The organism is Legionella brunensis, assembly GCF_001467025.1.
Classification (GTDB): domain Bacteria; phylum Pseudomonadota; class Gammaproteobacteria; order Legionellales; family Legionellaceae; genus Tatlockia; species Tatlockia brunensis.
Map to the genome: position 1 here is coordinate 160,973 of NZ_LNXV01000033.1, position 115,343 is coordinate 276,315.

Genomic DNA, 115,343 nt, shown 5'->3' on the forward strand with positions numbered 1-115,343 from the left:
GGCCTTTGTTTTTGGTGTACTTGCGAATTTGGCGATGGAACCCCTCTACGATGTTCGTGGTGTAAATGATACGTCTTAGCTCTTCGGGGTATTTGAAGTATTGAGACAAAGCCTCCCAGTTATTATTCCATGACTTCATAACTGCTGGGTATTTCTTGCCCCATTTCTCCTCTAGTTCAAGCAAATGATGCTCAGCTAAATCTTTGCTAGAGGCCTTATACACAAGCTTTAAATCAGCCATGAATGCCTTTTGGTCTTTACTAACAACATACTTCAGGGAGTTCCGTATTTGGTGAACTACACATAGTTGGATTTCTGTTTTAGGAAAGACTTCAGCAATAGCTTCGGGAAAACCCTTAAGTCCATCGATACTCGCAATAAGAATATCTTCTACCCCTCGTGCTTTAAGGTCATTTAAGACACCAAGCCAAAACCGCGCGCCTTCAGTTTCTGACAAATAAAGCCCTAAAATATCTTTCTTGCCCTCAGGAGTAACGGCAAGGACCGTGTAAAATGCCTTACTTGTGACTTTGCCCTCAACACGTACTTTAAAATGCATCGCGTCTAAAAAGGCAATAGGATATATAGACTCTAAAGACCTATTGCGCCATTCGGTAATCATAGGCAACAATTTATCCGTGATGAGGCTTATTTTAGCTGAGGATACGTCTAGACCATACATTTCAGCCAGGTGCTCACTAATGGCTTCATAGCTCATACCTAGGGCATATAAGGCCAGCACTTTATTATCTAATGACTCATTCAATACTGTTTGGCGCTTCTTAACAATTTCAGGCTCAAAAAGTCCTTCTCTGTCCCGTGGAGTGTCTAATTCAAAAATACCAGTTGTAGATTTCATTAGCTTCGATGTTTTGCCATTGCGACGATTGGTTAGTCCTGAATCATGACAATCAGAAATGTGAGCCTCCATTTCACCTTCCAAGGCTGCTTCAAGAAGCTCTTTGATCAGAGGAGTTAAGATACCGTCTTTACCAGTAAGCAACTGGCCAGACTTTAATTGCGTTAAGGCTTCAGCCTTAAAATCATTGAAATCAAAATTCGATAAATCTATCTTTTTATTCTTACTCATGGGCACCTCTTTTAAGTGTTGAAATTATAACAAGTTAAAAGAGATGACACAGTTATTTAAACACTACCTTTGCCGGACACCCTCTTATGGTTTTCATGATGGTTTGGAGCCGTCCGAAAGACCATATTTTTCTCTTTCTTTTTGCCTGGATGATTTTGTTGAGCTCATAGATTCAGCTAATGTTCTTCTCTCAATCACCTAAGAATGTCTTTACATTGCGATTAAGATTTTAGTTTTTGAAATTTGTCGTTAACTTTAGCTTCTTTTGAAGTACTCATCTCTTGTTTCATCTCAACCATTGCTTCCATAACCGCTGCTAACTTGAGTTTTACATCATCAAAACGTTTAGAGATAAATTCATCTTCATGACCATCAATCACTTCTCCAGTCCCAAGACCTCTTTCAAGAGCGCTGGTAACCTCACCAAACTCTGACTCAAACGCTGATAATAATTCATTATTCCCCCTTGTAGATTGCAAGACTCCATGCAATTTTTCCACTACATCTTCAGGAATATAAAGAGTACCTTCACTACATTTGCTATATTCACGTTTCGCAAGAGGTAATGAAAGTAGTTCATCAGCTTTGTGTTGACTCATCTGAAATATTTGTCTAACAGATTGCTTTAGTTCTAATGGAGTTAGTGACAAATTGCCATGTTTCAAAGATGCTAGAAGTTTATCACTAGCAGTCACCCTTCCATCTTTACTATGTTCTTGCGCTGTCTCGATAGGAGTCTGTCCTTTCTCATTTTGCACTTCAAGACTAGCACCACACTCTAATAACTTTTTAATGAGATGTAGTGGCTCTTTTCTATAATTATAAAAATTCTGTACCGCATAGTGTAAGGCCGTCATGCCTTTTTTATCAGCACTATTAATATCAGCACCATGTTTTAATAATAAATCAATGACACTATCATTACTTGGGCCACCAACGAGGACTTTTCCACAGCTTACCATTATTAGCTGTAACAAGGCTTTATTAGCTAGAATTGACTCTAGCAAGTCTTCATGGCTTTTAAATACGGACGGTTCTTTTAAACCTAAGAGAAGTTCTAATACGTCTCTATCTGTCAGTTGTTCTATAGGGTCTGCTCGATTTAAGATACCACGGACACGTGTTAAGTAATTTTCTTGCTCTTTGCCTAAAATTCGACTTTCCTGTTCAACAAACCTTGCAACATTCTCTTCTTCAAGTGGCAGTTCTGGAAAGTTATCAATTTTTTTTAAATCTTTAATAGTTAGAATATCTCGACTTAAAGCTATTTTCACTATCAGTTCATCGCTGCCATCTTTATCTAGCATTGCACGTGCATATTCTATGGTATTAACTTTTAATTCTTTAGCCGTTTTTGTTGAGGCAAATAAAGATTTTCGAACAGCAACTTGATATTGACCATGATAAAAAATAACACTGTTTCCAGCCTTCCAAATATTTCCTGCCATTGATGTAATTGGGGATTCCGGCGCAAGTGATCGGGAGCCGGTCTGTGCATCTCGAGCATCCCATGGTCCAGTCCCACCAAACGTGATTTCCGGATGTTTCACTGATACTCTTTCTAGAAATGTTTTTTCCTGTTGGTTCGCTGCAGCATCAAGCTGACTGTCTGTATTGCAACCTTCTAACGTCACAAAAATTTCACCATGATCTTTGGGCAATGCTTGCTTAAAATCAGATAGTAATTTATCAAAATTATTATCGTATAAATGCTCACTTGGACCATGGCAATTACCCAAACCATAATAGCCACCATTACCATGCCCCATAATAAATAACTTCGGATTTTCTTCGAATATCTTGTTTAATTCATCTGGTAAGTCTCGTTTGAGTTCATCCCAACTATTATAGATTTTTGGGGCTTTATCACACTGCTCGAAAAAATAATACCTCAAATCGGAGCCCTCTAAATAAACACCAATTGGAAGAAAGTGCTTAAACCGTTGTTTTAGATGAGGGTTCACCACCACACCTCTTTGCTCTTCAGGCATTGGATGATCTGGATCTGGTTTATATATTAAGATTTCTATTGCTGCATCTTTCATGGTTCAACTCCACAATATTACTTCATGCTAATAGTTGATTTTATCAAGAATACTCAGCTTAAATGTATACAAATTGTACAAATAAGCTCATTTTAAAATGATTCTTTTGTCGAGAGATATGATTATAGATTTGCGGTATATTTCGTGAAGCTCTCATAAGAGGATAAAGAATTTTTTAACAACGAGATTGGGGCTTTTTTGTAAGTCCTATATAAAATTGGCGACTATGGCCTGTGTTTATTCCCAAGCCGAAGATACAAATACATATCCTTTTTTATGAATTGTTTTTATCCGATAGGGCTTTTTACTATTATCACCCAATGCTTTCCTTAAACGTGATATTTTCAAATCAATACCTCTGTCCACCCCATCATATTCGTGTCCAGAAAGAGCATACATAATGCTATCTCTACTAAGCAATCTATCATGATTCTTAACCAACAAAGCAAGCATTACAAAGTCACTGCTACTTATTGAAATTTCTTCATTAAAGAGATGAACACTCTTAGTACTAAAATTGATAGAAAAATTGCCAAATTGAAATTGATTTTGATTATTAGCTAAATTAGGTCTACGCAATAATGCCTCTATCCTTGCTTTTAAAACCTCGTCTGCAACAGGTTTAGTTAGGTAGTCATCAGCACCTAAGTTTAAAGAGGATACTTCACTCTCAATATCATTAACTGCTGTTAACATGAGTATTTTCCCCAAGTATTCATCTCTAATGGTGTGACATATTTGATCTCCATTCATGCCAGGAAGCATTATATCTAATATTACTATGCCAGGTTGTTCACGAATAATGCGATAGACAGCTCTATCACCGCGTTTTTCAATCATTACATCATAACCTGCTTCTTGTAGGCTTTCTTTGAGGTAAGTTGCTAACTTAAGGTTATCTTCCACAAGCAATATTGATTTATCTTTCATTCGTTCTGTCTAAACCTCAAACAAATTAGTCTGAAATGCTGTTTATGCTAAGTTTTACATAGATGTAAGGATGTACGCAAACATAGGGCAAGAGTGTACATTTTATATACAAATGGTCTTTTTTAATCCAGTAAAATATCAGGTAAGTTAATCCTTATTTGAAATGAAATCATTAGAACTTACTGGAGTATTCTCATGAAAAAAGCCAACGAACAACATCAGCCTGTTCCTGAATCTATAACGACAGATGGCCCCCAAACTTCTTCTATAGCACTAGCCCTCCAACAATTTAGAAAAGAAGAAGAAAGAAAAGCAGCTGCTGAGGAGGCTGCAAAAGTACGCTGTTCAGTTTGTTTTAAAGAAATCGCACCTAAGCGCCTTTGTTCTGGGCATGGAGGTGGTAATGACAGCAAAGATGATAGTGCTACCTCTGATAGGACATCCGAGGAAAAAGCGAGTCCAAGGGAAAATAACTCTCTCACTAAACCACGCAAAGTAGCAGAGACTGCGGATGAATTGATGGGTAAGTTTGACTCAGGGTCTTTAGATGAGGAAAATTTTGACCCGGGAATAATTGAGGCATTGATAGCCCAAGGACGATTGCTGATTGAGAATGATCGCAAATCAATGACGCTAGCTATTCAATTGCTTTGTGAGCCTAATTCATTAACTGAAGAACAACGAGAAGAATTAAAAAAATTCATGGAAGCGATTATAACATCCTTCAATAAGTTTAAAGAAGAAAATCATCTTTCCGATGACTGTATCCACATCACTCGGGATGAGAAAGGTAACCTACTTTCCCTACGGATTAGCATGCCTACATTAACCTTATACGATGCGTTTATCCAACGGCTAGCAAATAATTTAGTGCCCACAACACAAGAGAAGAATGAAGTCACAAAAGAGCAAAGTTTTGCTCCTAATCCACTTTCAATGGAACCCAAACCCTCTCCTTCTAATACAAGAGAGAACGTTGAAAAGATTCAGGAAAAACAAGAAATTTTTAATCCATCCCCTTTAAGCATGCAACCATGGTAAAAACCACAATTCACAAGAACAATGTAAAACCTACTGTCTTGAAATAATTTATTTCAAGACAGTCATTGATATCTAACAAGGAAAGACGAATGCTAAAGTACGGATGGTAATCATCTTTACTTAGTCCGCACTATATTTCTATTAACATTTTCAGCCACCAATTTTTGTGTATAAGCACTAGGCTTTCTGGATAATATGGCGAGACAAAATATAAGCAAGCTAAAAAATAACAAATATACTAGATCCCAATACTGAGGCAAAAGACGCTTGCCACCATAATTCCCTAGATAGGAGAAGACACCAAGGCCAAAAAGATAAAATATAAACCAAAATGATTGTTTTCCATCAAGCTCGCGATAGGTTTTTTTCATCAAACAATAGAGAAAGGAGCCCAGCAATCCCAGGATAATGATCACCAATAATTTTCGAACACTATGATAACCAGACCAATAAACACCAACCGTACAAATATAAAAACCAATAAAGGCAACAAAGTTACCAGCCCTCAACCAAAAAGGTCGTTTGTACTTTGGTAATTGCCTACGTAAGCAAACAAGACAAATGGGTCCGATTGTATAACTAACCATTAATATTGCCACAAGAAAAGCTGACATTTCCTGCCACCCATGTAATACAAGCGACATGATAGCAGCGAGCGCAAAATTCACACCTAGACTAACCCAGGGTACTTGGTATCTATTTCGTTGTGTAAGAATTTTAGATATATGAACTACTGAACCCATGCTGCTTAGCATATGAGCAGCGGTTGTTGAATAAACCAGCCCGGTCGAATAAGGGGATATGAAAGCATCAACATACAATAAAATACTTAACCAAAACAATCCTGCTAGCGCTGCCAAGGCTGCGAATGGTCCTGCATCACCAGTAAAGGATAAATTCATCCAACCCTTTGCAAGTGATTGTTCACTAACACTGCCGATAAAAGACCACTGTAGCCCGGTGTAAAGTAAGCTTGTTAATAATAATGAGCCTCCCAAAATCAGGGGAATATACTGCCCTGGTTTTTCAAGCTCGCCCATCATAATTATCACTTGCCTAAATCCTAATAAGGAAAAAAGTACACCTCCACTTGACATTGCAGCCATCACTCCCTCCCAGCCATAGGGAATGAAGCCGTATTGATAAAAATTATCTGAGTTGTAAGCTACTATAATTAAGGTCACGATGGTAATAATAGGGATGATTATTTTCCATACAGTAAAGATTGCATTAATTCGCGCAAATAAACCAATACCAAAATAATTAAACAAAACAAAGCTCATTAGTACAACCAGTGACAGCCCATAACCTAATGAGGTATTTCTATAATACGCACCGTAATGGTTTACCAAACCCGGAATATAATTACTGGCATATTGAATAACGCCCTGAGTTTCGATAACGGGAAGAATAGCTAGAGCAAACCAAGTCAAACTATTCATAATGACGCATGTTAAGCGCCCATGAGTATATAAGGGCAAGCAAGCTAAGCTATCTGCCTGCGGAAACATCGTGCTTAACTCAGCATAGGATAAGGCTACAAATAAAAGCAAAAAACCAGCCAGTGGCCAAGCAAAAATAGCTGCAGGCCCAGCAAAATGAGCAGAATATAACGAGCCAAATAGCCAACCTGAACCCACCATGCTAGTTATTGAAATCCAAAACAAACTCCAAGCACTTAAATTTTTATTCATCGGGGTTCCGTATGTCCATATAACGTTGACGCAAAGATAATAGCTCAGTTAGAGAGCTAAACTAGTATATAAATTTTACCTCACAAACAAAAATATTTACCACCACTCTATAATAGCAAGATGATAATAATTTATTGCAATTTTAAGACCTTGAGATAATAAATGCTGATTCAATCCAATTATTATCCAACCACTGAAAAAAATTACAATTTATCAAGTTAACCAATGAATTTGAACATTGGACGTATAGTAATAATCAGCTCAACCAAGCAGATATGGACCTGTTATTTGCATGGCTTGATAGTGATGAAAATTCCAGATTACGAGGATTTTTTAGCTTTAGCACAAGAAGTGGGGACATTAGGCTATAAAACAGCCATCGATGTGCCAATTTCAGAAGAGGATTTTGCAAACAGAAAGGTTGCCAATTATTTTGAGAATTGGTTGAAAAGGAAATTAGCTCAAAGTCAGCTGATACAGATTTGACAATCGGACTCACTATCTAATTGGAGATGCCCAGGATCACCTGCCCGAGCTAAGCTTAACATTAATTTATGGGGTAGGAGTCATTAAGGCGTTGATAACTGCTTGTTGTAAATTTGTATAACAATCCTGCTTATAACGCATTGAATAAAGAGGGATATTCAATGATATTCTATTTACAACCTCTCTGAGTCCAGGCTCTTGAGCCAGTACTTGATAAGGTAAAACCGCTCGCCCAATACCTAATTTAGCTGCTTCGATGATTAAATGGATATTATCCAGATAATGTTGACGCCATACAGGGGGCTTTACTTGTTGTTGTTGTAAAAAAATATGGGTAATTTCATCATCGAGATCATGATCAAGGTAAACCTCTTCACCCCTTTCTTCGTAGGTGATTGATTCGACTAAAACATAAGTCTCTATCCCAATTTGAATAGTCTCAATAAATTTATTATTAACTCTATTTGTTGAGACAATAAAATCCACCAGATTAGTCTCCAAAGCGCCAGGCAATTCTTTTAACTCAAACTCCATTAATTCTAATTTGACATTCGCATGTTCAGCTAACAGCGATGCTAAAGCTGGCAATACAAAAAAACGAAGTGCCGTAGCAATGCCACCTATACGGACAATGCCACTTAATCCCTTTTTATTGTTCGTTGCAATTTGTTCCAAGCATTCATTTTCAAGCGCATTTTTTTGAAGACAGTATCTAAGTAAATGATGTCCCGCATTAGTAAGGGCAACAGATTTAGTGTTTCGAACAAATAGATAACCTAATTTGCGTTCGAGCTTGCCTATTCTTTGACTTAACGCAGATTGAGTAATGCAAAGAAACTGAGCTGCTTTGGTAAAATTTAAATAAGTAGCCACGGCTAGAAAAGCGTCTAATTGCGAAGAAGGCAGGCTCATTATTTAAATTAATAAGTGAATAATAATTATTAATTTTACTGAACCAACTGCTACTAGTAAAGTTTCTCAAATAAGTAATGCTTCTTTAAAGGTATTCTGATGCATGACGTTGAGAGAATGTTTCGCGAGAAAATTTTAGCAGAAAATTTTTCTTGTGTAGGTGCTAAAGCATCTATTAACCGCTTAACCTATCAATTTTGCTTATTAGATAAAATGGCTTCTGATGAATCAACGGGAGAACTTTATCAAGCACTTCAATATTTCGCGAGCGCCCGTACAACACTTGATAAACATTTTGCTAGCTTTATTGCCTGTTTTGCCAATCATTGCAATATTAAGCCTGAGGAGTTTGAAAATTTACTTTGGCTGCAGTTGCAAATGCTCCATGAGGTTGACCAATTCCCATGGGATAAAAGCGTTTCGAAGGATGTTAATAATCCTCGTTTTTCTTTTAGTATTGCCGGCCAATCTTATTTTATTATCGGTCTTTGTCCTAACCACCCCCGAAAATGCCGTGATTTTTATTACCCCACGCTCGTATTTAATTCACATCATCAATTTAATTTTCTTAAGCAGAGCCAATTATTTTACAAAATCCAAAAAACCGTTCGAGCTCGGGAGTTACACTATAGTGGCAGCATCAACCCTAATTTGATCGAGTTTGAAGGACATAGTGAAGCACTTCAATACTCTGGTTTTAAAGCAAGTTTATCGAAACAGTGTCCCTTTAATTTTACTAGCAAAGAGAAAGAATCATGCTAGATTTTAAGCTGCGGGAAGCCACCCTACAGGATTGGCCACAAATTCTATCCATCTATAATTATTATATTGTTAATACTGTTTTTAATTTTGAGCTCCAAACTTACTGCTTAAGCAGCCGCGCTGCGTGGTTTGAAAATTTTCAAGAAGGAAGTCCCTATCAATTGCTCATCATTGTCGATAAACAGAATACTGTTATAGGTTATGCAGCCACAACACCATTTAATCCAGTCACAGGTTATCACACTAGTTTTAATGTAAGTGTTTATTGTCATCCGGAGTTTATAGGACTTGGACTAGGCACCCATTTGTTAAATGAACTCATCGAAAGGAATACATATAGCTCTATGGCTCATAGACTCTATGCAGGCATTACCATACCTAATGATTCCTCCATGAATCTTTTCCAAAAATTTAATTTTGTAAAAGTCGCACATTTTACGGATGTGGGTTATAAATTTGATCGTTATTGGGATGTAGTTTGGTTTGAAAGGTGTATCTAAGTTGTTATAGCCCCATATTGGGGCTATTCTGGGATAATAGATCAAGCTACACAGTTACAAGCTCATGCCCCAAATGGATCCTGTAAGATAATAGTAGAATCTCGTTCCGGACCCGTTGATAACATATGCACAGGCACTTCTAGTAAGCCTTCAATGCGCTTAATATAGGCAATAGCATTAGGAGGCAGTTGCTTTATATCAGTCACATCGGCAGTTGATTCAGACCAACCCGGCATTTCCTCATAAATAGGCTCCAGATTCTCAAAATCTTCAGCTGCTTGTGGAGGACGGGAGAGCAATCGACCATTCGCATCGCGATAAGCAACAGCAATTTTTACTGTTTCTATGCCATCGAGGACATCGAGCTTCGTCATGCATAAACCGGTAATGCTATTTAGTTCAATAGAACGCCGTAACAATACTGCATCAAACCAACCACAACGACGAGGCCGCCCTGTGACAGCTCCAAACTCATTGCCACGTGTCGCTAAACCTTTACCAATATCATCATTTAGTTCTGTTGGGAAAGGACCACCACCAACTCTGGTGGTATATGCTTTGGTAATCCCTAAAACATAATCAAGATAACGAGGTCCAAAGCCTGCACCATTAACCACGCTACCGACACAAGTATTAGAAGATGTGACAAAAGGATAGGTTCCGTGATCGATATCAAGATAAACCCCTTGCGCACCTTCAAACAAAATGGCGTCACCTTTTTCTCTGTGTTCATGTAAACTAGTCGTCACATCACAGATCATATCTTTTAATTCATTAGCCCAAATTTTTGCTTCTTCTAATAGAGGCTTTAGCTCTACTTCAGGCTGGTTGTAGTAGTGTTTCAAGACAAAATTATGATATTGCAATAATTCAGTAAGTTTGGCAGTAAATCGTTCATGATGGAGCAAATCCTTGACCTTCAAGGCTCGTCTTGCAACTTTATCTTCATAGGCAGGCCCAATCCCACGGCCAGTCGTGCCAATGGCCACCGTACCTTTGTGATTTTCTCGCGCTTTATCCAGAGCAATATGATACGGCAAAATTAGAGGACAAGCTTGACTAATGCGTAATCTATTACGTACATCTATCCCTTTACTCTCTAATTCCTTAATTTCATCCAGTAAAGCTTGCGGGGACAACACAACCCCATTACCAATGTAACACTGAACATGAGGACGAAGCATTCCTGAAGGAATCAGGCGCAATACGGTTTTCTCACCCTTGATCTTGAGGGTATGACCAGCATTATGCCCCCCCTGATAACGAACAACCACTTGAGCATCATGAGTGAGTAAATCAACAATCTTACCTTTGCCCTCATCACCCCATTGTGTTCCAATTACTACAACATTTTTACCCATAACGGACTCTTTACTCTGCAAATTGACGAACGATGGCGAGCAAAACAACCCCCGCCAGCATGCTGAACAACCCGGTTATACGCAATACTCTTTCATCCTGTCCAATAACTCTGCGCAATAATTCCTTCCATTTCACGGGTGAAATAAATGGCATTAACCCCTCAAACACTAGCACCAAAGCAAATGCACCGAGGAAATTAATGATCACAAACAGTCTCCAATAAAAAAGGGTTAAGCACGCTTAACCCAATTTCAACAAAATTAACAATTATAATCAGTTTTTCGCGTTAGTACCATTACCTTTTGTTAATGAATGCTTAAAGTAGTCAAAAAAAGGACTGCTTTGATCCAAGACTAGAATATCTTGTTTATTATTAAAACTACCCTCATAAGCCTTTAAGCTGCGGTAGAATGCAAAAAAATCCTGGTTTTTACTAAACGCCTCTGCATAAATCTTTGCAGCCTCTGCCTGGCCTTTTGCCCTAATTTTTTGCCCCTCACTTCCTGCTTGAGCCAATAAAATTGTTACCTGAGCATCAGCCGCTGCCTTGATAGCTTCGGCAATTGCATTACCATCTGCACGATGGCTATTAGCAATTTTTTGCATATTTGCCCGCATTAGTTGGAAAATATTATTACTCGTATTCTCAGGTAATTCGATTCCTTTAATACGAACATCAACAATCTTAATACCCAATTCTTTGGCTTGTTGCTCTGCTTTTTCGCTAAGTTTTTCTGTCACATCATCTCGACCACCAGAGACATCAGAAATGGTGCGTTTACCAAATTCTGCACGTAGCAAAGTATTTAATTGCTGCTCAAGCAGCGTTTCCGCCTTAAACTCATTGCCCCCTGTTGATTTGAAATATTGTGCCAAATCAGCAATGCGCCATTTAACATAATAATCAACAATAACATCCTTCTTCTCTTTAGTAACAATGCGAGAAGATTTAATATCTAGCGTTTGCAAGCGTGTATCAAAAACACGGACATTTTCTATGAACGGTGTTTTGATGTGCAGACCAGGGCCTAAAATTTTTACCGTGTGTGTCTTAGAGTCTGTGACTAAGCGCCCTAATCGCAGCACAATACCATGTTGTCCCTGAGTAATTGTAAAAACACTTGCAAGTATTACTAATAAAACGGCAAACATCAGAATGCCTAAAGTTGTTTTTGCAGCATTCATTTAGTCATCCCTCCCCGGCCGATAAGTTCGTCTAGTGATATTGCGATCAGTGACTATTGTATTTTCTGCCTCGTTGGCAGCACTCTCACTCTTATTCGCAGCTACCTGAGCAGTATCCACCATTGGTGAAGGCGTAGTTTTAGCTAGCTTATCCAAGGGCAAATACAGAATATTTCCAGCCTTACCGTCAACGATAATTTTACTGCTATTACTTAAAACTTGCTGCATCATTTCTAGATACATACGCTCGGAAGTTACAGCTGGTGCTAATGTGAACTCAGGAAGTAAAGCCAAAAATTCGGCCACCTCACCTTTAGCACGCAAGATTACTTGCTGTGCGTAAGCTTGGGCTTCCTCAAGAATACGTTTGGCATTCCCCTCAGCAATCGGCACTACTTTAGCTTGATAAGCTAAAGCCTGTTCTTTAAATCGTTTTTCATCCTCTCGAGCTTTGATAGCATCATCAAAAGCATCTTGCACATTTTCCGGCGCTCGAGCTGGTTGGGGAGAAACATTCACAATAACAATACCTGTTTTATATCGGTCTAGAATTTTAACCAACGTATCTTGGACACTATTTCCCCAAGCCTCACGACCCTCTGTAATAATTTGATCAAACGTTGTAGTTCCCACGACCTGTCTTAATGCACTGGATGTTGCTTGCTGAAGACTCTCTTGTGGATCCGCAACATTGAACAAATAGTCCTCCAAATCGCCTATGCGGTATTGAACTACTACAGAAACAGCAACAAGATTTTCATCCTTTGTTAACATTTGTGCTGAATAGGAGAAATCAGAAACTCGATCAACATTTTGCACGATTTTGGAGGAAATAATACGCGGAATCCAATGAGGGCCTGGTCCTACGGTCTCTACATATTTCCCAAAGCGCAAAATAACCGCCTGCTCCGCTGGATCAACAATAAAAATACCTGCCAAGGCCCATAAGATAAATACAATTAATGCAGCCATTACAGCAAGTAAACCACCACTCTTGTTCGCAGGAGAATCGCCTTCCGGTTGGTTAGAACCACCAAAAAAAGTTTTCTTAAGTTTGTCTTGAAAACGCTTCAATGCTTCGTCCAAATCGGGTGGTTGATTTTTCCCACTCCATGGATCTTTGCCTTTATCCGGCTCATTCCAACCCATCTATCTCTCCCGCCTTTCACAGAAAACTAGAATTCTAGGTGGTATACTCGCTTTACGCAAGCAAATACAAGACATCAATCACCTGATATAAGGAATTAGCCCCTATACTTTGCTGCATGTGACTTCTGGATCTAAATTTTCATGCAAGGAAGGTTGTGATTGCATCATATGTTTTACAATTCTTTCAGTGCGAGATTTAGGATGCATGTCTGAATAGGCCGTTACATGCGCCCAGCATGTCACTTCCCCCATAGCAATTAAATGAAGCATTTCACTCCATGGATTGAACAAAGTAGCCCCTTTAATTGAATCTTTATATGCTGCCACAAAATTAGCAAAGAGAAGTTCTTCTTCCGTCAAAATTGTTTCCACTACAGAAGAACCTGTTTGATTTGACTCAGCCTCCTCTGGCATCGCCGTTTTACGCTTAGGGAGCTCTATTAGCGCTTCAAGCTTAAACGCTAAATCATCTGCCTTCCCAAAGAGATGTCGCATGGACTGCCCCCATGAGTTCTTAGCGTACATGATATCATGCAGGGGATCCCTCTTATTATGACATTTTCTTAAAAAATTAATAGCAAGTTTAGGTTTATCTTGCGTGTATTCTTTCACTACTTGATGTAATGCTTGGCGGTTATCCGTCAATAAAGAGCGCAATAAAGGGTGTGGAGGCGCATTAACACCATGGCACATAAGCATCGCTATCCCGCGAAGTGCCTCTTTAGGTTGCTTATTATCATGCAAGTGAATGCAAAGAAGCTCCATCGCGCTTAAACCTTTAGAGTTAGTTGCATTCAAAAGCGCTTGATTTTTCTCTAAATCCAATTCTTGAGCATGATCAAGTAAACCTTTCATCACATTAATTCGGCCCATACGAGCCGCTAATAGGAGAGGTGTCTCCATTAAACGACCACATGGATTGGCAAATTGTGCTCCTGCCTTAGTCAATAACGGAATAGCCTCTGGGAAATCGCTAATAACTGCCTGATGTACGGGTTGGACTTCTATAGCTCTCTTACCCATCAGAGTCTGACTAGGTTGGTTAATCTGAACGCCCAGCTTTACAATAAACTCTAAAGGTATCAACATTCTGCTTTCAATGACTCGATGAATAAGCGTTTTTCCTTGCGCATCACGAGAATCAACATTTAGTTTTTGCCTTTGCTCACTAGTCAGAACTTGTTCGTTGAGGAAAACAGTGACTAAATCAAATTTTTGTAGTTGAAATACCAAATGAAGGGGTTGGTTTACATTAATGTCTATTCCCTGCTGCAAAAGCCACTGAATGTGTTCGGCTACATTCTGTTCTTTTGAATGTAGATGGATAAGATAGTCAAGAATGGTTTGTTGTTTCCCTTTGGGAGTTATAAAAAATTGACTCAACAGGTTTTTATCTGATTTCAGTTTGGCATTAATAAAACGAATAAAAGCATCCTTGCCATTAATAAGCTCTTGATTTATTTCATCAAATAAACTCATGATTTCATTTCCCTTAAATTTTGCCGAAAGACCATTATACATATTGAGCAAATGAAGATCAATTTCTTGAGATTTATCAACAACTTCTTAGACAATTTTCCTATAAATCAAGTCCCAAACACCATGGCCAAGTTTATTCCCGCGTCGTTCAAATTTAGTTAAGGGACGAGTGTCAGGTCGTGGAGAAAAACCACCATTTTCTTGGGTATTTTCTAGCTTTAACTCAGCGGAGAGTACACTGAGCATATATTCAGCATAGTCTTGCCAATCTGTTGCACAATGGATAACACCATTTAATTTAATCCGTTCAGTTAGTAGCTTAACAAACTCAGGTTGAATCAGACGGCGTTTATGGTGTCGCTTCTTCGGCCACGGATCAGGAAAGAAAATTTGTACCCTAGCTAAAGAATCTTTTGCCAATTGACTCTTAAATACTTCGACAGCATCGTGCGAAACAATACGTACATTAGTAATCGATTTTTCATGCAAATCTGCGGCTAAGCTGCCAATTCCAGCACGATGGACTTCAATACCAATAAAATTAAGTTCTGGATGCTGCTCTGCCATGGCAAGCAAAGAAGCCCCCATGCCAAATCCTATTTCAACAACTGTATCGGCTTGGCGGCCAAATAATTGCTCCAAATTCCAAGGGATTTCTGTCAAAGGTAATTCATAGTCTTTTAACCAGTGCTCTAAAGCTTGCTGTTGTCTATTGCTAATTCGCCCACCACGTAACACAAAACTTTTAATTGTTCGCATCAAAATTACTCATTATTTTTTAGATACGCCAATTATACCTCTTACTGACAATTTTGTGAGCACGTGATAGACTATCGATTGTTTTTAAGAAAATAAGAAGGCCCTCATTACTGGCAAAACACGATAAAACATTGCATAATGAGCCTTTTTTTGCTATAAAACCGCTCTTGTATTTTACACCCGGCCAATTCGCCTGGCGAATGCCTTGAATTTATACAAAGCTGAATTATAACTATCGAACACTTTGGAGTAATGCCATGTCAAGAGTATGTCAGGTTACTGGCAAGCGACCAACCACTGGTCACAATGTGTCGCACGCCAACAATAAGACAAAGCGACGCTTTTTACCCAACATTAAACAACACCGATTTTGGGTGGAAGAAGAAAACCGTTTCGTTACCCTTAAGCTCAGCACCAAGGGCATGCGAATTGTTGATAAATTAGGCATTAAAGCTGTTCTGGATAAACTCAGAGAGCAAGGCGAAAAGGTTTAATTGAGGGGAAAACACCATGGCAGCTGTCACTATTAAAATTAAATTAGAATCTACTGCGGGCACAGGTTATTATGTAACCACTACCAAAAATCCCCGTAACAAGCCTGAAAAGCTTGAATTAAAGAAATATGATCCTGTTGTTCGTAAGCATGTAATTTTTAAAGAGAAAAAAGTTAAGTAATTTAAAAGGGCCTCTGAGAGGCCCCTTTTTTTAAGTCAAAAATTTCACCACTCGTAAAAATTATGAAACTCTAATGCAAGTTTTCGCAGTTTAAGCTCTTAGAATACTGTATTCCCTACTGGATAATCCCTTTGAATCAGTTAAACTTAATAAAAAAGCGGTGAGAACAAAGAGGATTTGCATGAAACCATCGTTGCAGCTGAATATCAGTCAACAATTAACACTTACACCACAACTTCAGCAAGCTATTCGTCTCTTACAATTATCTACCCTAGATTTACAGCAAGAGATTCAACAAGTTGTCGAATCAAATCCGATGCTTGAAGTAACAACTAATGAAGAGAAAGAAGAACCTAGACTAGAAGAGCCAAAACAAAATCAGGAGGACTTTACCGATTTTCAATGGGCTCAGCTTTACTCCACCCAAAGCAAAAGAACCAATTTTGATGATCTCGATTTTAATTATGAAAATTTACACTGCACGACAACTAATCTCCAGGATCATCTGCGCTGGCAATTAGACTTAACCCCAATGAGCGATGTAGACCGTGTTATTGCTACAGCCATTATTGATGCTATCGATGATGACGGCTTCCTAACGCTTTCCATGTCCGAATTGCATTCTAGTCTGGATAGTGAAGCACATCCACTTGATCTTGAAGAGATAGAAGCTGTACGTCACCGAGTTCAACATTTTGATCCCGTTGGCTGTGCTTCGAATAATTTAGCTGAAACTTTATTACTCCAATTGGAGCAATTACCCGATACCAATGGTGACATTGCGTTAACGAAACGAATTATCCGTGAAGATATCGAATTGCTTGGGCAGCATAATTATCGCCAGCTCATGAAAAACCACCAAGTTAATGAATCAACTCTTGATAGAGTGCTACAAATTATTCAACGTCTCAATCCTAAGCCTGGTAATTTGATTCAACAAAGCACGACTGAATACATCATCCCTGACGTCATTGTTAAAAAAATTGATGGGGTATGGGAAGTAGCACTCAATCAAAACACTCTACCACGTCTGAGCATTAACACTCATTATGCATCTCTTATTCAACGAGCAGATAATAGTGCTGATAATCAATTTTTAAAAAATAATTTGCAAGAAGCACGCTGGTTTCTCAAAAGCATCCAAAGTCGCCAAGAGACTTTGCTAAAAGTTGCTCAATGCATTGTTGAATATCAACAGGATTTTCTAGAACATGGTGACGAAGCCATGAAGCCACTTATCCTTAATGATGTTGCCCTGGCTCTCGATATGCATGAATCAACGATTTCACGAGTAACAACACAAAAATTCATGCATACCCCTCGTGGTGTATTTGAGTTAAAATATTTCTTTTCAAGTCATGTCGCTACAATTACTGGTGGAGAATGCTCCTCAACCGCGATTCGAGCAGTAATCAAAAAATTAATTGCCGCAGAGAACCGAAAAAACCCTTGAGTGACAGTAAGATTGCACAACTCATTGGAGAACAAGGTATTCAAGTTGCTCGCAGAACAGTGGCTAAATACCGCGAAGCCATGGGCATCGCCCCCTCCAATGAACGCAAAACAATTCGTAGTTAGTAATAATAGGAGAACGTTATGCAAATTAGCTTCACAGGCCATAATGTGGAGGTTACCCCCGCTCTAAGAGCCTTTACTGCCGACAAGTTTAATAAGCTCGAAAGACATTTTGACAGAATTACCTCAATTCATGTGGTTTTCGACATCGAAAAATTAAGCCAGATTGCTGAAGCAACTATTCAAGTTGCCAAAGGTGAATTGCATGCCCGTGCTGAATCTGAAGATATGTATGCTGCTATTGATGCTTTAATTGACAAACTTGATAGACAATTAATTAAGCACAAAGAAAAAATTCGTGAGCATCGCGAATAATCTTAATAGTTAGTTGTGATCAGAATGGCAAGAGCTTGCTCTTGCCATTTCTCTGTAATGTCCTTAGAGCTGGTTAAATAATTCGCAAAAATAGAACGTTGGCCTTGATTGGCAAGCAGTAAAGCTAGGCTCATGTTCTTTTTTAGTAAAAATACCTAGCGTCCTCTTACAAGGGAGTTGTTTCTTAACTATAAGACAATGTAAAATACAACTAGTTTTACTTTTGGTCTGTAATCATGCAACTTTGTCAGGTAGTTCACCCAAGCAGTGTCTGTATCGATTGTACTTCTCAAAGCAAAACGGCTGTGCTTCTAAAAGTAAGCCAATTATTAAGCCAAACTCATCCTGAATTAAATACACAAAACTTGTTTGACGCTTATTGGAAACGAGAAAGTCTTGGGAGTACCGCTATTGGACAAGGAATTACAATCCCTCATGTCCGGGCAGCTGAAATCACAACCCCCACAGCCTGTGTTATTAAATTGCTTAATCCAGTCGATTTTGGTGCAGAAGACAAACAACCAGTAGATTTAGTCATTGGTCTTGTAGTCCCTCAGGAGCAAATTGATCAGCATTTACGATTACTTGCCGCTATTATTAAACAATTTAGCCAACCTTCTTTTCGTGAGTCATGTCGTCGCGCCACCTCCAATGAAGCCCTTTATAGATTAATCATCAGCGAGTCGACAGACGTCGAATTTGCTTAAGCTTGAGGCCATATATTCTTTTCTACACTCTCACAATGCGGTGGAGTAGCAAATGCTGCTTCAGTTATCCACTGCAGTTCTCGCAATACAGAAATCCCTTTTGCCATTGTAGAAAATTGCAGCACGTGTTACATTGTAGCGGTATGATTAAAACTAAAGTTACAATTATTAATAAATTAGGTTTGCACGCTCGAGCTTCTGCGAAATTCGTCTCAACCACATCAAGATTTCAAAGTCATATTGACGTCACCAAAGACTCTAAAACCATTAATGGTAAAAGCATCATGGAGTAATGATGCTGGCTGCCAATAAGGGCACTGAATTGACTATAACAATCGAAGGGCCCGATGAAATCGAAATGGAGCGAGCAGTTGTTGATTTAATCAATAACTGCTTTGGAGAGCCTGAATAGCGAGCTCAAAAGATATCTTCAATTAATTTTTCTGCTCGTCATTAGCAACGCGTTTACGCTGCTTACGTAGTCGGTGCAGAGCAATTAATGTCTGAATAGGGCCTGATGACGCGTAAATGACAAAACCTGTAAATAAAACGACAGATGGATTTGCAGCAATGGCCACAAATAAAATAACCATAACCAAAAGATATAAAAAAGGAACCTTCCCTTTAAAATCTATTTCTTTAAAACTGTAATAGCGTACATTGCTTACCATCAAAATTGCGGCAAGTAGAGCAATAATTGCAGTAATAATAGCAAAAACAAAATGATTTAACTGATTCTGATGACAAAACCAAACAAGTGCAGACACAATTGCTGCTGCAGGTGGGCAAGCCAGCCCCTGGAAATAGCGTTTATCAGCGGTTTCAACTTGCACATTAAAGCGAGCTAAACGTAAAGCGACAGCAGCAGTATACATAAATGCTACTAACCACCCAACCTTTCCCAATTTATGGAGATTCCAGCTATAGAGTAGGAGTGCAGGTGCTACGCCAAAAGTTACCATATCCGACAAACTGTCATATTGGGCGCCAAATGCAGTTTGGGTATTGGTTAAACGCGCAATCCGCCCATCAAGTCCATCTGCCAACATACCAATAAAAATAGCAATCACGGCAGTTTCATATTGAGCTTTTAAGGATGCCACAATTGAGTAAAAAGCAGTGAATAAACTCGCCGTAGTAAATAAATTTGGCAGTAAATAAATTCCTGAATGACTTTCTTTCTGATTCACAGTCTCAACTCAAATAAAATTAATCACTCACATCCTATCATAATCCCTCCCTTTCTTGCTATTGCCTCGTTGTTTTTACAAGATGATGCTATACTACGCATACTGTTTTTAAAGTGTTTAGATTTAAAGTGCAAGCATGGCTGACCCTAAGACCAAACAAATTGTCATTGAAGGTGTTACAGAACAAGGCAAACCTTTTCGTCCTAGCGATTGGGCTGAGCGGATGAGTGGGACGCTTGCGAGCTTTAAAAATAGACGCATTCATTACTCACCCCTTCTGCAACCCAGCATTAACACGGAAGGATACAAATGTGTTTTACTAGATCCCAAACTCAAAGAATCTAGTCCGCAAGTTTATCAAGCTATTCTCGATTTTGCGAAAGCCAATAATCTCAAAATATGTGGTGAGAATGATTGATAGAACTACGACGCGTAACTCCTTACTGTCAATGATAGCTCTGTGAGCTGATTGACTATAGCAGCTAACATGCTAGCCGTATTTTGAAAATTCATTGCTAATACTCCAGCACAAAGAAAGACCAATCCTTTAGGTCCCCACTGTACCCCTGGCTCACTAGCATGGATTAACAATACACAGCCGCGAATAAACCAAATGAGGCCTGCTGTTTGAATAACAAACCCCATCGAACTGTAGATGTTATAGGGATTATAATCGATGTATTGCAAAACATTCCCTGTCCCAAAAGCGCTATTGGCCATAATACTAACAGCTGAAGGCAAATAAAGAAGTGCTGCGGCACCCGCTAAATAGGCAAGAGGAACAAACATTTTTTCAGAAGAGGATTGCCTTCCTGAGCCGCCAATTTTTTTTAATTTTTGCAATGCAATGATAAAAAAAAGAAGCCCAAGAACATATGCACCACCTGTAAGAAGATGCTGTACTGGAAAAAGTGATCGGCTTATATTGCCAATCATTGTAATGAGATCAGTGCTACCCATAGTCTAATTATATACCAATTCACATATCACTCTTGCAATGCTCAATTTTTCCCCTATATTAGGGGGGTTTCCCTACAATGTTGTCATTATTATGCAAATTAAAACCTTTCCTATTACTTTAGAAGATTCCTTTATGCTTTCCCCTAAAGTAAAACATTTTGTTTTTAGTACGGAGCAATCCCCGCCTTTTAATTATATTCCAGGGCAATTTATCACAATTCATTTTGAAAAAGATGGAAAAATGCTCAAACGCAGCTACAGTATCGCCAATGTCCCAACACAAAACAATCGCATTGAATTTGCAGCAGGTTATGTTGAACATGGTCCCGGCACAGAATTACTATTTAATTTAAAGCCCGGCGACAAAATTAATATTAATGGACCTTTTGGCCGTCTGATTTTAAAAGATGAATTACCCAAACGCTATATTCTGGTGGCGACAAGTACAGGCGTTACGCCTTATCGCGCCATGATAGAAGAATTAAAGAGACGTTTACAAGTTAATCCAAAATTGCAGGTTGTGATTTTGCAGGGTGTACAAAAACATGAAGAAATTCTCTACCCACAAGAATTTCTCGCTTTTGCCAATGAATATACTCAAGTCATTTTTCGTGCGCACTTAAGTCGAGAAACAGTCAATCTACAACCCCATGAATATCCTGGTTATGTGCAACACGCTTTCCCTGATCTTTCTTTAAATCCTGAGAATGATGTAGTTTATTTATGTGGAAATCCCGGTATGATCGATGATTCTTTCAATTATTTGAAAGAGAAAGGTTTTAGTATGCAGCAAATTATCCGAGAAAAATATATTTCAGCCCCCAGTAAATAACGTTTAGGGAGCATTTAAGAGGAGAATAAGACTTATGTATTATGATGAACTTTCAGCAACAATGGAGCAACTGCTGCAAGATGGCAAAGGAATCTTAGCAGCCGACGAAAGTACCAGTACTATCGGCAAGCGCTTTGAGACTATTGGCGTTGAAAATAACGAGGAAAATCGCCGTGATTATCGACTACTCCTCGCAACTACTCCTGATTTAGAACAATATATCAATGGTGTCATCTTATTTGAAGAAACTTTTGAACAGAAAGATGAGAACGGCACTCCTATTGCGACTTTGTTCGCCGAGAAAGGGATCGTTCCTGGTATTAAAGTCGACAAAGGTTTAACAACTCTTTCCAATACTGACAATGAAAAGATCACTCAAGGCTTAGATGGCCTTATTGAGCGATTGGAACATTTCAAAAAATTAGGAGCTCGTTTTGCAAAATGGCGAAATGTTTATTCCATTACAGAATTTACTCCAAGCTTGACTGCAATTAAGGCTGGAGCCGAAGTTCTTGCCCGTTACGCAGCTTGCTGTCAAGCAGTAGGTATTGTTCCTATTGTGGAGCCTGAAGTTTTAATGGATGGCGATCATTCTATTGAGCACTGTGCTGAAGCTTGTGAAATGGTATTACATGAGGTTTTCCATGCGCTCTTTATTCATCAAGTTGAGTTAGAAAATATTGTCTTGAAACCTAGCATGGTTACTTCTGGTAAATCCGCCAAACCTTTTAGCACACCTGAAGAAGTGGCCGACTACACCATTAGTGTATTCCGTAATAATGTACCTGCAGCCGTACCCACTATCAACTTTCTTTCAGGCGGACAATCTCCGCAGCAAGCAACAGCCAATTTGAATGCTATTAACAGCACAGGTTATCAACCTTGGACCCTAAGCTTCTCCTATGGACGTGCATTACAAGAGGATTGCCTACAAGTCTGGGAAGGCAAAAAAGCCAATGTCAGTGCTGCTCAAGCCGCTTTATTAAAACGCGCTCGCCTCAATAGTGCGGCCTGTTTTGGTGAGTATCAAGCTGATCTGGAGTAATCACAAAGAAACTTAGGGCAACGTTCATATTGCTCTAAGTTTCCTACCTGTTCACCTCGACCAGTCGAGCTCTGAGTACTAGGATGTCTTTTAGTCTTAAACATTAAATTCAAAACGAGCTAATAGAGGAACATGATCCGATAACAAACGCCATGGCTTGCCCTGCAGACATTGGACATCAGAAACTACCATGCCTCGAAAATAAATCCTATCGACACAAAAAGCTGGTTTTATCGCTGGAAAAGAACGTGCATGTTGCCCTTCCACGCTATAAAAAGCTTCGTGTATTCCCAACTCCTCTGCCAATGGCTTGGATAAATGATGGCGCCAATCGTTAAAATCGCCAGCCATGAGTAAAGGTTCATTTTCGGGGACCATGCCGCTAATACGAGCCATTAAAGCTTTGCATTGTGAAGCACGCTCTGCTTTAAACAAACCAAGATGTACACATAACAAATGGACAGTAATTGGTGATTCCCCGCCTATTTTTATTTGTCCATGAAGAATACTTCTTGATGCTCTATTCATAGAAGATAAATTAATATTTTCAAAGTCTTCAAAAGCAAATTTACTTAAAATAGCATTACCATGATGACCAGATTGGTACACTGCATTTTTGGCATAGAGGTAATGGGGCCATATTTTTTCAGCAATGTATTCAAATTGCGGTAAATCAGGCCAGGCGTCAATGCGCTTCTCTCGACGCCGATGCTCCCCTTGAACTTCTTGTAAAAAGACAAAGTCAGGATTTAATGCTGACAAGGCCTCACGCATTTCCGGAAGTAGAAAACGAATTTTACCTAAACCAAACCCTTTATGAATATTATACGTTATCAGGGATAGGCTACTCTTTTGTCGTTCCATATCTTAAATAAGAATTAATCTCTTGTATAAGCATACACTATGCTTAAATTATTCAGAGCAAATACCAAATCTATTCATGCCTTGCATGATTGCAAAACTTAAATATAGCTGCAACTCCTTTAATAGGGCTAATCATTGTCGGTCAAATTAGTGTCTTAGTGACGACAGTACTTAATCATTCTAAACTTTTATCTCACGTTATTTAATGTAACATATGAACTATTATTATTAAAAAATCTAACTTATGACTTTATGAAAACATTCAACGTCGCAATTCCAGGCTTTACCATCGCTGGTAAAGCCTTTGGTAACCCTAACCGCCCCCCCATGCTTGCTCTTCATGGATGGTTGGATAATGCTAACTCTTTTGATTTGCTCGCCCCATATCTAGAAAAACAATTTTATTTGCTGGCTATTGATTTACCTGGTCATGGCCACTCCTCTCATTTACCGGAAGGATGTTACTATCATTTTACGGATGGCATTTTTTCTATTTTAGAAGTTATGAAAGCTCTCCAGTTAAAGCAAGTGCACTTATTAGGACACTCGATGGGGGCTTGTCTTGCAAGTCTTATAGCAGGGGTTGCTCCTGAAAAAATCCTATCGATGATCTTGATTGAAGGTTTAGGGCCATTTTCAAAACCTGAGGAAGCTTGTTGTGAGCAATTAGCACAGTATTTACAACATACTTCAATAAAAGAAAAAGAGGCCAAACCTTATTCGTCTATGCATTTAGCCGCACAGGCTCGTGCCAAACGAGGTTATTTATCCCTAGAACATGCAGAAATCCTTTGCCAAAGAGGCACACTTGAGCAAAATAACGCAGTTTATTGGCGTCATGACAGGCGTCTTTTAACACCTACCCCTTTACGTATGACGGAAGGACAAATTCTTTCTTGTTTACGCGGCATCACGGCAAAAAGCTGTCTCATCTGGGCTAAAGATAGCTCAGTCTTTAATGAGTACGATATAAAAACCCGATGTAATGCAGTTGCCAATTTAAAAGTTTATCAATTACCTGGTGGGCATCATCTTCATATGGAATACCCTGAAGCGCTTGCACGGTGTCTGACTGAGTTTTATGAGGGGCACTAGAGTTAAGACACGAAAGACATATGTCTTTCGTGTCGAATTCCGACTACTTAGGATTCGTTAGAGTACAAAAATCGTACTTAACCGCTACTTCCGTCAGAGATGCTTTTACATCTTCCAATGAGTAGTTTAAATCTCTGGCAGCTGAAAGTACCCCACACCCCCCTTCGTCAAAGGTTGAAGATGGAGTCCAATAGTCCATATTAGCTTTCACCATAACATCAAAAGCTTTACGGGTATTCCAATCCGGTTTGTTAGCCAGAATATAAAATAAATGATTAAACACACCACTGGAAAAATGAACGTCTAAACCACTATTGTATTCATCAGCAGTATCAATAGATATACCATCACGACTTGGTTTATCCATATAACGTAAAGCTTCCCAACCACTATCTTCTTTCATAATCTCAGCACCAATTTGCCAACTGCTGCTTCCTGTCGAATAGTACTCAGCTGCTTGGGCAGCCATGTCAGAAAACGCCTCATTCATGCCGCCTGATTGACCATAATACTCAAGATTTGAATGTTGCTCTGTAAATCCATGGCTAATTTCATGTCCACCAACCCCTAAAGAAACGAGTGGATACATCATGCTTTCGCCATCGCCAAAGGTCATCTGCTCACCATCCCAATAAGCATTTTCATACCCTTCGCCGTAATGAACTCGCATGACTAACTGCATGGGTGAACCATCAGACTTGGTTAAAGCTTCAACGCCATACCAATCATGATACATATGCTTAATGACATGACCAGCATAAAGAGCATCATTGGTAGGTGAAAAAGCACCATTGTCCCTATCGTAGCCATCTCCTTTGTAACCAGTCCAGAATGTAAGATCGCCATCTACAGGCTTCTTACAGTTAAATTTCATAGGTCTATTCTTGGAGAAATATTCATGCCCCATATCAACCACTTTGACATGAGTATTTTCCATATAACAAGTACCACCTCGTTTTTCACGCGTAATCTCTAACAAGGGATAATTTTTACCATAAGCATATTCACCAACTTTGTGATTACCACCAAACCCCATCCCCTTTGCTGCAACACGAGCTGTTTTGATATCATTCCACTGAACAAACGGCTTATGAGACTTAGCGTCAACAATAGCTGTAGGTCTTTCAGGAATTTTGTCAGTATGACGTACAAAAATGCTAACCTTATATGCCCAATGCGCCTGATGTTGCTGATCAATATAAACAACTGGCGTCACTTGCTCAGCACTAACATCCTTATTTTTATACTGGCCTTTAAACTCTTGCAAAGCTAATTGACCATTTGCAACAAAATCTGTTGCTGGTTGACCCAATTCTTGCTGTAAACCACGATAGACTATACCGTTCATTGTCGCGTTCTGCTGCCCCCGCAACAAACCATTCACAGTGCTCTTACTATGAACAATTGCATAACCACCAATCACCGGGAACCCTGCATATTGTTGCTGCATGCGAATGTGAGTGACATGATTTACGTCAGTGTGTTGCTTTAGAAATTGCAAATTATCAACAGAAACTGCAGTAGCCTGCTTCACACCAGGAAGTGAAAGGTGGAATTGCTGTTGTAAATTTTTAAATGACTCTGCTTGTAAAGAAATTGGTTCAGCTGCCTTGGCAGACGAAGCCATTGTTAGCGCCAAGCAAGCGACTAGAGGTGATAAATAAAAATTAGGGTGCTGCATTAATCTACTCCTTAAATATATGAGGCAATCTCATCCGGGAGTGCCTTGTTGTTAACATTTTCCATACCTAGAATTAACTAAAGTTACCGTTAGGAAAACCGGTGTAACAACTATCCTTGAAACATATCCCGCTGAGACTGAGTTTTTCGAATTTTAGATTAAGCAAAATTTCCGTGAGGTTGGCCTAGCTAAAATCCAAGCATCAATCTTAACAGGGTATTGGTCAAACTAACACAGTTTTTCCTTTTTTCAAATTGACAATTTAAAACTTCGAGGGCCTTTGCTGCTAGACATTCAGCGTATTTTATGCAAAAACGTTGAACTTATTGATAATAAATATTTGCCCAAAACCATTTTTGAGTAATAATTTCACATTTGCGACTGAGATCCTGGAATTGAGTACTATCACTACAAACATTGAATTAGCAATCGCCCATCTAAGACAAGGGGACATTGTTGCCATCCCCACCGAAACCGTCTATGGACTCGCAGGCAATGCCGAAAATGAAGCAGCTATTCGCAAAATTTATACATTAAAAAACAGACCACTAAATCATCCGCTAATTATGCACGTTGCCCAGCATTGGGATTTATCAAAGTGGGTATCATTTCTTCCAGACTATGCACAAACTCTAATTCACCACTTTTGGCCAGGCCCATTGACCTTGGTGTTGAAAAGTAACATCACTGCGGTTAACCCTTTAATAACTGGTGGACAAGATACAATAGCCTTACGTTGCCCCAAGCATCCAATAGCACAAAAGCTGTTAACAGAGCTAGGTTTTCCTTTAGTTGCCCCCTCTGCCAATCCATTTGGGAAAATAAGTCCAACAACGGCAGAACACGTTCGTGATAGCTTTAAAAAAGAAGAGCTGCTTATTCTTGATGGAGGGCGCTGTCAAGTTGGTATTGAGTCGACTATCCTTGCTGCGATAGAGCCAGAGCATTATCAAATTTTGCGGCATGGCGTCATTACTGAACAAGAAATTAAAGCGATTCTTCCTCTAAGGGCCTCAGAAGGGGAAAGTACCATCAGAACCCCTGGAAAATTAGCCAGTCATTACCAACCAGAAAAACCCCTGTATTGTTTTACTGATATCAACGCAATTCAACAATTTTGCCAACAGACCAATGCTCCTGTTTATGTCCTCTCTTTCTCTGATTTAACTAATTATCCATCACATTTGTATTATAAGCTCCCCCCCTCCCCAGACAAGACAGCGTTTGAATTGTATTATCAGCTGCGTTGCGCTGATCAATCGGAGGCCACTTTTATTGCCATTGAATTGCCGCCGACTAGTGAGGGCTGGGAAGGAATTAGAGAGCGAATTCTAAAAGCTAGTCACCGCTAATTTCATTAAATTAATAAACATTTTCAAAATGATAGGGTCTGTTTACAATTCGCTAGCTTAAGTCGAAAAGCCTTGATTTTTGAGCAACGAAGTACAGAAAATCAATTTTTTTCGACCAAGATAGTAGAATTGTAAACAGACCCTAATTTTCTTTGGCAAGGTGCATTAACACTTGCGCAGGTGTCACTTTATCTCCTTTCTGACAAAATATTCCTGCAACCATTCCATTAAATGGCGCCTGGATTTCTGTTTCCATCTTCATTGCTTCAAGAACCAATAACGCTTGACCTGTGGTTACTTGTTGTCCCACCTCCACATTGAGATTAACAATGGTTCCGGGCATCGCAACCGTAATATCTCCAGGGCCTGAGGTTCTTTTTTTTCCAGACGTCGTCGGCACTTCATCAAATTCCTCCAAATTGATTATCACCTCTTCTGGCACACCATCTACCCAAAGGAAACAAGCCTGTTGACTTCCTTCACGTTCGCCGTAACCAGCTACCTTAACGTGGTAATTTTCTCCATGAAGTGTAATATCAAACTCTGAAAGTGTACTTCCCTGGGCAGCCGTCGTCTTGTTAACAAGAGGCTCTGGTAAAAGGGCATTATTTTTTCGTTGTTCTAAAAATTGCTTGCCAATCTCAGGAAACATGGCATAAGAGAGAATATCTTCATCATTGTCAGCTAGCTCCCCAATCTCCTTACGTAACCTCTCTAATTCATTAGGAATTAAATCTGCGGGTCTTACATCGATAACTTCAGTATGACCAATAGCCTTCTTGCGCAAACTGGGGCTAATCTTCCCGGGAGCTGCTCCATACTTACCCTGACAATATAATTTGACTTCGTTAGTAATGGTTTTATAGCGCTCCCCCGTTAAAACATTCATTACAGCCTGAGTACCCACGATCTGAGAAGTAGGTGTTACCAATGGTGGATAACCCAAATCATGACGTACACAAGGAATCTCAGTATGAACTGCATTAATTTTATCTAGCGCTTGTTGTTCTTTTAATTGGCTATATAAATTTGAAATCATGCCTCCCGGCACTTGATATACTTGCACTCGTGGGTCGATATCGTGTGCTTCACTTTCAAACTGATGATATTTTTTACGCACTTTTTTAAAATACTCACCAATATCAAGTAGCAAATTTAAATCCAAGCCCGTATCAAATTCCGTGCCAGCTAATGCAGCAACTAGTGGTTCAGTCGCAGGATGAGATGCCCCACCTGAAAAAGAAGAAATTGCCGTATCAACATGATTACAGCCAGCCAACACAGCCTGGTAATGACACACGCTGGCAAGCCCAGAGGTAGAGTGGCTGTGAAGATGAATTGGTAATTTGGTTGCCTCAGCCAAAGCCTCATATAAAGTGACCGTAGCAGTCGGTGTCAATAAACCTGCCATGTCCTTTATGGCAATACTGTCACATCCCATATCAGCAAGGGCTTTGCCTAGCTCAACAAAATTTTCTAAAGTATGCACAGGGCTCGTTGTATAGCAAATAGCACCTTGCGCATGTTTTTTATTAGCTTTCACTGCCTCAAAGGCGACACGTAAGTTGCGAACATCATTTAATGCATCGAAAACACGAAAAACATCAATGCCATTATTGGCAGCCAGTTTTACGAAAGACCGCACCACATCATCTGCATAATGACGATAACCCAGCAAATTTTGGCCACGAAGTAGCATGGATAAACGGGTATTTGGGAGGGCTTTCCGTAATTGCCGTAATCGTACCCAAGGATCTTCCTTTAAAAAGCGCAAACAAGCATCAAACGTTGCTCCGCCCCACACCTCCATTGCCCAAAAACCTACTTCATCCATTTTTGGACAGGCAGGCAACATATCTTCGGTACGCATGCGCGTAGCGATTAAACATTGATGCGCATCGCGCAAGGTAACATCAGTTATATGTGTAGTTGCCATAAAATCAATCCATTGCTCATCAGAGTCTATTTTAATAGAACCTCATTGCTAACCAATATAATAAAGTAGCAATCAAGTAAACGATGCTACTTAAGCAAGAAGTAAGTCTTCTATAAAGTTATTGCAAAGCTTCCTTGATGTACAGCATCAGTTCGTATAAATCGCTAATTGAAACTTTTCCTCCCTCACGGAAGCTAGAGGGTTTCCACATTGAATTGCTCAATCACCAATTCAGGTGATGTTGCATAAAATTGACATAACTCTCGTCTTAACCGTTCTGCTCGCTTTGGCAAACCAACTTCACAATAGCTTATCACTTGTTGATAAATCGCTTGCTTAAAGGCTGTTACATCCAAGGGAGGCCCATTCAGATTATCAATGCTAATACGAAAACGATATCCGGCGGCAACTGAGAGCAACCACTCCAAAGCTTGAGGTTTAGCTTCTACTTGCTGAAAAATCATTTGTTGCTCAGCATTTCGTCCATCAGGCTCATACCAATACCCATAATCAATTTGCTCTCTACGATCTTTCCCCGCAATTAACCAGTGTGCGCACTCATGAAGTGCACTGCTAAAAAAGCCATGGGCAAAGATAATGGAATGATAAGACCGAGTACCATCAGCAGGTAGATAAATTGGCTCATCATCACCTTTAACTAATTTTGTGTTGTACTTTGCAGCAAAACAACGGTTAAAAATTGTGATCAAATCTTGATATTGATGCCTATCACTCAATACACTGTCTCCCCTCAAAATGGTGATTTTAATTTGAGCATGCCCCTAATTACCAGTAGCTATTAGCAATCACCATCTCTTTTTAAAGAAATAAGAATTATCCTGCCGCCCCTAGTTTTTATTAAAACCGGCTATCATGCCGACATCATGCCGATATCCTCGGACATCTAGACATTATTACAAAGTTCAGGCAGAATCCCTTCAATTTTGTCAAATCACCTCATGATGAAAAAAATACTTGTTCTTCACGGACCAAACTTAAATCGTCTAGGACTTCGTGAACCTGAAGTTTACGGCTCAACAACCTTAAAAGAGTTAGATGTCCTGCTAAGTCAGGAGGCTAAAGCTTTGGGGGTTTCCCTTACCAGTAAACAAAGTAACAGTGAAGCAGAGTTGATTGACCTAATTCACCAAGCAGCCGATGATAAAGTGGATTATCTGATAATAAACCCGGCAGCCTTCACCCATACCAGCATTGCCATACGCGATGCCTTACTAGCAGGAAAGCTTCCTTTTATTGAAGTTCACATTAGTAATGTTTACGCCCGTGAACCTTTTCGCCATCATTCTTATTTTTCCGATATCGCCACAGGCGTTATCAGTGGGTTAGGAGTTAAGGGATATTCCCTAGCTCTGCAAGCAATTGTCAATGAATTAAACTAATAGAGAGTCATTATCAATGGATATTCGCAAAATCAAAAAGTTGATCGAATTATTAGAAGAAACGGGTATTTCCGAAATTGAAATCAAAGAAGGGGAGGAGTCCGTTCGCTTAAGTCGCCATAATTACTCGATAGAACAGCCCACTCAAGTACGTTATGTCGCCCCAGCCCCTCAACCGGCCGCCCAACCTGTTGCCGCAGCTCCAGCTGCTGTTGTGAATGATAATAAGGTCATGTCAATTTCTGCAGGTCATAAAGTACGTTCCCCTATGGTAGGAACGATGTACACATCCCCTTCTCCTGATGCAGCACCCTTCGTGACTATAGGTCAATCCGTTAAAATAGGTGACACGCTTTGCATCGTTGAAGCCATGAAGATGTTTAATGAAATCGAAGCCGATCGTGCTGGAAAAGTCATCGAAATTCTGGTGGCTAATGGTGAACCAGTTGAATATGACCAACCCCTATTTGTCATTGAAGAATAAGAGAGTAATTGATGCTCAGTAAAATTGTTATCGCCAATCGTGGCGAAATTGCCCTTCGTATTTTACGTGCTTGTAAAGAACTTGGCATTCAAACTGTTGCGGTACACTCTGATGTAGATAAAGATTTACTCCATGTGCGACTTGCTGACGAAACCGTATGTATTGGGCCTGCTAGTTCTCAAAAAAGCTACCTGAATATCCCAGCAATTATCTCTGCTGCAGAAATTACCGATGCCGTTGCAATTCATCCTGGCTATGGCTTCCTGTCTGAGAATGCAGACTTTGCTGATATTGTTGAACAAAGTGGTTTCCGCTTTATTGGCCCTCGAGGTGATACCATCCGCTTAATGGGTGATAAAGTATCTGCGATTGCCGCTATGAAGAAAGCAGGAGTCCCTTGTGTTCCTGGCTCTGATGGCCCCTTACTTGAAGATGATGAGCGCAATCTTGAATTGGGGCGCAAAATTGGTTATCCAGTGATTATCAAAGCAGCTGGAGGGGGCGGTGGACGAGGGATGCGCGTCGTACACAGTGAAGCTAATTTGCTCAATGCCATTGCCTTAACTCGTAGTGAAGCTAAAGCCGCTTTTAACAACTCCATGGTATACATGGAAAAATTTCTAGAAAATCCACGTCATGTAGAGTTTCAAGTGCTTGGTGATGGCAAAGGAAATGCGATTCATCTAGGTGAGCGCGACTGCTCCATGCAACGCCGACACCAAAAAGTAATCGAAGAAGCCCCAGCACCCGGCATTAGCCCTGAGTTACGCGAAAAAATTGGTGAATCTGTTGTCAATGCCTGTCGCGAATTAAAATATCGTGGTGCAGGTACTTTTGAATTTTTGTATCAAGACGGTTGTTTTTATTTCATTGAAATGAATACCCGCATTCAGGTTGAACACCCAGTTACAGAAATGATTACGGGGATCGATATTGTCAAAGAGCAGATCAAAATTGCCAGTGAAATGCCCTTTACCTTGAAACAAGAAGATATCAAATTCCACGGTCATGCTGTTGAATGCCGTATTAACGCTGAAGATGCAAGAACATTTATGCCTTCACCGGGCACTATACGTTTACTGCACCAACCTGGTGGCCCTGGTATTCGCTTTGATTCCCATATTTATAGCAGTTATACTGTTCCACCTAATTACGACTCCATGATAGGCAAATTAATCAGCTACGGAGAAACGCGTGCAGAAGCCTTTGCCAGAATGCGTAATGCTCTTGATGAAATTATTATTGACGGCATTAAAACAAACATCGAATTACATCAGCGCATTTTAAGGGACAAGGCGTTTATGCAAGGCGGGACTAATATTCACTACCTCGAAAAAATGTTGAAGGAATAATCCGTGTGGTATGAGTTAAAAATTGATCAATGCCACCGTGATGACGTGGAACAATTAAGCGAAGCGCTAGAAGAAACTGGCGCTTTATCCATTACCCTGACTGATAAAAATGATGTGCCCGTACTGGAGCCTGAGCCCGGAACTACACCATTATGGCCCGATGTCATTATCAATGCCCTCTACACCGAAGAACAAGATGCTCAGCATGCCTTACAAGCATTAGCTAATCAGTATTCAACTCTGCATTTCTCTATTCAAGCATTGCCAGATCAAGACTGGGAACGTGCTTGGATGAAAGATTTTAAGCCGCAACGATTTGGACAAAACTTATGGATTTGCCCTTCATGGCTCGAACCTCCAGAGCCTGAGGCGGTGAATTTAATCCTAGATCCTGGATTAGCCTTTGGCACCGGCACTCACCCAACCACCTCACTTTGTTTAACCTGGCTGGATCAGGCTCCATTACAGGGTAAAACAGTGATTGATTATGGATGCGGGTCAGGAATTTTGGGTCTTGCTGCCTTAAAGCTTGGCGCAGCAAAAGTTTATGCAGTTGATATTGATGAACAAGCTTTGCAAGCCACATTAAACAATGCAACAGCGAATGTTAACGATCCGTCTCAACTACATATTAGCTTTCCTGATAGTTTGGACATAAAAGTCGATATCGTTGTTGCTAACATTTTGCTATCCCCTCTTTTAAGCCTACAAAGTAAATTTAAAGATTTGCTTAAAGAGAATGGAACCTTGATAATCTCTGGAATTTTGGAAGAACAAGCGGCTTCGTTAATTGCAGCTTATGAAGTTAATTTTCATCACCGCAGTTCTCAAAACATAGACGGCTGGTCTTTGTTAGTTTTCACCCGCCGGTAACATACCTGCGGCAAGACGATGTGTTTAACCGCGAATCTAGAGTCTGTTTACAATTCGCTAGCTTTTTGGCCAAAATAGTAGAATTGTAAACAGGCCCTATAATTTCATTTAATGTAGAGTTTACAACTATGACTAAGCAGGATCTTATCCCATTTTTCCCTAAAAGAGCTTTGTTAAGTGTTTCTGATAAACGCGGCATCGTAAAACTAGCAAAAGCACTCCATGAACGCAGCATTGAACTAGTCGCGACAGGCAATACAGCAGCTCTTCTTCATGAGCATAACTTACCGGTTACGGATGTTAGTTCTTGCACGATGTATCCGGAAATGCTGGATGGACGTGTCAAAACATTGCATCCTGCTATTCATGCTGGCTTACTAGCTCGCGGCAGTAAAGATGAAATTACCTTGCATGAACATCAAATTGAGCGTTTTGATTTATTGATTGTCAATTTATATCCATTTGAACAAACCATTAGTAATCATGATTGCGATTTTCAAAAAGCCATCGAAAATATCGACATTGGTGGACCAGCCATGATTCGCTCAGCAGCTAAAAATCACGCCCATGTTTTTGCCGTCGTCACACCTGATGATTATGATACGTTAGAGACTTATCTAGAGCTTAATAAAATTCCTAAAGACTGGGGATTTTTACTAGCCAAGAAAGCTTTTGCACATACTGCAGCCTATGATGCAGCCATTGCCAACTATTTAGGTACCTTAAATGAAATGAAGGAGCCAGCAGGTTTTCCTTCCGTTTTAACTTGCCAATTTAAAACACAATATGAATTGCGTTATGGGGAAAATCCTCATCAACAAGCTATTTTTTACCGTGATAAAAACCCACCACAAGGTTCATTAGCCACTGCAGAGTGCATTCAAGGTAAGCAGCTTTCCTACAATAACTTACTTGATGCTGATGCAGCTTTTGATTGTGTTCGTTCATTTCCAATGGATGCAGTAACTTGTGTGATTGTGAAACACGGGAACCCTTGTGGAATCGCTATTAGTGATACAACTGCCAATGCTTATTTACGCGCTTATCAGACAGATCCTGTGTCCAGTTATGGTGGGATCTTAGCATTTAATCGCCCCATTGAAGAGGAAACAGCACAAGTTATTCTTGAGAAGCAATTTGCTGAAGTCATTATTGCCCCAGCCATTACTAACGCCGCAAAAACTATTTTTGCCACCAAACCAGCAATCAGAATCTTAATCGCAGGAGAGTGGCAAGCCAATCATGAATCGAAATTAGATATGCGTAGTATTCATGGTGGATTATTAGTACAAGAGCATGATGATTGTTTATTTGATAGCAATACTCTCACCGTTGCTACTGAGAAAAAACCTTCTGAACAACAAATGCAAGATTTAATGTTTGCATGGATAGCTGCTAAACACGTTAAATCGAATGCCATTGTTCTTGCAAAAAATGCTGCCACTATTGGCATAGGTGCAGGCCAAACGAGCCGAGTGATGAGTACTCGCATTGCTTTATGGCAAGCTCAAGAGGCTGATTACTCTACTGAAAAAGCAGTTTTAGCATCCGATGCGTTTATTCCTTTTGCCGATACAATTGAAATGGCTGCAAGTGCTGGAGTTAGTGCTATCATTCAACCAGGTGGTTCTATTCGCGATAAACAAGTTATTGCAGCAGCAAATGCCGCTGGAATTTCAATGGTGTTTACTGGCTATCGCCACTTTAAACATTAATAAAACTTTCAACTAGAGTTTATTTACAATTCGCTAGCTTGAGTCGAAAGCCTTGATTCTCGAGCATCGTAGCGCAACATACATGAAGTATGTGAGCAACGAAGCATAGAAAATCAAGGCCTTTTCGACCAAGATAGTAGAATTGTAAACAGACCCTAATACCTATCATGATTAAGCGCTTTATAGATATCCATAAACGTGGAAACGCGATTAATATCAATTGGAACACGTAAGCGGCGTGCAATATCACTTGCTGAAAGAATACCGCGAATATAATGAGTTGCTTCTTCATCCCTCACTAAGAAATGCTGCTTACCTTCATTCTTTAATGTTTCAACTACATCCCTAATTTTGGCGCGCTTTAAATCATTAAAAGCAATTGCTTTTAATTGACTTCTTGGGGTCATCACTTCGCTAACCAAGATCTGATCCCTGGGAGTATGATGCGAAAGCGCCATTATCTTTTCACCAATTAAGTCGGCATAGGCCAGCGTACCAACAAATTCATCTTCTCTTAGAACAAGTTTCAACTTCACATGAGTTTTCTTCATTAAGTCTTCTGCTGTTGCCACATCCAGCGAATCTTCAATAACCAAAGGCGCTGTTTTTTGGAAATCGGTAAAAATATCCAATGCAGGGGAATCTAATGTGATTTGAAAAGCTTCTTCTGGGGTAATCAAATAATCAACTTTACTAATATCATAGGTTTTTAAAATCATAATTATTGCTTCCTTGTACAAAATCAGTTGACAGTTTCAGTTGCCTAGTATCAGTCGCTCTAAACCTCCATATCTTAATTATTTCATAAAGTTGGGATTTTGTCCTGGAGAATATCTACCATTAAATTTGACAAGATACCCCCATGTGGTATATACCCTATAGGGTATCTTGGAGAAAACGCATGTCAAAGAATCCAACACATGAAAAAGAGTTACCCCGTATCAACCGCATCATTGGGCAGCTTGAGGGGATTAAACGAATGATCGAAGAAAAGCGTTACTGCGTTGATATTATGACGCAATTAAGAGCCTCTCGTAATGCCCTTAAAACCGTTGAGCTTAGTGTATTAGAAACGCACATAGGCCATTGTCTCGCAGAGGCGTGTATCTCAGGTAGCGAACAGAAAACTGAACGAATTCGCGAAATTATGAATTTACTACAAAAGTATGAATAGGTGAGTTATGAATCACGAACATCATCAACATCATGACAAAGATACGGAGCAAAAGCACTCTTGTCATAGTTCACATCATGTATCGCCAGTGAAAAAATCGGCCACGAGAGATCTTGGAAAAGCAATTTATACATGCCCGATGCATTCTGAAATTCGTCAAGATAAACCCGGTAATTGCCCTATTTGTGGCATGGCTTTAGAGCCTGAATCAATCTCCTTAGAAGAAGAAACCAACCCTGAATATGCCGACATGCATCGCCGTTTCTGGGTAGGACTAGTTTTATCGTTACCTGTTTTCGTGCTTGCCATGAGTGAAAATCATCTCTTTACTAGTTTGCCGGCCAAGCTTTCTTTGTGGATACAATTTATCTTGGCAACACCCGTGGTTTTATGGTGTGGATGGCCTTTTTTCCTTCGTGGCTGGCAATCACTGAAAACAGGGCATTTAAATATGTTTACTCTTATTGCCATGGGAACAGGGGTAGCCTGGGGTTATAGCGTTATAGCAACCTTATTTCCACAACTCTTTCCAGCCAGTTTTCATAATGAATATGGCCTTGTCGCTGTTTATTTTGAAGCAGCAGCAGTCATAACCACATTGGTATTATTAGGCCAAGTCCTAGAACTTAAAGCGCGTGAAAAAACTGGCGGCGCTATCCGTGCTTTATTAAAACTAGCTCCGGATACTGCTCATCGACTTGATGAACATAACAATGAGAGTGAAATTAGCCTTAATGAGATTGCTGTAGACGACAGGCTACGTGTTCGACCTGGCGAAAAAATTCCTATCGATGGTGAAATTATTGAGGGCTATAGCAATATTGATGAATCAATGATTACAGGTGAACCCATCCCTGCCAGTAAAGAAGTCGGTTCACAAGTTATTGGCGGCACCATTAATCAAACGGGCAGCTTTATTATGAAAGCCACCCACGTAGGCGGCGACACCATGTTACAACGTATTGTACAAATGGTTAGTGAGGCACAACGTAGCCGTGCGCCTATTCAGCGTTTAGCAGATTCCGTTGCTGCCTGGTTCGTCCCTATTGTCATTTTAATTGCGCTTCTTGCCTGTGTTCTCTGGTTAATCCTTGGTCCACAGCCTGCCATTAGTTATGGTCTAATTGCCGCCGTTTCCGTTCTTATTATTGCTTGTCCTTGTGCTTTAGGATTAGCCACCCCTATGTCCATTATGGTAGGCATTGGCAAAGGAGCAGGCAGTGGAGTCTTGATTAAAAATGCAGAAGCTTTGGAACGTCTGGAGAAAGTAAATACTTTGGTAGTGGATAAAACAGGGACTCTCACAGAAGGGCATCCAAAGTTAACGCAAATTATCACCACAAAGCACCCTGAAGAAGAGATTATGGCTCTCGCCGCATCTTTAGAAAACAATAGTGAACATCCTCTAGCCCGAGCTATTGTTTTAGCTGCCAAAGAAAAGGGGTTAACCCTGTCAGTCACTTCAAATTTTGATGCCCCCTCCGGTAAGGGAGTGCGTGGCGTAATCAATAACCAATCTATTGCCATCGGTAATGCCTTGTTAATGAAGGAAGAGCAAGCTGACATTTCATCTTTACAAACTAAAGCGGATGAATTGCGAGCAGAGGGAGCTTCCGTTATGTACATGGCAATTGAACATGAGATTGCAGCTATTTTAGTTATTGAAGATCCAATTAAAGCAACCACTCCGGCTGCTCTTAAAGCCTTGCAAGAGGAAGGCCTTGAGATTGTAATGCTAACGGGTGATAACAAAAAAACAGCAGAAGCCGTTGCAGCAAAACTGGGAATTAAAAATGTGGTTGCTGAGGTTTTGCCGGCAGATAAAAGTCGTATTGTGAGTGAATTACAAAATAAAAACAAACTCGTTGCCATGGCTGGTGACGGGGTAAATGATGCCCCAGCCCTTGCCAAAGCCGATGTAGGTATTGCAATGGGTACTGGGACAGACGTTGCGATAGAAAGTGCTGGGGTTACCTTGCTCCACGGCGATTTACATGGCATCGTTAAAGCTCGGCGCCTTTCTGAATCTACCATGCGTAATATTCGCCAAAATCTATTTTTTGCTTTTATTTACAATGTGTTAGGCATCCCTGTTGCTGCCGGAATTTTATATCCTTTTGTGGGTTTACTATTAAACCCTATGATAGCAGCTGCCGCGATGTCACTAAGTTCTGTCTCAGTTATCGTGAATGCTTTACGCTTACGATGGGTTCAATTATGAGAATAGGCGTGTTGGGTTTCAAAATGGCCACTTGTTTTTTGATGGGCGGACTCATACTCCCTTTAGGAAGCTTTGCCACTAACACATTGAATCTTAATCAATTGGCTAAAATTGCGATTCAAAATAATAAGGACTTAAAAGCCGCCCAATACAATGTTTTTCTGGCAACAGCACGTATAAAGCAAGCTGGTTTGTGGCCAAATCCAAGTCTACAAATTGCCAATTCAGACGACCATTTTTTTACGAATGAGGGAGAATATTCTCGCAGCGTGGGATTTACTCAAGCATTTCCCATTTCTGGACGATTAGCGAAGCGAAAAAATGTTGCACGAGTTGACATTGCTATTGCCATGGCAGAAATAAGGAATGCCAAGCGACAACTTAGAGGACAAGTTGCAAATAGCTTTTATGCGATTCTCATTACCGATGAACGTTTAAAACAATTAAACGGTCTACTGAATATCAATCAGCAATTAATGCAGGTTAGCCAGAAACGTTTTCTTGCTGCCGAGGTTTCTGAACTGGATGCCAACACAGCCAAGTTAGAGTATCAACGTCTATTGCAGGAGAAACAAGTATTAGGAAGTTTACGGATTAACCAAGTTTCACAATTAAATCAACTGTTAGGTCGCAGTAAGCAAACCCCATTATTACTTGATAGAACCTTGCCGAACCTAATCCCTCTTCCCAACCTAACCCAACTGCAAGCCAATGCCTTACAACATCGGCCGGAGATGCAGATAGCCTGGTTAAATTTTAATCGTGCCCAAGCTGATCAACAACTTGCCCGTGCTGAACGATGGGCAGATTGGACCGTCGGTTTAGGAGTGCAGCAAGATAAAATCTTTGTTGATGGGGCTGCAGCACAAAAACCTGATCGCGCACTTAATATCAATATTGCTATTCCCCTCCCATTATTTAATGCCAATCAGGGTCGTATCCAGGAAACTACGTTTGCAGGAACGCAAAATCTTATGAAGATTAAAGCCCTTAAGTTAGCAATAAAAACGGAAATAGCCAGCAATTATGGACAAGTACAAGCGTTACAAACTGCTTTACGCCAATCGCAAGCCGGAGAAACCTTTAAGCTTATAAATCGTAACGTGGAGCTGGCAAGAGAAGCTTACAAAAACGGACAAATCTCTTTGTTCGAGGTTTTGCAAATTCAACGGCAGCAAAATGAATTGCAAACGGCCAAGCTCAATACTCTTGAAAAATACCTACAAGCAGTAACACAACTATGCACAGCGCTAGGCAATAATCGTCTTACCCTATGCCCCCCTTTCTCAGAAAGAAGGACTTTAAATGCATCCATTCATCATGAAGTTTGTTAAATCAACGCAACACGCTTTAGGCAGGTTAACTTTTTTAATTACTGCTTGCTATAGCATTGCAATTTTTGCTCATGGTGAAAAAATAGAAATTTCTGAAGAGCCACACGGTCCTGTAGTCTTAACGAAAGAACAAGAAGAAATCATTGACTTAAAACTTGCCAAGGTAAGCCAACAACCTCTTTCACAAATACTGGGTTTAAATGGCGAAATTCAACTCTTACCTAATGAACAAGCGGATGTCAGCGTAAGGATTAGTGGTAACGTTTCTGCCTTATACGCCAATCTAGGTGATCATATAAAAATTGGACAACCTTTAGTAAAGGTGCAATCGCGATTAATAGGCGACCCACCTCCGAGTGTTGTTATTAACTCCCCTATGTCCGGTATTATTGACGCCCGTAATGTCACCCTGGGACAAGCCGTTGAACCGAATACGGTATTGTTCCATATTAGTAATCGTCGCCGTCTTATCGCAGTTGCCAAGGTATATGAAGAAGATTTAGGCAAGGTGAAGATAGGGCAAAAAGCATATCTTCATGTCTTAAGTTATCCTAAACAAACCTTTCTTGGGAAAGTCATCTTGATAGAACCGAATCTTGATTCCATTACAAGAACCGTCAATGTTCAAATTATTCTTGATAACTCACAAGATTTACTCAAGCCAGGAATGTTTACACGCGCTAATCTTATTTTGCAAGAAAATGAAGATGCGTTGACTATTCCCAATGCAGCCATTCTAGAAGCCAATGATGAAAAATTTGTCTTTCGCCGGGAAGGCAAACAATTTCAGCGTGTCATTATCAAAACTGGCATCAGTGATGAAATTAATACAGAAATTATTGAGGGGCTTGCTGCCGGTGATGAGGTGGTCATTCAGGGAAACCGACAACTTTATACACTTTGGCTAACAGGCGGACAACTGCCCACAACAGAGGATCATCAATAGATGTTTAATCGTCTTATCGCATGGTCACTTGCAAATCGCGCCTTGGTTTTGGCCCTTACCTTGGCATTATGCATTTTAGGAGGTTATACCTTACAAAAAATGCCAGTGGATGTATTTCCTGAATTTGCCCCTCCTCAAGTAGTGATTCAAACTGAAGCACCAGGGATGGCTCCCCAAGATGTCGAAGCCTTAATTACTTATCCACTAGAGAGTGTTATTAATGGCACTCCTGGGGTCACTGATGTACGCTCGCGAACTTCAGCAGGATTATCGACAATCACTGTAATTTTTGATGACAGTACAGATATCTATCGTGACCGACAGTTAATCAATGAGCGCATACAACAAATTGCTGGCAAATTACCAGCCAATAGCGCAGCTCCTGTCATGTTGCCTGTTATTTCAGCGGTAGGATGGATGTTGAAATATGCCTTGGTTAGCGACACGCTCTCCCCAGAAGAATTAAGAACTATTTCCGATTGGGTAATTCGCCCGCGAATATTAGCGTTAGGTGGGGTGGCTTCTATTGTTTCCTTAGGAGGCGAAGTCAAGCAATACCAAGTACTTTTGGATTCATCGCGCATGCTGGCTTATCGCCTTAGTGTTGAGGAAGTGCGGCAAGCTTTAGAAAATTCAAATCGCAATGTGCCTGGAGCTTTTCTACAAAAATCAGGCCGAGAGTTAATTGTTGGTACTATCGGTCGCATAAAAACATTAGAGGATATCCGTAAAACCATTATCACCACTCGCCAAGGTATTCCAGTAACCATTGGTAATGTGGCAACCGTGACTTTCGGTGGCGAAATCAAACGTGGTGATGGTGCTTACGGCGCAAAAAATGCTGTCATTGGCACTATTTCCAAATCCTATGGCGCAGATACGTTAACAACCACCCATAAAGTAGAAGCAGCTTTAGCTGAAATCAAAGCATCTCTGCCACCTGGAGTGCAGTTAACAACCGATGTTTTTCGACAAGCGAATTTTATTGAGGCCGCAATTAAAAATCTAAGCATTGCTCTTCTAGAGGGTGCATTAATTGTTATCGCGGTATTATTTGTTTTTTTAATGAACGTACGAGCTTCATTCATTACCTTTCTTTCCATGCCAATCTCTTTCATGTTTGGCATTTTGGTTCTGCATCTCTTTGGTTTTGGCATTAATGCAATGACTCTGGGGGGCATTGCCATCTCCATTGGAGAAGTCGTCGATGACGGCATAATTACCGTAGAAAACGTCGTGCGGCGTTTACGCTTAAATCGCTTATCTTCCAAGCCTATATCAAGTCTAACCCTCATTTTTGATGCTGTGCTTGAAATTAGAAACTCTGTTATCTATGCAACAATTATTGTAAGTTTGGTATTCATACCTATTTTTTTCCTCTCAGGTGTCTCAGAAAAAATCTTCAGCCCATTAGCAATTGCTTATATCGCTTCTGTTTTAGGCTCGCTCGTTGTCTCCATTACGGCAGTCCCAGCTCTTTGCTACTTACTTTTGGTCAATAAGAACGAGAAACTAAATGATGCTAATATAAAATTACACGAATTCACCAATAAAGAGCGCTTAAATTTTGAAAAAAAACAACTGCCTAGTACGGAAGAAAAAGAAACTCCCTTCGTGCTTTGGCTTAAATCTCATTTTCAACGCATTCTCCAGTGGTCAATTAATCATTTCTGGATAATTGTCAGTTCTGCGGTTGCTGCATTGATTTTTACCTTAAGTCTCCTCCCATTTTTTGGCACAGCCTTTTTACCGGAATTCCATGAGGGAAATTTTATTATTGCCATGACCACCTTGCCCGGCACCTCTGTTGAAGAGTCAATGCGCTTAGGAACACAAGTACGTAAACGTTTATTAAAATATCCTCAGGTTATTTCCATTTCGCAACGTGCAGGTCGTAGTGAGCTAGATGAAGATGCTCTGCCTCCCAATGTCAGTGAATTTGATCTCTATCTTGATTTTGATAAGGACAAAACCATGCCACCGGCAGAACTATTAAGGCGTATCCGTCAAGATTTAGCATCAATTCCTGGAGCAGTTTTTAATGTCGGCCAATTCATTGCCCATCGTATGGATGAGGTGCTTTCTGGTGTTCGCGCTCAGGTCGCCATAAAAATCTTTGGTGATAATTTGACAATACTTAATCAATTAGGTGACTCGATTGCCAAACTACTAAAAGAGATCTCTGGAATTGTTGACATTAACAAAGAACAACAAATCAATGTACCCCAATTAGTCATTAAAATTGATCGGGAAAAAGCAGCCTACTACGGAATTAATATTGGCCAAATTTCTGAAGACATCCAGATTTTACTTAATGGTGTGCGAGTTTCGAGTGTTCTTGAGGGTCAACGTAGTTTCGACCTTTATCTGCGACTAGCTGAGTCTGGACGACATAGTGTTAAAGCCGTTCAGGACATGTTAATTGATGCTCATGGAATTAACTCCCAAGGGACTGAAAAAATTCCTTTGCGTGCGGTTGCCGAAATTTCGGAGCAAGAGCAACCTTTTTTAATTAACCGCGAAAATGTGCAACGCATGGTGGTTGTTGCCTTTAATGTACAAGAAAGTGATTTAGGCTATGTGATTCGCGAAGTTAAGCAATTAGTTAAAGAAAAAGTAAAACTTCCCTCAGGTTATTTTATTCAATATGGGGGACAGTTTGAAAACCAGCAGCAGGCAGCACGCACCATTATGCTTTTAGGGGGCTTGGCAATTCTTGCAATGCTCTTACTTTTATATAAAGCATTCGGCACTTTAAGAGAGGCTTTTTTAGTACTTTTTAATCTTCCTTTAGCCTTAATTGGCGGTGTTCTATCACTCTTTATTGCCAGTGGTGAAATGAGTATTGCAGCCATGATTGGCTTTATCACCCTTTTTGGTATTGCTGCTCGCAACGGTATCATTCTCGTTGCTCGTTACAACCAATTACATGCCCAAGGTAAACCTTTACAAGAAGTGATAATGCAAGGCACCTTGGATAGGTTAATTCCCGTATTAATGACAGCTGCTACTGCAGCTTTAGGCTTAATCCCTTTATTGTGGGGGTCACCCGTTGGCAAAGAATTAGAACGCCCACTAGCGCAAGTATTATTAGGAGGGCTTTTCACTTCAACGTGTTTGAATATGATTGTTGTACCTACTGTTTATAATTTTCTTGAACAACGACGAACCCAGAGGTGTAATCAATCCTAAGCAGATTATTCGTTTTCTCGCTTACTCTGGGAGTTAACGTAAAACCATTAATTTATTAATCGGAGACAGCATTTGTGAAAAAAATCAGCAGCCTTTTTCTATTGATGAGCTTAATTTATCATCCCTCAATCGCAGATATGCAATCCCACCATCAGATGAAACATCCGCCCCTTAATGCTGTGATGGCAAAATCACCAGCAATTCATTTAACTATCGAAAAAATTGTGGATAAACATGACAAAAAATTGGTTTTTTTTAAACTAACAGACAGCACCAGTAATAAGCCAATTCACTTAAATGAGCTTAAAGAAGTGCATACACAAAAAATTCATTTATTGGTGATTGACGATAGTCTTTCTGACTATAGCCATGCCCACCCCAAAGCCACTCTTGAGCCGGGAGTTTATCAATTCGAATGGCAACCGAAACGCAAAAATGCCATTTATCGAGTATGGGCCGACATAGTTCCCCTTAAAAGCAATACACAAGAATACATTATTGCTGATTTGTCACCATCTAAAAATTTTTACACTACCCTGAAAATTACTTCTAAACCATTTTATGAAAGTACGGTCAATGGTTTTCAATTTAAGCTGACTTTTGACAAAACCAAGCTTGAGGTTGGTAAACCTGCTATGGGTAAAATTATTGTTACGGATGCACAAGGAAACCCTATACATACTCTCGAGCCTGTTATGGGCGCCTTTGCTCATATTGTCGGCTTTAATGATGATCTAAAAACCGTTGTACATATGCATCCTATGGGGCAAGAGCCTAATACAGCAGGAGCTCGCGGTGGTCCTGAACTGCAATTTCACATTGAACCTGGAAAAGCAGGATTCGTTAAAATATTTGCTCAGGTAAAAATTAATGGACAAGAAATTTTTGTCCCTTTCGGCATTGTCATCAATAGTTAAAAGTTGATAGTCACCCTTTCATTGAGGGGAGAAAAGGTGACTAATGAGAATTAAGCTGCTGGGGCGTTTAGTTTTTCTTCCAACGCTTCAATATGCTGCTGCGATGCGGTTTTTGCAAAGAAAAAGCATGAGTTAAAAGAAAGGTCACCTTTATAGCAGGATTTAAGCGTTCTCCCTGCGATGGCAAAAGCACCAAACACACTAAGCGCAATAGCAATATTGACTAGAATTGGTTTCCAAATTGCACGGTGTTCATGCAAAATATGATCTTGCGAATGCAGTAATGTAGACATTTGCCGCTTCATGGAGCGAATTCTGTTCGCATCGCAATTTGGCTTTTGCGCCTCAATAAAAATACCCTCCCATTGCTTCTGTAACGCACTTGCCAAATTATAACCTACCCTACCCTTAGCAACCTGACCAACCCAAAGATCGCCCGCGAACTCTTTGAAATCTGTAAGCCCTTGAGTGACGGAGTGGTTGTCGAAATCAAATATTATCTTAGAAGCTTTACTTACCACAGGTGCGAATAAAGGTTCGTCTTTAAAGGTCCCTTCGAATACGCGAAATAGTTTTATAGAATCACTCACGAACAATGCTAGCTCTAGATCTTGCTGTATTTGTTGTTCAAATTCATTTTTCTCTAAACTAGAGGCTAAAGTATTTAATTGCGCTTGTAATTTATCTGCTAAGTTAGAAAAATCTGGGCCTTGAAAATATCCTCTGTCCGACAGGCGCTTACCAAAGCCTTTTATTTGTTCAATCTTCGATAAAGAATCGTAAAACTCAACTACTTTTTTGGGAATCAATGAAGACAATTCAGCGTTCGAAAAAGCTTTAACAATGCTGTCCCTTAAGGTAGTTGAACATTTGTCGAGCAAAAAAGTCTCGAATTCTTTTAGAAAATTTTGCTGAAATATTTCTTTTCCTGCGCTGCTTGTAGCTGTACCAGCTTGTAACTCTTTGTAGCAAGCGTCTTCCCATTTGCCCTTCAGGTCATCAATCCATTCAGGAAGACTTTGCCTATTCACATCAGCGATTGATAATTCCTCGGCAATTTTCTCCAGCTCAATGAAGCCTTTTGTAACAGGATGGCTATCAAAATTTTTCAGACTAACTGATATCCTTTCCAAAAGAGGGTTTAGGACCAATGATGGATGCACCTTATCGTAAAAGTCCCTCATTCGATACCAATAAAGATCTTGCTGGATAAATTTTTCTATCGCTTTAAACTCTAACCGAAATTCTTTTACCTTTTTACTAAACACAGCCAGATCAGCCTCTGTCTTAATTTCTTCCCTTTTTAACTGCAAATCTTCAACTAGCTTAAGCAACTTTTGTTTCCTTGACTTATTCAGCAATGTTCCAGCAAAATCTTTTATTTTTCGCAAGCTTTCTGATGCATCGAGAAAAGCAACCAAATTGTTAAATTCCGTATCTTCATCCGTGCTTACAGGTAGACTCTCCTTACAAAAGGCTTTTATTACTGCAGGCTCATCTTGACTCAAAATCTTTGTTAATTTAATTAAATCAATTGCTATATTATGCTCTAACTCTTTAAATACCTGTTGCTCATGATTGTTTAAAAGGATAACCGTAGCTTTTTGTTCATGCGAGAGGGTAAAGTATTTACTCTTCTTATAATCTCTTTTCCCTGTCTTGAGCTCTTGAGTAAGTGCTTTGACTTTGTCTTGCGTTTCTGTCCCTAAATATTTTTCCAATGATTGATAAGAATCAAGAAAATCTGCAGTCCAAACTGCCGAATCAGTACTAGCCTTGGTATAAATACGGCCCAAAGTGAATATCTTAACTGCAAATTCAGCTAAACTGACACTACTCTCATTTTTGTCTTGAAAGAGTAGGTAAGATTTTTCAATCATTCCCAATGTAAGAGAAGGGGGAATACTATCCTCCAATAATTCTTCATGAATAGCCACCTTCCTTGTTTGTTCAATTTCTTTGAATAGTTCTTCTAAAAAAGTTTTTGCAGGCAGTCTATCTTCCTCTTTTACTTTTGCAAGTAAAGGCAACATTGCCGTTATATACCACATAGTATTTTTCCTGTGCCATTTATTGCACAAAAGAATAACAGCAGAACATTAAGGTAGTATTAAAAACAATTTTTTGTAATGCTTTATGTTAGGACAGCAGTTCAATTACTGTTTTAGAGATATAAAATTAAAGCCCAACTTTGGAAAAATGCCTTTGTTGGGCTTAGGTAGGAGGTATTTCTGTTAATCAAGCAAACCTAAAGCTTTCACTGTATCACGCTCTTGACGTAACTCATCCAAGGTAGCATTAAACTTAGCCTGGCCATAATCATTAAGTTGTAACCCTTCGACCACCTGAATTTCGCCATGAGCACGGCGACAAGGGAAAGAGAAAATTAACCCTTCGTCTACCCCATATTCTTCTTGTGAACTTAGGCACATTGAAAAAGACTCATTCGCGGGAGTATCTGTAATCAAATGATTAACACCCTGCACAACAGCATTAGCAGCTGAAGCAGCCGACGAAGCGCCGCGTGCTTTGATGATTGCCGCACCTCGTTGTTGTACCGTTGTCACAAAAGTCTCTTTTAACCAAGTTTCATCCTTAATCACTGAGGCTGCTGATAAACCATTAATTTTAGCATTATAAAAATCCGGATACTGTGTAGAAGAATGATTTCCCCAAATGGTCATTTGGCTAACTTCAGTGATATCCACACCGGCTTTTTGTGCGAGTTGTGTCCGAGCACGTAACTCATCCAGTGTCGTCATGGCATAAAATCTATCATTAGGGATATCTTTTGCATGATTCATAGCAATGAGGCAGTTGGTATTACAAGGGTTACCTACTACGAATACACGTATATCTTCAGCTGCATAATCATTGATGGCTTGACCTTGTTTAGTAAAAATACCGCCATTAATTTGTAATAAATCAGAGCGCTCCATCCCTTGCTTACGAGGAACAGAACCCACTAATAAAGCCCAGTTGACACCATCCATCGCCTGCTTAAGATCAGCAGTACAAACGATACGTTTTAGCAAAGGAAACGCACAATCCTCTAACTCCATTGCGACACCTTCAAGCGCTGGTAACGCAGGCTCTAACTCAAGCAATTGCAATTCGACATCCGTATGGGGTCCAAACATTTGTCCAGAAGCAATTCTAAATAATAAGGCATAACCAATTTGCCCAGCGGCACCAGTTACTGCTACTCGCACTCGTTTATTCATTTATTCTTTTCCTTTTTCCACCATTGTTTGACTAAGAAAAGCGCGGCAATACTTCGCGCCTCAGAAAAATCCGGTCGCAGCAATAATTCTTCCGTTGCCTCTAATGGCCACTCAATCACTTCAAGTGGCTCTGGCTCATCACCAGGTAAGGGAGAGGGATATAAGTCATATGCTGCAACTAAATCAAGAACTGCACCAAAATAACCAGGGGCCAGCGTCATCCTTCTCAGCGAATGTAGTTTTTTGGCAGCAAAACCTGCTTCTTCGCGTAACTCACGGTTCGCTGCTTCAAGCGCTGTTTCTCCTTGATTGACAATCCCCTTAGGAAAAGCCAACTCATAAGAGTCAGTCCCTGCAGCATATTCCCGCACTAGCAGCAAGGAGTCATCTGCAGTAATTGCTGCAATGAGAACAGCACCATGACCATGACTACGAATCCGTTCGTAAACCCGCTGAGCACCATTGGCAAAATGAAGATGCATTTGCTCAATCGTAAAGAGATTGGATTTAGCAATCACTAACCTTTTCGAACAAACCGGTTTTTCACGCATCCTTATTTTACCTTTATAAAAACTTAAGTAGACCACAGTCTTTGCCCAAAGGCGAGCACTCATGTTTTGTAAAAATTATTGTCATGATACTATTGCAAACTTAAACAAGCCAGTCCAATGTTAGCACAATGTTACCGACCTCTTTATATATTCATATTCCCTGGTGTATCCGCAAATGCCCGTATTGTGATTTTAATTCACATAAAAGCCCAGACAACTTGCCTGAAGAAAGCTATATCAAGGCTTTAATAAATGATTTTAAAGCAGATTTAGAATTTTTTCCTGCACGCGAAATTAGTAGCGTCTTTATTGGCGGGGGAACCCCTAGCTTATTCTCAGCAAAGGCTTATGAATCCCTATTCAATCAATTAAACACCTTAGTGCCTTTCGCTAAAGGAATAGAAATCACGCTTGAAGCAAATCCAGGCACAGTTGAGCAACAACGCTTTAATGACTATCGCCGCTTAGGTATTAACAGGCTCTCTTTAGGAATACAAAGTTTTAATCCTGAACATTTAAAGCGTCTTGGCCGCATTCATGATGAAAAGCAAGCTCATCAAGCCATTAAATCCGCTCGTCTTGCAGGATTTGACAACATTAATATCGATCTCATGCATGGTTTACCGGGACAATCCCTTGAGCAAGGTTTGCAGGATTTAAACGCCGCTTTGGCGCATCAACCTGAGCATCTTTCCTGGTATCAATTAACCATTGAACCTAATACTGTATTTTATAAACAGCAACCCATCTTACCAAGCGAAGATGAAGCTTACGAATTAGAAGAGCAAGGGTTAGCGTTGTTAGCTACCTATTATTTTAAGCGTTATGAAATTTCTGCTTTCTGCCACTCTGACAAAACAGCTCGTCATAATATCAACTATTGGCTTTTTGGAGATTATTATGGCATTGGCGCTGGTGCACATGGGAAAATCACTACCGCAGAAAACCAGGTTTACCGCACACGAAAACACCGTCAACCAACAGATTATTTGAATCCTGACAAATCTTTTCTTGCTGGTAAAGAATTAGTGGAACCTAATTCTTTACTTTTTGAATTTATGCTCAATACCACACGTCTACAACAAGCGATCCCTTATGAACTCTTTCCTGAAAGAACAGGGCTCCCTTTGACAATGTTAAAACCTTTGCTTGAAAATGCCGCACTAAAAAAATTAATCCAAATGCATGAAACCTTTTGGCAAATTACTGCTTTAGGCCGTCGCTACACTAATGACTTACAAGGTTTTTTCCTGCCAGACTAGCTCTGGCAAGCAGGCTCATAACAATGGAAGCAATCTTTTTTAAACTAGAGATACACCAAAACTAAATTAAGGAAACCTCACCCCTCTCTTCACAACTTTGCCGCTTTCATTAATAATGAGGTTTTATTTTTGCTAGGAGGCGTAATGTTATCAGGCCTGTTGTCGCTTTTTGTTGTCGTGGTTGGTTATTTAGCTGGCTCCGTTTGTTCAGCTGTTATCGTTTCTCGCATTTTTTCTCTGCCTGATCCACGCATCACTGGCTCGCAAAACCCAGGAGCAACCAATGTATTAAGGCTAGCAGGTAAAAAATATGCCGCCATTGTTTTACTAGCGGACGTCCTGAAAGGTCTTTTGCCAGTTTTATTAGCACAACTTTTAGGTGCAGGCCCCATTACACTTAGCTTTACTTGCTTGGCTGCAGTTATGGGTCATATGTATCCGATTTTTTTTGGGTTTCGTGGTGGGAAAGGGGTTGCCACAGCTATGGGGGCATTTTTAGGCCTTCATTTCATGCTTGGAGTTCTTGTGATAGCGACCTGGCTATTGGTGGCTAACTTTTTGCGCTATTCCTCCCTTGCCTCAATTGTCTCGATGGTTATGGCACCCTGGTATGCCCTGTTTATTCCCAATGGCCTTCTTATGTTTCCGCCCTTATTCTTCATTGCTCTGTTTATTCTTTATAAACACCGAGACAATATTACTCGCTTAATTGATCGCCAAGAACCCAAGATTCAATTTAGTCGCTCTTCACTAAGAGAAGAGATCAGCGCCACCTTACTTGAAGAGGAAAAAGAACAAGAGCTTGAACAAGCCCAAATCACCACTGCCCCCCCTCCTTCTTTACCTGCAGAACCTGCTTCAACAGCGAAGGCAGAAGTTAAGAAAGTCCGTAAAAAGCCAACAGCAGGAAAAACAACAACCCCAAAAGTGCCTAAAAAAACCACAGACAAGGCATCGAAAACCAGTGCAGACAAAACTTCGAAAAAAAGCTCAAGTAAAACTGCGAAAAAACCCTCTTAAGATTTAAGCTGAGATCTTGTAAGTGTTGCTTATCCTGAGCTTAGGATAGGCAACAGAATTTTATGCCAAAGGCCACCGCGCTTTGACATCAATAGCATGATTGGTGTCTTCCTCTCCACGTAATAATCGCAAACATCCCGCATAAGCAACCATAGCACCATTATCCGTGCAATATTCCGTACGCGGAAAATAGATTTCACCACCCTGCTCTTGCATCAAAGTTGTTAACGCCATCCTCAATGCGCGATTAGCACCGACACCACCGGCCACAACCAAACGATGACTCGCCGTTTGTTTAACTGCTCGCCTACATTTAATGACTAAAGTTTCTACGACTGCATCTTGAAACGCTCTGGCAATTACTACTTTAGCCTTTTCATCTTTATCACTGTTATTCCAAGCCGTAAGTGCATGAGTTTTCAAACCGCTGAAGCTAAAATCCAAACCAGGTCTATCCGTCATCGGACGCGGAAATGGTGCCAACTCATTCTTTATGTCTGGCGTCTTATCTGCAAGCCCCGCTAAAATTGCTCCTCCGGGATAAGGTAGTCCCATTAGCTTTGCTGTTTTGTCGAATGCCTCACCCACCGCATCATCTAATGTTTCACCAATAATACGGTACTCTCCTAAAGCCTGCGCCTCTATTAATTGAGTATGTCCTCCTGAAACCAGGAGAGCTAAAAATGGAAACTCAAGTGTCGGTGAATCAAGTTTTGCCGCCAGTAAATGAGCTTCTAAATGATGAATGGCCAACGCCGGGATATTCAGTCCTAAAGCCAAGCTTTTGGCAAAACACGCTCCAGTTAGTAAAGCCCCGATTAAACCTGGACCTGCCGTATAAGCAATGGCATCAATCTCTGTTTTAGCGATTCCTGCCTGTTTAAAAGCCTGATCGACCAAAGGCACAATATATTTGACATGATCACGGGAAGCCAACTCAGGCACCACCCCCCCATAACGTTGATGCGTAGTCAACTGTGAATGCAGGGCATGAGCCATTAATCCCCTCTCGGAGTCATAAATCGCTACACCCGTTTCATCACAAGATGATTCAATCCCAAGTACCCGCATCTACACCTCTGTCATAATGATTAAAAAATAATCTGTCATTATACGAAAAGACCGCCTTGAATACCAAGAATGGCTACATTATTTAATAAGCAATCCAGCTCTAAATATAAACTGAATTACAATTTCTGTATTACAATAAAACTTGACGATTGCTTTAACTGGCACTAGAATTGCCAGCCTATTATATTAAATTACTCAGAGGAAATAAGTTAATGCCTACAGTTCGTGTGAAAGAAGGCGAAAATCCTGAATATGCATTACGTCGCTTCAAGCGTTCTTGTGAAAAAGCAGGAATTTTAACTGAATTACGTCGTCGCGAATTTTACGAAAAACCTACTGCAGAGCGTAAGCGTAAGCAAGCTGCCGCTGTAAAACGTCACCTTAAGAAGGTTTCTCGTGATGTTTCTATGTCTGCTCGTCGTAACGCCAAACATAGACGCAAGTAATCATGACTATTAAAGACCGTATCAGCAATGATATTAAAGACGCGATGCGTGCCAGAGACAAAATGAAACTGGACACGCTTCGTCTCATTACTGCTGCAGTCAAACAAGTTGAAGTGGATGAACGTATTGTTGTCGATGAAGAGCGTATGCTTGTTATACTTGATAAGCTCGCTAAACAGCGAAAAGAATCCATTACCCAATTTAAAACCGCTGGTCGTGATGATTTAGTTGCTCAGGAACAGTTTGAATTAGATCTTATCGGTCATTATTTACCAGAACCTCTATCAGAGGCTGAAGTTGAAGCTCTTGTCGCGAAAGCAATTGCAGAAGTCAATGCTGAAAAGATGAGTGATATGGGTAAGGTAATGGCTCTACTTAAGCCCCAACTTCAAGGCCGAGCCGACATGACTAAAGTTAGTGTGCTGATAAAGGCAAAATTGAGTTAACCTCTTATCATGTCTGGCTTAATTCCGCAGCCATTCATCGATGATCTGCTTACCCGCACCGATATTGTTGAGCTTATTGATAGCTATATTCCATTAAAAAAAACTGGCCACAGTTATGTGGCTTGCTGCCCTTTTCACAATGAAAAAACCCCATCGTTCAATGTCGTTGCAAAAAAACAGTTTTATCACTGTTTTGGTTGTGGCGCGAGTGGGAATGTCATTAGCTTTGTAATGAACTACCTTAATCAAGGTTTTATTGATGCCGTAGAAACACTTGCGTCACGCCTCGGCCTGCAGGTACCACGCGATGGACGCACGGAAAAAAATCAACAATCGCTTAGCTTGTATCAATTGTTAGCACAGGTCAGTCAATTTTATCAAGCGACTTTAAAGACCAAGGGACAACCTGCCATTAACTATTTACGCCAACGAGGGTTAACCGGGGAAATTGCTAAGTTTTACCAAATAGGATACGCGCCAGCAGATTGGCAAACGCTTGAGAAGCATTTTAAAATTCATCGCAATGAACTGATTGCCACAGGGATGCTTATTCAAAAAGAAGACGGCAAAACCTATGATCGTTACCGTCATCGCATTATGTTCCCTATCCATGATAGGCATGGTCGAATTATCGGCTTTGGCGGAAGAGCTATTGACGCGCAGCAAAAACCCAAATATCTCAACTCACCCGAGACAGTTATTTTTCAAAAAAGCCGTGAACTTTATGGACTACACCAAATTCTACAAACCCATAAATCTATTGATAACATTGTTATTGTTGAAGGTTATATGGATGTCATCGCCTTGGCTCAGCATGGTATTACTAATGCCGTTGCCGCTTTGGGAACTGCAACCAGTATTTATCACATTCAATTACTCGCTAAACACACGCAACACCTAATTTTTTGTTTTGATGGCGATGCTGCAGGACGTCAAGCGGCATGGCGGGCTTTGGAAAGTTGTTTGCCTCAATTAAACGCAGGCCTCAATGCCAGTTTTATTTTTCTACCAGAAGGTTATGATCCCGACAGCCTGGTACGAGAGGAAGGAAGTGCAAAATTTATTGAGCGATTAAAACAGGCCAAACCACTCAATCATTTTTTCTTTGACAGTCTGTCACGCAATATCGATTTACTTTCTGTTGCGGGTAAAAGTCAATTAATCAATGCTGCAAAGCCACATCTTTTAAAAATACAAGAAGGCCCCTATAAACAATTATTGCTAGATGAACTGGCACGAATTAGTCATATAGAAACTCACCGACTAGCACAAATTATTCATGAAAAGGCTTCTTTGCCTTTGCAAAACAATAAACCCATTACTCGCTCCCCAATTCGTCTCGCCATTGCTTTGCTCATCCAACATCCTGAAATCTTCAAAGATTGCCAAGAATATATCGACCCTAGCTTGTTGCAGGGAAAAGAGCAAGAAATACTGCAAAAACTGCTGCAACAAATCGCAAAATCACCTGAAGCGAATACGGCAACGCTAATTGAACAATGGCGTAATACACCCTTTTTTGACGCATTAGGGAAATTAGCCGGTTGGGACCATCAGGTTCCAGAACCAGCACTCGTGAAAGAATTTATTGATATTATTTTATTTTTGCAAAAACAGAATTTAGAAAATAAAATTAATCAGTACATTGCAAAATCCCGCGATCAGGGCTTAACTTTATCAGAAAGACTAAACTTACAAGAGATGCTTAAGCAGCGGCACCAAAATAACGATGATAAAAAATAACGCAAAATATACTGGCAAGTTTGCCATTGCAGGTTTATAATCAAAACCTTTTTGTGGTTTAACCTCACCAACGCCTATGACGACTATGAATGACCAAGAACAGCAGCACTCGCAAATTACCAAAGTCATCCGTTTGGGTAAAGAACAAAATTACCTAACCTATGCCCAGATTAATGATCTGTTACCCAACATCGTCGATACTGAACATTTTGATGTAATTATCAGCATGTTGGAAGGCATGAACATTAAAGTTTTCGAAGTTTCACCCAGCGAAGACGAATTGGCTCTACTTGGGACAACTGAAGAAGCTCCCGAGGATGTTGAAGAAGCAGCGGCAGTTCTTGCTTCTGTCGACAAAGAGACAGGTCGAACAACTGATCCGGTTCGCATGTACATGCGTGAAATGGGTACGGTTGAACTGCTGACACGCGAAGGTGAAATTCGCATTGCCAAGCGTATCGAAGAAGGTATCTACCAAGTTCTCAAATCGCTTGCTCATTATCCTGAAACGGTACAGCTAGTTCTTGAGGATTATGATCGCGTTATCACAGAAGAAATTCGTCTAAGCGACATCATCAGCGGCTTTGCCGATGTCGAAGAAGAGGCACCACCTGCTAGCATAGGTTCTATGCTTGATGAGTCTCAGCAGGAAGAGCTTCTGTTGGATGATATTGACTCCGAGGAAGAAGGCGAGGAAGGTGAAGGCGGCTTGGGAGAAGGGGATGAAGGCCCTAATCCAGAACAAGCAAAAATTTATTTTGACGAATTGCGGGAGAATTTTAACAATGCGATGCATGCGTTAAAAGAGCATGGTCGCACCGCCCCTAAAACTCTTGCATTATTAGAAACAATGTCCGACTCCTTCTTGAAATTAAAGTTGACTTCAAGACAGGTTGATCGCCTAACCCGTCACTTCCGTCATCTGCGTAATCATATTCGTGAATTCGAACGCACGATTATGCGCCTTTGTATTGAAAAAGCCCGCATTCCACGCAAACTCTTTATTGATACCTTCCCCGGTCAAGAAACTGATCTGACTTGGTTAGAAACTGTCATAAGCAAGCATGCTAAAAAGTTGGATATGCCGCGCATTGAAGAGTATCGCGAAGAGATCTTACGTATCCAAGCCAAACTAACCTCTTTTGAGGAAGAATATGGCTTGATTATTAGCGAAATCAAAGACATTAACCGTAAAATGTCAATTGGTGAAGCAAAAGCCCGACGTGCTAAAAAAGAAATGGTTGAGGCAAACTTACGCTTAGTAATTTCGATTGCCAAAAAATACACTAACCGCGGTCTACAATTCCTCGATTTAATTCAGGAAGGAAATATCGGCTTGATGAAAGCAGTCGATAAGTTTGAATACCGACGTGGTTACAAATTCTCAACCTATGCAACTTGGTGGATTCGTCAGGCAATCACACGTTCGATTGCCGACCAGGCACGCACAATCCGCATCCCGGTGCATATGATTGAGACGATCAACAAACTCAACCGTATTTCACGACAAATTCTCCAGGAAACGGGCCGTGAAGCGACCCCCGAAGAATTAGCGGCAAAAATGGATCTTAGCGAAGATAAAATCCGTAAAGTATTAAAGATCGCCAAAGAACCTATTTCGATGGAAACGCCGGTTGGTGACGATGACGATTCACATTTAGGTGATTTTATTGAAGACAGTAACATCGAATCACCGATTGAACGCGCTACTGCTGAAGGCTTACGCGAAGCGACATTAGAGATTCTTGAAACCCTAACCCCACGTGAAGCCAAAGTTTTACGTATGCGTTTTGGTATCGAGATGAATACCGACCATACATTAGAGGAAGTTGGTAAACAATTTGATGTAACCCGCGAACGTATCCGCCAAATTGAAGCCAAAGCCTTGCGTAAATTACGCCACCCATCCCGCTCAGAGAAGCTCCGCAGCTTCTTAGAGGGTGATGATACCTAGAAGCTAAAGCTTCTTCTGGCATCTGTTAAGACGCTTTGAAGCGTCTTAACAATTCAACCATTGCAATTAATTGGTTGAGAAAAAAATAAAAATATTGTGGCATTAAATAGTGATAACTATTACAATGGCAACTCCCCCGGGCCCATAGCTCAGTTGGTTAGAGCAGCGGACTCATAATCCGTTGGTCCTAGGTTCAAGTCCTAGTGGGCCCACCAATAAAATCAAGTAGTTACGGTAGTTTTCAGAAAGTTCGAAAAAGTCATGTAGACGCAATGTAGACAATATCAGGGTCTTTCCCAATTACGGGGGGCACTCACCATTTAACAACACAACACCCTAACACGAGTTCTATAATTATCAAAGTTACGAAAGCTATAAGCTCGTCTTTGAATCAGTTTCATCTTCCGATGGAACCCTTCCGTAATGCAGTTGTTTTTAGTAAACCGCCACATTCTAGCCACTTCTTCCCGCCATTGATATAATGTTTTGCCTAGAGTCTTTAGTGACTCAAAGGGACTTTCTTTCAAACTGGCAACCAATTTAAGAAAAAGAGGTATTAAACGCGTACACTGTTTTGCGGTGCGATGTTTTCTCATGAGTAATCGATGCAATCGCTGTTTAAAATAATAAATAGCAGCGATGACAGGTTGCTGTTGTAAATAGCGTTCTCGTTTATTTAATCGTTTTACAGTGAGTTTATTGGGATTGGTTCTCAATGCTGCCAAGAGCATAACCCACCTTTCTATTAAATGAATGCTCATCCAGTCCTAATATGCGAGGACAAGACCGACTCGCTATCTTCTTATAGCGAAGCTCATAGCCGTAATGATACCAACGCTCTACAGTAGATTTACCCAACTTTAGGTCCCGAGACAAATCCTTTTGACTCACTCCCTTACTATGATAGTGAAACACCTGTTTACGCAAACTCTCGCTGGCTCGTTGATACTTACCTATGCCCGGTAAACGCTGATTAAAATAACGACCACAAGCAGGACAATAATACTTATGAGGGGTTTTACCGCATATCCAGCCCAAACTGGCAATGAGACCAAATTAAGCTAACGCCCTAAGTTTTTCAAATATTGTTTAATGGATATTATTTGTTGTTTAGTTGACAACATTCCATCAATAATCAAATCAGCTTCAGTTTTAAATTTAGAATCATCAAATAAAGGTCTTGATTGGTGTATATAAAACTCTAACTCATCTAAAAGTTCAACTTTATTTTTATTAGTATCTCTATAATCTCTAAGGAGCCATCTACATAATGAAACATCAAGTGGAACGTCAATATGAACCCATGTATCTATATGTAATGTAAACCTGTTTGTTTATGGAAACGACCTAAGGGAGCATCAAAGATAATGTATCCTGTTGGGTTAATAATAGTTTACAGTTCAGGATGAACTGCTGATTTTCCAAGCTTCAGATACTCAAGTACATCTTCTAGTCCTTGGTAATCCCATTCACTATAATTTTCTCCACGTTTATACCAATCAATATAATCTTCCGGCCCATTTGAAATTTCATCAAAATCATCCCTACAGAGGAAAGAGCCCTGTAATTTTCTTGCGAGTTCCATGGTAAGTGTTGATTTCCTAACCCCCATGTTGCCGCTAATGCCAATGATATGAGGTTTCATAATAACATTATCCATATATTTAAATAGCTTGATAAATTTAATATTCAATCATCATGATTCTTAGCCAGCTCTGCTTCCAATTGCTCAATTGTTGGTAAACTAGTTTTTATCTCATCAGGTAAGGACTCAGTAAGTCTATATTCAGCAAGGCCTATAGGTTTGCTCATATCCCTCAGAGTATACTCAGCCAATATATTATTTTAAGATTTGCATAAAATTATGCCTATAGAACAATAGTCATCAGGGTCAGATCTTGCCTTTTTCTTAGGCATTTTAATCTTCCTTTTGACGGCAAATCAAAGGGTTAGTCTAAACTAACTTGATTAAAATGCCCCTTTATTTAGGGTAGAGCCAAAATCTGCGGAACGCTTAGGCGTCTATGCTAAGCCACTTCGTTCACTTAATTCTGCGGTAGGAAGTTTATAACCCAAACATCAAGCTAAGAAAATTATAATCCGAATATTTCTATCATCTCAGAATAGTCATTGATTTTTATTAAAAATAAGATCAATGGTCTATATTTAATGTACTAACCAGATGAGTTGAAAAAATATCATAGAAGGAACATATTTATGGACAAAAAAATAGAACTATTGACCCCCCAAAACTCCGTGTTATTAATGATTGATTATCAACCACAAATGGCTTTTGGTGTCGTAAGTATTGATAGGCAATCTTTGAAGAATAATGCCGTAGCCTTAGCTAACACAGCAAAACTATTCCAGGTTCCTACTATTCTTACCTCTGTGGAGACAGAAAGTTTTAGTGGTTTTATATGGCCAGAGTTACTCGATGTATTCCCTAAAAATGATGTTATTGAGCGTAGCAGCATGAACTCATGGGACTCTCAACTAGTGAGGCAACATGTTGATAATACTGGCAGGAAAAAGTTAATTCTTGCAGGCTTGTGGACTGAAGTATGCATCAACATGTGTGCTTTTTCAGCAATGCAAGATGGTTATGAAATTTATGTAGTTGAGGATGCTTGTGGTGGTACAAGCGAAATAGCCCAACAATCCTCTATGAATCGAATGCAACAGGCTGGAGTTGTCTCTGTAACTTGGCAGCAAGTACTGCTTGAATGGCAACGTGATTGGGCAAGAAAAGATACTTATGATAGTGTCATGAATATTGTCAAAGAATTTAGTGGTGTTTACGGTATGGGCGTTGATTATGCTTATACAATGGTTCACAAACAAAAGCCAAGAAGTGAATGGAAAGGTAAAATGGTTAAATAATATATTTCTTAAGGAGTAGATAAATACGCGACTCCCAGCCTAATCAAAACACTAACGTAGGCTAATGCTTCTATATTAGGGTTAATCAAGGAGACCCTTGCAATGGATACAATTTATTACAACGGAAATTTTAAAGGCTCAGGTATTAGTAATAAAAAAATAACTGCTGTTGCCATTAAAAATAATAAATTTGTTCAATTTGGCTCTGATACAGAAATTATTAAATTAAAAACATTCGAGACGATACTGGTTGATTTGCAGCAAAAAATTGTAATTCCAGGATTAAATGATTCTCATATCCACTTAATTCGCGGTGGACTGAATTTTAATATGGAGTTACGTTGGGATGGCGTTCGAACACTTAATGAAGCATTATTTATCCTCAAAGAGCAAGCTGAACGCACTCCCGCTCCCCAATGGGTTCGAATTGTTGGTGGTTGGACTGAGTTTCAATTTAAAGAACGGAGAATGCCAACATTGGATGAAATCAATTCGGTTTCAAAAGACACTCCTGTCTTTGTTCTTCATCTCTATGATCGCGCCTTACTCAATAGAGCGGCATTGAATGCCATTGGTTATGATAAGAATACTAAAGAAATGCCTGGTACCATGATTCAGCGTGATAAAAAAGGTAATCCAACCGGCATGTTAATTGCCCAGCCTAACGCCATCATACTCTATTCTGCATTAGCTCAAGGCCCTAAGCTTAGTCGTGATGATCAAATTAACTCAACCTTACATTTTATGCGTGAATTAAACCGTCTTGGAGTCACTAGTGTGATCGATGCGGGGGGTGGGTTTCAAAATTACCCAGATGATTATGAGATAATCCAAGCGCTCGATAAAGAAAATAAATTAACTTTAAGAATCGCTTATAATTTATTTACGCAAAAAGCAGGGTATGAACTAGATGATTTTACCCATTGGACAAAAACTTCGAAATACCAACAAGGTAATGACTATTATCGTCATAATGGAGCCGGTGAAATGCTTGTTTTCTCGGCTGCTGATTTTGAAGACTTTCTGCAACCGCGACCTGACTTACCTTCTGTAATGGAGGAACAACTAAAACCTGTAGTACGTCTTTTGGCAGAAAATAAATGGCCCTTTAGATTACATGCAACTTACGATGAATCAATTGCTAGAGCTCTAACTGTTTATGAGGAAATCCATTCAGAGATCCCTATTGATAATTTACATTGGTTTTTCGATCATGCGGAGACTATCTCTGATCATTCAATAGAACGGGTAAAAAAACTCGGTGGTGGTATAGCTATTCAAAACAGAATGGCTTTCCAAGGAGAGTATTTTAGTGAACGCTATGGGAAAGAAAAAACCTTACGTACTCCCCCAATTAACAAAATAATTGAAGCAGGAATTCCAATCGGCATGGGAACAGATGCGACTCGAGTTTCGAGTTATAATCCATGGTTATGTTTATATTGGCTAACTACAGGAAAAACAGTAGGTGGACAGTCACTTTATAATGAAGACAACATCCTTTCCAGAGAAAAAGCATTAGAGCTTTATACTAAAGGAAGCGCCTGGTTTTCTAATGAAGAAGACATAAAGGGATCTTTTCTTTCTAATCAATTAGCAGATTTTGCTGTTCTGTCTAAAGATTTCTTTTTAGTACCAGAAGAGGATATTAAAGACATCTATTCGTTAATGACGGTGGTAGGTGGGAAAATTGTCCATGCTTGCGATAGTTTTTCTCAATACAATCCGCCAATTCCACCTGTTAGTCCCTCATGGTCTCCAGTTAAATATTATGGCGGTTATCATCGAGAAAACGTACTCGCATCAATCAACCAGAAGTTCAATCACCACAATCATTCTACTACTCCTTGTCATCATAGTTCTTGGCAATGGGGAGCATGTTTTTGCTGGGCATTTTAGTTATGAAAGACAACAGCCAACGCAAAGGATAGGGGCCAGATGATTAATAAATTTGGGGTAATACTCCTCAACTACTTGATAAAGTAAGGTGCATTTCGGTTGATGGTGGGGGCTGCTATACTACAACAGTGAAATTGGTTTTGAAATATTACGATATTTACCTATAACATACTGACTAATATTTCCGCAGTATATTTTAATTTCACTCTAATACTGCGTTCTAATTCGGCTTTTGCAATTACCTCATCTCGAATACGGCTAATATCTCGTTTAATTTGATCAATAGCTTTGGTACATTTTTGTTTCGCCTCTTCAAATTTTTCTCTTTTAATTAAGTTATCAATATGAAGAATTTGATTTTCTATTTCTTCCGGAGTTGCAAAAAATTCTGCCTTGGGCGGGAACTTAATTACGAAGGGGCAAAAAGTTTCATCGATAATTGCCAAAATATGGGCTTGCATTTATTTTGATCTTTGTGGGCTTCAAAATGCTCATTGCACCCTGGTTTAAAATCCCTATCTTCATTGCTTTGGGTATTGTAGTAATCACCTTAATCTTTTGCATAGTACTAAGCATCTATCAAACATCGCTATTAGCAAAGAATAAAAATCCACCTGGGAAGCTTCCTCGCAATAACAAATCATAAGATTCTTTCATCCGACTATTGACACTATTCTTCGATTTTTTCATCTAAAAGTTGACAAAAAACCCCCTTAAAATACTCTATAGAATTATTAACATTAGCGTTTAGTTGGAGTAGATAAGCATTTTCATTATCCCACCAGATCTCAAATCATGAATACAACGTGATTTTGGTTCATCGACTCACTATCGTTACTGTGAAAAAAGCCCTTAAAAAACATCTCCTAAAATACCAACTTTCCTTAATGCTCACAGAAAGATACTGGGGTAATTTCAAAGTGCTTCCAATGACAAATATGTAGTAAAATCAATATGATACCAAATGATAATTCGACACGATATTCTATGATTGGCGAAACATAATTTACTATTATTTCAAACTAGGTTAACAAACTAATGACTTTTTTATTATTCCCCAAAAAAATTACCGCTATAACAGTAATATTTGACATTTAAAATAAATTAATACTCAGAAAACCAATAAATTGAGCATTTTTTACCGCCATAACAGTAATTTATGACGAATTCATACAAAAAAGATAAAGTCATAACTGTATTTTTATCATTTTTACTGCTATAACAGTAATATATAATTAATTTTTGGTGTTCCATGCCCAAACACGAAATTGCCAATTTAGTCCATTACTACCGCAAACACAGCGGCTTATCGCAACAGGAGTTAGCTCGGTTAGCGGGAGTCGGTAAGACGGTTATCTATGATATTGAAAAAGGGAAAGAATCGGTGCGGCTAAATACATTGCTAAAAGTGTTCGATGTTTTAAATATCCAAATAAAATTTGAAACGCCTTTTCCTAAAACAACGGATAATAATACATGAGAAAAGCATACGTATCAGTAAATGGCATTAGAGCTGGAATATTAGAAGAGTTAGAAGGTAAAAAATACCAATTTACTTACCTTAATGATTATCAGGGCGCACCTGTTTCGCTCACCATGCCGTTAACAAATAAGATCTATGATTTTGACGTATTCCCCCCTTTTTTTGAAGGATTGCTACCTGAAGGTATTATGCTTGAAGCATTATTACGCAAATATAAAATCGATAAAAATGATTATTTTGGCCAATTGATAATAGTTGGCCAAGATGTCGTAGGCGCAGTGACGATTGAGGAACTAAGATGAAACACTGTCCTATTACTTATGAAAAGATAAGTGTTCAAGAAAACTATTCACAACGTGGATTGCATTTGCTTTCTCCTCAATTAAAAAATCTTAGCCCATTAGATTTAAGTGCTGATGAGCAGCGACAGGAAGCAATTGCTCGTGTAGGAAAGATGTCTGTTCAGGGCGTCCAAAAGAAATTAAGTGCCAAACTAAAGATTAAAGAGGGATGTTTTGAAATCGTTGATCAAAAGGGTCACTATATTTTAAAACCACAAAGTGATATTTATCCAGAATTGCCGGAAAATGAAGCCATTACTATGACCCTTGCAAAAACTATAGGCCTCGAAGTTCCGGTTCATGGTTTAGTTTATTCTAAAGACAACAGTTTAACCTACTTCATTAAACGCTTTGATAGAATAGGCCATAATAAAAAGTTAGCTTTAGAGGATTTTGCACAGCTATCAGGTGAAGATCGACATACAAAATATAAAAGTTCTATGGAAAAAGTAATTGCAGTCATAGCACAATTTTGTACATTCCCAAAAATTGAATTCGTGAAATTATTTAAGTTGACGTTGTTTAACTTCCTGGTCGGTAATGAAGACATGCATCTAAAAAATTTTTCCCTAATTACTAAGGATAGAAAAATTTCCATATCACCCGCATATGATTTACTTAACTCAACTATCGCTCAAAAAAACACAAAAGAAGAAATCGCTTTGCCCCTAAAGGGGAAAAAAAATAATTTAACAAAACGTGATTTTTTTAACTATTTTGCCGTTGAAAAATTAGGATTAAACCAGAACGTCATCGATGGGATCGTACGAGAGTTTCATCAAATAATACCTGAGTGGCGAAGGCTGATTGGTTTCAGTTTTTTATCTCAACAGATGCAGGAAAAATATCTCCAATTGTTAGATCAACGATGCAAGCGATTAAATTTTTTTGATTAACTGATATCAGATATCTCCATCATATGCTCAAGTATAAAATTAGCTACTTGTTGCATGGGTTTCCTTAATCGTTCAACATCTTTCATGAGATACCCTGCTGTAACATCATTGTTCATTTTATGGTTGAGTAATCGCTTCACGGCATAAGCAGGTAAATCCAGCTATCAGCAATAGTGGCGAATGTTCCTCTCAGATCATGCAAAGTAGATGGTACGCCAGATAACTCCACTACCCTATAACAACAAAATCTCTCGGGTCTTTCCCAAATACGGGGCACTCAATGCACTTTCACGGGATATTTGCACCAAACGGCAAGAATCACTTGCCTCAGTCAATATATCATCAGGTATTCAGACGCCACCATTTGAGATGGGCAACCATAGGGTTATCAATTTTTTAACGTCATCATAAAGAGCTTGTTATGGTCCTCGATTTATAAATGAGCACAAATAGAACATAAAAATGGGGCATTGCCGTGAAGGAGTAGACGTTTTTTATGAAAACAGATTGGGCGTTAATAAATGTGGTGATAATTTACCCTGGTAAGTACTGTTATATCGATAAAGCTAGGAAACAGCTAGTCCCCCTTTGTTATAAATAAGCAAAATATGATTGTCACAGACAATGGTCTTCTGGGGTTGACCACTGATTGAAATTAATTGTGCTTGAGAAATTTTGCCGGGGGTATCTTCAGCCTCTTTAGAAATAATGGCAAAGTCATAAGATGATTTAAAATACTTGTTAGAAGTGATGTGTTCATAGCGCTTTAAATGATTATTATAGACATATTGTGCTAGTACTATTTTATATCGACTGAACCCTTGTAGATGTTTTGCATCCCAATATTGGGCGATACCGCGCTTAACTTCGGCTTCTGCAAGCGCATTATCAATGCATGCAACGTAGTTTGGATAAAAATCATAGGCTATACCATTTTTTTGTATAAGGTCATGAACCGTAGAAGTCATCAAATACAGTACTATAAGGGAGATTGGCAGACTTAAATAGCTAATTTTATTTTTTAGAAAACAAGCAAAAAGTATTGTGCCTGCAATAATAGGCCAGGAAAAAGCGGGTATAAGGTATCTAATCGCAACATTATGCCTTACGAATAAAACAGCGGCTAATGAGATAATCGTTGACAATAAACAAAATGTAATGAGATAAATAAGTTCTTTGTTCAGATTTAAAAATAGCTTTTGTTTTAAAAGAAAAGTCAAACAAACGAAACTGAATAAATAATAGCTGCAAATGAAAATAAATAATATGGGAGTATTGATATAAAACGCATGGATTAAAAGATAAAACGCCTTAAAATTTTCCCCAAGATGTCTATTAAAGATAATTTCCAAGATCAACAGAAAGACAAAAAAACCCAAAAACCAAGGAAAACTTTTTGTTAGGTATTTAGCATGACTATCTTCCTTTTTATCTTCTACATCATTGATTAAAACAAACAAGAAATAAACAGGTACTAGCATTTGAGGTATGAACAATGTATCAGAAAGTAAACAAAGACCAGCAATAACAGCTAACAGTGCTGTATTATATCGTTTATATTTGGTTGATTTGCAATTTTTGGAACTTATGAATAAGGTAAAAAAAAGGATTTCCATCATAAAAACGCCATAATGATGGGCACTTATTAACATTAAGCGTAACGGTTCAAGAGCATTTAAAGCACACCAGGCAAGTATTGTGAACGCCAATATTGAGATAAAGAGGCACTCTTTTTTATAGAGTTGCTTGATAAGAAAATAAATCAAGATAAAAGTAAGCAATGCTTGAATGGCGATATATGTCGCAATTTGCAGGTAAATACTTTTTCCAAGCAAGTATGCCAATAAAAATAATAGAAAATCTGGAAAGAAATATGGGGCCGGAGTTAAGTACCAATCTGCTATATGACCATCTCCATGGAGTACATCAGAGAATAAAGTAGGTAAGTAAAGAGCATCCGCATTTAAAAGTTGGATTTTTGCTGGGTGGCCTGCGAGAAATGACACAACAAGTAGAGTAATGGCGCTTATCAAAATACCAAAAATAGATAATCTAAATAGCATGAACACCCTAACATGTGTCTTTTTAGGCATTATACATATTCTGGCATTTTTGAAAATGGAAAAGGATTATTTCTACGCCAGCGAGGCAGATATGAAACATATGATTAATCGCTGCATGAAAGATCTACACGAATTGGGTTTTAAAGTTGGTCATTTGAATGGTTTGAAGCCCAAGCATATCTATGCACTGGTTGAGCATTGGAAAAAACAAGGCAAGAGTCCTGCAACTATCAAAAATTACATGTCCAAATTGCATAAACTCGCTTATTCTCTGGATAAACCTAAGTTGGTTAGAACAGGTAATACCCTCTACGCTTGCTTTCTTGTTTACAATTTAAAGATACAAGCATTGATGTAGCGAAGCATAATTAAGGTTCTAATACTCCACCGAGGGAAACCAATCACTAAGCAAACTCAGATTTGCCTGAGAATTCTGATTTACGATACCTTGGATGGACTTTCACATGCCAGAGTGGCAGCATCAAAAATAATGGAATCAAGCAGCAAATAAACAATGTGAGGAAGAAATTATCCCAGCCGTAATTTTTGATAATTGCACCCAAAGGAGCACCAGCCAGAACAGCACCTAAACAATAAGCAAAAAATCCGGCAAAGCCAGTTGCAGTCGCCGCTGCTTTTTTATGTGCTAATTCCGCACACGCCATACCAATCATCATTTGTGGTCCAAAGATAAAAAAACCAAAGAAAAAGAGGAACAAAGAGTCGAGGAATGGTGTGTATTCCCTAGTCAACGTAAATAGCAACAAAGTGACAAATACACCTGCTGTAAAGAGAACATTGATTGGATTGCGTTTACCTTGAAATATTTTATCAGAAGACCAGCCGGCAACCAGATTTCCAAAAAAACCACCAATCTCAAACCATATGACACAACTACCTGCTGTGATTAAGGAATAATCCTTCACTTCTGTTAAGTACAACATGCTCCAATCATTAATGGCCGTTCGAACAATGTAAATAAACAAATAAGAAATGGACAGTATCCAAATATATTGGTTGCTTAGCACATAATTCCAAAGAATTTCTTTGACTGAGAATTCTGTTTTTTCTTGGTGATGATTTGATAAACCAGAAAAATCTTCACGATATTGCTCTATCGCAGGTAAACCAAGCGACTGCGGCGTATCTCTTAAACGATTGATTAAAAAAACGCCTCCTAAAATGCAGATGATCCCAGGCACAAACATAGCAGAACGCCAGCCGAAATACTGCGCGCACATAGCAACAATCAATGGAATTAATGCACCACCAACGTTATGTGATGTATTCCAAAGACTCCACCAACGACCACGTTCGGATTGAGAATACCAATGTGTTAATAATTTAGTACATCCTGGCCATCCCCACCCTTGAAACCAACCATTCAATCCCCAAAAAATAGCAAATAACCACCAGGTGGAAGACAATCCAAACAAAATATTAAAAATACCTGTCAAAATTAACCCGATCGCCATTAAATAACGAGGATTAGATTTATCGCCAAGAATTCCACTCAAAAATTTGCTGATGCCATAACTTAAGCTCAAAATGCTAGCAATCATTCCCAGTTCAGTTTTAGTCATTCCCAAAGTGTTTTGTAATGCAGGCATCGCGAAGGTAAAACTTTTTCGCGTAAAATAAAACAAAGCATACCCTATATACATTGCATAAAAGGTGCGAATACGCCAATAACGATATTGCCGTTTAACAATGGTTTTATCCTGAATTTCATTAAGATAAGGAGCAGGTTTTAGAAAACTCAAAAATGCCATGATCGTCCATCATCATGATAAAAAAACAAGATTAGAATGTAACTCGCAAAGTATGTCAAATCATTTCTAATGAAAATGATAGAGGTATCATGCCCTATTAAAATTAATTAAAAATTTAAATGGAATTCTTGTGAAATTATAAATAAGCTACACGATTTGCGTTAAAAAGGGATTTGTCGGAATGAAAAAAATAGTTAGTTTATTAGAACAAGATCAAATCGATTTTGCTAATCCTGAAGTCATAATGGTTTTAAGAAGAAAATTTCGTACTCAAAGAGATTGGATTATTGATTCTTTCAACCAATATCGATTTACTGACGAAGAATCGCAAAAAGTCCAACAAGCCATTCTAAAAGGGGATCTTCGAATAACAGATCTTCTAAAACGTCCGTTTTCCCACTATTTTTGGAGTTTCCTTACCTTTAAGTGGGGCGAGATACTTTCGGGTGGAAAAGGATTATCTAAGCAAGAAGTCTTACAAATTGCTACCTGCTCTAGTAAAGGCCAAGAATTTTCAAGAACACCCACTCAAAATAGAAATAGGCTAATAAAAGGAGTGCCATTAGTCATTGGCAAAGTCGTTACCTCCATGGCACTTTGCATGGTATTTGGCCTGGGATTATTAGCGACTTTAGGCGCTCCCTTTGGCTTTAGCCTCGGCTTAGCGATAGTACTTTCCTTATGTAATGGAATAGTGTGTTTATTAAGTCGTGGACGAGCCATGCTTGATAGTGCCGGCTTTCAGCCTCAAAAACAAAAGACATTTAAGACCCGTGAAGAAAATGAAAAAGAAAAAACAATATTCGATAGAGGTGAGAAATTATTTTTTGGTATCGTGACCTTATTGGCCTGTATTTCTGCGGGCATTTCTGGATATGCTGGTCTCGTAGGACTTCTCACTTTTTTGGGAGTAGGCATGCTCGCCTCTAACCCTCTAGTTTTGATAGTTACGGTAGGGTTATCTTTGATTACCGCTATCTCTTTTTATTCGTTTCAAGCTGTAGGCATACGTGAAAATTATGCAAAATTTAAAAATCTTTTTATTGAAGATTATAAAAAACCCCATGGTCTTTTGCGATGTGTCTTATTAGGAGTTGTAAGTACAGTCTTTTTAGCGGTTTATGCGACGCTAACCTGGTTTACTACTGCATCGGGTGTTAATAAGTTTTTCGGCGTTTTAGGTGCGAAACCTGATACCTTTCTAGCCCATGTTATTTCTATGATATGTACTACGACAACCATGGTTGTTAATACTTTTTCACAAGTCTATAAAGTCTTTAACCCGAAAACGTATGTCGATCTGAAAGAAAAATTTGAATCCATCTACCAACCACTTGAAGAAAATCAAACAAAAGCACAAAAGATAAAGTATGGAGCCATCAACATGCTCAAATTATGTGCTTTGATAGGTGATTCTCTTGCTTATTCTGTTGCCGGTGGAATCCGAAGCGGAATTCATGTCGGTGAAACGCTGGGAGAAACAATAGGGGCAAAACTTGCATTAACTATTACCATGGCAATATTGTCTCCAGTCATTTTAGTATTCGTATCGATAGCTTTTACTTGGCCTACCGTTTTTCATAGAAAAAAATCGACTCAATATCCCTCACAGACGGAGAAGCCATGGATGGAAAAAACGAGTCAAAGCCATACTACAGATGCACTTCAAAATAATACTCCATTACCAACATCAGAAAAATCTCCCGAACCTAATTCTAAAATTAGGCAACCTGGGCTAAGATTTTTTGATGAGAGATTGAGTGAAGAGTGTCGTAGTCCTACTTTAGAGGGAAGAATAGTTTTGACACCCTCCTCACCATAAATGATGAGATTTTTGAATCAACGAGCAAGCCTGGGTACAAGTCCATAGGATTGAAAACCGGGTTTCACTTCGTGTCACCCAGGTTACAATTCATTGTATAAATAAAGGACTTCCGGATTAACCCCGGACAATATCCTATCCTCTATTATGAAGAAGAAAGCAATGTGTCGGTAGGAATAATGGAAAATTTTAACCCGGAAAAACATTTGAATAGGTAGTATTTGTAAGACATTTCTTACAGTATTTGCCAAGTATGTCTTAATGACGAACAACCAAGTTTAAGCCATACTTAGATTGTTGGAAGTTGCAATTTTAGGACATTGAAGTCCTTAAACGGAAACAATACAAGGATGTATTGTCCACAGGGAGGTGGAATTGCAACTGTCTCTAGAAATAGTACCTTTTACCATGGAAGAACTTTAACTACCCGCGTTTCATAAGCATAACAATTCCACACCGTTCTGTTCCCAGCAATTAGAAATTCAACTTGGGTAATTTGATAAAAGCCTCCAGTCATGTGGGTATCTAATAGACATACTTTGTTGACACCATCCATTGTAATATAAAACACGGTGGTATTTGAGGGGGTTACGTTTGTGGGGGGTAGGAGATAGACGTCATTTCTATGCTCTAATGGCATGGGTAGTCCCTGAACATAAATGATAGCACCGGACGAGTTAAAACTTATAATCATAAACCATATAAACAGAATGATCTTCATAGCCATCCTTAGCAATGATCATCGTTAATTACATTATATGCAATAGGTATTAATTCTTCACACTAATATTAAAAAAGAATAATTTGCCTTAGCTTTAGTGAAATCATAGCAATTTTCCCAAGAATAATGGAAAACCTATTTTATGCCGTTACCAGATAATCTTTTCCATACTGCTCTAAATAATCCGTGTAATTACCAAGAAAATCCTGCACACCATATTGTTCGGTTAATACCATGATACGCGTTGCAATGTCATCAATAAAATAACGATTGTGACTGACAAATAATACGGTTCCAGGGAATAGCTGAATTGCTTCGATTAAGGCATCTATCGACTCAAGATCTAAATGGTTGGTTGGCTCATCAAATATCAAAACATTATGTTTTTCCAAAATTAATTTAGCCATAATTAAGCGCGCGGACTCTCCACCACTTAATACTGCAATCTTTTTATCAACATCTGCTCCCCGAAAGAGTACTTGTCCAAGCACTTTCCTAATTTCTTGTCCGGGGGCAGCGATATTATCCTCCATCCATTGTAAAATAGTTTGTTCTGGATCGAGCTGGGTTCGATAATCTTGGGCAAAATAACCCACGTTTACAGTATCACTCCATTCAAAGTGTCCCTGATCGGAGTGTAATTCCCTTAATAAAATTTTCAATAAGGTAGATTTTCCAATACCATTGGGTCCTATAATGGCACATTTATCGCCACGTTGTATGGTAACCGATACGTTTTTTAATAACACTCGCTCATCAAATTTTTTGTGCAACTGCTCTACTTTAACAACCAATTTACCCGAAGATTTCTTTTGCTGAAAATTAAAATAAGGTTTGAAAATATTAGATTCTTTGATCTCAACTAATTCGATTCGATCTATCATTTTTTGTCGTGAAGCCGCTTGACTTGCTTTACTTGCTTTTGCGCCAAAGCGATCAACGAAACCTTGTAAAGCATCAATTCGTTTTTCCTGATTTTTCAACTCACTTTGTTTCAGTCGTAAGCGTTCCTCTTTGGCAAAACAAAATTTATCATAATTTCCTGGATAATCCAGGATCGTATCGTAGTCAATGTCCAGTATGTTCGTGGAGGTATTATTGAGAAAACTTCTATCATGAGAAATAAAAATCAAGAGTCCTTTAAAAGATGTTTTTAGAAACTCTTCCAACCATGCAATCGATATAATATCCAAGTGATTGGTTGGCTCATCAAGCAACATAATATCGGGTTGTTGATACAGAACTTGTGCCAATAAAACACGTAATTTGTAACCACCAGATAAAGCACTTAATCGGCTGTAATGGAACTTTTCGGCAATACCTAAGCCAAGTAATAAATTTTTTACAGTCGACTCGGCCTCATAACCTCCTTGATTCATGACTATTTCTTCTAATTCGCTCAGACGATAGCCATCTTCTTCAGTAAACGTTTCTTTAGAATATAAGCTCTCTTTTTCAGTCAACGCATCCCACAAAACGGAGTTTCCACGAATCACAACATCAACAAGACGCTCCTGTTCATAACGGAAGTGATCTTGCTTCAAGATACCTATTTTATGATTTTTTGCTTTTTCAACTGAGCCATGTGATGCTTGCTCTTCGCCTGCTAATATTTTTAAAAAAGTAGACTTTCCGGTGCCATTGGCACCGACAACTCCATAACGTTGCGCGGGCAACAAGGTCAAATCCACATTTTGGAATAACGATTTTGATCCAAACAACATGCTTAAACTTTTTACTTCTAACATTGACCCTGCCTCACTTTGCCTATTTCAAAGAAGAACCCTTGCTTGTGCCTCAAAGAAGCTTAAGGTGTCTTACCTGTGTATATCTTCAGATTGACATATGGATATCTCGCAACACCCATTGCATCAAAATGCTTGCACTTGTAAATTGAACACAATGACTTTGATTAAATCTATTTGCTTATTTTATGTTATTTTACCATTAGTTAAGGCAATTAGCATGCAACTTAATATTTTTAGATTAGCTTAATGTTTCTTTGTATAGAGCACAGATAAAAAGAAAGAGTCCCTAGGCTATGTTTCTCACCGCTTTTACGATGGTAAATTTAGTTTGCAAATTTCGATATTTTGCCAAAACGATCAATGTATTTTTAGAGATTTAAATCCTGAACAATTAGAGAAAATAAATAAAAGTGTAGATTGCTAATCCTTGATTAGGCTTTGCTGCATCAAGGCTACATTGAATTGATTATACAGAACACCCGGATTACGACTTCGTCTTATCCGGGCTTCTCAATCATGAATTACCCCGCGAAAGCTATGGTCTCTTTTGCTATTTCCCAATCAGCTTCATCATAACTGACTACATATTCAGAAAAAAGCCTGTAATTATGTACATTAAAATTACTTAACGTGTGAGAAGCAATTTTTTCCGTAAGCTCTTGCGGCAATTTTCCTAGTGAGCATGCATCCATACGTTCTTCCTCATGAGCAAGAACACTGCTGCTCCATGATCGCTGTGCTTGAAAAAACGAACGGGCTAACAGCATACTGTTCATGACTGGTAACTTAACTCTATTTCTATGAGCAATCTTGGCAACAGTATTCATAAACTCATTGCCTAAATGTTGTTGGGGAATAATAATTTCAGTGAGCGTGGTATTTTTCTTTAAGGCAGCAAGGAATGGTTGGCGTTCATCAGGCCGAATCGATAATTTCAATTTAGTTCTGGTTCTATTATTCTCTGCTAACGCGATAGCACCCGCTGTTTCAATTTTATTACCAGCAATATTCAATTCAGCAATGCTTTCATTGCGAGCCAATATTTTTGCTCCTTTTGCGCCAATTTTGTTAGCGGCGACCAGCAAAGTGGTAATGGTTTTAGTGCCAGCTAGCATTTCTGCTCCTGCATCACCTATTTTATTTCCAATAACATCCAAAGTGGTGATGTGTGGATTTTTACTTAAAAAATCACAAATTAATGGAACATCCTTATCATTAATAGTTAAAGAGCGCAGACGGAGTGTTGTACCACTAACACCCGCTTGAATTGTTTTAAGGGTTAAGGACATGAGTATTTTCTCCCACAGTAAAAATCATTAATTAGCGATAAGGTAAGCACTCAAAAGATTAGATTTATTTAAGGAAAAGGAAGTAATTCTCGCTGAATAAATCACTTTACATGATTACCTCAGCGACAAACCCGGTTACTCATTAAAACTAGGTGCTAACACCAGTCCTCCTGACCATCCTTGAGGAGAAGATAAGTCGCGACAAAAAATCATTTATACAATGTTTCTTGCATGCATATACTAGTATGAAAAAGATTATGGAAATATTAAGAATGGATTAAAAATTAATCTACCAACTAAGTATTTATACGAATTATTTTATTACGGCTAAATTAGTATACTAAATAAACCAATAGATCATAAATTTATTATATGACATTGACTAATATTTGGTAGGAAATAATGAATCAGACTAAATGCATACTTATTGTCGGGCAACCCGGCGCAGGAAAATCTTTATTGGCTAAAACACTCGCCGATAAACTCGGTTGGACCTTTATTGATGCTGACTTTGGATTAGAGTTTAAAATAGGCCTCGAAATAAACAGTATCCTGGGTAAACAAGGGAGTCTTTTATTTCAAAATTGTCAAAGAGATATCTTAAGTACATTATTGAGTCGTGAAAATATTGTAGTTACCACGGATGGAAGTATTGTCGATAGTGAAATAAATCGACAGCTTCTTTCATCTGAGTTTGTTTGCTTTCTTGATGTGAGTTTACAGACTCAGTTAGATAGAATCACTAGAAATTCCTTGCCTTTAATGCAAAAAAATAGCGTTGGAGATTTTTTAGAAAACCTTCATACCGCACGCGACCATCTTTATCAAGAAATCAGTAGCATTACGATAAATTCTGACGACAGCGCTCTTGAAAAGCATGTCGAGAGCCTTATTGAATATCTTGCAAAAAATAATCCAATTAGCACTGAAATTTCATATCTTCAATTAAACAATGAGCATAAGATTTTATTTCATAAAACATCGCATAAACCCATACAACTAACTTCACAGCAAGCCATATGCCTTAAACTTCTTAGTAATGGTAAATCAGCCAAAGAAATTGCCCGTGATTTGAATATATCCTTTAGAACAGTTGAAGCCCATGTTGCCAAAATAATGAGAATATCAGGTTGTTCAAACAGTAAGGAGCTTATTTCCCTATATCTATCGTAGCCGATATTAAAGCAACGTAATATGGGAATCCTCTTCCGGGCAGTGCTTCATCTATCGAGTGGAGTGCTCCAAACATTTTTTCAAAACTTGTGCAATAATTAAATAATTTCAGTAGAAAGCTTTATCCAGTCTGCGATATGGAGATCATGATGAAAAATGGAGCTAAAACTGGAGAGTTTAAAATTTCCTTTACTCAACTTGAAGGGTGCGATTCAAAGCTGGCTATCAATAAGGAACCGTCTGTCATTAGATATAGTCAGATTTCCCCAATAATAAAGCATGATAAATGCGGTAAGAAAAACCTCTATTTTTATCCTTGTCATCCCTTTCGAAATTTGACAGATAAGCAAAAAGAAAGTGCAGCCAAAAAAATTGCCGAAAATCTGCATGACAATATCCCTATTATCAACCAGATAAATTCTGGTCTGTTACCTGATCCGTCTTCAAAAAGCAGGGGCTCTGAAAAAATACAGATACTCGTCAAAAATAAAATTTTAAACCCGAAACAAAAAATAAAATTTGATGAAAACGAAGTACACAAACTCTACCAACAACTTATAAGAGATATAGAGGATGATCAAAATAAATTGTTTATTAATAACATCCGCTCTGTAATTCAAATTTCTAAAAAAGATTTACTTGATGTTGATAAATTGTCTAAAGCAATTGGGGCAAGTTCCCTATTCCAACCTTATTTTTCCTATTCATCAAAATATTCCGTCGGATTATTTGTGACTTATGAACAAGAGTGGCATCACCTTGGGTATTCACGCGGAGAATTAATAAAAACATTGGAACTAGCTCCAGGAGAAACTGTAACGTTGGAGTATCACTACTGGGATAAATCCATTATTAAAAATGAAAATGAATTATCTACTGAGCTTGAACTGAAATCGAGTTCGACTTTAACCCAGCGCGATACAAAACAAATTTTGGATGAGCTTACTGCCAACAATCAATTGCATCTTAACGGTCATGAAGGAGGAAGCATCAAAATCCCTGATACTCCCATAACCATTGAAGCAGGTGCTGATGGGGGCATATCCTCCCAACTCCAACCGCATGTTTCAAATACGATAAGTAATACCATCGAAAGTGTTGTTAGCACTACCAATGATTTTAAGCAAAACAGAAAAGTAAGAATCGAAGAAACCAGAGACTCTGGAATCGAAAACAAACAAACCCGTGTCGTTTCAAATACAAATAGATGCCATACAGTACAATATAATTATTTTGAAATCATTTCCAACTATAAAATTGCCACTCGATTATCGACAATCCGCCCCTGTATTTTACTGCCTTACTCTGTAACCTATGAAAATAAACCATTAACCCCTAAACGCATTGATTATAATTTCATTCTATGTCAGGAAAATATTCTTAAAGACGCATTGTTGGATAAAATATTTCTTTCTGGATTTGAGGCAGCCAAAAAAATTGCTTCATTCAATAAAGTTAAAAAATTGCTTGACGGTGACTTCGCTCAAACTGGAAATGATTCACCATCTAATTCTGCTGCAACAACTCAAAGTCTAGAAAAAGAATTTGCAGAATATAGAAAACAGATTACTGATGATTTTAATAAGATAATCGATTCACAAAAGCCATTTGTTGATTTTGCAAATAGTTTGGATTTGTCAAAAATCGATGACACGGTTGTCAAAGTTACTGATTTTATCATTGAACTTTTGAACCATCCGAATCGGGCTAGACATGTCTTATATCTGATTTCATTATCTCTCAAGAATGATGCCATAAACGCTTTGCAAACTTTAAAAAAATCCAAGGATGATAATAAACCTGCTGAAAGAGCGATGATCGATTTCTTTGCCAAGGTTGATGAGAATGATTATCAGTTTCTAGACCCAGTTTCAGGAGAGATTTCCCAATTCTTCCAATCATTTGGGGTTCCGAATGAGGCGGCAGATTTATTAGCAGGGATTGTTGAATTTTTTTTAAGCACGCAAGCAGCAGCGATAGCAGGAGCTATCATCGGAACAATAATTGAGCCCGGGATAGGAACAGCAATTGGAGCTGGTATTGGAGCTGCGGTAGGTGCTGCTCTTGGAGCCGGTGGCGGGGCGTTACTATTATCACTCAGAGACGACGCCGGATTGCATAATGATGTCGAAGCGGCTCAATCCTTCTTTAAAAACACGAAATTATCCCCAACCGGTGTAGTGAATGAGAATTTATCAGGCACTTCACCATTACCCTCTTCTACCTATGTCAAAACAATTGCCGATTTTGTTTCCATTACCGACATTGCAGATGCGAATGTGGAACTGGAAAGATTAATCTGTCACATAAAATGTAACTTCGAACATTATAAGCAAGCACTCTGGTTAAGCAAAGACGCCGATTACAGAACCTATGAATTAATTAAAAGTGGTTTTTTTGACTACGTTATCAATGAAGTGCTCGGCTTTGCAAGCGGATATGTCGCATACCCTCTGCGAAGTATAGATTTTATTGAAAAGCTTATCGATGTTAAGATTTTGAAATTAAATCTCAAAAAAATTAAAGAAGAATCAAAAGAACAATCCGCCGTTATTATGATACCGACTTCTTCAACCATTATTACCGGTCAATTGGGCGAGTGCGATTTGTGCGAAGACTATATTGATAGAAGCAGGGATGCCGATATCAGGCAACAAAATGCTAAAGCAGCATTGGACGAAGCAGAAGTCGAATACAAGAAAGCTAAAACAAAAATAACCGAACAGGAAGCCTTACGAGTTGAAGCTCGACTAAACGCCACCCCTCCTGATTTGACCGATCCCATCGAGCATAACAATGCCAAGATCGATATTAATGTTACACATCACGATGATAACCCATAGGAATAGGTCAAATGGCAGATATCAAAAAACCAAACACCGAAACAGGCGTTTCTCCAACAGAGGCAGGAACTGCAAAGGGTGAAAAGGTCACTGTAGTAAAAGGTAAACCCATACCCTCAGGACATGATGCTTTGGGTGGTGCATCATCTGAGGAGTTAAATAGGAAATTTTACAGATGGCAAAATGGTACTTTAAAACTAGTAACACAAAGACCCCCAGTTAAAGGAGTAACCTACTTTGAAGTACTCGATAGGGGGGGCGAAAAAATATTAGCTTTATCTGAGGGCGCTGACGTATCAGCAGGAGAGGTTGAAAGAGTAAAACAATCCTTACTTAAAGATTTTAAAATTAAAATCAGTAACAGCCGATTCAATTATAAGGGTGTTGCAAGAGGATTTTCGACTTTAGGAGTATCAGGAAGTTTAATGATTATAAGCGGCGTACTCGGAGCTATACAATTACTAGAAATACCCGAGCAGATAGATGCCATAAAAGAAACTCAAATAGACCCTATTATTGTTGATGTCGCTTTAAAACAAAGCAAGGTCAGCGCTTTGTTAAGCAATAAAAGAAGCACTTTGCAAAAAATTTCATGGGAAGAAGGCACCGAACTACACTCTACCAATCTCTTAATTGATACTGAAACCGGAAATATTGCAGCCGTGGTGCTCGAAGCGACTGATGAGCTTGAAGCTGGACAAATAGTTGGTATTGGCAGATCAAGATTCGTTGCAGAAAATGTTCTGATGAAGTCCAACATGTATAAAGACAATCGCACGAATGATGTTTATTTTCAATCTGAAAGAGGAAATTGGTTGGTAATTGGACCATCCACCGGTTCATGGGAATTGTTTCCTTTTCAATAAAGTGATTTATTTTCCTGGTTAGAGTTTCTGAATTATTTTGCTACAATTCCACGCTAATTTTCCCACTTTGGATGTATTTTATATTTTTCAAGGTTTTCAATTTAACTTATGAAATAGCTCCAATATAGTTTTTTAAGGTTTTTAACATGTTTTTACCCCCTTATTTGCAACCTCTTACTACTCACAAAACCATTGCACAGATGCAAGCATGTGCAAACTTGGCCAGACAAGTATTTGCTAACGAGGCTGAGGATATTAATTTAATTGACAAATTGCGCGGACAATTATTGCGCACACTGAAAGAGTCATTACAATATAAAGCTATTAATAATGGTCTTTACTACAGGCTGAGGCAATATGCCTTGAGCTTTTTCACCTCGCCTCAGCCTATTTCCAGCTTTGAAAGCTTACCAACAACAACGATTCAAGCCGTCGAAAATGCAATTATTATCGCTTTAGAAGGCTTGGCAGAAAACTATCCAATTAAGGACGTTGACCCCATTGACCTCAATCCGATTGATGATGATGACATCTATTTTCTAAGTCTACAGGGACGAAAATACCGTCTTGAATCATTAGTTTCCTGGATTAAATTTCGTAAAGCATTTATTTATCCAGATAATAACGACGACATGTTTTTGCAAGATATCGCTAAATTAAAGCAATTATGTACTCTTCAGGGAGTATCATTAGAACCTACAAAAAGCTATTCCTCAACGTTGCAAGCAGCAATTCTTGAGGCTGGCTTTTCTGTCGAAGAAATGAAGGATTTAGTGGTGCCAGAACTGCATAAAAATCATATTAATGCATTGCAGATGCTTACAACCAAATATCATTTTAGCCATATAGATGCGATTACAGAACTTCAAAAATTAAATTACGAGCAAGCGGAAGCTTTAAATGTTTTATATGAGTACGGATTACGAGGAGATCATTTAAGAAATCTATCTATTGCCGAAAGTGAGTTTAGCGCTCATCATACGGCTGTATTACAATTGCTCGTGCATGATAGGAACTACGACATTGATATGGCAGTAAATGCAATATCAGATTGTGATATTGAAGAAGTGCAAAAATTCTATTCTACCTCTCCGAATTTATAATTTAATAGTAAGTCAGGCCTTGGCCTGACATTTCTCTATTTATCTTACTGCATTTTTAATTTGGACATGCTCAATCTAGCTTGGTAATTCATCAAATCGTCGCAAATCCTTTATCTTATCTTCCCAAGATGAGCGACTAGCACAGAAGATATGAGCCGTTGGCACGAGAGAAGAATCCTCATCCAGTGTACCTGCTGGTAAAACCACATAACTATTCTCATTTCTAGGCAGTGGGCTGCCACAAGTCTTGCAGAATGCCCGTTCTTTTCGTGTCCCTTCTAACTGAAAATAACTGATATTGTTATTGCCCCTCTCCCACGATAACCGAGACCCATTAAAGAAAACAGTAGCGCCATGAATCGTACCAGTTTCTTTTCTGCAGCGACTACAGTGACACAGATACATTGCCGTTGGCTTTTCTCCTGTTATGACATAGCGGCAAGCTCCACATAAACATTCACCCGTAAATTGATTCATTTTAAGCTCCCTATTTTGAGCCTTATTCCCACAAAATATCTCAATAATACCTTACATAAGTCTTTTGTAGAATTCTTTAAGACTACATTTTGTACTATATTTGTACAGTAAGGAGTTAAAAGGGATTTAATACGGAGGGAACTAAAATGAGAAAGCAACTCTTAACAGTATTTACTCTTAGCATACTGACCTTCGGTTTAACTAATTGTGGAGCACTTAGAACAGGAACTGAAGCAGTCGGCACGAGCGTAGGCTACGTTGCTACAACTGGAACAAAGGTTGTCAAGACAGTGGGAACTGGAGTAGCAACTGGTACAGGTTATGTTGTTAGAACAGGGGGAAAAGCTGTTAAAACAGTGGGAACGGGAATAGAAAACTTAGCTCGTTAACTTAAGATTTCAAAGCAAGAGTAGCTCATGGCATTACCCACAACCTCTTACTCTTGCTTTAGATTTAAGTCAAACTAGGAGGCTCATAAGTGCTATCTGCATCAGGATTGATAGTCATGCCTGCAAACATGTCTACTCCCCTGTATTCAACTCCATCTATCCCATAGGGAGATAGAAATTGAAAAGCTATAAGCTAGATGTCTATCTTCATCAAACCCGGATAGGCCAATTAGTTATTGATACCTCTGGTAATATGTCCTTTGTTTACGATGAGAACTATCTAAAAAATGAGGACAATCAACCCCTATCACACTCACTTCCTTTACAAAAAACACCCTATATAACCAAACAGAAACCACTAGAAGGTTAAATTTGCAAATCAAAGATAAAGAAGTAAGATACTTCTAATGGGTAATGATTTGTTCAAAAAGGTATTATATGCATTCATATTATACCTCAATAAAATCCATTGCTTTTTTTCTTCGCCTCAAAGACAATCCGCTCGCGAAATTCTAATATCAACACATGAGGTGAGTTATGAAAGAAGTGATTCTCAAGCAATTAAGTACTATCCATGGGTTAAAAAGCACAGTAACCAAAAGAGTATGGGATCATGCCCACCCTGTCAGAGAGATTGATCTGGATAAATTTGATCAAAAAGGGGATGAACTTACTGAGGATAATATTCAAAAACGGACAGAACTACTGGCTAACCGACTTATTAAAGAATACCCTGACGCGAATCCAGTTCTTATTGGTTTAATGGATGGAGCACTTCCTTTTGCAAGCCTCTTACAAACAAAGTTAAATGAAAAGGGTTATCAATATTCCTATACAACCATGCAAGCAAGCAGCTATGGTAATAAAACAACGACTTCCGGCGAGTTAAAAATCGCTTCAATGCCCAAGATTCCCCTAGGTGGAAGAACAGTTTTTGTAATTGATGATGTCTGTGACACAGGCAACACTTACTTAAAAATCAGAGAGTTACTTGAAAGCTTCGGCCCTAAGAAAATTTCTTTGGTGGTTCTAGTAGATAAGGTACAAAAAAGAGTCGATAACTACATGCCTGAATACGTGGTATTTGAAGTGCCCTCTACTGCATTTATTGTTGGTATGGGATTGGATTATTTTGGTGAACTGCGCAATAAACTTGAGATTCGCGCGGTGGATCCACTCTCTTTACCTAACGAACAGGAATTAGAGTTACTAAATTCAGAGGCGTCACTCAATGAGCAACTGCGCAAAGAAATTGCCCTAGAAAAAACAGCAAGACCTGGCAGCAGTAATATCACCATATTTGGAGGAAGCCTTGAGCAATCCATAAAACCAGACGCCCTAGAAGATCAGCAAGTCATAACCACGACTTATCAGTAAATAAGCATAAAGCAATGGGGACAGTTCTGTTGGGAAAAGACAAGACCTGGCCCCAGTATTCATTCACTCGCATATGCCCTAAAGTACTTCTGTGCAAATCAATTAAGCCCGGGTCATTGATCTTACTTCATTTCATGCTAACTTAAGAACGGCTATGTTTTTAAACAAGGAGAAGTAGCGATGAAATGTTTTGCCCTGGGAACGCGTTTTGGTGATGCTCCTTTTCAGTGGTTGACTCCTGGAAGCAATATGACCAGTTTTTTTGCGCAAAAGGCACTGACCAAACATAAGCAAGAAATTGTCGCTTTTTGTGAAACCTTAGGGACTAATGAAACTCAGGGGATGCAGAAAGATGGCTATTATTTTTTTATTAAACGAGTAGGATCTGACTATTGTGTTGTGGTCACAGATACCATGTTAAATGAAAAGCAAATGAACTATTTAGGTTGGTATTTGTTGCGCCAATCCGTGTCAATGAGTACCGTTGCAGCTGATCTAGAAAAACACACCAAAGACTTTAAAGTCGAAAGCATCAAGCAGGAGCTTGCCGAAACACAAAAAATTATGTTAAGCAACCTCGATAAAGTGATAGAGCGCGGAGAAAGAATAGAAGAGGTATTGGCAAAGAGTGAAAACCTAGCAACGTCTTCTTTCCACTTTAAACAGAAGGCCGAAGAATTAAACAGTTGCTGGCCTAGTTGTGTCCTTATTTAATTAAGTCAATAAATAAATGAAAAGGATTAGACTCCATGAATACCGCATGAAATCTAATCCTTGAATTAAAATACTTTAGGATATGCTCCTTATGTATGAAACAATGACACTGTCTCCACTATCTGATATAACAAAGCTCTTTTTCTGATTGTTGATGGATATGAAGGAAATTATTTTAGCGACAGCAAATAAAGGAAAAATTGCGGAAATGAGTGCCATTCTTTCCCCTATTCATTGCGTTTCTCAAGACACATTAGGCATAGACTCCCCTAAAGAAACCGGTTTAAGTTTTATCGAAAATGCGCTCATTAAAGCACGTCATGCTAGTCGTCTAAGCAATAAAGCCGCTTTAGCGGATGATTCTGGTTTAGTTGTTGACGCATTAAATGGGGAGCCTGGTATATATTCGGCCCGCTATGCTGGGCTTAGGGCGACAGACGAGGAGAATATTACCCTGCTTCTGGAAAAACTTGCCCATGTTCCTGAAGAAGAGCGCCAAGCTTATTTTTACTGTGCAATTGCAGTTGTTGCATATCCAAATGACCCAACACCGCTTATCGCTACTGGTAAATTCCCAGGAAGAATTGCAACTATAAGTGCAGGTGATGGCGGATTTGGTTACGATCCAGTGTTTTTTGTTGATTCATTACAGTGCACAGCAGCGCAATTACCTGCTAAGATTAAAAATACGATTAGCCATCGCGCGCAAGCATTAAATCAATTGCGCAATCAACTTTTTAACAGATAACCTCATGATTAATATTCTTATAAAATCCTTTGATGAATTAAGTAAAGACACACTCTATGAAATTTTAGCATTAAGAAGCGAAATCTTTATTGTAGAACAACAATGTTTTTATCAGGATTTGGATTACAAGGACCAGGATGCAAAGCATCTACTGGCATATCAAGATAATAAACTAATTGCCTATGCAAGAATCCTGTCCTACGAGAATGAAGGGATGAGTTTTGGTCGTTTGGTTACCGCCACCTCCCATCGCGGGCTTGGGCTTGGAAAACAGCTAATGGACTCCATCTTAAGTTATTTAAAAAACCATCACCCTACTGAGCCCATTATTATCACAGCGCAGAATTATTTACGAAATTTTTATGGAACCTACGGTTTTGTCGCCGAAGGAGAACCTTTTGACATGGATGGAATTCCTCATGTCCGAATGGTAAAAAACCCATGAGTTCTGAGCATGAAGCCTTATTTGCGGAAGCTTACTTATTACAACGGCAAAATCAGTTACCCGAAGCCATGAAACTCTACGAAAAGTTATTGCAGATTGAACCGAATAACAGTCAAGCTTTACATTTTCTTGGCCTCGCCTACGCGCAACTTAATGATATCGATACGGCATTAGGCTTGTTCCATAAAGCCCTGGATTTAGATCCCAAGAATGCCAGCTTACATAATAATTTAGCGAATGCTTATAAAAACAAGCACCAATTAGATAAAGCCGTTATCCATTATCAAAAAGCAATTGTCTTGGTTCCTGACTACGCACAAGCACATCACAATTTAGCAACGGTTTATGCCACTCAAAATGAATACCGTAACGCACTACATCACTATCGTTTAGCAGTCCATGCCGAACCTGATTTTGCAGCGGCTCATTTCAATTTAGGGCTATTGTTACTTAAAAATAATGAATTGCCTGCAGCCAAAATACAATTTAAAAATGTATTGGCATTATGTCACGACCATATGGAAGCCAATTTTTACCTGGGCGTTTTAGAGTTAGAAAATAATTCATTAGCCGAAGCGGAAAAAGCATTCCAAAACGTTCTCCACCACAATAACCAGCATGTAGAAGCCCTCACCAACTTAGGGGTCATTGCTTTAAAGCGGGAGCAAGGACAACTTGCCGTCGACTATTTTACCAAGGCGCTAGCAATTGATAATAATCATATCGATGCACGCAATAATCTGGCAGCAACTTTTATGCACCACGATCGTTTTGAAAATGCCCTAATGCATTACGATGTCTTATTGCAGCATGATCCACAAAACATTGAATATCTTTATAATTCAGGCGTGGCACAAATGGCACTGGGGCATTTAAGCGAAGCGATTGTCCATTTCGAAGATATCTTAAAACTGAACCCTAAACATTTTGCCGCCTTGAATAATTTAGCAGCAATTTACATTCGTCTCGAAGACAAGGAAGAAGCCCGGACTTTGCTTAAACTTGCAGTTGCCGCAAATCCCAACGATCCGGCAAGCCAACATATGTTACATGCACTCAGCAATGATGAGTTAAACCCCAAAGCTTCACCAGAATATGCGGCAAATTTATTTAATAACTATGCCTTATATTATGATCAACACATGAAGACACAATTAGCCTATACCTTGCCCCAACACATTGGCCGCATACTCCATCAGCTAGCTATTGAAAAGGTCGACTATGCTCTTGATTTAGGTTGTGGTACAGGTTTAAGCGGCATCGTGTTACGAGAAATTAGCAAACATTTAACTGGCGTTGACCTTGCCGCTAAAATGCTCGCACAAGCTAAAAGCAAAGAAATTTATGATCAACTTGTTGAAGCAGAAGTGCTCCATTTCCTTAAGCAAACCAATCAACATTATCAACTAATTGTTGCCGCAGATGTGCTTCCCTATTTCGGTGAATTAGATAGCCTTTTTGCAGCAATTTCAAATTGCCTGGCTCCAGAAGGATATTTTATTGGTACCGTGGAAATTAGTGAGGAGAAACCCTGGCAATTGCAACCAACTGCCCGTTTTTGCCATCAACTTGACTACATTAACGCATTGGCAAGCAAATATTTTTTAGAGTTAGTCCAACAAGAAAGAGTAATCGCCAGGCATCAAAATCAGCAAGCTTTAGCGGAAATTCTTTTTGTTTTACAAAAAGCCAATCGCTTAAATCCTGCTAATTTTGAGCTAACTTGAATTTGCCCTGAAAATTTAGGCAAATTCATTATTAGATAATGAGTACTATACAGAAATACCTTTCTTTTGCTCTTCACAATGCTTAATAAACAACACTACTCCATTATCAGGCGCACAATCTACAGGCTTTTTCTTACTCTTATCGTCAATATCCACAGAAGCTCCAGCTTCGATAAGCATCTGAATCATTTCTCTATTACCACTAGTTACTGCTTCATGAAGTGGTGTTTTACCGTCTTTATCCTGGATATCCACGGAGGCTCCCGCTTTAATTAGTTCGCGGGCACAATCATAGTGGCCACCTTTAACTGCCCAATGCAACGCTGAACGTTCAGCATTTGCATCCCTTTTATCTAAATTAGCAGTTGTAGTACCCTGGTTGACTCCTATCATTGACTTAATGACCACCTTAAGTTCAAACAATTTTCCCCAAGCTGCCGCTCGTCTTAATGCTTGATCATGAAGAGGGCTTCCTATTTCACCTGATTTACGCAATGAAGCACAAACTGTGGCGAGTTGGACGGAATCATTAGTGCTTCTTGAGCCATTGAGAAAACCTAAAAGGCGTGGTGCCAGTTTGCCGTTGGCTTTCTCTATAATTTTTTGATTAGTAGCAATTAATTTTGAACTGACAGAAGACATTTCTAAGAGATCATGAGTACGTTCCATGTCTAACCTACTAAGTGGTTTATCGGCAAACAATAATTCTGATAGTTCAATAATCAACTGAGGCATACAGCCAAACAAAGAACTGTCATTCGCTACGACTGATTTCACCGCAATCAGATAGGATGTAACTACTTCAATATTCATAGACAGGTCTTGATAATAAGGCAGTTTGCCATCTTGCAGCGCTTCTAGCACGCTCATGCTGCCAGTAGATAAAACCAATGAACCAGTTGTATCTGCTACCACCTTACGTAATACACTGTTTGGCAATGACTGATGGTATTCAATTTGAGGGAAAGTTTTTTTAGGGGTGCCAAAACTTTTATCTAGATTATAAATCGTTTGAATCTCAAAGTTTTTCCCACTGAAATCACCGATGAGGACATAATTATCGTGACCTGTTAATTTCATATATTGAGCGATTAATACATAACTTCTTGCACCATCTACTGCATTAACATACATAGCACCATAAGCTCCTTTAGGAAGCATGCTCGTTTGAGATAAAGACAAGGCAGGCAAATCTTTAGCTTTGCTAATAGTAGGTAACCCTAAACGCTCCTTGTCTACACCAGCACTGCCAATGAAGATATCGTTGCTACTGAAAATATTGTAAAGTCCTGTTTGATCTTGTTCTAGCTGAAGACGGTATAAAGTCTGCATAAGCAACCCAGAAAAAGATTGCTGATTAATATTACCCACAAATAGAAATTTACTTTCAGGCGAAAGAACACGTTTTACTAGGTCAGCAGGAGCATGCTTGCAGCGATTCGCTTCGATAAACCCGACAACGTTATTCTCAACTGCATCCAGTTGTTCCAAGCTGCAAAGACCAACGTCAGTGCCCTCTATGTTAACCCGGCCTTTAACAGGTTTACCATAAAGGCTTTCAAATCGAGATATGCCATCTAAGGTACTAACTAAGATTACATCAATTTTTTCGGATTGAGCGCTAAGTTCAGTAACAAGATCTCTTGCTATATTACCAGCAAGTGAAAAATCACCTTTAGCTTTGGGATTATTGCAATTTGCGTAAATAAGAATAACTTTTGTCATGTGAAACAACTCTGCTGAAGTTAACCTGACAAAAATTTTAAAGTCAAAACATTAACAAAATATTAACAAATTGATTTTTTTTATCCTTTTTGGATAAAAAAAATCCTTCTGCCAAAAATAGCAGAGAACTCCAAACGGAATGGAGTTAAGACAAAGTTTTGACGACATAAAGGGCGTCGATTGATGTTGTTGAGAAAATATTCGCTATTAATGCCCTCTTATGCGGATTGGCTAGCCCTAAAAGGCTAGCACTAAGTTTTTATCGATCTGGTGCAGCTGTGCTTTGAATAAAGCCTTAATATATTCAAGGCTATCTTTATCTTTAGCTTCAAATCGAGCAACTAAACAAGGCGTTGTATTTGATGCACGCAAAAGCCCCCAACCATCAGCAAACTCAACCCGCAAACCATCAATAGTAATTATTTGGGCATCGGGAAACTGAGCCTGTTCGCAAAAGCGTTGCATAAAAGCAAACTTTAACTCTTCAGCAATAGGAATCTTAATTTCAGGGGTATTAATACTATTTGGAATCGCTGCGAATTGCTCACTAACAGCAAGAGAGCTCGAACTTACTATCTCTAATAAACGGCAGGCACTGTAGAGTGCATCATCAAAACCATACCAGCGCTCCTTAAAAAAAAGATGCCCGCTCATCTCTCCTGCCAATGCTGCCTCTTCTTCTTTCATTACCGCTTTAACAATAGAGTGACCGGTTGGGCACATTTTTGCTACTCCACCCGCTTGCTTTATGAGTTCTCCTAAATGGCTCGAACATTTCACATCATAAACAATAGTCGCGCCCTTATTTTTTTCTAACAAGTGGCGGGCGTAAAGCATAAGTAACCGATCGGGCCAAATCACTTCACCTTGATCTGTGACAACACCAAGGCGATCCGCATCGCCATCAAAAGCAATCCCGATATCAGCTTTATGGGTAATGACTGCAGCCTTCAAATCACTGAGATTACTTTCTACACTGGGGTCAGGATGGTGATTGGGAAAATGACCATCAACATCACAGTAAAGGGTAATAACTTCACAACCTAAAGCAGCAACTACTTTGGGTATCAAGGGACCACCAATGCCATTACCACAATCGATAATTACTTTTAAAGGGCGTTGCAGTTTGATGTCATTAATAATACGCGCCATGTAGTCAGGAAAAATATTAAACTTCGAATAATCGCCTTTCCCATATTGTCGAGTCCCCGCTTTTACCAAATTATAAAGGCCATCAATATCCGATTGCACCAGTGTCTTCCCTGCCAATACAATCTTGATGCCATTATAGTCACCTGGATTGTGACTACCGGTTACCATGACTCCACTGTCAATATCGTGAGTATGAGTTGCATAGTACATAATGGGAGTAGCGACGGCCCCCAAATCCAGTACAGTAATGCCACTGTCGATCAAACCTTGTTGTAACGCTTTTACTAAACTTTCGCTCGTCAAACGACCATCCCGTGCGACGAAAATTTTATTTCGCTTCAATTCCAATAGTCGACAACTAATCGCTAATCCTATGCTATAAAATGCATCTTCATCGAGTTGTTTACCAATGATGCCACGAATGTCATATGCTCTAAAAACGGAACGTTCAACCTGCTTTTGCCGATACCCCACTATGCTCTCCCTGAACTACCAAATCCATCTTCACCACGACTGCTTTCCACAAAGGCATCAACTACTTCAAAATTAGCACGAATAACAGGGAGAAAAACTAATTGTGCAATGCGATCGCCGGGATTCACTGTGAAGTGTTCTTGATTACGATTCCAGCAAGAAATTTTTAATTCACCTTGGTAATCGGAATCAATAAGACCCACTAAATTGCCTAAAACAATACCATGCTTATGTCCAAGACCTGAACGCGGTAAAATGACCGCCGCTATATGAGGATCTTCAATATAAATAGCTAATCCAGTAGGTAATAATACTGTTTCTTGTGGCGCTATTTGTATTGGTTTATCAATACAAACACGAAGATCAAGTCCGGCAGAACCAGGAGTGGCGTAATGAGGCAAGTCAATACTTTCACCAACTCTCGGGTCCAATATTTTTAGTTGAATAGCCTGTTTCATATTATCCCTCTACTTTAAAACTGTGTGCCATTGTGAATACTTGCTGCAAGGATTGCAATAATTCTTCCTGCAAGTCGTGCCTTATGCATCAAAGGTAATTCCAATTGCTTATCTTTTGTCAGCACTGTGACCTGATTACAATCTTTGTCAAAAGCCAAGCCATCACCAACCTGGTTGGCGATAATCATATCTAATTTTTTCGTCTTTAATTTCTCTTGTGCATGCTTGATAACATTTGTTGTTTCCGCGGCAAAACCAACAACAAAGGATGCTTTACCACCCGCAGCAACACTAGCGAGTATATCTGGGTTTTTACTCAGCTTAAGTGTTAACTCCTGATTTGCGGTCTTTTTAATTTTTTCAGGTTCTGGCGATTGCACAGAATAATCTGCTACCGCCGCTGTACCAATAAAAATCATGCCTTCTGTTAACTTCTCCATGACGGTCTCATACATCTCCTGTGCAGAATCCACGCAGTAAAGCTCAACACCAGCCGGAGGTATCAACGAAGTAGGCCCACTAATTAAAATAACTTTAGCACCAGCAAGACTAGCAGCCTCTGCCAAAGCATAACCCATTTTCCCAGAGCTGTAGTTACTAATATAACGCACGGGGTCGATGGCTTCGCGCGTAGGTCCTGCCGTAATAAGAAGCTGATGTCCGCATAATAATTGATTAACTTCATGAAAACGAAGAGCATTGATAATACTCGTTGCCTCGCTCAAACGACCAAATCCTTGTTCGCCACAAGCTTGAGAACCCTCCTCCGGCCCTACAAAAATCACTCCCCGCTGTTTTAATACCTCATAGTTAGCTTGGGTAGCCTGGTGTAGCCACATAGACCGATTCATCGCAGGGCAGACAATCACTGGTGTTTCAACGACTAAACAAAGTGTACTTAGTAAATCATCTGCTATTCCATTGGCCATTTTAGCTAGGCAATTCGCAGAAGCAGGAGCAATAAGGAGATAATCTGCCCAGCGGGCTAATTCAATATGTCCCATTGCACGTTCAGCTTGTTGATCAAATAATTCCATACGAACGTCATGGCCACTTAACGCTTGCAGTGTTAAGGGGGAGATAAATTGTTGCGCAGAGGCTGTCATCACCACACGTACATCGGCGCCTAAGCTTGTCAATTCGCGAATAAGATAAGCTGCTTTATAAGCAGCAATACCCCCGCAAACACCTAATACAATTTTTTTGTTAGCAAAATCTTGCATGGTTTATCGTTTTTAATAAGAATACCTGCGATCAAAGCATAAACCTCGCAATAAAGGAATAACAAGGAAATAACAATGACTAAATCACAAGTCTTACCACCCTCATTACGTGTGCGCGAAAAACTCTTGTCCCAGGGCGTAGTCAGTCTGTCAGACGCGGAACTATTGGCTGTATTTATTAGTTCAGGTAGCCAGAAAAAATCCTGTATGCAGCTCGCATTTGATTTACTCAAGCACTTAGGTGACTTACGAGCAATTTTAAATGCAGATCTCCAGACGTTTAGTCAGGTGTCTGGACTTGGGCTTGTTCGTTATGTACAACTACAAGCAGCAAAAGAAATAAGTCGTCGCAGTGAATTTATTAGCCTGCAAAAAGATGTTCAATTAGTCAATTCCAAGCAAACGCACATCTATCTTAAACGCCAATTAAGAGATCGCAAAAATGAAACATTTGCAGCTCTATTTTTAGATAGCCAACATCGCGTTTTGGCTTATGAGGAGCTATTTACTGGTACTATCAATTCAGCAAGTGTTCATCCTCGTCCCATAATTGACCGTGTGTTTAAACTGAATGCTGCGGCAGTTATTCTCGCTCACAACCATCCCTCAGGTATATCTGATGCAAGCCCTAACGACATAGCAGTCACTAATCGCTTAAGTCATGCTTTAGAATTAATTGACGTTCGTTTGTTGGATCATTTGGTCATAGGTGATAATGAAGTGTATTCGATTATGAGTAAAACAAAATGGCCATGCAATTAATAACTAAGCTAATGATTCTTAATTAAATTGCACTCTTTGATGTTTCCTTTTATGCTAGCTTTTAAGCTAAAAGACAGAGGATGTTATGGCCAACAATGATGAGCAATTACTTACTGAAGAAAAGACTTTCATTATTATCGGAGCAGGTGCTTCTGGTCTTTTCACAGCTCGTGCCCTTGAAAAAGCCGGGATTCCGAGCAAAAACATTACCATTTTAGAGAGCGATAATGAAGTAGGTGGCAAATGTAGTACTTATATTGATCCTCTCGATCCGGATTTAACAACAGAATTTGGTGCAGCTTTGGTCGCGCATAACTACAGAGTTGTTTTGGATGCAATTTTTGAAAAAAATATCCCCTTAGAGAGCGTTCTCCCAACTAAGCTTGCTTCTATGGATTTTATGAAGCAATATCTGCAAGAAAACACTTGTGGCAAATTGGTATTTTCAGCAGAGTTCGTTAAAGAATTGCTGACTTATGAAAAACTTTTACGCGAATATGAATATGCTCGTGATCATAAGCATCCACTTCCTCCTGCGTTTGAATTACCCTTTTCTGAGTTTGCCAAACTTAAAGGTTTAACTAAGATCAATGACTTACTAAGACCCATAGTAACTGGATTTGGCTATGGAGCCATGCAAGTTTGTCCAACCTTTGCAGTTTTTGAGTATATAGGGCATACCACCATTCCAGCGATGCGCTTAATCCCTAGTTTGGTAAAGCAAGGTCCCTTTTACGCCATCCAAGGTGGTTTCCAACGTCTCATGAGGGCATTAGCAGCAGATTATCAAGTCATAACCAACGTGGATATTAAGAGCATCGATCGCAGCGATGGGATTAAGGTTGAGTTTCTACATCAAAACACCCCTAAAACACTTAAAGCCAATTACTTAATTTTAGCTTTATCGCCTGTACAATGGCCTAAATTGGGTTTAGAGCTTAGTCCCACCGAAAAATTAGCACTTCAGAATTTAACTTACTATCGTTACCCTGTTGCAATATGTCGATTAAAAGGTTATGAATCTCACCAAGAATTTTTTGAACATGGATTACAACCTGAAGGATTTGGAGAGTTGGCATTAATCACCACTCGTGATGCTCGTCCTAACCCTGAAGATGGGCGCTTATGTACCGCCTATGTCAATCTTCCACAAGGTGCTAATAACTATGATCTTTCCCCAAACACCGCTGAAAGGAAAAAATTACAGTCTGAATTAGAGCAGCTTCCAGGCATCGAAGAAGTTATGATAGTTAAGACAAAAACCTGGGACGATTACATGTCAATGCTCCCTTGGAGCATACGATGTCAATTAGAGTCTGAGCAGTTTGCAGATAACACTCATACAGGTTATGTTAATTCGTGTTTGTCTTTCGAAGACGTCGGATGCGTTGCTAATTATGGAGCCCAGTTAATTGCTAAAAAATTTGCATGCCAGCCAGATAAAGTCTATGACACCTCCTTAACTAAAGATTTCCAACGCATGTTTTGTCTATTTAAAACCCCTCAACTTGCTCCTATAAGCAAAACAAAGGAAAAAAATTATGACTCTGATATGAAAATGGACTTAAAAGAGGAAACAGAGGATATAACTGCTGAATATCACTAGAATAGGCAGTTAAAAACCATCGAAGTCTAAACAATATCGTTCATATGAAATGTAGATAGTATGGAATCTTTAAAGATTAAACTTTTTAAAGCACAGCCTAATGACTTAGCTGTTATGCAAAATTTAGCGCGATTCTATGTCTATGACATGTCGCGTTACTGCGGTTTTTTACCAGGCTGGAAATGCCCGGAAACGGGTCTTTATGAATGCTATGATTTAAAAAAATATTTTATCAATGAAAGCCATTATCCTTTTCTAATTCGAGTCAATGGAGAATTAGCAGGCTTTGTCCTTGTCAATAAAATTAGTATTACTCCCAATATGGATTGGCACATGGATGAATTTTTCATTATGGCGAAATTCCAGCGTCATGGAGTTGGACAAAAAGTTGCCAGGCACCTCTGGAGCAAATTTCCAGGAACATGGGAGCTTTTGGTTATTCCTCAAAATGAAAGGGGACTAAATTTTTGGCGAAAAACAATTCAAGATTTTACGAAAAATCAATATACTGAAGCTGTTAAATCAGTGGCTTGGGATAAAATTAATCCCCGCGTATTCTTTAACTTCAGTGCACCTGAGATTGGTAAACAATAGGTATGATTCGTACTCAATTCATTAAATTGTTTTTTTTATTAGCTTTCCTCTTTAGCAATAGTTTTGCTGCTGCAGCACTTTATCCTGGAGAATATCTCGATAACATCCAAGACAAGGAAGTTTTAGTGCAGTTTATTCAAGGTGAGCCTGATAAACCGTTAGTTATTTTTGTACCTGGTGATTCGCACCTTGCGAGAATTGCTTACGGTTATCCTGGAGGAAAACCTCAAGACTTCTTAAGCTATTGGCTTAATAAACGAGGATACTCATTTGCAGGAGTCTCCTATCCGCTTGCCAATCCGGTCTATAACAAAGTTTATCCACAGTTTAACCTCCAGGATTGGGGTCAGCAAATTGTCCAAGTTGCTCTCAAGCTTATCAAACAAAATAAGAAGTTACCGCGGCGAATTATTGTTCTTGGATGGAGTATGGGTGGCAGCATTGAAGGGACAGTAGCCCAGGCAGCAAAGCAACATGATCTTGAAATTGAGGCATTTATTGGTTTGGCAGCCGTTCCGCCACTTCCATACATTATGCAGTCAGGTCCTTTTAATGCCGATGCTATCCGCAGTGATCACTTGGCAGAGCGTAACGCTCTTTATCCATGGTTTATTGATCAACTGCTTGAGCAAAATCGTTATAATGAACATGAAATCATTCCGGAAAAAATTTATCTCTCCGAATTTATTGGCTCTATCCCTACAGCTCTCACGGCCTCTGGTTATCATTATAAGGAAAAGCGCTTTGTGCGCGATATTCCCAGAACGGTTAAGGAGGGGAACGTCTTTAATTTTGCGGATACGCCCTGGATTGCTTTAATTGTCGACGACTCACCCATTGATGCTAAAATTTCCTTGGTTGACCCCGCCACATGGAATTTTTTACGCCTGGAGATGATTAATCATCATTATTTGACGAATAGCCATCTGAGCATGATGACACCTATAGCGTGGAAACGGTTAACCTTTTTACTTAATAGTCTTGCTCAAGAATTAACACTAACAGTTCATGGCAATCATTTCTTCTTTGTTGGTGAGAAAGGTGCCAAAGAAACGGCTGAATCCATTGATTTTTTATTAGCAAGATTGACTAAAGTCAAAAAAAAGCTTGCCTTAGTACTTAATAAAAAAGAGGGTTTAATGAATTGATCTTGGCATTGTTATTGCTCGGAGCTAACAAGACTATGGAGTAGGTCATCATGGCTGAGAAATTGGAAGTATTAGTTGTTGGCGCAGGACCCGTTGGTTTATTTTGTGCAAATGAGTTAAGACGGCATGGTTTACATTGTCGCATCATTGATAAAAAAAACGCACTTAGTGATAAATCCAAAGCTTTAGCCATTCACATCCGTTCGTTAGATGTGATGGAGGATTGCGGATTTATCAATGAGATTGTAACTCAGGGTCATCAAATTGATGGTGCTATCTGTCAATCAGCCGATCAACAGTTATTCGATATCGACTTTGTCCAGCTTGAAGCAAATCGTCATTTTTTTATTGATTTACCACAAAATCAGACTGAACATATTTTGTATGGGGGACTAGTTAATAAAGACCTCCACGTTGAATGGGAAACCGAACTTACAGGAATTGAGCAAACCCCTGAAGGGGTCATTGCGGTATTAAAGCGTCAGGATGGTAGCAGCGCAACATTACAATCTTCATGGATTATTGCCTGTGATGGCTCTCACAGTACAATGAGAGAGCTTGTTAAAGCCCAATTTATTGGCGATGCCTATAAGCAAACCTGGTGGCTTGCTGATATCTTTATCGATTGGAATTTACCAAATAACAAAATGGCTATGTTCATTAGCCGTGAAGGTCCATTAGCCTGCTTTCCAATAGGTGAAAAACGTTACCGCATTGTTATGACTGCAGAAGAAAAAATCTCCCATGTAGACCCTACCATGGCAGATATAGAGCGCGTATTCAAACGTCGCTGTCATGTACCCGCTGTTCTCTCAAATCCTTTATGGCTTAGTCAATTTGGTATTGCCCATCGTCAAATTGATCACTATCGTCATGGCCGCATATTTTTTGCAGGAGATGCCGCACACGTTCATAGTCCTATGGGAGGGCAAGGTCTTAATACCGGGATACAAGACATATACAACCTTGTTTGGAAGTTAGCACTAGTCCAAAAAGGACTTGCACGGGAAGATTTGCTAGAGAGTTATCATCTTGAGCGTCACCCCATTGGTGAAGCGGTTTTAAAGAAAACAGGGTTCATGACGCAAATGATCATGTTAAGAAACCCCTTTTTAGTTTTTATGCGTAACCATTTTCTTAAATTTGTAACGTCCTTTAACTTTGTCAAAAAATACGTAGCTACTGATTTAGCTGAATTAGCAATTTCCTATGCTCAAAGTCCTATTGTAAAAAAATTTGGTGAGAAGACCGCATTTAAAATCGGTGAATTTCCCACTGACTTCCACTTAATTGATCAACAAACTAAAGAGATAAAATCATTATACGAAATCATTCGCGGAACAATGCATCATCTATTTTTATTTGCCGGTAAAGACGGTTTGCATTTATCTACTTTATTAAAAACCGCTTCTTTAATGAATCAACATTTTACTCCTATCTTGAAAACTCATCTTGTCTTGACACACGAAAATGAAATCCCCAGCGCAAATTCAGTTTTTTTTGACCAAGGACAAACCGTTCATCAACGTTTTTCAATTCATGAAACCACTGCTTTATTAATTCGACCGGATAAATACATTGGTTTAACCCAATGCCCGGTAAATCAAGACGAGTTGATACATTATATGGATAACATTTCTCTTATGGGTATGGATTCAGTGAATTCTAAATCTGGAGTTTAAATAATGATGACTCTTTTATACATCCTTTATTTTATTGTTGGCCTGCAAATCGTATTTAAGCCTAATCGTTTTGTAAAACTGCAATTTTTATTTTGCTTGTTTTTAACAATGATGCTGTTTAACTATCATAGCCACTTGGTGAGAATATAATGACACAAAATAAACTTCATCAACTTGGTAACCTTTCGGGCCTAATTCTCGTTTGTCTTGTCTTAGGCTTTTCTTTCTATCAACAATTAATAGAACATACTCTCCCTTGCCCCTTATGCTTATTGCAGCGGCTATGTTTTATTGGGGTAGGGTTATGTCTTTGCATGAACTTAATGAACAGTATTCGCACTAGTTATTACGGATTGATGTTTTTATCTGCCTTACTTGGCCTTGGTATTTCTCTGCGGCAGATTTTTTTACATGTAGCACCTAGCGATGTAGGCTATGGCTCTCCTTTGCTTGGTTTATACATGTACACTTGGTCAGCGATTGCCTTTGTAATTATTATGGGGCTGGTAGCGATAGCTCTTCTATTTGAGCGTGGGTTTTATGAGTCCAGTTCAGCGCCCCGACATTGGCATTATCTTTTGTCGAGTTTGTTTCTTCTCTTGATTCTTGCAAATGGAATCAGTACATTCCTAGAATGTGGTTTTTTTGAATGTAAAGACAATCCTGCTCATTATTATTTTTGGGACAGCATAGGCTGATCGGAGTAGGCTGCATTAAATAGAGGAATGACAATGCGTATTTTTATCTTATCTTTTTTACTAGGTGCATTAAGCGCGCATGCGGATACGATGGATCATTACATGAATATATCGAATAGTATTCCGCAAATGGAAATGAAAGCAGATCCTCAAGCACAAGCCTGGGCAAGATCAGCGCGAAATGTCCTGGTCATAACGGATGAAAGTATCGCTGAAACCCTGATGCAAGCTAATGAGCTAGCCAAAGGTCAAGGCCAACCATTATTTTGCCTACCCCAAGGTGCCACTCTAAATGCAATCACTTTAAACGGCATTATTCTGGAAACCTATCGCAATATTTCCAGCCAACAAAGTGATAAGGATAAAATGACTGTTTCACAAGTTGCTTGGCTTGGTGTCACAAAGAAATATCCTTGCCAACCTGATACTCATGGGAAACAAATGGAACATGTAGCCGCGTTAATGACACACTAACCAAACTGATTTATTGAAAACAAGTTGTAAATTTTTTGACAAATAAGAACAATTCAAGGTACATTGATAATTATTTTTAAACTTTCTGCAAATCATGAATTCTTTACTACCCCTCATGAGAGAGAGCAAAGCTCTTGGCATAGATCAACCGCTACATGAAGGGAATGTCAACGATGCCTTACAGAGTGCCTTCACTGTCCTAACCGGGGCTTTTGGCCTGACTTTAAACAGCAGCACGCCTGTATTTTTTAGTTGCGACGCTGATGAAATAGAATCATCCCACGGGCTTATTTTTCATGAAGATCAATTTGCGGCGCAAGTTATGGGTAAAATTGGGACTCCTTACGCAAAAATTTGTCACATGAGACTTTATGCAACAGAGGAAGGAGCTCACTGGCACAGCTTGTTTGCCGAAATGGATGAGCAAGGGTATTTAAAGAAAATAATCATCACGGATTCGCGCGTGAGAGATCAAGTAGGCATTACAGCCCACAGAGATATTGAAAATAATCCCTTCTTACAAGAATGTCTCGATAAAATTGAATTTATCCCCGGTGCCTCACAACCTATTGGCATCCACATATGCTGGATTTATTGTTTGGCCAATTTGGCATCGCTTGCAGCTACAGGCAAAGTCTATGAACCTAAAACACAGTCTCTTGGGGAAGAGTTAGCAACGATTATCACTGAAGCAACTAAACCTAAGGCTCCACCCCCACCGAAGCTCGAATTGGCATTGATAACAAAAGAAGTTAAACAGGAAGCACACTCTCCCACTCCTCCGAAAACTGAGCAGAGCGAGGCATCACCCTCTCAAGTTCAACCTTTTACCCTTTTTACACCCCGTACCCCTTTGATTACAGAGGATAGAGAAAAGGAAACACCTGAAATTAAAGAAAGAGTTATTAGTACTCCTAATTTTTATAATTCTGAAAAACCAACCGCTAGCCAATCAACTTCTAGCCTGAAATGGTTAGGCGGTGGTGCTTTACTTTTAGGCGCCGGGGCTTTAGTTGTCGCAGGTTTAGCATTAACCCCCCTTCTTCCCATCAGTTTTCCCTTAAGCATGGCATTAATTAGCGCAGGTATTGTTTTGGCACTCGCGGGCGTAGTAATGCTAATTGCTGATAAAATTTGTCAATCACACATGAAATTGGACAAGGCTACCGAGTCAGCTCTTATATTTTAGATAAAGGTGTAATGGCAATATCTTTGTAGCCAATTACACCTTTAATTTCCGAAAGTTAGGCACTAAATTCTTCAAAGGCTTCCAGAGCTTCAGCGGCATACATTAATGAAGGACCACCTCCCATATAGATAGCCATCGCTAAAGTTTCCATGAGTTCTTCCCGGCTAGCCTGGAGTTTGGCTAATGCTTGTGAATGAAAGCCTATGCATCCTGGGCAATGATTAGCAACAGCAAGGGCCATAGCAATTAATTCTTTTGTTTTTTTGTCTAAAGCACCATCTTTAGTTGCTGCCTGAGCCAGCGAGGAGAAGCCTGCCATTACTTCTGGCATTTCCTTGCGCATTTTTGCTAATTGGGCACTGATTCCTGCAGTTACTTCATTGAACTTGTGTGACATGACATGACTCCTTGATTAATTGCGTTGGTACTGGGTGATTTTATATCACGCCTGGAACTTCGGAACAATTGCTATGCCCTACAGTTTTTTAATTGTAAAAGATCAGCCCAAAGTTTTTCGACAATTGGCCCATGAATTGGCTTTTGTAACCGAATGGCAGACAAGGTGATAAGACGCTCGTCAAAATGATTTCCTGTCAATAGTTCTAAACGCCCATCTATCAACTCTTCCGTAATTAAATGTTCGGGTAACCGTCCCCAACCCAAGCCTGCCATAATAATTTGTTTCTTGGCGATCACATCACTGACAGTCCAATGTCGGCAATGTTCAATGACACCAAAGGTAAAATTTTCTTTCGACGAATCACGTAAAATAACTTGCATACAGTCATTTAAAGTATCCAGACTTGCTAATTGTTGTTCATATTGCCTAATAAATTCAGGCGCTGCCACGGCAGGCATACGTTCACTTAACAAAGGAATCACTTCTATAGCATGCTGACTAATTAAATTCTCACTAATAATAATATCTGCCTGATGTTCAATGAGTCGCTCACAGGCACCACCTAAAGACTCAGTAAGGAAATGAATATGGGTTTGGGGATAGTGAAGTATCCAACTACAGAATAAAGGTTTTAAGGCGGTCAATGGATAAAAGACATCGATGGCAATAGTAATGTCACTTTCCATTTCTGCCTGTAAATTATCAGCAAACTCATTAACATGTTGCCAATGCCCTATCAATACCTTAGCTCGTTGATAAAACTTCTCACCAAGAGTGGTTAATTGCGGTCGGTAAGAACTGCGATCAAAAAGAGAAAAACCCAATTGTCCTTCTAGTTTTTTTACTGCACTTGTAATTGCCGGTTGTGTTTTAAACAGGGATTGAGCCGCCGCGTTAAAACCACCACACTCAACAACAACGACAAAGATTCGCATGGAATCAAAATTAATCATTATCAAATAAATTTATTAAAACCATAAAAACTTTATATTATCAATTTATTAAAAAAATACCTACTCTGATAACAGAACAACTGTCCTGGAGACATCATTATGTCTGCTAACTCTCTTAATAGTGTGCAACAAATAATTTCTTTACTCTTTGCCAAGAAACATCAAGCACAAGATTATATTCAGTGTCAGGGAGCCTCTTGTCTCCATTGCCAGGAACCCCACTTTAACAAATTACTAAAAGCAGTCAGCAATCAACAAGTCATCACGCTTGTTTTACCTGCCTTTCCAGCAAAATCTGCTAATCGTCAAAAAACCATTTCTTGTAAACCTGATCTTGGCGAAGTCATGGGGTTAGAAAATCTCAACTATTTATGTGAATCTATCCAGCAAATCTATTCTGCTGGAGTTGAGCTTATTATTTGTTCTGACGGACGTGTCTTTAATGATTTAGTTTTAGTCAGCGACGAAGAAGTTAATCTCTATCAACAAGGTATTAAAACCATCATTACTCAAAAAAACCTCAGAAACCTTAAAATTTTTTCATTAGATGATGTCTATCCACAACAAAATTACCAGAATATGCGGGACCAATTAATGCAGAGCTATGGTGAATCTTTGATTTCCCTAAAGCAGCGGCTTCTAGCAGATGAAAAAGCCCTCTATCAATTTAATGGTATCCATCGGTTTATTCTTGAAGATCAATTGGCCTTAAATAAGCAATTCTCAAAAAATCGCATTCGCACCATGGCAAAGGAAATTGCTTATGAAGTGATTAGACGCTCCAACGCCTGGTCTAATCTACTTGCACAATATTTCTCGGGAGCAGTTCGTTTATCAATTCATCCTCAACCCTGTGCTTCAGACAAACTCGGCATTCAATTTTTACCCGCTACCAATCGTTGGGCAACCCCTTGGCACAATGTGTTGCTAAAACATGGCGACTCTTGGCAGCTGGTTAAACGGATTGATGCAGAACGTTTAGGTGCCAAACTCAATCACGACCATTATGTTTTGGAGGCTATTTAATGATGCAGACATTCAAACCACATTTAATCCAAACGACGCAAAATTTGACATTAGCCACATGGAAATTAGGCCATATTCTAGAATTGGTAACTCGCCATAAATTAGTCATACTCAGAGGTTTTTCAGCGATGGAATGTCAAGAATTATTAGACTATTGCCAATCACAAGCCTCCTTAGTTTCTTGGGATTTTGGCTCCGTGATGGAAATGAAAGTCGATAAAAACGCGCGAAACTATTTATTTACAGAAGGTGATGTTCCTCTACATTGGGATGGGGCCTTTTACCAAGAACCACGTTTTTTATTTTTTCATTGCCTCAAAGCCCCAACCATCAACATGGGCGGAGAGACTTTATTCGTCAATACCGAAATGGTTTGGTCGCAAGCCACTCCTTGCCAACAAGAAAGATGGCTTAATTATCAACTGCAATTTGCCACTGAGAAACTAGCTCATTATGGCGGTAAAATTGTTCGCAACCTTGTTAATACACATCCACAGACAGAGCGAACCATCCTTCGTTTTGCAGAACCTGTTGGTGAGGACTACTTAAATCCCGTTCATGTAACCGTGTTAGATACAAATGAAGTGGAGTCGAAGCAAATTTTGACAGAGATTAGTGAGTGCATGCGAACTAACATCACCAGCTATTTTCATCAGTGGCAACAAGGTGATTACCTCATTGCCGATAATTTTTCTTTGCTGCACGGACGTAATGCCTTTAGGCGGCATACACCAAGACATTTAAGAAGGATTCAAATTTTATGAAACCCTATACCTTAATGGAATTAAAAAAGACTTCGACTCCCGAAGAATTTAGTCATCATTTACGTGAAATGGGAGAGCTTTTTTGGTGGGAGCCTGGAAAATTTTGGGTAATTACCTCCTATGATTTAGCAAAATCGGTATTAACCAGCGAAGACTATAGCTGTGATCGCTCACCTTTTTTTATTTCCCGCATGCCCGAAATGAATTTAGCACTCATTGAGGATTTTTTAAAAGTAGTGAGTAAAATGATGGTGATGAGCGATATGCCAGAACATGGTAGCAGAAGGAGAGTTTGCTACCATGGATTTACCTCCCAATGTATTGAGCAATTAAAGCCCTTAATCACTCAAACAATATCCACCTGTCTTAAGCCGCTAACTGCAAATCAATCCTATGACTTTGTTACAGAATTAGCGCAAACAATTCCTTCAACAACCCTAGCCGAACTTTTCGCCATCCCGGAAAATGAACGACTGGATTTTTACGATTGGTCGAATAACATGACCCAATTCTTTGGGGGTTCCACGAGTTATTTTGATGAGGACGGCATCAAAGTCAACAACAGTGCCAAACGGCTGTATCAATATTTTGCCAATCTAATTTCTGACCGCCGTAAAAATCCTGGCCAAGATTTTTTAAGCAAGCTATTAATGCATCAATCTCATTTTGCTTTAAGCGATGAGGAAATTATTTCCCAAGCCATCATGATGTTGGTAGCAGGCCAAGTAACAACAACCGATCAAATGTGTAATAATCTGTATACTCTTCTTAGTTTGCCTGGTTTATGGCAAGAAATTAGGCTAAATCTTGCAAAACTTGATGATTATCTTGAAGAATGCAACCGCCTTGATCCTGCTGTCACTTTCATTTTTCGTGTGACTAAAAATGATACCCTCTTAGGCTCACAAAATATCGCTAAAGGCTCTGTGATTTTCATCTCAACGCATGCCATTAACCGCGACCCAGTCTATTTCCCTAATCCTGATATAATTAATATTGGCAGGACTAAACATCACCATTTTAGTTATGGCTATGGAAGTCATTTTTGCTTAGGTGCCAAATTAGTGCGTGTCGAAATGCATGAAGTGTTTAACGCAATGCTGAGGCAGTTCCCTAATCTTAATTTCAATAAAAATACTCCAGCCATTAGGAAACATCACAGCCTTTCATTTTCGGGTTTTGAGCAATTCAGTTTAATAAACCCTGCTCGCAATAGTCTAAAACAATAGGTTTTATCTGATAATTTTGTTTTAATAAATGCCCGCTATAATATTTGAAGCGTTTATCAGAGATACAAAAATGACAAAACTTAGAGATTTAACCCCTAGTGAAGGGTATGGGCGTAGTTATAAAAAAGCGGGTAATGAATATCAACCAGTAAGCCAATCTATCTATAATCTAAGAGAGTTGGCACAAAGAGATGAGAGCGAATTACAGTTAAGAGTGTTCGAAGATGAGGACTTTGTTGTACCCCCTAAAGATAATGGCCGCTCTTTAGTAAAAGCCAAAATCGGAAAATTATACATTGAATATACTCCTGGCGGAAAAGAAAGCTTTACATTGAATATTAAATTCATTGATAAACAACATCGAACCCTACGATCTTTTTTAAGTCTAGAAAATCCTCGATATGCAAGTCTGGAATTTGAAGATCTACTCCCTTTTTCCCTGGATGCCTACTATGGAAGCCGCACAATTTTTCAACCATACGATCCAGGTGCTCCGGAATGCAAAAGCCACGCTTATGAATTAAAGACCGTACTTACAAAATTATTTTTGGATGAGGACATTACTGCCAATGACGTGCAGAATTTCCAAGAACACTATTACAGTCTTTATATCGAAAACCCTGCACAACCTGGAAGACAGTCAGCGCCTGTAAGAACCGAATCCGTAGGTCATCAAGTACCGGAACCAGTCAAGGACATTGAACACTTCGGTAGACATCTTGAAGATAAGCCCGCCTCTCTTTTTGAGGTTTCGGTGAAACTTGGTGCTATCGCACTGCTCAATTTAAGTATCAGTGAGGAAGAAGTTGGTGATGTTTTGAGAGAATATTTGGAAATTAGCAATAAAACACCAGAAATTTTTCAAGACACAAACGTACAAGAAACCATTTTGAATACTCTCATTGATAAGGGGCGCCTACCTTTAAAAGCCATGGTTAATGATATAGAGTCTACATTGCAAAATGCCATCAGCAATTTAACGGTAACGGCAACAGCAACTAAAAGTACTACTCGATTTAACATTGTAGAAAATGCTTTTACAGGAAAAAATGGTCGTGAGATCGATCAATGGCTACAGAACCGCTTACCTAAAAATCTTAATATTAAAGAACGAAAAAAAGCTTATATTGAGGAATTAACACAGCAGGTTAAAAATTTAGTTCCAGAGCAAAAGAAAGAATTAGCCCTTTATGTCTTAAATGAAAAAGACCATTTCCTAAAAAAAGAAAGGCATTTTTTCCGTTCTAATACATACTCAAATCAGACCTTCTCTGTACACCAGCTTGTCAAAACGCTCATGCAAGGCGAACAAAATAACGCCAAAATTACTATTCAAGATGATGAGCATGATAAAACTCATGTTCTTTCTCGTCACGTTAACTAATTGCTTTACTCAACACACTTTATAATGCCAGTATCAGCTCATAGCAATGCTGGTATTTGCGTGAGGTTAAACTCTTCTTCTCTGCTGACTGCTCTATTTAATTTTCTGTTAAGGGAAAAAAAAGTATAATTTGGTCATTTATTTCATGAGGTGTATTTTTATCATGCCAATTCGTCCCATGACCCCAAATGATCGTGATTCTATCTTAGCAATTGATCCGAAAATTTTCCCTGAAGAGGAACCTTGGGGTATAGCTGATTTCGACTATTACTTTTCGTCTGACCTTTGCCTTGTTTCCTATGATGAAAAAACCAACGAAATTAATGGTTATGTGTTTGCTAAGCGCCAGGGTGAGAAAATACATATTAGCAATATTGGTGTTCTCCAACAGAGTAAAGGTCTTGGCTCGCAACTAATGGACCAAGTGATAAAAACAGCACAAGATTTACACCAAAGCGCACAGTTCGTCACCCTACAGGTTAGGAAGACTAATGACAAAGCTATTAACTTCTATAAAAAATATGATTTTGATGTAACTTCCGACCCAGCTAGTGAAGGATTTCAAGCAATGCGCCGTCCTTTAAGCTTAGCGCTCAAGCAAACTACGAAATTTGTATCTACTCATACAGCACCATTACAACAGGGTATTATTCTCAGGCAGACTGCCCCAATGTTCTTTAGCTCTGAAAATAAATTACCCCAAAGTACCGCTACCGAACAAACACCTAAGTTTGTTCCCACTTATACTAATATTGAAAATGCATCAAAAACAGTCCGCAAAGACATTGATGCGGTACAGCAAGAAATTACTCGTTTAAGAAACAATGCACTTTCTCGTTTTAGTATTGGGAATACAGCAAAAGCAGATGCAATTGCAATAGCACTAAACTCTGCTCTGAAGACAGGTTGTAACGATGTTCGCCAAGATGACGCTGTAAGGACTGCTTTAGCAAAGCATCGTATTTTTAGCTTTTTTGGTACTAAAACAGCCACAGCGCTGGTTAATGTCGAAAGGAGCTACTCGCCTAACCTTTAATTAGTTTAGGCTTTAGCGAAAATTTCCTGCAAAAAATTAGTCATTGCCTGCAACGCACGACGCTCCGCCTTAGCGTTGTAGACAGTCCCTAATTGTGTATCGTGAGCATGAGGGTTGGCAAAAGCATGTTGTGTATGCCCATACATATGGACTTGCCAATCTACCTTTGCTTCGGTCATTTCACGACAAAACTCATTCACTTGCTCAGGTCTCACCATAGGATCATCATAGCCGTGCAATATTAACATTTTTGCATGAATAGGTTGATTGGGAGTATCTTTAGGTTTATCCAACAAACCATGGAAACTCACTACCCCTTTTAGATCCGCACCACTACGTGCTAGATCCAAAGCACAAAGTCCACCAAAACAAAAACCGATTACAGCGATACGATTGATATCCACTTCAGACATACCTACTAAAGCATCGTAGGCAGCACGCATTCGGGCACGCAATAAAAGCCGATCATTTGCTAGAGGCTCCATAAGCGCTCTTTTCTCATGGGTGCTCTCTCCTAAGCGTCCTTGGCCATACATATCCAACGCGAAGCCCACATAGCCCATTTTAGCAAGCATTAGTGCCTTTTCGCAGGCAAAGTCATTACGTCCAGACCAATCATGAGCAACTAATACAGCTGGTCTAGGCTGATCGCTGCGTTCATCATAGGCCAAAAAGCCATGTAACTCTTGCTCACCATGATGATATAAGTAATTCGACGTATCCATAGATAAAATCCTTTTGGCAATAAGTGCTCTAGTACTGTCCTAGTCTAAATTGATATTTATAAATGTCCAGTGTTCTTAATTTAGCTCGTATCAATAATTAGCCGCACAAGAAGAAATTTTAGCAAACTTTTGTTACTTACCTAGTTATTTCTCATAAATTTGTTAAAATTTGAACTAGTATTTCCTTAATACGATTATCCCAAAATAATAGCAGGAAATTTATTAAAAACCATTCAAGTTGTTTTTTCTTAAACTAATATAAATATATAAATTAAAAGAATAAAGGTGAACATATGCTTGCGAATAGGTTGGCGGAATTTAGAGATTTAATTCACGCACAACTCTGTTATCAAGTATTTATTACCCCACTACATCTTCCCATTGAGAAAGAGTATCGCGATTTCGCTCGCCTAGCCTGTGAATTTTTTCTAGAAGAGCGAACTGACGCAATCCACTGCCATACACCACGGCATCATGTTATTCATCATTTTGCCCCTCTGAAAAATAGGCAAGCAAAAAAAATCCTCATCACTCACGGGTGGATGTCACGTGCTGCTTATATGATGCAATTAATAAAGGCGTTAAGGCATCAAGGTTTTGATGTGTATGCTTTAGATTTTCCTGCACACGGGGAAGCGAAAGGAATGCAGTTAACCTGGATGGATGCAGTTTTAGTGCTTAAGCAAATACTAAATCAATTAGGTCCTTTTTATTCTGTCATTGGCCATTCTTTTGGTGGCTCTATGCTATTAAATACTTTAAATCTAAGCAGCCAGTTTTTAGAATGGCGAATTGACCCAATGCCTGAGCGTGTGGTGTTAATTGCGTCTCCGACACGTATGCGTGTTCCCGTTGGCAGATTAGCACGGCAACTAAAACTCAGTCGCCGTGGTTTTTTATTCTTACGTGAGGTTTTTCGTCAACATGCTGCTATTGACTTAAAAAATCTTGATTTCCATCATTTTATTAACCGTTCTAATATCCCAGTTTTATGTATTCATGGTCAAAAAGATGAATCTATCATGCCTCATGAGTCGATTATATTCTGCGAACAATATCCACATGCTTCCCTCGCATTGTTGCCAGAAGCGGATCACATTAGTGTCTTGATGGATGAGCGGGTTGAGAAAACCGTACATCAGTTTTTATTTTGAAAGTTGTTGTATTAATCCAGGGTTTGACGATAACGGGTAAAACCAATCAGCATCACGATTACCATAAATGTCAAAATAGGAATCACCTCACGCCAAACCTCAATAAAACCGTTTCCCTTTAATAAAATACCACGGACTACAACAAGAAAATGCGTCAACGGAAGGACATTACCCAACCATTGAGCCCAGACTGGCATACCTCTGAAAGGAAACATAAATCCTGATAATAAAAGAGAAGGTAAAAAGAAAAACATAGCACCTTGTACAGCTTGTAACTGATTAGAGGCCAATGTGGAAAAAGTTAAGCCGACGGACAGATTGGCGGCAATGAATGGTAAGCAAAGAATTAATAAAAGTAGAATACTTCCCTCCATAGGCACGCCAAATATAAATTTAGCCATGAATAAAATCATAATTACTTGGGCGTAGCCTACAATGATATAGGGAATAATTTTACCCATCATCACTTCTAAGGGTTTCAACGGGGTTGCCAGCAAATTTTCCATCGTGCCACGTTCAAACTCTCGAGTAAGCACCAGTGCTGTGATGATTACCATTGTCATGGTTAAAACCACACCAAGCAAACCAGGAACAATATTATAAGGAGTGATTGCTAACGGGTTATAGATTGCATGCACCTCCGGCCTATACGGAGGTGCCGTTACAGTCAATTTTTTTAAGGGCCCTTCCAATTCTTCGTTTAGAGCTGAAGAAGCTAAATCATTGAAAACACTCAAAGCACGGCTGGTAGCGGCAGGATCAGTCGCATCGGCCTGTAACAATAGCGACGGTCTTAACCCTTTCACAAGATCGTGAGAAAAATTAATAGGAAAATTAACTACAAATTGAACCTTACCTCTTTTTAATAAATCTTTTGCTTCGGCTTCTGTGGAGGCTGGCGCTACAAATTGAAAATAAGTTGAGTTTTCCATAGCAACTAAAATACGGCGACTTAAATCACTATTATCAGGATTGACTATTGCTGTCGGTAAATTGCGTGGGTTGGTATTAATAGCAAAGCCAAATAAAAATAACTGGAGAAGGGGAATACCAATAATCATGGCAAAAGTCGCCTTATCACGGCGCATCTGAATAAACTCTTTCACAATGACAGCGCCGAGACGAGCAAACGAGAAAATCATCAATCCATCTCTCCATGAGTTTTTTTCACCAAACTGATGAATGCATCCTCCAGGGTAGATTCGATTGGCTGCCAACTGATAGGATATTTTTTTGCCAGCTCCTTCAATTCGGCTTCTATTGTTAAGCTATCGTAACCACAAATATGAATTTTATTACCAAATAAAGCCGCCTGTGTAACATCACGCAGCGTTTTAGTTTGCTGCAGCAAAGAAGTTGTGACATTCCCAGAAATTTCCCAAGTGTACAATCCTGTTTTAGCAATCACATCATTAACTGTTCCTGTTACCAGTAAGTCACCATAGGCAAGGTAGGCAAGTGACGTGCAGCGCTCTGCCTCATCCATATAGTGAGTAGAAACCAACGTTGTAATTCCCTGTTCACTCAAAGCATGAATTTTGTCCCAAAATTCACGACGAGCAATAGGGTCAACACCCGCTGTTGGCTCATCAAGAAGTAATAAATCAGGTTCGTGCAATAAACATGCAGCGAGTGCAACACGCTGTTTCCACCCCCCCGATAACTGCCCTGTTAACTGTCGGCGTCGATGGCTAAGCCCCAGATCTTCCAAGGCTTTTTCCACACGTGCTTTCTTATTGTTAAGATTATAAACACGGGCAACAAAATTTAAATTTTCTTCAATACTTAAATCAGTATAAAAGCTAAACTTCTGCGTCATATAGCCAACATGCTGTTTTATTTTTTCTGATTCGGCGAGAATGTCATAATTTAAACAAGTTCCCTGCCCAGCATCTGGTGTTAGAAGTCCGCACAGCATACGAATGGTTGTTGTTTTCCCACTACCATTTGGTCCCAGAAAACCAAAAACATCGCCTTTATTTACACATAGCGCAATATCATTAACAACAACTTTTCCATCGAAAGATTTACGTAAATTAGTTACATCAATAACGGCGTTACTCATGGAAAAGTTACCGTTACAGGTTGTCCCGGCTTAAACTTTTGAGGATGCTCAATACGGGCTTTTATTCGAAAAACCAACTTATCTCTATTCTCACGACTGTATACCAGGGGAGGGACAAATTCCGCTTCTGGAGAAATATAATTGATTATTGCAGTGCTTGAGTCATGACATCCATAACAAAGGAATTGTATTCTTTGTCCTAACTCTAGCTGCGCTAAAGCTTCGACAGGCACAAAAAATTGAACTCTTACATTTTCTGGAGGTAATAAAGAAAGTACCGCTTGCTGACTTCCCACAAACTCCCCAACTCGATAATAAGTGTCATAAATATAACCCGATTTAGGCGCATAAACTCTTTTCTGATCAAGTTGCCATTGCGCTTCTTTGACTTTAGCAGTTAAAGAAATAATCTCCGCTTGTTGTGCTTTAATTTGCTCATCACGACTACCAAGTCTGGCTAATGCCAAATTTGACTCATATTGCGTCTTAAGTTGCTGTAGTTCTTTATATCTAGCCACAGCCGCATCCACTGAATCTTTATCGATGGCATTTTTTTTATAAAGCTCCTCCATACGGTGTACTCTAATCTCAGCAAGTTTTAACCTGGCATCAGTTTGCGCGATTTGAGCCTTAATAGCTTCAATTTCGGGATTACGACGTGGTTTCTCCAGGTCATGTAAAGTTTTTTGAGCTTGTAATAAATCTGCTTTATTTTGCTGAATCACGAGAGCTTGTGGATCTTCATCAAGTTGAAATAGTACCTGTCCTTTCTTAACCTGCTCACCTCGCTGCACAAACAACTGCTTCAAAACACCCGAATTAGGAGAAGCTAGATATACATTTTCTCCTTCAACATAGCCTTGATAGCTGTACTTTTGTGTCCGTCCACAACCCACTATTACTAAAGCAATCAGAATAAGAAATAGAAGTCTTTGTTTCATACCAATTACTAATTACGGACTTTGAAATTTAAGTATAATGAAAGCGCTATTGTATTTCAGCTAATCTTTCGAAATTTACTTGAAATTTATGAGCATCGACTCACTGATCATAAGTAGCTCCTTACATCTCATATCTGTAATACAAACAAATTTATAAAATTTGCTTACTTAGATACTATAGCCATAATATTTTAAAAAACAGGGATAAGGTGAGCTATGAAATTTGATTTACTTGTTTTGGGAGGAGGTAGTGGTGGGATTGCCAGTGCCGTAAGAGCTGCCCGTCATGGAGCTAATGTGGCCGTGGTTGAAGAAAAACATTTGGGAGGCACTTGCGTTAATCTAGGTTGTGTTCCTAAAAAAGTCATGTTCAATGCATCCACTGTAGCCGAGATGCTTAGAAAATCCTCTGATTATGGTTTTCATTCTGTGGAAGTAAAACTGGATTGGCAAACATTGGTTTGTAAACGTAATGCCTATATCGAGAAATTACGGGAAATCTATGCCAAGCGCTTTACTGAATATAAAATGACTTATCTCCATGGCAAGGGTGTTTTTGTGGACAACAAAACGATCGATGTCAATGGTAAAAGATTTCAAGCAGATCACATTATCATTGCTACAGGTGGAGAGCCTATTTTACCTAATAACCTTCTTGGCATTGAGCATGCCATTGATTCCGATGGATTTTTTTCGTTAGCAGCAAGACCCGATAAAGTAGCTGTAATCGGCAGCGGCTATATTGGTGTAGAATTAGCCGGTCTGTTACATGCATTAGGTGCAGAAACTCATTTACTTATTCGTGGTGAAAGGCCTTTAACCCGATTCGACTCCATGCTAGGAGAAACATTACTAGAGATCATGCGTCAACAAAGGATCACAGTCCATCTCAACCATCATGCTGATAGCATTCTACTGCAAGAAGACAATCGCAAAACAATTAAATGCCATAACGGCTCTATAATTTCTGATCTTGATACAATAATTGCAGCAGTTGGTAGGGCTCCACGTACATTTGATCTCAACTTAGATATAGTAGGAATTGCAAAAGATACCCGCGGTCTTATTGCCGTAGATCAGTATCAAAATACATCAGTTCCTGGTGTTTATGCTATTGGGGATGTCACTAACGCTCCTGCTTTGACACCAGTGGCAATTGCTGCAGGCCGCAAACTTTCTGATCGCCTTTTCGGTGGCCAAAAAGATGCTCATTTAAATTATGAAAATATCTGTTCAGTAATTTTTAGCCATCCACCGATAGGTTCTGTTGGTTTAAGTGAAGAAGAGGCAATCGCTAAATTTGGCAAAGAAAAACTCAAAATTTATAAAACACGATTTAATCCAATGTTTGATGCTCTTAGCGAAGAAAAGACCCCAACAGCAATGAAGTTAGTAACGGTGGGTAACGAAGAAAGAATTATCGGACTTCATATTATAGGCTACGGAGCGGATGAAATGCTGCAAGGCTTTGGGGTTGCTGTTAAAATGGGGGCCAGAAAACAAGACTTCGACAATACCGTCGCAATACATCCTACAAGTGCCGAAGAATTAGTAACTATGGTATAAGCATGCATAACATTCGATCATTTGAAAATAAACATCCTCTTATTGGAAAAGGGGTCTATATTGATCCCCAAGCCGCGGTCATTGGGGACGTTCGTCTAGGTGATGACGTCTCAGTCTGGCCCATGGCTGTAGTTCGAGGCGATGTAAACTCTATTACCGTAGGTAATTCTTGTAGTATTCAAGATGGTGCTGTTTTGCATGTCACTCATGATGGGCCTTATACTCCAGGCGGGAGAGAGCTAATTATAGGCAACTGCGTCACCATTGGTCATAAAGCAGTTTTACATGCCTGCACGGTAGAGGATTACTGTCTAATTGGTATGAATACCTTAATTTTAGATGGTGTACGCATCGAACATCATGTCATGGTTGCCGCGGGTAGTTTAGTTCCCCCTGGCAAGCATTTACAAAGTGGCTACTTATACCTCGGTAATCCTGCGCGGGCAGTAAGAATTCTAACAACAGAAGAGTTAACCAACTTGGAATATTCGGCTGCTCACTATGTGCGATTAAAAAATAAATATATGAACCTATAAAGGTTATCAATTATTTACAATTTAAATTACTACAGAAATATTGACTAAGCTCACTAGTTTAACTGAACTTCATACATCTAATCTTTTGATGTTCTATAATAAAAAAATCTGATTTTTATACCGCAATCATCAATATCTTTAATTAACCACGGGTATTGATGCTATTTAATTGGAACCTCAAATTTACTTTATAACTCATTGGCTAATAACGGATTAATTGCCATAAATGGGAGAGTTTCAAATATGATCGCAAATCTAATGCTTATAATCGCAACCATACTTTTAATCATTTCATTTATTCCATTCATAAAAAAAATCCTTAATACCAAAAGCTCAAAAGGCATTTCATTAACCATGATGATGCTTGGAATTTTACAATCCATTTCATTTATTCTGCATGACCTTTATTTTGCCCGTTATATGATGGTCATCCCTTTTGCAGTCATTACTATTTTTTTTATAACCCTAAGTATTTTAACTATAAAATATCGATAAAATATGGATTTTATTTTTAATAGTATTTGCTATTTTGGCCTTATCTGTGGCGCACTGCGGGTTTTGCCACAAACTTATAAAACATTACGGACAAAAGAAATAGATAATATCTCTCTTAGTTTTTTTACTTGCCATTTTTTTGCAGGTATATGCGGACTTATTTATGAGTTCACTGCAATAAAACCCAGCATTCCACATTTTCTTTTTTTCTGTATGGTTATTCTAACTAATTTCATGCAGACTGCTTATACGCTGTATCTTAAGAAAAACAAGCTAGTAAAAGAGTGCTCTGAGCTATAAGTACTTGAGGACCGTAGAATTAAATATTTAGTAATTTAAAGTAAAAAAAAGCGGCTTAAAAGCCGCTTAGGAAGAAAGCCCTGGCAATGACCTACTTTCGCATGAGGAAGCCTCACACTATCATCGGCGCTGGTCTGTTTCACTACTGAGTTCGAGATGGAGTCAGGTGGTTCCAAACCGCTATGGTCGCCAGGAAAACTGTTGTCCTGTTGATAAAGAGCATTGTTAAGTGCTCTGTAAAAACAGGCTGGTAAAGTAAAAAAGGGTTAACACAAGTGCCTTACGGCATAATCTATCATCTTCTATCATAACCCGAAGTCATTCAGGTTATATGGTCAAGACAATCAGCCAATTAGTACGAGTTAGCTTCACACATTACTGCGCTTCCACACCTCGCCTATCAACGTCGTAGTCTTCAACGGGCTTCATGGGAAAACTCATCTTGAGGGAGGCTTCCCGCTTAGATGCTTTCAGCGGTTATCCCGTCCGAACTTAGCTACCCGGCAATGCCACTGGCGTGACAACCGGTACACCAGAGGTTCGTCCACTCCGGTCCTCTCGTACTAGGAGCAGCTCCTCTCAATTTTCCTACGCCCACGGCAGATAGGGACCGAACTGTCTCACGACGTTCTAAACCCAGCTCGCGTACCACTTTAAATGGCGAACAGCCATACCCTTGGGACCTGCTTCAGCCCCAGGATGTGATGAGCCGACATCGAGGTGCCAAACACCGCCGTCGATATGAACTCTTGGGCGGTATCAGCCTGTTATCCCCGGAGTACCTTTTATCCGTTGAGCGATGGCCCTTCCATTCAGAACCACCGGATCACTAAGACCTACTTTCGTACCTGCTCGAGCCGTCACTCTCGCAGTCAAGCACCCTTTTGCCTTTACACTCTTGGTACGATGTCCGACCGTACCGAGGGTACCTTTGTGCTCCTCCGTTACTCTTTGGGAGGAGACCGCCCCAGTCAAACTACCCACCATACACTGTCCTCAACCAGGATTACTGGCCCAAGTTAGAACCTCAATAATAACAGGGTGGTATTTCAAGGTCGGCTCCATGCGAACTGGCGTCCGCACTTCTTAGCCTCCCACCTATCCTACACAGTCATCATCAAAGTCCAGTGCAAAGCTGTAGTAAAGGTTCACGGGGTCTTTCCGTCTAGCCGCGGGTACACTGCATCTTCACAGCGATTTCAATTTCACTGAGTCTCGGGTGGAGACAGCGTGGCCATCGTTACGCCATTCGTGCAGGTCGGAACTTACCCGACAAGGAATTTCGCTACCTTAGGACCGTTATAGTTACGGCCGCCGTTTACCGGGGCTTCGATCAAGAGCTTCTCCGAAGATGACCCCATCAATTAACCTTCCGGCACCGGGCAGGCGTCACACCCTATACGTCTTCTTTCGAATTTGCAGAGTGCTGTGTTTTTAATAAACAGTCGCAGCCACCTGGTCTCTGCGACCCTCACCAGCTTCGTTACGCATGGTAACTCACCAGCAAAGGTGTACCTTCTCCCGAAGTTACGGTACCATTTTGCCTAGTTCCTTCACCCGAGTTCTCTCAAGCGCCTTAGTATTCTCTACTTGTCCACCTGTGTCGGTTTGCGGTACGGTTCTCTATAAGTTATGGCTAGCAGCTTTTCCTGGAAGCGGGGCATCAATGACTTCTCTGCACCACGAATGGTCAGAACCACTTAGCACCTCAGCGTTTCGAGAAACCGGATTTGCCAGGTCTCTCCGCCTACACGCCAGTACCGGGACAACCAACGCCCGGCTCACCTAGCCTTCTTCGTCCCCACATCACCACTTATAGAAAGTCCAGGAATATTAACCTGGTTCCCATCGACTACGCT

107 protein-coding genes, 1 tRNA gene, 2 rRNA genes and 6 pseudogenes (1 of these 116 cut by a window edge) are annotated in these 115,343 nt (G+C 39.3%); 71 read left to right on the forward strand and 45 right to left on the reverse strand.

Annotation, left to right across the window (positions count from 1 at the left end; genetic code table 11):
* The 3 genes from Lbru_RS12005 to Lbru_RS12015 all read right to left on the reverse strand — a co-directional run.
* On the reverse strand, positions 1-1,090 hold a 1,090-nt coding region (locus tag Lbru_RS12005), incomplete at its 3' end, for an IS256 family transposase (RefSeq protein ID WP_238583880.1).
* Positions 1,091-1,311: 221 nt separating this feature from the next.
* Entirely contained in the window at positions 1,312-3,135 is a 1,824-nt protein-coding gene (locus Lbru_RS12010; protein WP_058442376.1) for an ankyrin repeat domain-containing protein, read from the reverse strand.
* 237 nt (positions 3,136-3,372) lie between these two features.
* Positions 3,373-4,065 (reverse strand): response regulator, encoded by a 693-nt coding sequence (locus Lbru_RS12015; protein ID WP_058442377.1) that lies wholly within the window; start codon positions 4,063-4,065, stop codon positions 3,373-3,375.
* A 195-nt stretch (positions 4,066-4,260) separates the two neighbouring features.
* On the opposite strand from Lbru_RS12015, the gene Lbru_RS12020 reads away from it, so the two are divergent.
* On the forward strand, positions 4,261-5,106 hold the full coding sequence (locus Lbru_RS12020; RefSeq protein ID WP_058442378.1) for a hypothetical protein: 846 nt from the start codon (positions 4,261-4,263) through the stop codon (positions 5,104-5,106).
* Positions 5,107-5,222: 116 nt separating this feature from the next.
* Here the strand turns inward: Lbru_RS12020 and Lbru_RS12025 are convergent, their stop codons facing one another.
* The gene (locus tag Lbru_RS12025; protein WP_058442379.1) at positions 5,223-6,800 is read right to left on the reverse strand and encodes an APC family permease; all 1,578 of its coding nucleotides are present in this window, start codon (positions 6,798-6,800) and stop codon (positions 5,223-5,225) included.
* 306 nt (positions 6,801-7,106) lie between these two features.
* On the opposite strand from Lbru_RS12025, the gene Lbru_RS12030 reads away from it, so the two are divergent.
* On the forward strand, positions 7,107-7,286 hold the full coding sequence (locus Lbru_RS12030; protein ID WP_058442380.1) for a hypothetical protein: 180 nt from the start codon (positions 7,107-7,109) through the stop codon (positions 7,284-7,286).
* Between the two features lie 66 nt (positions 7,287-7,352).
* On the opposite strand, the gene Lbru_RS12035 is transcribed toward Lbru_RS12030, so the two are convergent.
* A complete protein-coding gene (locus Lbru_RS12035; protein WP_083500911.1) occupies positions 7,353-8,198 on the reverse strand; it encodes a LysR family transcriptional regulator in 846 nt (281 codons plus the stop codon).
* A 99-nt stretch (positions 8,199-8,297) separates the two neighbouring features.
* Here Lbru_RS12035 and gntA point away from each other — a divergent pair, with 99 nt between their 5' ends.
* Positions 8,298-8,960, forward strand: coding sequence for a guanitoxin biosynthesis heme-dependent pre-guanitoxin N-hydroxylase GntA (gene gntA, locus Lbru_RS12040; RefSeq protein WP_058442382.1), 663 nt, complete (start codon positions 8,298-8,300; stop codon positions 8,958-8,960).
* Entirely contained in the window at positions 8,954-9,460 is a 507-nt protein-coding gene (locus Lbru_RS12045) for a GNAT family N-acetyltransferase (RefSeq protein ID WP_058442383.1), read from the forward strand. Before gntA ends, Lbru_RS12045 begins: the two co-directional genes overlap by 7 nt.
* 62 nt (positions 9,461-9,522) lie before the next feature.
* Here the strand turns inward: Lbru_RS12045 and Lbru_RS12050 are convergent, their stop codons facing one another.
* The 6 genes from Lbru_RS12050 to trmB all read right to left on the reverse strand — a co-directional run bounded on the left by Lbru_RS12050 (position 9,523) and on the right by trmB (position 15,397).
* A complete protein-coding gene (locus Lbru_RS12050) occupies positions 9,523-10,821 on the reverse strand; it encodes an adenylosuccinate synthase (RefSeq protein ID WP_058442384.1) in 1,299 nt (432 codons plus the stop codon).
* A gap of 10 nt (positions 10,822-10,831) precedes the next feature.
* On the reverse strand, positions 10,832-11,029 hold the full coding sequence (locus Lbru_RS12055; protein WP_058442385.1) for a DUF2065 domain-containing protein: 198 nt from the start codon (positions 11,027-11,029) through the stop codon (positions 10,832-10,834).
* 66 nt (positions 11,030-11,095) lie between these two features.
* Positions 11,096-12,007: a protease modulator HflC gene (gene hflC / locus Lbru_RS12060; protein WP_058442386.1), complete on the reverse strand. Its 912-nt coding sequence runs from the start codon at positions 12,005-12,007 to the stop codon at positions 11,096-11,098.
* Positions 12,008-13,156, reverse strand: coding sequence for an FtsH protease activity modulator HflK (gene hflK, locus Lbru_RS12065; RefSeq protein ID WP_058442387.1), 1,149 nt, complete (start codon positions 13,154-13,156; stop codon positions 12,008-12,010). It lies immediately after the preceding gene.
* 102 nt (positions 13,157-13,258) lie between these two features.
* Positions 13,259-14,635, reverse strand: a complete 1,377-nt coding sequence (ankC, locus tag Lbru_RS12070) for a Dot/Icm T4SS effector AnkC/LegA12 (protein WP_131793556.1) — start codon at positions 14,633-14,635, stop codon at positions 13,259-13,261.
* Positions 14,636-14,722: 87 nt separating this feature from the next.
* On the reverse strand, positions 14,723-15,397 hold the full coding sequence (trmB, locus tag Lbru_RS12075; RefSeq protein WP_058442389.1) for a tRNA (guanosine(46)-N7)-methyltransferase TrmB: 675 nt from the start codon (positions 15,395-15,397) through the stop codon (positions 14,723-14,725).
* 254 nt (positions 15,398-15,651) lie between these two features.
* Here trmB and rpmB point away from each other — a divergent pair, with 254 nt between their 5' ends.
* The 6 genes and pseudogenes from rpmB to Lbru_RS12105 all read left to right on the forward strand — a co-directional run bounded on the left by rpmB (position 15,652) and on the right by Lbru_RS12105 (position 19,078).
* Positions 15,652-15,888, forward strand: coding sequence for a 50S ribosomal protein L28 (rpmB, locus tag Lbru_RS12080; RefSeq protein ID WP_058442390.1), 237 nt, complete (start codon positions 15,652-15,654; stop codon positions 15,886-15,888).
* A gap of 16 nt (positions 15,889-15,904) precedes the next feature.
* Positions 15,905-16,069 (forward strand): 50S ribosomal protein L33, encoded by a 165-nt coding sequence (rpmG, locus tag Lbru_RS12085; RefSeq protein ID WP_058442391.1) that lies wholly within the window; start codon positions 15,905-15,907, stop codon positions 16,067-16,069.
* A gap of 181 nt (positions 16,070-16,250) precedes the next feature.
* Positions 16,251-17,647 (forward strand): annotated as a pseudogene (locus tag Lbru_RS12090) (RNA polymerase factor sigma-54).
* Positions 17,648-17,665: 18 nt separating this feature from the next.
* The gene (gene hpf / locus Lbru_RS12095) at positions 17,666-17,959 is read left to right on the forward strand and encodes a ribosome hibernation promoting factor (protein ID WP_058442392.1); all 294 of its coding nucleotides are present in this window, start codon (positions 17,666-17,668) and stop codon (positions 17,957-17,959) included.
* A gap of 236 nt (positions 17,960-18,195) precedes the next feature.
* A complete protein-coding gene (locus Lbru_RS12100) occupies positions 18,196-18,666 on the forward strand; it encodes a PTS sugar transporter subunit IIA (protein ID WP_058442393.1) in 471 nt (156 codons plus the stop codon).
* 143 nt (positions 18,667-18,809) lie between these two features.
* Positions 18,810-19,078 (forward strand): annotated as a pseudogene (locus Lbru_RS12105) (HPr family phosphocarrier protein).
* Between the two features lie 22 nt (positions 19,079-19,100).
* Here Lbru_RS12105 and pssA read toward each other — a convergent pair.
* Positions 19,101-19,856, reverse strand: a complete 756-nt coding sequence (gene pssA, locus Lbru_RS12110; RefSeq protein WP_058442394.1) for a CDP-diacylglycerol--serine O-phosphatidyltransferase — start codon at positions 19,854-19,856, stop codon at positions 19,101-19,103.
* 136 nt (positions 19,857-19,992) lie between these two features.
* Here pssA and Lbru_RS12115 point away from each other — a divergent pair, with 136 nt between their 5' ends.
* Positions 19,993-20,274 carry a DUF3579 domain-containing protein gene (locus Lbru_RS12115; protein WP_058442395.1) on the forward strand — a complete coding sequence of 94 codons (282 nt, stop codon included), beginning with the start codon at positions 19,993-19,995 and terminating at the stop codon, positions 20,272-20,274.
* A gap of 5 nt (positions 20,275-20,279) precedes the next feature.
* Here Lbru_RS12115 and Lbru_RS12120 read toward each other — a convergent pair whose 3' ends face one another.
* Positions 20,280-20,816 (reverse strand): hypothetical protein, encoded by a 537-nt coding sequence (locus Lbru_RS12120; RefSeq protein WP_058442396.1) that lies wholly within the window; start codon positions 20,814-20,816, stop codon positions 20,280-20,282.
* 91 nt (positions 20,817-20,907) lie between these two features.
* Between Lbru_RS12120 and Lbru_RS12125 the strand changes: the two genes are divergently transcribed.
* Together Lbru_RS12125 and Lbru_RS12130 are read left to right on the forward strand one after the other, a co-directional pair.
* Positions 20,908-21,648 carry a ferredoxin--NADP reductase gene (locus Lbru_RS12125; RefSeq protein WP_058442397.1) on the forward strand — a complete coding sequence of 247 codons (741 nt, stop codon included), beginning with the start codon at positions 20,908-20,910 and terminating at the stop codon, positions 21,646-21,648.
* Between the two features lie 34 nt (positions 21,649-21,682).
* The gene (locus Lbru_RS12130; protein ID WP_058442398.1) at positions 21,683-22,693 is read left to right on the forward strand and encodes a class I fructose-bisphosphate aldolase; all 1,011 of its coding nucleotides are present in this window, start codon (positions 21,683-21,685) and stop codon (positions 22,691-22,693) included.
* A gap of 96 nt (positions 22,694-22,789) precedes the next feature.
* On the opposite strand, the gene Lbru_RS12135 is transcribed toward Lbru_RS12130, so the two are convergent.
* Positions 22,790-23,557, reverse strand: a complete 768-nt coding sequence (locus tag Lbru_RS12135) for an endonuclease/exonuclease/phosphatase family protein (protein WP_058442399.1) — start codon at positions 23,555-23,557, stop codon at positions 22,790-22,792.
* A gap of 252 nt (positions 23,558-23,809) precedes the next feature.
* Here Lbru_RS12135 and Lbru_RS12140 point away from each other — a divergent pair, with 252 nt between their 5' ends.
* A complete protein-coding gene (locus Lbru_RS12140) occupies positions 23,810-24,652 on the forward strand; it encodes an alpha/beta fold hydrolase (protein ID WP_058442400.1) in 843 nt (280 codons plus the stop codon).
* Between the two features lie 43 nt (positions 24,653-24,695).
* On the opposite strand, the gene proA is transcribed toward Lbru_RS12140, so the two are convergent.
* A complete protein-coding gene (proA, locus tag Lbru_RS12145) occupies positions 24,696-26,333 on the reverse strand; it encodes a zinc metalloprotease ProA (protein ID WP_058442401.1) in 1,638 nt (545 codons plus the stop codon).
* Positions 26,334-26,728: 395 nt separating this feature from the next.
* Here proA and Lbru_RS12150 point away from each other — a divergent pair, with 395 nt between their 5' ends.
* Positions 26,729-27,685 (forward strand): L-threonylcarbamoyladenylate synthase, encoded by a 957-nt coding sequence (locus Lbru_RS12150; protein WP_058442668.1) that lies wholly within the window; start codon positions 26,729-26,731, stop codon positions 27,683-27,685.
* A 142-nt stretch (positions 27,686-27,827) separates the two neighbouring features.
* On the opposite strand, the gene oadA is transcribed toward Lbru_RS12150, so the two are convergent.
* The gene (oadA, locus tag Lbru_RS12155) at positions 27,828-29,621 is read right to left on the reverse strand and encodes a sodium-extruding oxaloacetate decarboxylase subunit alpha (RefSeq protein ID WP_058442402.1); all 1,794 of its coding nucleotides are present in this window, start codon (positions 29,619-29,621) and stop codon (positions 27,828-27,830) included.
* Between the two features lie 194 nt (positions 29,622-29,815).
* A complete protein-coding gene (locus Lbru_RS12160) occupies positions 29,816-30,358 on the reverse strand; it encodes an elongation factor P hydroxylase (RefSeq protein WP_058442403.1) in 543 nt (180 codons plus the stop codon).
* Between the two features lie 225 nt (positions 30,359-30,583).
* On the opposite strand from Lbru_RS12160, the gene aroQ reads away from it, so the two are divergent.
* From aroQ to purH, 5 genes are all read left to right on the forward strand, one after another.
* Positions 30,584-31,021: a type II 3-dehydroquinate dehydratase gene (gene aroQ, locus Lbru_RS12165; protein WP_058442404.1), complete on the forward strand. Its 438-nt coding sequence runs from the start codon at positions 30,584-30,586 to the stop codon at positions 31,019-31,021.
* 16 nt (positions 31,022-31,037) lie between these two features.
* A complete protein-coding gene (accB, locus tag Lbru_RS12170; RefSeq protein ID WP_058442405.1) occupies positions 31,038-31,505 on the forward strand; it encodes an acetyl-CoA carboxylase biotin carboxyl carrier protein in 468 nt (155 codons plus the stop codon).
* A gap of 11 nt (positions 31,506-31,516) precedes the next feature.
* Positions 31,517-32,857 carry an acetyl-CoA carboxylase biotin carboxylase subunit gene (gene accC / locus Lbru_RS12175; RefSeq protein ID WP_058442406.1) on the forward strand — a complete coding sequence of 447 codons (1,341 nt, stop codon included), beginning with the start codon at positions 31,517-31,519 and terminating at the stop codon, positions 32,855-32,857.
* Positions 32,858-32,860: 3 nt separating this feature from the next.
* Complete coding sequence (gene prmA / locus Lbru_RS12180) at positions 32,861-33,730, forward strand: 50S ribosomal protein L11 methyltransferase (protein WP_058442407.1); 870 nt, start codon at positions 32,861-32,863, stop codon at positions 33,728-33,730.
* A gap of 128 nt (positions 33,731-33,858) precedes the next feature.
* Complete coding sequence (purH, locus tag Lbru_RS12185) at positions 33,859-35,445, forward strand: bifunctional phosphoribosylaminoimidazolecarboxamide formyltransferase/IMP cyclohydrolase (RefSeq protein ID WP_058442408.1); 1,587 nt, start codon at positions 33,859-33,861, stop codon at positions 35,443-35,445.
* A gap of 155 nt (positions 35,446-35,600) precedes the next feature.
* Here the strand turns inward: purH and Lbru_RS12190 are convergent, their stop codons facing one another.
* Entirely contained in the window at positions 35,601-36,164 is a 564-nt protein-coding gene (locus tag Lbru_RS12190; protein WP_058442409.1) for a CBS domain-containing protein, read from the reverse strand.
* A 182-nt stretch (positions 36,165-36,346) separates the two neighbouring features.
* Here Lbru_RS12190 and Lbru_RS12195 point away from each other — a divergent pair, with 182 nt between their 5' ends.
* From Lbru_RS12195 to Lbru_RS12220, 6 genes are all read left to right on the forward strand, one after another.
* A complete protein-coding gene (locus tag Lbru_RS12195) occupies positions 36,347-36,619 on the forward strand; it encodes a metal-sensitive transcriptional regulator (RefSeq protein WP_058442410.1) in 273 nt (90 codons plus the stop codon).
* Positions 36,620-36,626: 7 nt separating this feature from the next.
* Complete coding sequence (locus Lbru_RS12200) at positions 36,627-38,840, forward strand: copper-transporting P-type ATPase (protein ID WP_058442411.1); 2,214 nt, start codon at positions 36,627-36,629, stop codon at positions 38,838-38,840.
* Positions 38,837-40,174, forward strand: a complete 1,338-nt coding sequence (locus tag Lbru_RS12205; RefSeq protein ID WP_238583881.1) for a TolC family protein — start codon at positions 38,837-38,839, stop codon at positions 40,172-40,174. The genes Lbru_RS12200 and Lbru_RS12205 overlap by 4 nt, the downstream gene beginning before the upstream one ends.
* Positions 40,146-41,120, forward strand: coding sequence for an efflux RND transporter periplasmic adaptor subunit (locus Lbru_RS12210; RefSeq protein WP_238583882.1), 975 nt, complete (start codon positions 40,146-40,148; stop codon positions 41,118-41,120). Before Lbru_RS12205 ends, Lbru_RS12210 begins: the two co-directional genes overlap by 29 nt.
* The gene (locus tag Lbru_RS12215; protein WP_058442412.1) at positions 41,121-44,312 is read left to right on the forward strand and encodes an efflux RND transporter permease subunit; all 3,192 of its coding nucleotides are present in this window, start codon (positions 41,121-41,123) and stop codon (positions 44,310-44,312) included.
* A 74-nt stretch (positions 44,313-44,386) separates the two neighbouring features.
* Positions 44,387-45,229, forward strand: coding sequence for a hypothetical protein (locus Lbru_RS12220; protein WP_058442413.1), 843 nt, complete (start codon positions 44,387-44,389; stop codon positions 45,227-45,229).
* Positions 45,230-45,279: 50 nt separating this feature from the next.
* Here the strand turns inward: Lbru_RS12220 and Lbru_RS12225 are convergent, their stop codons facing one another.
* The 3 genes from Lbru_RS12225 to nudE form a co-directional block, all read right to left on the reverse strand.
* Positions 45,280-47,280, reverse strand: a complete 2,001-nt coding sequence (locus Lbru_RS12225) for a hypothetical protein (RefSeq protein WP_058442414.1) — start codon at positions 47,278-47,280, stop codon at positions 45,280-45,282.
* Positions 47,281-47,463: 183 nt separating this feature from the next.
* Positions 47,464-48,453: a malate dehydrogenase gene (locus Lbru_RS12230; protein ID WP_058442415.1), complete on the reverse strand. Its 990-nt coding sequence runs from the start codon at positions 48,451-48,453 to the stop codon at positions 47,464-47,466.
* Positions 48,450-49,004: an ADP compounds hydrolase NudE gene (gene nudE, locus Lbru_RS12235; RefSeq protein WP_058442416.1), complete on the reverse strand. Its 555-nt coding sequence runs from the start codon at positions 49,002-49,004 to the stop codon at positions 48,450-48,452. Before nudE ends, Lbru_RS12230 begins: the two co-directional genes overlap by 4 nt.
* Before the next feature lie 128 nt (positions 49,005-49,132).
* Here nudE and hemW point away from each other — a divergent pair, with 128 nt between their 5' ends.
* Together hemW and plsY are read left to right on the forward strand one after the other, a co-directional pair.
* On the forward strand, positions 49,133-50,266 hold the full coding sequence (gene hemW, locus Lbru_RS12240) for a radical SAM family heme chaperone HemW (RefSeq protein WP_058442417.1): 1,134 nt from the start codon (positions 49,133-49,135) through the stop codon (positions 50,264-50,266).
* Between the two features lie 144 nt (positions 50,267-50,410).
* Positions 50,411-51,286, forward strand: a complete 876-nt coding sequence (plsY, locus tag Lbru_RS12245; RefSeq protein ID WP_131793557.1) for a glycerol-3-phosphate 1-O-acyltransferase PlsY — start codon at positions 50,411-50,413, stop codon at positions 51,284-51,286.
* A gap of 60 nt (positions 51,287-51,346) precedes the next feature.
* Here the strand turns inward: plsY and tsaD are convergent, their stop codons facing one another.
* Positions 51,347-52,357 (reverse strand): tRNA (adenosine(37)-N6)-threonylcarbamoyltransferase complex transferase subunit TsaD, encoded by a 1,011-nt coding sequence (gene tsaD / locus Lbru_RS12250; protein WP_058442418.1) that lies wholly within the window; start codon positions 52,355-52,357, stop codon positions 51,347-51,349.
* Between the two features lie 212 nt (positions 52,358-52,569).
* Between tsaD and rpsU the strand changes: the two genes are divergently transcribed.
* The 5 genes from rpsU (at position 52,570) to Lbru_RS12275 (ending at position 57,161) form a co-directional block, all read left to right on the forward strand.
* Entirely contained in the window at positions 52,570-52,803 is a 234-nt protein-coding gene (gene rpsU, locus Lbru_RS12255) for a 30S ribosomal protein S21 (protein ID WP_058442419.1), read from the forward strand.
* Positions 52,804-52,805: 2 nt separating this feature from the next.
* On the forward strand, positions 52,806-53,249 hold the full coding sequence (locus Lbru_RS12260) for a GatB/YqeY domain-containing protein (RefSeq protein WP_058442420.1): 444 nt from the start codon (positions 52,806-52,808) through the stop codon (positions 53,247-53,249).
* Positions 53,250-53,258: 9 nt separating this feature from the next.
* The gene (dnaG, locus tag Lbru_RS12265; protein ID WP_058442421.1) at positions 53,259-54,992 is read left to right on the forward strand and encodes a DNA primase; all 1,734 of its coding nucleotides are present in this window, start codon (positions 53,259-53,261) and stop codon (positions 54,990-54,992) included.
* Between the two features lie 85 nt (positions 54,993-55,077).
* On the forward strand, positions 55,078-56,946 hold the full coding sequence (gene rpoD / locus Lbru_RS12270; protein ID WP_058442422.1) for an RNA polymerase sigma factor RpoD: 1,869 nt from the start codon (positions 55,078-55,080) through the stop codon (positions 56,944-56,946).
* Positions 56,947-57,084: 138 nt separating this feature from the next.
* Positions 57,085-57,161 (forward strand) — tRNA-Ile (locus Lbru_RS12275).
* A gap of 105 nt (positions 57,162-57,266) precedes the next feature.
* Here Lbru_RS12275 and Lbru_RS16630 read toward each other — a convergent pair.
* The 3 genes and pseudogenes from Lbru_RS16630 to Lbru_RS17935 form a co-directional block, all read right to left on the reverse strand.
* Positions 57,267-57,978, reverse strand: a pseudogene (locus Lbru_RS16630) (transposase); the annotation flags it as partial.
* 361 nt (positions 57,979-58,339) lie between these two features.
* Positions 58,340-58,591 (reverse strand): nucleoside/nucleotide kinase family protein, encoded by a 252-nt coding sequence (locus Lbru_RS17850; protein ID WP_238583883.1) that lies wholly within the window; start codon positions 58,589-58,591, stop codon positions 58,340-58,342.
* Positions 58,592-58,635: 44 nt separating this feature from the next.
* Entirely contained in the window at positions 58,636-58,758 is a 123-nt protein-coding gene (locus Lbru_RS17935; RefSeq protein ID WP_202967551.1) for a hypothetical protein, read from the reverse strand.
* 405 nt (positions 58,759-59,163) lie between these two features.
* On the opposite strand from Lbru_RS17935, the gene Lbru_RS12290 reads away from it, so the two are divergent.
* Both Lbru_RS12290 and Lbru_RS12295 read left to right on the forward strand, forming a co-directional pair.
* Positions 59,164-59,829, forward strand: coding sequence for a hydrolase (locus Lbru_RS12290; protein ID WP_058442424.1), 666 nt, complete (start codon positions 59,164-59,166; stop codon positions 59,827-59,829).
* Between the two features lie 102 nt (positions 59,830-59,931).
* The gene (locus Lbru_RS12295; RefSeq protein WP_058442425.1) at positions 59,932-61,728 is read left to right on the forward strand and encodes an amidohydrolase; all 1,797 of its coding nucleotides are present in this window, start codon (positions 59,932-59,934) and stop codon (positions 61,726-61,728) included.
* Positions 61,729-61,889: 161 nt separating this feature from the next.
* On the opposite strand, the gene Lbru_RS17390 is transcribed toward Lbru_RS12295, so the two are convergent.
* On the reverse strand, positions 61,890-62,189 hold the full coding sequence (locus tag Lbru_RS17390) for a hypothetical protein (RefSeq protein WP_058442426.1): 300 nt from the start codon (positions 62,187-62,189) through the stop codon (positions 61,890-61,892).
* Between Lbru_RS17390 and Lbru_RS17945 the strand changes: the two are divergent.
* From Lbru_RS17945 to Lbru_RS12315, 4 genes and pseudogenes are all read left to right on the forward strand, one after another.
* A pseudogene (locus tag Lbru_RS17945) lies at positions 62,174-62,374 on the forward strand (hypothetical protein); the annotation flags it as partial. The gene Lbru_RS17390 and the pseudogene Lbru_RS17945 overlap by 16 nt on opposite strands.
* Before the next feature lie 606 nt (positions 62,375-62,980).
* Positions 62,981-63,208 carry a helix-turn-helix transcriptional regulator gene (locus tag Lbru_RS12305; RefSeq protein WP_058442427.1) on the forward strand — a complete coding sequence of 76 codons (228 nt, stop codon included), beginning with the start codon at positions 62,981-62,983 and terminating at the stop codon, positions 63,206-63,208.
* The gene (locus tag Lbru_RS12310) at positions 63,205-63,513 is read left to right on the forward strand and encodes a HipA N-terminal domain-containing protein (protein WP_058442428.1); all 309 of its coding nucleotides are present in this window, start codon (positions 63,205-63,207) and stop codon (positions 63,511-63,513) included. Before Lbru_RS12305 ends, Lbru_RS12310 begins: the two co-directional genes overlap by 4 nt.
* Complete coding sequence (locus Lbru_RS12315) at positions 63,510-64,448, forward strand: lpg2370 family Dot/Icm T4SS effector (RefSeq protein ID WP_058442429.1); 939 nt, start codon at positions 63,510-63,512, stop codon at positions 64,446-64,448. Before Lbru_RS12310 ends, Lbru_RS12315 begins: the two co-directional genes overlap by 4 nt.
* On the opposite strand, the pseudogene Lbru_RS17950 reads toward Lbru_RS12315, so the two are convergent.
* Both Lbru_RS17950 and Lbru_RS12320 read right to left on the reverse strand, forming a co-directional pair.
* A pseudogene (locus Lbru_RS17950) lies at positions 64,445-64,683 on the reverse strand (integrase); the annotation flags it as partial. The gene Lbru_RS12315 and the pseudogene Lbru_RS17950 sit on opposite strands and share 4 nt — an antisense overlap.
* A 331-nt stretch (positions 64,684-65,014) precedes the next feature.
* Positions 65,015-66,511 (reverse strand): hypothetical protein, encoded by a 1,497-nt coding sequence (locus Lbru_RS12320; protein WP_058442430.1) that lies wholly within the window; start codon positions 66,509-66,511, stop codon positions 65,015-65,017.
* Between the two features lie 55 nt (positions 66,512-66,566).
* Between Lbru_RS12320 and Lbru_RS12325 the strand changes: the two are divergent.
* A pseudogene (locus Lbru_RS12325) lies at positions 66,567-66,824 on the forward strand (phage integrase N-terminal domain-containing protein); the annotation flags it as partial.
* A gap of 91 nt (positions 66,825-66,915) precedes the next feature.
* Here Lbru_RS12325 and pgtP read toward each other — a convergent pair.
* Complete coding sequence (pgtP, locus tag Lbru_RS12330) at positions 66,916-68,283, reverse strand: phosphoglycerate transporter protein PgtP (protein ID WP_058442432.1); 1,368 nt, start codon at positions 68,281-68,283, stop codon at positions 66,916-66,918.
* A 181-nt stretch (positions 68,284-68,464) separates the two neighbouring features.
* On the opposite strand from pgtP, the gene Lbru_RS12335 reads away from it, so the two are divergent.
* On the forward strand, positions 68,465-70,105 hold the full coding sequence (locus Lbru_RS12335; protein WP_058442433.1) for a hypothetical protein: 1,641 nt from the start codon (positions 68,465-68,467) through the stop codon (positions 70,103-70,105).
* Positions 70,106-70,508: 403 nt separating this feature from the next.
* On the opposite strand, the gene Lbru_RS12340 is transcribed toward Lbru_RS12335, so the two are convergent.
* The 3 genes from Lbru_RS12340 to Lbru_RS12350 form a co-directional block, all read right to left on the reverse strand.
* Positions 70,509-70,826 (reverse strand): hypothetical protein, encoded by a 318-nt coding sequence (locus tag Lbru_RS12340; RefSeq protein WP_058442434.1) that lies wholly within the window; start codon positions 70,824-70,826, stop codon positions 70,509-70,511.
* Between the two features lie 140 nt (positions 70,827-70,966).
* The gene (gene abc-f / locus Lbru_RS12345) at positions 70,967-72,574 is read right to left on the reverse strand and encodes a ribosomal protection-like ABC-F family protein (RefSeq protein ID WP_058442435.1); all 1,608 of its coding nucleotides are present in this window, start codon (positions 72,572-72,574) and stop codon (positions 70,967-70,969) included.
* Between the two features lie 521 nt (positions 72,575-73,095).
* Positions 73,096-73,863: a leucine-rich repeat domain-containing protein gene (locus Lbru_RS12350; RefSeq protein WP_058442436.1), complete on the reverse strand. Its 768-nt coding sequence runs from the start codon at positions 73,861-73,863 to the stop codon at positions 73,096-73,098.
* Between the two features lie 402 nt (positions 73,864-74,265).
* On the opposite strand from Lbru_RS12350, the gene Lbru_RS12355 reads away from it, so the two are divergent.
* The 4 genes from Lbru_RS12355 to Lbru_RS12370 all read left to right on the forward strand — a co-directional run bounded on the left by Lbru_RS12355 (position 74,266) and on the right by Lbru_RS12370 (position 79,848).
* Positions 74,266-75,036 (forward strand): LuxR family transcriptional regulator, encoded by a 771-nt coding sequence (locus Lbru_RS12355; RefSeq protein WP_058442437.1) that lies wholly within the window; start codon positions 74,266-74,268, stop codon positions 75,034-75,036.
* Between the two features lie 146 nt (positions 75,037-75,182).
* A complete protein-coding gene (locus tag Lbru_RS12360) occupies positions 75,183-77,879 on the forward strand; it encodes a hypothetical protein (protein WP_131793558.1) in 2,697 nt (898 codons plus the stop codon).
* Between the two features lie 11 nt (positions 77,880-77,890).
* On the forward strand, positions 77,891-78,745 hold the full coding sequence (locus Lbru_RS12365; protein WP_058442439.1) for a hypothetical protein: 855 nt from the start codon (positions 77,891-77,893) through the stop codon (positions 78,743-78,745).
* Positions 78,746-78,891: 146 nt separating this feature from the next.
* Positions 78,892-79,848 (forward strand): hypothetical protein, encoded by a 957-nt coding sequence (locus tag Lbru_RS12370; RefSeq protein ID WP_058442440.1) that lies wholly within the window; start codon positions 78,892-78,894, stop codon positions 79,846-79,848.
* Positions 79,849-79,923: 75 nt separating this feature from the next.
* Here Lbru_RS12370 and Lbru_RS12375 read toward each other — a convergent pair whose 3' ends face one another.
* Positions 79,924-80,325 carry a GFA family protein gene (locus Lbru_RS12375; protein ID WP_058442441.1) on the reverse strand — a complete coding sequence of 134 codons (402 nt, stop codon included), beginning with the start codon at positions 80,323-80,325 and terminating at the stop codon, positions 79,924-79,926.
* Positions 80,326-80,471: 146 nt separating this feature from the next.
* Here Lbru_RS12375 and Lbru_RS12380 point away from each other — a divergent pair, with 146 nt between their 5' ends.
* The 7 genes from Lbru_RS12380 (at position 80,472) to Lbru_RS12410 (ending at position 85,725) form a co-directional block, all read left to right on the forward strand.
* Positions 80,472-80,714 (forward strand): hypothetical protein, encoded by a 243-nt coding sequence (locus Lbru_RS12380; RefSeq protein ID WP_058442442.1) that lies wholly within the window; start codon positions 80,472-80,474, stop codon positions 80,712-80,714.
* A gap of 178 nt (positions 80,715-80,892) precedes the next feature.
* On the forward strand, positions 80,893-81,084 hold the full coding sequence (locus tag Lbru_RS12385) for a HipA N-terminal domain-containing protein (protein ID WP_058442443.1): 192 nt from the start codon (positions 80,893-80,895) through the stop codon (positions 81,082-81,084).
* A gap of 167 nt (positions 81,085-81,251) precedes the next feature.
* Positions 81,252-82,091 (forward strand): phosphoribosyltransferase, encoded by an 840-nt coding sequence (locus Lbru_RS12390; RefSeq protein ID WP_058442444.1) that lies wholly within the window; start codon positions 81,252-81,254, stop codon positions 82,089-82,091.
* A 180-nt stretch (positions 82,092-82,271) separates the two neighbouring features.
* On the forward strand, positions 82,272-82,805 hold the full coding sequence (locus tag Lbru_RS12395; RefSeq protein WP_058442445.1) for a synaptobrevin family protein: 534 nt from the start codon (positions 82,272-82,274) through the stop codon (positions 82,803-82,805).
* Positions 82,806-82,965: 160 nt separating this feature from the next.
* The gene (gene rdgB / locus Lbru_RS12400; RefSeq protein WP_058442672.1) at positions 82,966-83,553 is read left to right on the forward strand and encodes an RdgB/HAM1 family non-canonical purine NTP pyrophosphatase; all 588 of its coding nucleotides are present in this window, start codon (positions 82,966-82,968) and stop codon (positions 83,551-83,553) included.
* A 4-nt stretch (positions 83,554-83,557) separates the two neighbouring features.
* The gene (locus Lbru_RS12405; RefSeq protein WP_058442446.1) at positions 83,558-83,998 is read left to right on the forward strand and encodes a GNAT family N-acetyltransferase; all 441 of its coding nucleotides are present in this window, start codon (positions 83,558-83,560) and stop codon (positions 83,996-83,998) included.
* Positions 83,995-85,725: a tetratricopeptide repeat protein gene (locus tag Lbru_RS12410; protein ID WP_058442447.1), complete on the forward strand. Its 1,731-nt coding sequence runs from the start codon at positions 83,995-83,997 to the stop codon at positions 85,723-85,725. Before Lbru_RS12405 ends, Lbru_RS12410 begins: the two co-directional genes overlap by 4 nt.
* 45 nt (positions 85,726-85,770) lie before the next feature.
* Here the strand turns inward: Lbru_RS12410 and ankY are convergent, their stop codons facing one another.
* The 4 genes from ankY to coaBC form a co-directional block, all read right to left on the reverse strand.
* Positions 85,771-87,450 carry a Dot/Icm T4SS effector AnkY/LegA9 gene (gene ankY / locus Lbru_RS12415; protein ID WP_058442448.1) on the reverse strand — a complete coding sequence of 560 codons (1,680 nt, stop codon included), beginning with the start codon at positions 87,448-87,450 and terminating at the stop codon, positions 85,771-85,773.
* A 237-nt stretch (positions 87,451-87,687) separates the two neighbouring features.
* On the reverse strand, positions 87,688-89,076 hold the full coding sequence (locus tag Lbru_RS12420; protein WP_058442449.1) for a phosphomannomutase/phosphoglucomutase: 1,389 nt from the start codon (positions 89,074-89,076) through the stop codon (positions 87,688-87,690).
* Complete coding sequence (gene dut / locus Lbru_RS12425) at positions 89,076-89,534, reverse strand: dUTP diphosphatase (protein WP_058442450.1); 459 nt, start codon at positions 89,532-89,534, stop codon at positions 89,076-89,078. The genes Lbru_RS12420 and dut overlap by 1 nt, the downstream gene beginning before the upstream one ends.
* Positions 89,535-89,548: 14 nt before the next feature.
* Positions 89,549-90,757 (reverse strand): bifunctional phosphopantothenoylcysteine decarboxylase/phosphopantothenate--cysteine ligase CoaBC, encoded by a 1,209-nt coding sequence (coaBC, locus tag Lbru_RS12430; RefSeq protein ID WP_058442451.1) that lies wholly within the window; start codon positions 90,755-90,757, stop codon positions 89,549-89,551.
* Between the two features lie 75 nt (positions 90,758-90,832).
* On the opposite strand from coaBC, the gene radC reads away from it, so the two are divergent.
* From radC to Lbru_RS12470, 9 genes are all read left to right on the forward strand, one after another.
* Complete coding sequence (gene radC, locus Lbru_RS12435; RefSeq protein WP_058442452.1) at positions 90,833-91,519, forward strand: RadC family protein; 687 nt, start codon at positions 90,833-90,835, stop codon at positions 91,517-91,519.
* Between the two features lie 85 nt (positions 91,520-91,604).
* Positions 91,605-93,125 (forward strand): FAD-dependent oxidoreductase, encoded by a 1,521-nt coding sequence (locus Lbru_RS12440; RefSeq protein WP_058442453.1) that lies wholly within the window; start codon positions 91,605-91,607, stop codon positions 93,123-93,125.
* Positions 93,126-93,185: 60 nt separating this feature from the next.
* Positions 93,186-93,719, forward strand: coding sequence for a GNAT family N-acetyltransferase (locus tag Lbru_RS12445; RefSeq protein ID WP_058442454.1), 534 nt, complete (start codon positions 93,186-93,188; stop codon positions 93,717-93,719).
* Positions 93,720-93,721: 2 nt separating this feature from the next.
* Positions 93,722-94,867 carry an alpha/beta hydrolase family protein gene (locus tag Lbru_RS12450; RefSeq protein WP_058442455.1) on the forward strand — a complete coding sequence of 382 codons (1,146 nt, stop codon included), beginning with the start codon at positions 93,722-93,724 and terminating at the stop codon, positions 94,865-94,867.
* Between the two features lie 50 nt (positions 94,868-94,917).
* Positions 94,918-96,549, forward strand: a complete 1,632-nt coding sequence (locus Lbru_RS12455; protein WP_058442456.1) for an FAD-dependent monooxygenase — start codon at positions 94,918-94,920, stop codon at positions 96,547-96,549.
* A 6-nt stretch (positions 96,550-96,555) separates the two neighbouring features.
* Entirely contained in the window at positions 96,556-96,699 is a 144-nt protein-coding gene (locus tag Lbru_RS18095; protein WP_420795334.1) for a DUF5993 family protein, read from the forward strand.
* Positions 96,699-97,247 carry a disulfide bond formation protein B gene (locus Lbru_RS12460; RefSeq protein WP_058442457.1) on the forward strand — a complete coding sequence of 183 codons (549 nt, stop codon included), beginning with the start codon at positions 96,699-96,701 and terminating at the stop codon, positions 97,245-97,247. The genes Lbru_RS18095 and Lbru_RS12460 overlap by 1 nt, the downstream gene beginning before the upstream one ends.
* A 33-nt stretch (positions 97,248-97,280) precedes the next feature.
* The gene (locus Lbru_RS12465; protein ID WP_058442458.1) at positions 97,281-97,721 is read left to right on the forward strand and encodes a hypothetical protein; all 441 of its coding nucleotides are present in this window, start codon (positions 97,281-97,283) and stop codon (positions 97,719-97,721) included.
* Positions 97,722-97,815: 94 nt separating this feature from the next.
* Complete coding sequence (locus Lbru_RS12470) at positions 97,816-98,910, forward strand: hypothetical protein (protein WP_058442459.1); 1,095 nt, start codon at positions 97,816-97,818, stop codon at positions 98,908-98,910.
* 55 nt (positions 98,911-98,965) lie between these two features.
* Here Lbru_RS12470 and Lbru_RS12475 read toward each other — a convergent pair whose 3' ends face one another.
* Together Lbru_RS12475 and Lbru_RS12480 are read right to left on the reverse strand one after the other, a co-directional pair.
* A complete protein-coding gene (locus tag Lbru_RS12475; RefSeq protein WP_058442460.1) occupies positions 98,966-99,307 on the reverse strand; it encodes a carboxymuconolactone decarboxylase family protein in 342 nt (113 codons plus the stop codon).
* A gap of 71 nt (positions 99,308-99,378) precedes the next feature.
* Complete coding sequence (locus Lbru_RS12480) at positions 99,379-100,263, reverse strand: LysR family transcriptional regulator (RefSeq protein WP_238583884.1); 885 nt, start codon at positions 100,261-100,263, stop codon at positions 99,379-99,381.
* 99 nt (positions 100,264-100,362) lie between these two features.
* On the opposite strand from Lbru_RS12480, the gene Lbru_RS12485 reads away from it, so the two are divergent.
* The 5 genes from Lbru_RS12485 (at position 100,363) to Lbru_RS12505 (ending at position 105,702) form a co-directional block, all read left to right on the forward strand.
* The gene (locus tag Lbru_RS12485; protein ID WP_058442461.1) at positions 100,363-101,289 is read left to right on the forward strand and encodes an isocyanide synthase family protein; all 927 of its coding nucleotides are present in this window, start codon (positions 100,363-100,365) and stop codon (positions 101,287-101,289) included.
* Positions 101,289-102,053 carry a TauD/TfdA family dioxygenase gene (locus Lbru_RS12490; protein WP_058442462.1) on the forward strand — a complete coding sequence of 255 codons (765 nt, stop codon included), beginning with the start codon at positions 101,289-101,291 and terminating at the stop codon, positions 102,051-102,053. The genes Lbru_RS12485 and Lbru_RS12490 overlap by 1 nt, the downstream gene beginning before the upstream one ends.
* A complete protein-coding gene (locus Lbru_RS12495; RefSeq protein ID WP_058442463.1) occupies positions 102,050-103,282 on the forward strand; it encodes a cytochrome P450 in 1,233 nt (410 codons plus the stop codon). The genes Lbru_RS12490 and Lbru_RS12495 overlap by 4 nt, the downstream gene beginning before the upstream one ends.
* 70 nt (positions 103,283-103,352) lie before the next feature.
* Positions 103,353-104,666 (forward strand): hypothetical protein, encoded by a 1,314-nt coding sequence (locus Lbru_RS12500; RefSeq protein ID WP_058442464.1) that lies wholly within the window; start codon positions 103,353-103,355, stop codon positions 104,664-104,666.
* Between the two features lie 163 nt (positions 104,667-104,829).
* Positions 104,830-105,702 carry a GNAT family N-acetyltransferase gene (locus Lbru_RS12505; protein ID WP_058442465.1) on the forward strand — a complete coding sequence of 291 codons (873 nt, stop codon included), beginning with the start codon at positions 104,830-104,832 and terminating at the stop codon, positions 105,700-105,702.
* Between the two features lie 5 nt (positions 105,703-105,707).
* Here Lbru_RS12505 and Lbru_RS12510 read toward each other — a convergent pair whose 3' ends face one another.
* Positions 105,708-106,427, reverse strand: coding sequence for a dienelactone hydrolase family protein (locus Lbru_RS12510; protein WP_058442466.1), 720 nt, complete (start codon positions 106,425-106,427; stop codon positions 105,708-105,710).
* A 293-nt stretch (positions 106,428-106,720) separates the two neighbouring features.
* Here Lbru_RS12510 and Lbru_RS12515 point away from each other — a divergent pair, with 293 nt between their 5' ends.
* The gene (locus tag Lbru_RS12515) at positions 106,721-107,581 is read left to right on the forward strand and encodes an alpha/beta hydrolase (protein ID WP_058442467.1); all 861 of its coding nucleotides are present in this window, start codon (positions 106,721-106,723) and stop codon (positions 107,579-107,581) included.
* 11 nt (positions 107,582-107,592) lie between these two features.
* On the opposite strand, the gene Lbru_RS12520 is transcribed toward Lbru_RS12515, so the two are convergent.
* The 3 genes from Lbru_RS12520 to Lbru_RS12530 are packed head-to-tail and all read right to left on the reverse strand — an operon-like array spanning position 107,593 to position 110,587.
* Complete coding sequence (locus Lbru_RS12520; RefSeq protein WP_058442468.1) at positions 107,593-108,723, reverse strand: ABC transporter permease; 1,131 nt, start codon at positions 108,721-108,723, stop codon at positions 107,593-107,595.
* On the reverse strand, positions 108,723-109,646 hold the full coding sequence (locus Lbru_RS12525; protein ID WP_058442469.1) for an ABC transporter ATP-binding protein: 924 nt from the start codon (positions 109,644-109,646) through the stop codon (positions 108,723-108,725). The genes Lbru_RS12520 and Lbru_RS12525 overlap by 1 nt, the downstream gene beginning before the upstream one ends.
* On the reverse strand, positions 109,643-110,587 hold the full coding sequence (locus Lbru_RS12530; RefSeq protein WP_058442470.1) for an HlyD family secretion protein: 945 nt from the start codon (positions 110,585-110,587) through the stop codon (positions 109,643-109,645). Before Lbru_RS12530 ends, Lbru_RS12525 begins: the two co-directional genes overlap by 4 nt.
* A gap of 216 nt (positions 110,588-110,803) precedes the next feature.
* Between Lbru_RS12530 and gorA the strand changes: the two genes are divergently transcribed.
* The 4 genes from gorA (at position 110,804) to Lbru_RS18105 (ending at position 113,484) form a co-directional block, all read left to right on the forward strand.
* On the forward strand, positions 110,804-112,153 hold the full coding sequence (gene gorA, locus Lbru_RS12535) for a glutathione-disulfide reductase (RefSeq protein ID WP_058442471.1): 1,350 nt from the start codon (positions 110,804-110,806) through the stop codon (positions 112,151-112,153).
* A gap of 2 nt (positions 112,154-112,155) precedes the next feature.
* Positions 112,156-112,689 carry a gamma carbonic anhydrase family protein gene (locus tag Lbru_RS12540; protein ID WP_058442472.1) on the forward strand — a complete coding sequence of 178 codons (534 nt, stop codon included), beginning with the start codon at positions 112,156-112,158 and terminating at the stop codon, positions 112,687-112,689.
* A 258-nt stretch (positions 112,690-112,947) separates the two neighbouring features.
* The gene (locus tag Lbru_RS18100; RefSeq protein ID WP_420795335.1) at positions 112,948-113,184 is read left to right on the forward strand and encodes a PQ-loop domain-containing transporter; all 237 of its coding nucleotides are present in this window, start codon (positions 112,948-112,950) and stop codon (positions 113,182-113,184) included.
* Between the two features lie 3 nt (positions 113,185-113,187).
* Positions 113,188-113,484, forward strand: a complete 297-nt coding sequence (locus tag Lbru_RS18105; protein ID WP_083500914.1) for a PQ-loop domain-containing transporter — start codon at positions 113,188-113,190, stop codon at positions 113,482-113,484.
* Between the two features lie 78 nt (positions 113,485-113,562).
* On the opposite strand, the gene rrf is transcribed toward Lbru_RS18105, so the two are convergent.
* Together rrf and Lbru_RS12550 are read right to left on the reverse strand one after the other, a co-directional pair.
* Positions 113,563-113,678: ribosomal RNA gene (gene rrf / locus Lbru_RS12545) — 5S ribosomal RNA — on the reverse strand.
* A 137-nt stretch (positions 113,679-113,815) separates the two neighbouring features.
* Positions 113,816-115,343, reverse strand: a 23S ribosomal RNA gene (locus tag Lbru_RS12550) (it continues 1,366 nt past the right edge of the window).

Bases quoted from the DNA above. Each gene is read 5' to 3' on its own strand.
- Lbru_RS12395 (WP_058442445.1), top strand. From the start codon at position 82,272: ATGAAATGTTTTGCCCTGGGAACGCGTTTTGGTGATGCTCCTTTTCAG.
- accC (WP_058442406.1), top strand. From the start codon at position 31,517: ATGCTCAGTAAAATTGTTATCGCCAATCGTGGCGAAATTGCCCTTCGT.
- hpf (WP_058442392.1), top strand. From the start codon at position 17,666: ATGCAAATTAGCTTCACAGGCCATAATGTGGAGGTTACCCCCGCTCTA.
- Lbru_RS18100 (WP_420795335.1), top strand. From the start codon at position 112,948: ATGCTTATAATCGCAACCATACTTTTAATCATTTCATTTATTCCATTC.
- gntA (WP_058442382.1), top strand. From the start codon at position 8,298: ATGCATGACGTTGAGAGAATGTTTCGCGAGAAAATTTTAGCAGAAAAT.
- Lbru_RS12405 (WP_058442446.1), top strand. From the start codon at position 83,558: ATGATTAATATTCTTATAAAATCCTTTGATGAATTAAGTAAAGACACA.
- accB (WP_058442405.1), top strand. From the start codon at position 31,038: ATGGATATTCGCAAAATCAAAAAGTTGATCGAATTATTAGAAGAAACG.
- Lbru_RS12525 (WP_058442469.1), bottom strand. From the start codon at position 109,646: ATGAGTAACGCCGTTATTGATGTAACTAATTTACGTAAATCTTTCGAT.
- ankC (WP_131793556.1), bottom strand. From the start codon at position 14,635: ATGAGTTTATTTGATGAAATAAATCAAGAGCTTATTAATGGCAAGGAT.
- Lbru_RS12490 (WP_058442462.1), top strand. From the start codon at position 101,289: ATGATGCAGACATTCAAACCACATTTAATCCAAACGACGCAAAATTTG.
- rpsU (WP_058442419.1), top strand. From the start codon at position 52,570: ATGCCTACAGTTCGTGTGAAAGAAGGCGAAAATCCTGAATATGCATTA.
- Lbru_RS12030 (WP_058442380.1), top strand. From the start codon at position 7,107: ATGAAAATTCCAGATTACGAGGATTTTTTAGCTTTAGCACAAGAAGTG.
- Lbru_RS12225 (WP_058442414.1), bottom strand. From the start codon at position 47,280: ATGTGGTATATAACGGCAATGTTGCCTTTACTTGCAAAAGTAAAAGAG.
- rpmB (WP_058442390.1), top strand. From the start codon at position 15,652: ATGTCAAGAGTATGTCAGGTTACTGGCAAGCGACCAACCACTGGTCAC.
- Lbru_RS12045 (WP_058442383.1), top strand. From the start codon at position 8,954: ATGCTAGATTTTAAGCTGCGGGAAGCCACCCTACAGGATTGGCCACAA.
- abc-f (WP_058442435.1), bottom strand. From the start codon at position 72,574: ATGTTAGAAGTAAAAAGTTTAAGCATGTTGTTTGGATCAAAATCGTTA.
- dnaG (WP_058442421.1), top strand. From the start codon at position 53,259: ATGTCTGGCTTAATTCCGCAGCCATTCATCGATGATCTGCTTACCCGC.
- Lbru_RS12020 (WP_058442378.1), top strand. From the start codon at position 4,261: ATGAAAAAAGCCAACGAACAACATCAGCCTGTTCCTGAATCTATAACG.
- Lbru_RS12335 (WP_058442433.1), top strand. From the start codon at position 68,465: ATGAAAAAAATAGTTAGTTTATTAGAACAAGATCAAATCGATTTTGCT.
- Lbru_RS12310 (WP_058442428.1), top strand. From the start codon at position 63,205: ATGAGAAAAGCATACGTATCAGTAAATGGCATTAGAGCTGGAATATTA.
- Lbru_RS12230 (WP_058442415.1), bottom strand. From the start codon at position 48,453: ATGAATAAACGAGTGCGAGTAGCAGTAACTGGTGCCGCTGGGCAAATT.
- Lbru_RS12370 (WP_058442440.1), top strand. From the start codon at position 78,892: ATGTTTTTACCCCCTTATTTGCAACCTCTTACTACTCACAAAACCATT.
- Lbru_RS12520 (WP_058442468.1), bottom strand. From the start codon at position 108,723: ATGATTTTCTCGTTTGCTCGTCTCGGCGCTGTCATTGTGAAAGAGTTT.
- Lbru_RS12350 (WP_058442436.1), bottom strand. From the start codon at position 73,863: ATGTCCTTAACCCTTAAAACAATTCAAGCGGGTGTTAGTGGTACAACA.
- Lbru_RS12260 (WP_058442420.1), top strand. From the start codon at position 52,806: ATGACTATTAAAGACCGTATCAGCAATGATATTAAAGACGCGATGCGT.
- tsaD (WP_058442418.1), bottom strand. From the start codon at position 52,357: ATGCGGGTACTTGGGATTGAATCATCTTGTGATGAAACGGGTGTAGCG.
- Lbru_RS12365 (WP_058442439.1), top strand. From the start codon at position 77,891: ATGGCAGATATCAAAAAACCAAACACCGAAACAGGCGTTTCTCCAACA.
- Lbru_RS12380 (WP_058442442.1), top strand. From the start codon at position 80,472: ATGAGAAAGCAACTCTTAACAGTATTTACTCTTAGCATACTGACCTTC.
- nudE (WP_058442416.1), bottom strand. From the start codon at position 49,004: ATGCGTGAAAAACCGGTTTGTTCGAAAAGGTTAGTGATTGCTAAATCC.
- Lbru_RS12130 (WP_058442398.1), top strand. From the start codon at position 21,683: ATGTATTATGATGAACTTTCAGCAACAATGGAGCAACTGCTGCAAGAT.
- Lbru_RS12495 (WP_058442463.1), top strand. From the start codon at position 102,050: ATGAAACCCTATACCTTAATGGAATTAAAAAAGACTTCGACTCCCGAA.
- Lbru_RS12050 (WP_058442384.1), bottom strand. From the start codon at position 10,821: ATGGGTAAAAATGTTGTAGTAATTGGAACACAATGGGGTGATGAGGGC.
- Lbru_RS12530 (WP_058442470.1), bottom strand. From the start codon at position 110,587: ATGAAACAAAGACTTCTATTTCTTATTCTGATTGCTTTAGTAATAGTG.
- Lbru_RS12465 (WP_058442458.1), top strand. From the start codon at position 97,281: ATGCGTATTTTTATCTTATCTTTTTTACTAGGTGCATTAAGCGCGCAT.
- ankY (WP_058442448.1), bottom strand. From the start codon at position 87,450: ATGACAAAAGTTATTCTTATTTACGCAAATTGCAATAATCCCAAAGCT.
- hflK (WP_058442387.1), bottom strand. From the start codon at position 13,156: ATGGGTTGGAATGAGCCGGATAAAGGCAAAGATCCATGGAGTGGGAAA.
- Lbru_RS12340 (WP_058442434.1), bottom strand. From the start codon at position 70,826: ATGAAGATCATTCTGTTTATATGGTTTATGATTATAAGTTTTAACTCG.
- Lbru_RS12290 (WP_058442424.1), top strand. From the start codon at position 59,164: ATGGACAAAAAAATAGAACTATTGACCCCCCAAAACTCCGTGTTATTA.
- Lbru_RS12410 (WP_058442447.1), top strand. From the start codon at position 83,995: ATGAGTTCTGAGCATGAAGCCTTATTTGCGGAAGCTTACTTATTACAA.
- Lbru_RS12455 (WP_058442456.1), top strand. From the start codon at position 94,918: ATGGCTGAGAAATTGGAAGTATTAGTTGTTGGCGCAGGACCCGTTGGT.
- plsY (WP_131793557.1), top strand. From the start codon at position 50,411: ATGTTATCAGGCCTGTTGTCGCTTTTTGTTGTCGTGGTTGGTTATTTA.
- Lbru_RS12100 (WP_058442393.1), top strand. From the start codon at position 18,196: ATGCAACTTTGTCAGGTAGTTCACCCAAGCAGTGTCTGTATCGATTGT.
- Lbru_RS18105 (WP_083500914.1), top strand. From the start codon at position 113,188: ATGGATTTTATTTTTAATAGTATTTGCTATTTTGGCCTTATCTGTGGC.
- Lbru_RS12025 (WP_058442379.1), bottom strand. From the start codon at position 6,800: ATGAATAAAAATTTAAGTGCTTGGAGTTTGTTTTGGATTTCAATAACT.
- Lbru_RS17935 (WP_202967551.1), bottom strand. From the start codon at position 58,758: ATGAGCAAACCTATAGGCCTTGCTGAATATAGACTTACTGAGTCCTTA.
- rdgB (WP_058442672.1), top strand. From the start codon at position 82,966: ATGAAGGAAATTATTTTAGCGACAGCAAATAAAGGAAAAATTGCGGAA.
- Lbru_RS12295 (WP_058442425.1), top strand. From the start codon at position 59,932: ATGGATACAATTTATTACAACGGAAATTTTAAAGGCTCAGGTATTAGT.
- Lbru_RS12120 (WP_058442396.1), bottom strand. From the start codon at position 20,816: ATGGGTAGCACTGATCTCATTACAATGATTGGCAATATAAGCCGATCA.
- Lbru_RS12485 (WP_058442461.1), top strand. From the start codon at position 100,363: ATGTCTGCTAACTCTCTTAATAGTGTGCAACAAATAATTTCTTTACTC.
- Lbru_RS12205 (WP_238583881.1), top strand. From the start codon at position 38,837: ATGAGAATAGGCGTGTTGGGTTTCAAAATGGCCACTTGTTTTTTGATG.
- hflC (WP_058442386.1), bottom strand. From the start codon at position 12,007: ATGAATGCTGCAAAAACAACTTTAGGCATTCTGATGTTTGCCGTTTTA.
- Lbru_RS12140 (WP_058442400.1), top strand. From the start codon at position 23,810: ATGAAAACATTCAACGTCGCAATTCCAGGCTTTACCATCGCTGGTAAA.
- Lbru_RS12015 (WP_058442377.1), bottom strand. From the start codon at position 4,065: ATGAAAGATAAATCAATATTGCTTGTGGAAGATAACCTTAAGTTAGCA.
- Lbru_RS12505 (WP_058442465.1), top strand. From the start codon at position 104,830: ATGCCAATTCGTCCCATGACCCCAAATGATCGTGATTCTATCTTAGCA.
- Lbru_RS12200 (WP_058442411.1), top strand. From the start codon at position 36,627: ATGAATCACGAACATCATCAACATCATGACAAAGATACGGAGCAAAAG.
- Lbru_RS12475 (WP_058442460.1), bottom strand. From the start codon at position 99,307: ATGTCACACAAGTTCAATGAAGTAACTGCAGGAATCAGTGCCCAATTA.
- Lbru_RS12445 (WP_058442454.1), top strand. From the start codon at position 93,186: ATGGAATCTTTAAAGATTAAACTTTTTAAAGCACAGCCTAATGACTTA.
- Lbru_RS12115 (WP_058442395.1), top strand. From the start codon at position 19,993: ATGGCTGACCCTAAGACCAAACAAATTGTCATTGAAGGTGTTACAGAA.
- Lbru_RS17850 (WP_238583883.1), bottom strand. From the start codon at position 58,591: ATGAAACCTCATATCATTGGCATTAGCGGCAACATGGGGGTTAGGAAA.
- Lbru_RS17390 (WP_058442426.1), bottom strand. From the start codon at position 62,189: ATGCAAGCCCATATTTTGGCAATTATCGATGAAACTTTTTGCCCCTTC.
- Lbru_RS12125 (WP_058442397.1), top strand. From the start codon at position 20,908: ATGCAAATTAAAACCTTTCCTATTACTTTAGAAGATTCCTTTATGCTT.
- Lbru_RS12480 (WP_238583884.1), bottom strand. From the start codon at position 100,263: ATGATTAATTTTGATTCCATGCGAATCTTTGTCGTTGTTGTTGAGTGT.
- Lbru_RS18095 (WP_420795334.1), top strand. From the start codon at position 96,556: ATGACTCTTTTATACATCCTTTATTTTATTGTTGGCCTGCAAATCGTA.
- radC (WP_058442452.1), top strand. From the start codon at position 90,833: ATGACTAAATCACAAGTCTTACCACCCTCATTACGTGTGCGCGAAAAA.
- Lbru_RS12540 (WP_058442472.1), top strand. From the start codon at position 112,156: ATGCATAACATTCGATCATTTGAAAATAAACATCCTCTTATTGGAAAA.
- pgtP (WP_058442432.1), bottom strand. From the start codon at position 68,283: ATGGCATTTTTGAGTTTTCTAAAACCTGCTCCTTATCTTAATGAAATT.
- proA (WP_058442401.1), bottom strand. From the start codon at position 26,333: ATGCAGCACCCTAATTTTTATTTATCACCTCTAGTCGCTTGCTTGGCG.
- Lbru_RS12470 (WP_058442459.1), top strand. From the start codon at position 97,816: ATGAATTCTTTACTACCCCTCATGAGAGAGAGCAAAGCTCTTGGCATA.
- Lbru_RS12190 (WP_058442409.1), bottom strand. From the start codon at position 36,164: ATGATTTTAAAAACCTATGATATTAGTAAAGTTGATTATTTGATTACC.
- dut (WP_058442450.1), bottom strand. From the start codon at position 89,534: ATGAAACAGGCTATTCAACTAAAAATATTGGACCCGAGAGTTGGTGAA.
- Lbru_RS12315 (WP_058442429.1), top strand. From the start codon at position 63,510: ATGAAACACTGTCCTATTACTTATGAAAAGATAAGTGTTCAAGAAAAC.
- Lbru_RS12135 (WP_058442399.1), bottom strand. From the start codon at position 23,557: ATGGAACGACAAAAGAGTAGCCTATCCCTGATAACGTATAATATTCAT.
- Lbru_RS12355 (WP_058442437.1), top strand. From the start codon at position 74,266: ATGAATCAGACTAAATGCATACTTATTGTCGGGCAACCCGGCGCAGGA.
- rpoD (WP_058442422.1), top strand. From the start codon at position 55,078: ATGAATGACCAAGAACAGCAGCACTCGCAAATTACCAAAGTCATCCGT.
- Lbru_RS12215 (WP_058442412.1), top strand. From the start codon at position 41,121: ATGTTTAATCGTCTTATCGCATGGTCACTTGCAAATCGCGCCTTGGTT.
- Lbru_RS12390 (WP_058442444.1), top strand. From the start codon at position 81,252: ATGAAAGAAGTGATTCTCAAGCAATTAAGTACTATCCATGGGTTAAAA.
- gorA (WP_058442471.1), top strand. From the start codon at position 110,804: ATGAAATTTGATTTACTTGTTTTGGGAGGAGGTAGTGGTGGGATTGCC.
- Lbru_RS12320 (WP_058442430.1), bottom strand. From the start codon at position 66,511: ATGCTATTTAGATTATCTATTTTTGGTATTTTGATAAGCGCCATTACT.
- rpmG (WP_058442391.1), top strand. From the start codon at position 15,905: ATGGCAGCTGTCACTATTAAAATTAAATTAGAATCTACTGCGGGCACA.
- Lbru_RS12440 (WP_058442453.1), top strand. From the start codon at position 91,605: ATGGCCAACAATGATGAGCAATTACTTACTGAAGAAAAGACTTTCATT.
- Lbru_RS12210 (WP_238583882.1), top strand. From the start codon at position 40,146: ATGCATCCATTCATCATGAAGTTTGTTAAATCAACGCAACACGCTTTA.
- Lbru_RS12450 (WP_058442455.1), top strand. From the start codon at position 93,722: ATGATTCGTACTCAATTCATTAAATTGTTTTTTTTATTAGCTTTCCTC.
- aroQ (WP_058442404.1), top strand. From the start codon at position 30,584: ATGAAAAAAATACTTGTTCTTCACGGACCAAACTTAAATCGTCTAGGA.
- Lbru_RS12460 (WP_058442457.1), top strand. From the start codon at position 96,699: ATGACACAAAATAAACTTCATCAACTTGGTAACCTTTCGGGCCTAATT.
- coaBC (WP_058442451.1), bottom strand. From the start codon at position 90,757: ATGCAAGATTTTGCTAACAAAAAAATTGTATTAGGTGTTTGCGGGGGT.
- Lbru_RS12195 (WP_058442410.1), top strand. From the start codon at position 36,347: ATGTCAAAGAATCCAACACATGAAAAAGAGTTACCCCGTATCAACCGC.
- purH (WP_058442408.1), top strand. From the start codon at position 33,859: ATGACTAAGCAGGATCTTATCCCATTTTTCCCTAAAAGAGCTTTGTTA.
- Lbru_RS12500 (WP_058442464.1), top strand. From the start codon at position 103,353: ATGACAAAACTTAGAGATTTAACCCCTAGTGAAGGGTATGGGCGTAGT.
- Lbru_RS12515 (WP_058442467.1), top strand. From the start codon at position 106,721: ATGCTTGCGAATAGGTTGGCGGAATTTAGAGATTTAATTCACGCACAA.
- Lbru_RS12035 (WP_083500911.1), bottom strand. From the start codon at position 8,198: ATGAGCCTGCCTTCTTCGCAATTAGACGCTTTTCTAGCCGTGGCTACT.
- Lbru_RS12360 (WP_131793558.1), top strand. From the start codon at position 75,183: ATGATGAAAAATGGAGCTAAAACTGGAGAGTTTAAAATTTCCTTTACT.
- oadA (WP_058442402.1), bottom strand. From the start codon at position 29,621: ATGGCAACTACACATATAACTGATGTTACCTTGCGCGATGCGCATCAA.
- Lbru_RS12510 (WP_058442466.1), bottom strand. From the start codon at position 106,427: ATGGATACGTCGAATTACTTATATCATCATGGTGAGCAAGAGTTACAT.
- hemW (WP_058442417.1), top strand. From the start codon at position 49,133: ATGTTACCGACCTCTTTATATATTCATATTCCCTGGTGTATCCGCAAA.
- Lbru_RS12010 (WP_058442376.1), bottom strand. From the start codon at position 3,135: ATGAAAGATGCAGCAATAGAAATCTTAATATATAAACCAGATCCAGAT.
- Lbru_RS12375 (WP_058442441.1), bottom strand. From the start codon at position 80,325: ATGAATCAATTTACGGGTGAATGTTTATGTGGAGCTTGCCGCTATGTC.
- Lbru_RS12305 (WP_058442427.1), top strand. From the start codon at position 62,981: ATGCCCAAACACGAAATTGCCAATTTAGTCCATTACTACCGCAAACAC.